89 protein-coding genes and 1 riboswitch (2 of these 90 cut by a window edge) are annotated in these 115,343 nt (G+C 70.9%); of the genes, 31 read left to right on the top strand and 58 right to left on the bottom strand.

The window, feature by feature from the left end; genetic code table 11:
• Nucleotides 1–880, bottom strand: the 5' portion of a protein-coding gene (locus ACI2L1_RS15460; protein ID WP_404739827.1) for an AAA family ATPase. Its footprint begins 251 nt before the window's first position; only the first 880 of its 1,131 coding nucleotides appear in the window; the start codon lies at nucleotides 878–880; its stop codon lies beyond the left edge, outside the window.
• A gap of 145 nt (nucleotides 881–1,025) precedes the next feature.
• On the opposite strand from ACI2L1_RS15460, the gene ACI2L1_RS15455 reads away from it, so the two are divergent.
• Together ACI2L1_RS15455 and ACI2L1_RS15450 are read left to right on the top strand one after the other, a co-directional pair.
• Nucleotides 1,026–2,375: an SWIM zinc finger family protein gene (locus ACI2L1_RS15455; protein WP_404739826.1), complete on the top strand. Its 1,350-nt coding sequence runs from the start codon at nucleotides 1,026–1,028 to the stop codon at nucleotides 2,373–2,375.
• 41 nt (nucleotides 2,376–2,416) lie between these two features.
• Nucleotides 2,417–4,027 (top strand): DUF5691 domain-containing protein, encoded by a 1,611-nt coding sequence (locus ACI2L1_RS15450; protein ID WP_404739825.1) that lies wholly within the window; start codon nucleotides 2,417–2,419, stop codon nucleotides 4,025–4,027.
• Nucleotides 4,028–4,232: 205 nt separating this feature from the next.
• On the opposite strand, the gene ACI2L1_RS15445 is transcribed toward ACI2L1_RS15450, so the two are convergent.
• Nucleotides 4,233–4,649 (bottom strand): cobalamin B12-binding domain-containing protein, encoded by a 417-nt coding sequence (locus tag ACI2L1_RS15445; RefSeq protein ID WP_404739824.1) that lies wholly within the window; start codon nucleotides 4,647–4,649, stop codon nucleotides 4,233–4,235.
• A 570-nt stretch (nucleotides 4,650–5,219) separates the two neighbouring features.
• On the opposite strand from ACI2L1_RS15445, the gene ACI2L1_RS15440 reads away from it, so the two are divergent.
• Nucleotides 5,220–6,089, top strand: coding sequence for a lipase family alpha/beta hydrolase (locus tag ACI2L1_RS15440; protein WP_404739823.1), 870 nt, complete (start codon nucleotides 5,220–5,222; stop codon nucleotides 6,087–6,089).
• Between the two features lie 270 nt (nucleotides 6,090–6,359).
• Nucleotides 6,360–7,880, top strand: a complete 1,521-nt coding sequence (locus ACI2L1_RS15435; protein ID WP_404739867.1) for a M23 family metallopeptidase — start codon at nucleotides 6,360–6,362, stop codon at nucleotides 7,878–7,880.
• Nucleotides 7,881–7,899: 19 nt separating this feature from the next.
• Here the strand turns inward: ACI2L1_RS15435 and pcrA are convergent, their stop codons facing one another.
• Together pcrA and ACI2L1_RS15425 are read right to left on the bottom strand one after the other, a co-directional pair.
• The gene (gene pcrA, locus ACI2L1_RS15430; RefSeq protein WP_404739822.1) at nucleotides 7,900–10,383 is read right to left on the bottom strand and encodes a DNA helicase PcrA; all 2,484 of its coding nucleotides are present in this window, start codon (nucleotides 10,381–10,383) and stop codon (nucleotides 7,900–7,902) included.
• Between the two features lie 87 nt (nucleotides 10,384–10,470).
• Nucleotides 10,471–11,550, bottom strand: a complete 1,080-nt coding sequence (locus ACI2L1_RS15425; RefSeq protein WP_404739821.1) for a ScyD/ScyE family protein — start codon at nucleotides 11,548–11,550, stop codon at nucleotides 10,471–10,473.
• 264 nt (nucleotides 11,551–11,814) lie between these two features.
• A riboswitch (cyclic di-AMP (ydaO/yuaA leader) is annotated at nucleotides 11,815–11,984 on the top strand.
• A 7-nt stretch (nucleotides 11,985–11,991) separates the two neighbouring features.
• Here ACI2L1_RS15425 and ACI2L1_RS15420 point away from each other — a divergent pair.
• Both ACI2L1_RS15420 and ACI2L1_RS15415 read left to right on the top strand, forming a co-directional pair.
• Entirely contained in the window at nucleotides 11,992–13,143 is a 1,152-nt protein-coding gene (locus ACI2L1_RS15420) for an NlpC/P60 family protein (protein ID WP_404739820.1), read from the top strand.
• A 252-nt stretch (nucleotides 13,144–13,395) separates the two neighbouring features.
• The gene (locus ACI2L1_RS15415) at nucleotides 13,396–14,379 is read left to right on the top strand and encodes a tellurite resistance/C4-dicarboxylate transporter family protein (protein WP_404739819.1); all 984 of its coding nucleotides are present in this window, start codon (nucleotides 13,396–13,398) and stop codon (nucleotides 14,377–14,379) included.
• Here the strand turns inward: ACI2L1_RS15415 and ACI2L1_RS15410 are convergent.
• The gene (locus tag ACI2L1_RS15410) at nucleotides 14,357–14,710 is read right to left on the bottom strand and encodes a hypothetical protein (RefSeq protein ID WP_404739818.1); all 354 of its coding nucleotides are present in this window, start codon (nucleotides 14,708–14,710) and stop codon (nucleotides 14,357–14,359) included. The genes ACI2L1_RS15415 and ACI2L1_RS15410 overlap by 23 nt on opposite strands.
• A 453-nt stretch (nucleotides 14,711–15,163) precedes the next feature.
• Here ACI2L1_RS15410 and ACI2L1_RS15405 point away from each other — a divergent pair, with 453 nt between their 5' ends.
• Nucleotides 15,164–16,225, top strand: a complete 1,062-nt coding sequence (locus ACI2L1_RS15405; RefSeq protein ID WP_404739817.1) for an NlpC/P60 family protein — start codon at nucleotides 15,164–15,166, stop codon at nucleotides 16,223–16,225.
• Nucleotides 16,226–16,244: 19 nt separating this feature from the next.
• Here the strand turns inward: ACI2L1_RS15405 and ACI2L1_RS15400 are convergent, their stop codons facing one another.
• Entirely contained in the window at nucleotides 16,245–16,955 is a 711-nt protein-coding gene (locus tag ACI2L1_RS15400; RefSeq protein ID WP_404739816.1) for a LuxR C-terminal-related transcriptional regulator, read from the bottom strand.
• Nucleotides 16,952–18,280 carry a PspC domain-containing protein gene (locus ACI2L1_RS15395; RefSeq protein WP_404739815.1) on the bottom strand — a complete coding sequence of 443 codons (1,329 nt, stop codon included), beginning with the start codon at nucleotides 18,278–18,280 and terminating at the stop codon, nucleotides 16,952–16,954. Before ACI2L1_RS15395 ends, ACI2L1_RS15400 begins: the two co-directional genes overlap by 4 nt.
• A 142-nt stretch (nucleotides 18,281–18,422) precedes the next feature.
• On the opposite strand from ACI2L1_RS15395, the gene ACI2L1_RS15390 reads away from it, so the two are divergent.
• Both ACI2L1_RS15390 and ACI2L1_RS15385 read left to right on the top strand, forming a co-directional pair.
• Nucleotides 18,423–20,000, top strand: coding sequence for a PspC domain-containing protein (locus tag ACI2L1_RS15390; protein ID WP_404739814.1), 1,578 nt, complete (start codon nucleotides 18,423–18,425; stop codon nucleotides 19,998–20,000).
• Complete coding sequence (locus ACI2L1_RS15385; protein ID WP_404739813.1) at nucleotides 19,987–20,247, top strand: hypothetical protein; 261 nt, start codon at nucleotides 19,987–19,989, stop codon at nucleotides 20,245–20,247. Before ACI2L1_RS15390 ends, ACI2L1_RS15385 begins: the two co-directional genes overlap by 14 nt.
• 270 nt (nucleotides 20,248–20,517) lie before the next feature.
• Here ACI2L1_RS15385 and ACI2L1_RS15380 read toward each other — a convergent pair whose 3' ends face one another.
• On the bottom strand, nucleotides 20,518–21,048 hold the full coding sequence (locus ACI2L1_RS15380; RefSeq protein WP_404739812.1) for a DoxX family protein: 531 nt from the start codon (nucleotides 21,046–21,048) through the stop codon (nucleotides 20,518–20,520).
• 149 nt (nucleotides 21,049–21,197) lie between these two features.
• The gene (locus ACI2L1_RS15375; RefSeq protein WP_404739811.1) at nucleotides 21,198–22,484 is read right to left on the bottom strand and encodes a hypothetical protein; all 1,287 of its coding nucleotides are present in this window, start codon (nucleotides 22,482–22,484) and stop codon (nucleotides 21,198–21,200) included.
• Between the two features lie 283 nt (nucleotides 22,485–22,767).
• Between ACI2L1_RS15375 and ACI2L1_RS15370 the strand changes: the two genes are divergently transcribed.
• Nucleotides 22,768–23,667, top strand: a complete 900-nt coding sequence (locus ACI2L1_RS15370) for a DUF4429 domain-containing protein (RefSeq protein WP_404739810.1) — start codon at nucleotides 22,768–22,770, stop codon at nucleotides 23,665–23,667.
• Between the two features lie 147 nt (nucleotides 23,668–23,814).
• Here the strand turns inward: ACI2L1_RS15370 and ACI2L1_RS15365 are convergent, their stop codons facing one another.
• Nucleotides 23,815–24,621 (bottom strand): class II aldolase/adducin family protein, encoded by an 807-nt coding sequence (locus ACI2L1_RS15365; protein ID WP_404739809.1) that lies wholly within the window; start codon nucleotides 24,619–24,621, stop codon nucleotides 23,815–23,817.
• A 140-nt stretch (nucleotides 24,622–24,761) separates the two neighbouring features.
• Here ACI2L1_RS15365 and ACI2L1_RS15360 point away from each other — a divergent pair, with 140 nt between their 5' ends.
• Nucleotides 24,762–25,229 carry a pyridoxamine 5'-phosphate oxidase family protein gene (locus ACI2L1_RS15360; RefSeq protein WP_404739808.1) on the top strand — a complete coding sequence of 156 codons (468 nt, stop codon included), beginning with the start codon at nucleotides 24,762–24,764 and terminating at the stop codon, nucleotides 25,227–25,229.
• 7 nt (nucleotides 25,230–25,236) lie between these two features.
• On the opposite strand, the gene guaA is transcribed toward ACI2L1_RS15360, so the two are convergent.
• On the bottom strand, nucleotides 25,237–26,811 hold the full coding sequence (gene guaA, locus ACI2L1_RS15355) for a glutamine-hydrolyzing GMP synthase (protein WP_404739807.1): 1,575 nt from the start codon (nucleotides 26,809–26,811) through the stop codon (nucleotides 25,237–25,239).
• Nucleotides 26,812–27,127: 316 nt separating this feature from the next.
• Between guaA and ACI2L1_RS15350 the strand changes: the two genes are divergently transcribed.
• The gene (locus ACI2L1_RS15350) at nucleotides 27,128–27,397 is read left to right on the top strand and encodes a chorismate mutase (RefSeq protein ID WP_404739806.1); all 270 of its coding nucleotides are present in this window, start codon (nucleotides 27,128–27,130) and stop codon (nucleotides 27,395–27,397) included.
• Nucleotides 27,398–28,015: 618 nt separating this feature from the next.
• Here ACI2L1_RS15350 and ACI2L1_RS15345 read toward each other — a convergent pair.
• Nucleotides 28,016–29,161 (bottom strand): hypothetical protein, encoded by a 1,146-nt coding sequence (locus tag ACI2L1_RS15345; RefSeq protein WP_404739805.1) that lies wholly within the window; start codon nucleotides 29,159–29,161, stop codon nucleotides 28,016–28,018.
• Between the two features lie 132 nt (nucleotides 29,162–29,293).
• On the opposite strand from ACI2L1_RS15345, the gene ACI2L1_RS15340 reads away from it, so the two are divergent.
• Complete coding sequence (locus tag ACI2L1_RS15340; protein ID WP_404739804.1) at nucleotides 29,294–30,325, top strand: LPXTG cell wall anchor domain-containing protein; 1,032 nt, start codon at nucleotides 29,294–29,296, stop codon at nucleotides 30,323–30,325.
• 103 nt (nucleotides 30,326–30,428) lie between these two features.
• On the opposite strand, the gene ACI2L1_RS15335 is transcribed toward ACI2L1_RS15340, so the two are convergent.
• The 8 genes from ACI2L1_RS15335 to ACI2L1_RS15300 all read right to left on the bottom strand — a co-directional run bounded on the left by ACI2L1_RS15335 (nucleotide 30,429) and on the right by ACI2L1_RS15300 (nucleotide 46,245).
• Nucleotides 30,429–32,207 (bottom strand): FAD-dependent oxidoreductase, encoded by a 1,779-nt coding sequence (locus ACI2L1_RS15335; protein WP_404739803.1) that lies wholly within the window; start codon nucleotides 32,205–32,207, stop codon nucleotides 30,429–30,431.
• A 29-nt stretch (nucleotides 32,208–32,236) separates the two neighbouring features.
• Entirely contained in the window at nucleotides 32,237–33,850 is a 1,614-nt protein-coding gene (locus ACI2L1_RS15330) for a succinic semialdehyde dehydrogenase (RefSeq protein ID WP_404739802.1), read from the bottom strand.
• Between the two features lie 136 nt (nucleotides 33,851–33,986).
• A complete protein-coding gene (locus tag ACI2L1_RS15325; RefSeq protein WP_404739801.1) occupies nucleotides 33,987–35,516 on the bottom strand; it encodes a serine/threonine-protein kinase in 1,530 nt (509 codons plus the stop codon).
• A gap of 78 nt (nucleotides 35,517–35,594) precedes the next feature.
• On the bottom strand, nucleotides 35,595–37,166 hold the full coding sequence (locus ACI2L1_RS15320) for a serine/threonine-protein kinase (protein WP_404739800.1): 1,572 nt from the start codon (nucleotides 37,164–37,166) through the stop codon (nucleotides 35,595–35,597).
• Nucleotides 37,167–37,241: 75 nt separating this feature from the next.
• A complete protein-coding gene (locus tag ACI2L1_RS15315; protein ID WP_404739799.1) occupies nucleotides 37,242–38,819 on the bottom strand; it encodes a serine/threonine-protein kinase in 1,578 nt (525 codons plus the stop codon).
• A gap of 58 nt (nucleotides 38,820–38,877) precedes the next feature.
• Entirely contained in the window at nucleotides 38,878–40,686 is a 1,809-nt protein-coding gene (locus ACI2L1_RS15310) for a protein kinase (protein ID WP_404739798.1), read from the bottom strand.
• A 152-nt stretch (nucleotides 40,687–40,838) separates the two neighbouring features.
• Entirely contained in the window at nucleotides 40,839–43,904 is a 3,066-nt protein-coding gene (locus tag ACI2L1_RS15305) for a protein kinase (protein WP_404739797.1), read from the bottom strand.
• A gap of 175 nt (nucleotides 43,905–44,079) precedes the next feature.
• A complete protein-coding gene (locus ACI2L1_RS15300; RefSeq protein ID WP_404739796.1) occupies nucleotides 44,080–46,245 on the bottom strand; it encodes a serine/threonine-protein kinase in 2,166 nt (721 codons plus the stop codon).
• Between the two features lie 479 nt (nucleotides 46,246–46,724).
• Here ACI2L1_RS15300 and ACI2L1_RS15295 point away from each other — a divergent pair, with 479 nt between their 5' ends.
• A complete protein-coding gene (locus ACI2L1_RS15295; protein WP_404739795.1) occupies nucleotides 46,725–47,768 on the top strand; it encodes a serine hydrolase domain-containing protein in 1,044 nt (347 codons plus the stop codon).
• Nucleotides 47,769–48,054: 286 nt separating this feature from the next.
• On the opposite strand, the gene ACI2L1_RS15290 is transcribed toward ACI2L1_RS15295, so the two are convergent.
• Entirely contained in the window at nucleotides 48,055–49,761 is a 1,707-nt protein-coding gene (locus tag ACI2L1_RS15290) for a glycerol-3-phosphate dehydrogenase/oxidase (RefSeq protein WP_404739794.1), read from the bottom strand.
• A 285-nt stretch (nucleotides 49,762–50,046) separates the two neighbouring features.
• Between ACI2L1_RS15290 and ACI2L1_RS15285 the strand changes: the two genes are divergently transcribed.
• Nucleotides 50,047–51,264, top strand: a complete 1,218-nt coding sequence (locus ACI2L1_RS15285; RefSeq protein ID WP_404739793.1) for a nucleotide sugar dehydrogenase — start codon at nucleotides 50,047–50,049, stop codon at nucleotides 51,262–51,264.
• A gap of 657 nt (nucleotides 51,265–51,921) precedes the next feature.
• Here ACI2L1_RS15285 and ACI2L1_RS15280 read toward each other — a convergent pair.
• The 4 genes from ACI2L1_RS15280 to ACI2L1_RS15265 all read right to left on the bottom strand — a co-directional run bounded on the left by ACI2L1_RS15280 (nucleotide 51,922) and on the right by ACI2L1_RS15265 (nucleotide 56,304).
• Nucleotides 51,922–53,046, bottom strand: coding sequence for a GuaB3 family IMP dehydrogenase-related protein (locus ACI2L1_RS15280; protein ID WP_062047598.1), 1,125 nt, complete (start codon nucleotides 53,044–53,046; stop codon nucleotides 51,922–51,924).
• A gap of 117 nt (nucleotides 53,047–53,163) precedes the next feature.
• Complete coding sequence (guaB, locus tag ACI2L1_RS15275; protein WP_404739792.1) at nucleotides 53,164–54,666, bottom strand: IMP dehydrogenase; 1,503 nt, start codon at nucleotides 54,664–54,666, stop codon at nucleotides 53,164–53,166.
• Between the two features lie 139 nt (nucleotides 54,667–54,805).
• Complete coding sequence (locus tag ACI2L1_RS15270; protein ID WP_007384137.1) at nucleotides 54,806–55,393, bottom strand: sigma-70 family RNA polymerase sigma factor; 588 nt, start codon at nucleotides 55,391–55,393, stop codon at nucleotides 54,806–54,808.
• Nucleotides 55,394–55,692: 299 nt separating this feature from the next.
• The gene (locus tag ACI2L1_RS15265) at nucleotides 55,693–56,304 is read right to left on the bottom strand and encodes a response regulator transcription factor (RefSeq protein ID WP_003948568.1); all 612 of its coding nucleotides are present in this window, start codon (nucleotides 56,302–56,304) and stop codon (nucleotides 55,693–55,695) included.
• Between the two features lie 381 nt (nucleotides 56,305–56,685).
• Between ACI2L1_RS15265 and ACI2L1_RS15260 the strand changes: the two genes are divergently transcribed.
• The gene (locus ACI2L1_RS15260; protein ID WP_404739791.1) at nucleotides 56,686–57,015 is read left to right on the top strand and encodes a WhiB family transcriptional regulator; all 330 of its coding nucleotides are present in this window, start codon (nucleotides 56,686–56,688) and stop codon (nucleotides 57,013–57,015) included.
• A 45-nt stretch (nucleotides 57,016–57,060) separates the two neighbouring features.
• Here the strand turns inward: ACI2L1_RS15260 and ACI2L1_RS15255 are convergent, their stop codons facing one another.
• The gene (locus ACI2L1_RS15255) at nucleotides 57,061–57,960 is read right to left on the bottom strand and encodes a LysR family transcriptional regulator (protein WP_404739790.1); all 900 of its coding nucleotides are present in this window, start codon (nucleotides 57,958–57,960) and stop codon (nucleotides 57,061–57,063) included.
• Between the two features lie 81 nt (nucleotides 57,961–58,041).
• Here ACI2L1_RS15255 and ACI2L1_RS15250 point away from each other — a divergent pair, with 81 nt between their 5' ends.
• From ACI2L1_RS15250 to ACI2L1_RS15240, 3 genes are all read left to right on the top strand, one after another.
• Nucleotides 58,042–58,710, top strand: a complete 669-nt coding sequence (locus ACI2L1_RS15250; RefSeq protein ID WP_404739789.1) for an MOSC domain-containing protein — start codon at nucleotides 58,042–58,044, stop codon at nucleotides 58,708–58,710.
• Nucleotides 58,711–58,807: 97 nt separating this feature from the next.
• Nucleotides 58,808–59,581 carry an SDR family NAD(P)-dependent oxidoreductase gene (locus ACI2L1_RS15245; protein ID WP_404739788.1) on the top strand — a complete coding sequence of 258 codons (774 nt, stop codon included), beginning with the start codon at nucleotides 58,808–58,810 and terminating at the stop codon, nucleotides 59,579–59,581.
• Between the two features lie 177 nt (nucleotides 59,582–59,758).
• Nucleotides 59,759–60,466 carry an ester cyclase gene (locus tag ACI2L1_RS15240; RefSeq protein ID WP_404739787.1) on the top strand — a complete coding sequence of 236 codons (708 nt, stop codon included), beginning with the start codon at nucleotides 59,759–59,761 and terminating at the stop codon, nucleotides 60,464–60,466.
• A gap of 103 nt (nucleotides 60,467–60,569) precedes the next feature.
• Here ACI2L1_RS15240 and groL read toward each other — a convergent pair whose 3' ends face one another.
• From groL to ACI2L1_RS15220, 4 genes are all read right to left on the bottom strand, one after another.
• Nucleotides 60,570–62,195, bottom strand: coding sequence for a chaperonin GroEL (gene groL / locus ACI2L1_RS15235; RefSeq protein WP_404739786.1), 1,626 nt, complete (start codon nucleotides 62,193–62,195; stop codon nucleotides 60,570–60,572).
• Between the two features lie 116 nt (nucleotides 62,196–62,311).
• Entirely contained in the window at nucleotides 62,312–62,620 is a 309-nt protein-coding gene (gene groES / locus ACI2L1_RS15230) for a co-chaperone GroES (RefSeq protein ID WP_028807844.1), read from the bottom strand.
• A gap of 204 nt (nucleotides 62,621–62,824) precedes the next feature.
• A complete protein-coding gene (locus ACI2L1_RS15225; protein ID WP_404739785.1) occupies nucleotides 62,825–63,613 on the bottom strand; it encodes a polysaccharide deacetylase family protein in 789 nt (262 codons plus the stop codon).
• Nucleotides 63,610–64,512: a polysaccharide deacetylase family protein gene (locus ACI2L1_RS15220; RefSeq protein WP_404739784.1), complete on the bottom strand. Its 903-nt coding sequence runs from the start codon at nucleotides 64,510–64,512 to the stop codon at nucleotides 63,610–63,612. Before ACI2L1_RS15220 ends, ACI2L1_RS15225 begins: the two co-directional genes overlap by 4 nt.
• Before the next feature lie 129 nt (nucleotides 64,513–64,641).
• Here ACI2L1_RS15220 and ACI2L1_RS15215 point away from each other — a divergent pair, with 129 nt between their 5' ends.
• Nucleotides 64,642–65,808, top strand: coding sequence for a methyltransferase domain-containing protein (locus tag ACI2L1_RS15215; protein ID WP_404739783.1), 1,167 nt, complete (start codon nucleotides 64,642–64,644; stop codon nucleotides 65,806–65,808).
• On the opposite strand, the gene ACI2L1_RS15210 is transcribed toward ACI2L1_RS15215, so the two are convergent.
• From ACI2L1_RS15210 to ACI2L1_RS15180, 7 genes are all read right to left on the bottom strand, one after another.
• Nucleotides 65,759–69,103 (bottom strand): NACHT domain-containing protein, encoded by a 3,345-nt coding sequence (locus ACI2L1_RS15210; protein ID WP_404739782.1) that lies wholly within the window; start codon nucleotides 69,101–69,103, stop codon nucleotides 65,759–65,761. The two genes, ACI2L1_RS15215 and ACI2L1_RS15210, sit on opposite strands and share 50 nt — an antisense overlap.
• 135 nt (nucleotides 69,104–69,238) lie before the next feature.
• Nucleotides 69,239–70,501: an RNA polymerase sigma factor gene (locus tag ACI2L1_RS15205; protein ID WP_404739781.1), complete on the bottom strand. Its 1,263-nt coding sequence runs from the start codon at nucleotides 70,499–70,501 to the stop codon at nucleotides 69,239–69,241.
• A gap of 50 nt (nucleotides 70,502–70,551) precedes the next feature.
• Nucleotides 70,552–70,908 carry a YciI family protein gene (locus ACI2L1_RS15200; protein ID WP_404739780.1) on the bottom strand — a complete coding sequence of 119 codons (357 nt, stop codon included), beginning with the start codon at nucleotides 70,906–70,908 and terminating at the stop codon, nucleotides 70,552–70,554.
• Nucleotides 70,909–71,031: 123 nt separating this feature from the next.
• Nucleotides 71,032–72,423: an FG-GAP and VCBS repeat-containing protein gene (locus ACI2L1_RS15195; protein ID WP_404739779.1), complete on the bottom strand. Its 1,392-nt coding sequence runs from the start codon at nucleotides 72,421–72,423 to the stop codon at nucleotides 71,032–71,034.
• Between the two features lie 83 nt (nucleotides 72,424–72,506).
• Nucleotides 72,507–73,547 carry an LCP family protein gene (locus tag ACI2L1_RS15190; RefSeq protein WP_404739778.1) on the bottom strand — a complete coding sequence of 347 codons (1,041 nt, stop codon included), beginning with the start codon at nucleotides 73,545–73,547 and terminating at the stop codon, nucleotides 72,507–72,509.
• A gap of 73 nt (nucleotides 73,548–73,620) precedes the next feature.
• Nucleotides 73,621–74,949, bottom strand: coding sequence for an endo-1,4-beta-xylanase (locus tag ACI2L1_RS15185; protein WP_404739777.1), 1,329 nt, complete (start codon nucleotides 74,947–74,949; stop codon nucleotides 73,621–73,623).
• A gap of 779 nt (nucleotides 74,950–75,728) precedes the next feature.
• Entirely contained in the window at nucleotides 75,729–76,793 is a 1,065-nt protein-coding gene (locus ACI2L1_RS15180) for a LacI family DNA-binding transcriptional regulator (RefSeq protein ID WP_404739776.1), read from the bottom strand.
• Nucleotides 76,794–76,925: 132 nt separating this feature from the next.
• Here ACI2L1_RS15180 and ACI2L1_RS15175 point away from each other — a divergent pair, with 132 nt between their 5' ends.
• Nucleotides 76,926–79,232: a glycoside hydrolase family 3 N-terminal domain-containing protein gene (locus tag ACI2L1_RS15175; RefSeq protein ID WP_404739775.1), complete on the top strand. Its 2,307-nt coding sequence runs from the start codon at nucleotides 76,926–76,928 to the stop codon at nucleotides 79,230–79,232.
• Between the two features lie 2 nt (nucleotides 79,233–79,234).
• Here the strand turns inward: ACI2L1_RS15175 and ACI2L1_RS15170 are convergent, their stop codons facing one another.
• The 4 genes from ACI2L1_RS15170 to tsaB are packed head-to-tail and all read right to left on the bottom strand — an operon-like array spanning nucleotide 79,235 to nucleotide 81,774.
• On the bottom strand, nucleotides 79,235–79,492 hold the full coding sequence (locus ACI2L1_RS15170; RefSeq protein ID WP_404739774.1) for a hypothetical protein: 258 nt from the start codon (nucleotides 79,490–79,492) through the stop codon (nucleotides 79,235–79,237).
• Nucleotides 79,489–80,574: a tRNA (adenosine(37)-N6)-threonylcarbamoyltransferase complex transferase subunit TsaD gene (gene tsaD, locus ACI2L1_RS15165; protein ID WP_404739773.1), complete on the bottom strand. Its 1,086-nt coding sequence runs from the start codon at nucleotides 80,572–80,574 to the stop codon at nucleotides 79,489–79,491. The genes ACI2L1_RS15170 and tsaD overlap by 4 nt, the downstream gene beginning before the upstream one ends.
• The gene (gene rimI / locus ACI2L1_RS15160) at nucleotides 80,567–81,121 is read right to left on the bottom strand and encodes a ribosomal protein S18-alanine N-acetyltransferase (protein ID WP_404739772.1); all 555 of its coding nucleotides are present in this window, start codon (nucleotides 81,119–81,121) and stop codon (nucleotides 80,567–80,569) included. Before rimI ends, tsaD begins: the two co-directional genes overlap by 8 nt.
• A complete protein-coding gene (tsaB, locus tag ACI2L1_RS15155; protein ID WP_404739771.1) occupies nucleotides 81,118–81,774 on the bottom strand; it encodes a tRNA (adenosine(37)-N6)-threonylcarbamoyltransferase complex dimerization subunit type 1 TsaB in 657 nt (218 codons plus the stop codon). The genes rimI and tsaB overlap by 4 nt, the downstream gene beginning before the upstream one ends.
• A gap of 175 nt (nucleotides 81,775–81,949) precedes the next feature.
• On the opposite strand from tsaB, the gene ACI2L1_RS15150 reads away from it, so the two are divergent.
• The gene (locus ACI2L1_RS15150) at nucleotides 81,950–82,495 is read left to right on the top strand and encodes a hypothetical protein (protein WP_404739770.1); all 546 of its coding nucleotides are present in this window, start codon (nucleotides 81,950–81,952) and stop codon (nucleotides 82,493–82,495) included.
• A gap of 51 nt (nucleotides 82,496–82,546) precedes the next feature.
• On the opposite strand, the gene ACI2L1_RS15145 is transcribed toward ACI2L1_RS15150, so the two are convergent.
• From ACI2L1_RS15145 to ACI2L1_RS15120, 6 genes are all read right to left on the bottom strand, one after another.
• A complete protein-coding gene (locus ACI2L1_RS15145; protein ID WP_404739769.1) occupies nucleotides 82,547–82,717 on the bottom strand; it encodes a hypothetical protein in 171 nt (56 codons plus the stop codon).
• A 152-nt stretch (nucleotides 82,718–82,869) separates the two neighbouring features.
• On the bottom strand, nucleotides 82,870–83,376 hold the full coding sequence (tsaE, locus tag ACI2L1_RS15140) for a tRNA (adenosine(37)-N6)-threonylcarbamoyltransferase complex ATPase subunit type 1 TsaE (protein ID WP_404739768.1): 507 nt from the start codon (nucleotides 83,374–83,376) through the stop codon (nucleotides 82,870–82,872).
• On the bottom strand, nucleotides 83,348–84,598 hold the full coding sequence (locus ACI2L1_RS15135; RefSeq protein WP_404739767.1) for an alpha/beta fold hydrolase: 1,251 nt from the start codon (nucleotides 84,596–84,598) through the stop codon (nucleotides 83,348–83,350). The genes tsaE and ACI2L1_RS15135 overlap by 29 nt, the downstream gene beginning before the upstream one ends.
• 83 nt (nucleotides 84,599–84,681) lie before the next feature.
• On the bottom strand, nucleotides 84,682–85,854 hold the full coding sequence (gene alr, locus ACI2L1_RS15130; RefSeq protein WP_404739766.1) for an alanine racemase: 1,173 nt from the start codon (nucleotides 85,852–85,854) through the stop codon (nucleotides 84,682–84,684).
• Nucleotides 85,855–85,939: 85 nt separating this feature from the next.
• Nucleotides 85,940–86,572: a M23 family metallopeptidase gene (locus tag ACI2L1_RS15125; RefSeq protein WP_404739765.1), complete on the bottom strand. Its 633-nt coding sequence runs from the start codon at nucleotides 86,570–86,572 to the stop codon at nucleotides 85,940–85,942.
• Nucleotides 86,573–86,910: 338 nt separating this feature from the next.
• The gene (locus tag ACI2L1_RS15120) at nucleotides 86,911–88,467 is read right to left on the bottom strand and encodes an NAD(P)H-hydrate dehydratase (protein ID WP_404739764.1); all 1,557 of its coding nucleotides are present in this window, start codon (nucleotides 88,465–88,467) and stop codon (nucleotides 86,911–86,913) included.
• 113 nt (nucleotides 88,468–88,580) lie between these two features.
• Between ACI2L1_RS15120 and ACI2L1_RS15115 the strand changes: the two genes are divergently transcribed.
• Nucleotides 88,581–89,198 (top strand): TOPRIM nucleotidyl transferase/hydrolase domain-containing protein, encoded by a 618-nt coding sequence (locus ACI2L1_RS15115; RefSeq protein WP_404739763.1) that lies wholly within the window; start codon nucleotides 88,581–88,583, stop codon nucleotides 89,196–89,198.
• A gap of 514 nt (nucleotides 89,199–89,712) precedes the next feature.
• Here ACI2L1_RS15115 and ACI2L1_RS15110 read toward each other — a convergent pair.
• Nucleotides 89,713–90,084: a holo-ACP synthase gene (locus tag ACI2L1_RS15110; protein ID WP_404739762.1), complete on the bottom strand. Its 372-nt coding sequence runs from the start codon at nucleotides 90,082–90,084 to the stop codon at nucleotides 89,713–89,715.
• Nucleotides 90,085–91,294: 1,210 nt separating this feature from the next.
• Here ACI2L1_RS15110 and ACI2L1_RS15105 point away from each other — a divergent pair.
• Together ACI2L1_RS15105 and ACI2L1_RS15100 are read left to right on the top strand one after the other, a co-directional pair.
• Nucleotides 91,295–92,326: a hypothetical protein gene (locus ACI2L1_RS15105; RefSeq protein WP_404739761.1), complete on the top strand. Its 1,032-nt coding sequence runs from the start codon at nucleotides 91,295–91,297 to the stop codon at nucleotides 92,324–92,326.
• Nucleotides 92,323–93,924, top strand: a complete 1,602-nt coding sequence (locus ACI2L1_RS15100; protein WP_404739760.1) for a M16 family metallopeptidase — start codon at nucleotides 92,323–92,325, stop codon at nucleotides 93,922–93,924. The genes ACI2L1_RS15105 and ACI2L1_RS15100 overlap by 4 nt, the downstream gene beginning before the upstream one ends.
• 19 nt (nucleotides 93,925–93,943) lie before the next feature.
• On the opposite strand, the gene glmS is transcribed toward ACI2L1_RS15100, so the two are convergent.
• Nucleotides 93,944–95,791, bottom strand: a complete 1,848-nt coding sequence (gene glmS, locus ACI2L1_RS15095) for a glutamine--fructose-6-phosphate transaminase (isomerizing) (protein ID WP_404739759.1) — start codon at nucleotides 95,789–95,791, stop codon at nucleotides 93,944–93,946.
• 107 nt (nucleotides 95,792–95,898) lie between these two features.
• Here glmS and ACI2L1_RS15090 point away from each other — a divergent pair, with 107 nt between their 5' ends.
• From ACI2L1_RS15090 to ACI2L1_RS15075, 4 genes are all read left to right on the top strand, one after another.
• The gene (locus ACI2L1_RS15090; protein ID WP_404739758.1) at nucleotides 95,899–96,639 is read left to right on the top strand and encodes a hypothetical protein; all 741 of its coding nucleotides are present in this window, start codon (nucleotides 95,899–95,901) and stop codon (nucleotides 96,637–96,639) included.
• A gap of 10 nt (nucleotides 96,640–96,649) precedes the next feature.
• Nucleotides 96,650–97,582, top strand: a complete 933-nt coding sequence (locus tag ACI2L1_RS15085) for a CbrC family protein (protein ID WP_404739757.1) — start codon at nucleotides 96,650–96,652, stop codon at nucleotides 97,580–97,582.
• Between the two features lie 82 nt (nucleotides 97,583–97,664).
• Complete coding sequence (gene coaA, locus ACI2L1_RS15080) at nucleotides 97,665–98,633, top strand: type I pantothenate kinase (RefSeq protein WP_404739866.1); 969 nt, start codon at nucleotides 97,665–97,667, stop codon at nucleotides 98,631–98,633.
• Nucleotides 98,634–98,659: 26 nt separating this feature from the next.
• The gene (locus tag ACI2L1_RS15075; RefSeq protein ID WP_404739756.1) at nucleotides 98,660–99,580 is read left to right on the top strand and encodes a DUF389 domain-containing protein; all 921 of its coding nucleotides are present in this window, start codon (nucleotides 98,660–98,662) and stop codon (nucleotides 99,578–99,580) included.
• 107 nt (nucleotides 99,581–99,687) lie between these two features.
• On the opposite strand, the gene glmM is transcribed toward ACI2L1_RS15075, so the two are convergent.
• From glmM to rplM, 3 genes are all read right to left on the bottom strand, one after another.
• Entirely contained in the window at nucleotides 99,688–101,046 is a 1,359-nt protein-coding gene (glmM, locus tag ACI2L1_RS15070) for a phosphoglucosamine mutase (protein WP_404739755.1), read from the bottom strand.
• Nucleotides 101,047–101,232: 186 nt separating this feature from the next.
• Nucleotides 101,233–101,760 (bottom strand): 30S ribosomal protein S9, encoded by a 528-nt coding sequence (gene rpsI / locus ACI2L1_RS15065; RefSeq protein WP_404739754.1) that lies wholly within the window; start codon nucleotides 101,758–101,760, stop codon nucleotides 101,233–101,235.
• A 44-nt stretch (nucleotides 101,761–101,804) separates the two neighbouring features.
• Entirely contained in the window at nucleotides 101,805–102,248 is a 444-nt protein-coding gene (gene rplM / locus ACI2L1_RS15060; RefSeq protein ID WP_404739753.1) for a 50S ribosomal protein L13, read from the bottom strand.
• A 359-nt stretch (nucleotides 102,249–102,607) separates the two neighbouring features.
• Here rplM and ACI2L1_RS15055 point away from each other — a divergent pair, with 359 nt between their 5' ends.
• A complete protein-coding gene (locus ACI2L1_RS15055; protein ID WP_404739752.1) occupies nucleotides 102,608–103,498 on the top strand; it encodes a hypothetical protein in 891 nt (296 codons plus the stop codon).
• Nucleotides 103,499–103,532: 34 nt separating this feature from the next.
• On the opposite strand, the gene ACI2L1_RS15050 is transcribed toward ACI2L1_RS15055, so the two are convergent.
• From ACI2L1_RS15050 to ACI2L1_RS15025, 6 genes are all read right to left on the bottom strand, one after another.
• Nucleotides 103,533–104,060 (bottom strand): GtrA family protein, encoded by a 528-nt coding sequence (locus ACI2L1_RS15050; RefSeq protein WP_404739751.1) that lies wholly within the window; start codon nucleotides 104,058–104,060, stop codon nucleotides 103,533–103,535.
• A gap of 8 nt (nucleotides 104,061–104,068) precedes the next feature.
• Nucleotides 104,069–104,833, bottom strand: coding sequence for a polyprenol monophosphomannose synthase (locus tag ACI2L1_RS15045; protein ID WP_404739750.1), 765 nt, complete (start codon nucleotides 104,831–104,833; stop codon nucleotides 104,069–104,071).
• 68 nt (nucleotides 104,834–104,901) lie between these two features.
• Nucleotides 104,902–106,746 (bottom strand): glycosyltransferase family 39 protein, encoded by a 1,845-nt coding sequence (locus ACI2L1_RS15040; protein ID WP_404739749.1) that lies wholly within the window; start codon nucleotides 106,744–106,746, stop codon nucleotides 104,902–104,904.
• A complete protein-coding gene (locus tag ACI2L1_RS15035; RefSeq protein WP_404739748.1) occupies nucleotides 106,743–108,629 on the bottom strand; it encodes an ArnT family glycosyltransferase in 1,887 nt (628 codons plus the stop codon). Before ACI2L1_RS15035 ends, ACI2L1_RS15040 begins: the two co-directional genes overlap by 4 nt.
• Nucleotides 108,626–109,672, bottom strand: coding sequence for a glycoside hydrolase family 26 protein (locus ACI2L1_RS15030; protein ID WP_404739747.1), 1,047 nt, complete (start codon nucleotides 109,670–109,672; stop codon nucleotides 108,626–108,628). The genes ACI2L1_RS15035 and ACI2L1_RS15030 overlap by 4 nt, the downstream gene beginning before the upstream one ends.
• On the bottom strand, nucleotides 109,669–111,261 hold the full coding sequence (locus ACI2L1_RS15025) for a glycosyltransferase family 2 protein (protein ID WP_404739746.1): 1,593 nt from the start codon (nucleotides 111,259–111,261) through the stop codon (nucleotides 109,669–109,671). Before ACI2L1_RS15025 ends, ACI2L1_RS15030 begins: the two co-directional genes overlap by 4 nt.
• 399 nt (nucleotides 111,262–111,660) lie before the next feature.
• On the opposite strand from ACI2L1_RS15025, the gene ACI2L1_RS15020 reads away from it, so the two are divergent.
• A protein-coding gene (locus tag ACI2L1_RS15020; RefSeq protein ID WP_404739745.1) for a choice-of-anchor D domain-containing protein crosses the window boundary here: on the top strand, nucleotides 111,661–115,343 show its 5' portion. It continues 664 nt past the right edge of the window; 3,683 of the gene's 4,347 nt are visible here — the first part of the coding sequence; it begins with the start codon at nucleotides 111,661–111,663; the stop codon falls past the right edge of the window.

The following is a 115,343-nucleotide window of genomic DNA, read 5'->3' as shown; positions in this document are numbered from 1 at the left end:
TCGTACGGCCGTCGGAGGTCACCCCGTCGCGCAGTTCACGGAAGACCGTCACGACACGGCGGATCTCCGCGACGCCGTCGGGCGCGGCCGGCAGATCGAGGGAGCGGCCGATCTGGTCGACGCGGCGCGAGACGATGTCGACCTCGGCCTCGACGCTCTCCGGCAGCGGCAGCACGACCGTGTTGAAGCGGCGGCGCAGGGCGCTGGAGAGGTCGTTGACCCCGCGGTCGCGGTCGTTGGCCGTGGCGATGACGTTGAAGCCGCGGACCGCCTGCACTTCCTGCCCCAACTCCGGTATGGGCAGCGTCTTCTCGGACAGGATCGTGATCAGCGAGTCCTGCACGTCGGCCGGGATCCGCGTCAGCTCCTCCACCCGGGCCGTCATCCCCTCTGCCATGGCCCGCATCACCGGGCTGGGCACGAGGGCGTCGCGGCTCGGGCCGTTCGCCAGCAGTTGCGCGTAGTTCCAGCCGTACCGGATCGCCTCCTCCGGCGTGCCCGCCGTGCCCTGCACGAGCAGCGTCGAGTCGCCGCTGACCGCCGCGGCCAGATGCTCGGACACCCAGGTCTTCGCGGTGCCGGGCACACCCAGCAGAAGCAGGGCGCGATCGGTGGCGAGAGTGGTGACGGCGACCTCGACGAGGCGGCGCGGGCCCACGTACTTCGGGGTGATCACCGTGCCGTCCGGCAGGGTGCCGCCGAGCAGGTAGGTCGCCACCGCCCACGGCGACAGCTTCCAGCGGGCCGGGCGCGGGCGGTCGTCCTGCGCGGCCAGCGCGGCGAGTTCACCGGCGAAGGCGTCTTCGGCATGCGGCCGCAACGCCTCGGCGGACTCCCCCTGCTTCGGTTCCACGGTCGTCGGTTCAACAGACACAGACATGGCTGAGGCCCCCTCCAGCTCGGCCGGTTCGAATCTGTCACCAACCGTGCACCACGCCACTGACAATGCGATCCGACCTGCGGAAACGCGCTCACGGCCGACGACTCGGGGCCGATTGTCAGTGGGAGGATCTACCTTCGATGGCATGACTCAGCAGGGGGTGCGCTGGACGGCGGATCAGGTGCTGGCACTGGCTCCTGACGCCGCCTCACGCAAGGCGGGAAGCAGACTCGGCGCGGCCGGGCCGTGGTCCGAGGCGGGCAGTTCCGAGGAGGGGACGCTGTGGGGGCTGTGCAAGGGCAGTGGCAGCAAGCCGTATCAGACGGTCATCGACATCGCGGACGCCGCGGGGCCCGCGTACAAGTGCAGTTGCCCGAGCCGCAAGTTCCCGTGCAAGCACGCCCTCGGGCTGCTGCTGCTCTGGGCGGGCGGGGAGGGTGCGGTGGCGGCGGGTTCGGCACCGGACTGGGCCGAGCAGTGGATAGCGGGGAGAAGGCAGCGCGCGCAGGAAAAGCGGACCACGGGTGTTGCCGCCGCCGGGTCCGGTGATCCGGAGGCGGCGCGGCGCAGGGCGGAGCGCCGGGCCGTGCGGATCACGGCGGGGGCCACGGAGCTGGAGCAGCGGCTGGCGGACCTGTTGCGCGGCGGTCTCGCCGGGGCGGAGCAGGCGGGGTACGGCATGTGGGAGGAGACGGCGGCCCGCATGGTCGACGCCCAGGCACCGGGACTCGCCGCCCGCGTGCGGGAGTTGGGGTCGATTCCGTCGTCCGGTCCTGGCTGGCCGGTGCGGCTCCTTGAGGAGTGTGCCCTCATCCACCTTCTCGACCAGGGCTGGCTGCGCCGCGAGCGACTGCCGGGCGGCCTGGCGTCGACGGTCCGTTCGCGGATCGGCCTGCCCGCCTCGGCCGACGGACCGCCGGTGCGGGACCGCTGGCTGGTCCTCGCCCAGTACGACACGGCGGACTCCCGTCTGACGACCCGACGGATCTGGCTGCACGGCGTCGACTCGGGCCGTTCGGCTCTCCTCCTCTCCTACGGCGCCGCCGGCCGCGCCCCCGAACTGGCGCTGCCGGTGGGGCTGGAGCTGGAGGCGGAGGTGTCCGCGTATCCCGGCACCGGGCAGCTGCGAGCGGCCCTCGGCGAGCAGTTCGCACCGCCCGCTCCCTCGACGGCACAGCCGCCCGGGGTGACGACTGATCAGGCGGCAGCCCGCTACGGCGAGGCGCTGCGGGACGACCCGTGGCTGGACTCCGTCCCGGTGACGCTGGACCGGGTGATACCGACACCGGACGCGGAGTCCTGGCAACTCGCGGATGCCGACGGTGGCTCGGCTCTGCCGCTCACGGCCGCCGTCGGCTCCCGTCCCGGCCTGTGGCGTCTGGTCGCGCTCTCGGGCGGCGCCCCGGTCAAGGTCTTCGGCGAGTGCGGCCACCGCGGCTTCACCCCGCTGACGGCCTGGCCAGAGGGTGCTGGCGAGGCGGTGCGGCTGTGCTGAACGGAACGGCTCAAGCACCCGACCGGACGGAAAGGAACCGTATGGACAAGCTCTCCGCTCCCGCGCCGGACGCCTGGGAGGAGCTCGTCACCTCGGCCCTGCTCGGCACCGCGCGCCGGACCCCGCCCGGGTTGGCGTCCGGTCCCGAGGCTCCGGTGGCGTTGCTGGACGCGGCGGCCGTGGCGACCGTACGACGGCGGGCCGGGCTACGGCCGGCGCGCGCGGCGGAGCGGCCGCGGCCGGCAGCCGAGGACGCGCGCCCTCCGCTGCCCGCGGCGGCGGCCCGGCGGCTCTCGATGCTGCTCGCCGACCGGCCCGGCTCCGGCACCGGCGGTCGCAGGGGCACGGCGCCGGACCTGATGGAGCTGCTGCCGCAGTGGCTCTCGACGGCGAACGCCAGCGGTTACGCGCCGCCCCCGCACCTGCTGCCCGCGCTGCTGGACGCGGCCCGGGGGCGTACGGACCTGCGGCCGGCGGCGCTGGCGTTCGCGGGACCGCGTGCCACCTGGCTCGCCCGGCTCAACCCGGACTGGCGGTTCGCCCTGCGCGCGACACCCGGCGGTGGTACCGCGCTGCCGCCGCCCGAGGACACCGCTGGGGTCCAACGGCTCTGGGAGGAGGGCTTGTTCGCGGAGCGGGTCGCGCTTCTCGCGGCGATACGGGCCCGGGACGCCGGCGCCGCACGCGAGCTGCTCGCGACGACGTGGGCGACCGAGCGGGCCGAGGACCGGCTGATGTTCCTCGACTCGCTGCGAACACGTCTGGGGGCGGACGACGAGCCGTTCCTGGAGCAGGCGCTGGCCGACCGGAGCCGCAACGTGCGGGCCACGGCCGCGGAGTTGTTGTCGGCGCTGCCGGATTCGGCGTTGGCGGCGCGGATGGCGGTCAGGGCCGGGGCGTGCGTGGCCGTCGACCACACGCAGGACACGGCGACGATCGTCGTGGAGGCACCGCACGAGTGCGACCCGGGCATGGAGCGCGACGGCGTCGTGCCCAAGCCGCCCTCGGGGAGGGGGGAACGGTCGTGGTGGTTCGGGCAGTTGGTGGAGGCGGCGCCGCTGGGGGTGTGGCCGGGGCGACTCGGCGGGCGGACACCCGAGGAGATCGTGGCGTTGCCGGTGGCGGACGAGTGGCGCAACGAGTTGCATGCGGCCTGGTGCCGGGCCGCCGTGCGGCAGCGCGACGCCGCCTGGGCGCGGGCGTTGCTCGGCACGCCCGCGGCGCCGGAGGCCGGGGGACCGGGGGCGGTGTCACTGGCCGAGCGGGCGAAGCTGCTGAGCACCTTGGGTTCGGCCGAACGGGCCGAGTGGGTGGCGGGGTTCATCGCGACGCACGGGTTGTCCGAGGCGTTCCAGCTGCTCGGGGTGTGCGCGGTGCCGTGGGCCGCGCCGTTGGGGCGGGCGGTGGTCGATGCGCTCGAAATCGCGCGGGACGCGGGGAGTTATCCGTGGAGTTTCAGTGGGGTGATGGGGCTGGCGGAGCGGTGTCTCGATCCGTCCGAAGCCGGGCGGATGGAGGCGCTGATGGCGGTGCCGGACGAAGGGGAGGACGCGAGTCCTGGTGCGGGCGGTTACTGGGCGGAGGCGTTCCAGCGGCTGGTGACGACCTTGCGGTTGCGGGCGGCGATGGCGGAGGAGCTGGGGGGCGTGTAGGAGGGTTCCCGCGTCGTGCCGTCCGGTGGGTGCAGGCCGGTGGGGGCTGGTCGCGCAGTTCGCCGCGCCCCTCAGGTCGGTGCAGTCCCGCCGACCTGGCTGGAACCCACCTAGGGGCGCAGGGAACTGCGCGACCAGCCATGACGACCCCGCACTCGCAAGCGGACCTCTCACATCCCCGTCGGCTGCCGCGCAATCGCCCCTCTCACATCCCCGTCGGCTGCCGCACAGTCGCCCGCACCCAGTCCACGATCGACTGAGTCGTCGCCCCCGGCGTGAAGATCTCCGCGACACCCTTCTCCTTCAGGAGCGGAATGTCGGCCTCGGGGATGATCCCCCCGCCGAACACCAGGATGTCCTCGGCATCCCGCTCCCTCAGCAAATCGATCACCGCCGCGAACAGCGTGTTGTGGGCACCCGAGAGGATGGAGAGGCCGATCGCGTCGGCGTCCTCCTGGATCGCGGTGTCGACGATCTGCTCGGGGGTCTGGTGGAGGCCGGTGTAGATGACCTCCATGCCCGCGTCGCGCAGCGCCCTCGCGATCACCTTGGCTCCGCGATCATGGCCGTCGAGCCCTGGCTTGGCCACCACCACGCGGATCGGACCGGCTCCCACACCCATCACTGCCTCCATGAAGCGACTGCGTGCATTCCTACCGACTGGTACCACACAGGGCGGGAATGTGAACGAACGTTATCGCCACCTTCCCGCAACCGGCAGTTTCACGGTGCATGCGGAGGGGGAAATCACAAGGTGGGACACGTTTCGGGAGCCGCAACGAGGTTGCCGCACCGCCGCGGCGCAAACCGCGCGTCACGGCGGTGCGGCGCACCGGCGACGGCACGAAGGGCACGTAGGACAGGTAAGGCACGACAGCGGGGAACCTCGTCGCCACACGGACAGGGTGACTCATCACGTCAACGGCGCACCACCAGCACCATCCGCACCACCTGCACTATCGGCACTGTCGGCCCAGCCGGCACCGTCAGCACAGCCCGCACCGCCCGCACCACCGGTTCCGTCAGCTCCGCCGGATCACCCGGTGGCTCCGGAGCCCCGCGCCGCTCGCCCCACCCATCCCCCGCGCGCCACTCGCGCCGCGTCGATGTCGACCACGACCTTCGCCGCGACTTCCCATAAGCGCACACGGGGGACGGAGCCGTCCTCCCGTGTGCCGACAGGAGGTCGGCCATGAAGGTCACCAAGGCGGCGCTGCCGTTTCTCCCGCTCTGCCAGCGTCTGCTCCCCGGCAGGCTGGCGGGACTCTCCCTGGCCCTCCTGAAGGCGACCGCCCTGGAGCTCGCGATCCTCGCGGGGCATCTCCTCCTCTACCCCGTCGGCATCACCCAGGAGCGCCGCTCCCCCCTGCCCGCGCTCCCCGCACCGGAGGACGGCGCCGCGCAGCTCCCGACGGAGGCCAAGCCGCCGGTCGTGCTGCTGCACGGCTTCATCGACAACCGCTCGGTCTTCGTGCTCCTGCGCCGCAGCCTCGCCCAGCACGGCAGGCAGCAGGTCGAGTCGCTCAACTACTCCCCGCTGACCTGCGACATCCGCGCCGCGGCGGAGCTGCTCGGCCGGCACATAGAGGAGATCTGCGAGCGCACGGGCAGCAGGCAGGTCGACATCGTCGGGCACAGCCTCGGTGGCCTGATCGCGCGTTACTACGTCCAGCGCCTCGGCGGTGACCACCGGGTCCGGACGCTGGTGACGCTCGGCACCCCGCACTCCGGCACCCGGGTGATGGCGCTGGCGAACGCACACCCGATCGTGCGGCAGATGCGCCCCGGCTCGGAACTGCTCCAGGAGCTCACCCAGCCGGCCCCGGGCTGCCGTACACACTTCGTCAGCTTCTGGAGCGACCTCGACCACCTGATGGACCCGCTGGAGACCGCCTGCATCAACCACGAGGATCTGCTGGCGCAGAACGTCCGGGTGAGCGGGATCGGGCATCTCGCCCTCCCCGTGCACCCCGCCGTCGCGGCAGGGATACGGCAGGCGCTCGACACCGCGTGGACCGGAGAGGAGCGGAGCGGCCGCGCAGGTGGACTGACCGTGGCGTAACGGTTCGTATCGACCATCGGACACAGGACGTCAACAGCCCGTTGACAGTCACCGACTCCCGGCCCGATATCGAACAATCTTCGAACGCAAAGCCAAAGTCACGCCCGCCGTCCCCCGAAACACGGGCGAATGCCCGTTTCCTGCGCGCCCGAAACCAGTTGAAGATTGTCGCGCCCGCATACCGCCGGGTACAGTCGCCGCACTGCTCTGGCAGCCCCTGTTGTCGAGGCGAAAGAGAAGTTGGTGAACGACCGTCACCCGTCGGGGACCATGACCACCCCGGCTCCGGCTTCCGACGCCGAATCGTCGCACTATGCGTCGTACGGCACCCAGGAGGCCCAATACGGCGACTTCACCACGTGCGGCGCCTACGACGCCACTGGTTTCGACGCCACGGGCACCATTGGCGCACACGCCACCGGCAGCTTCGACACGGACCCGCTGTTCGGCAACATGCCGGACGACAGCACCGGTTCGTACGACGCCTCGACCTGGACCACCGGCGGGCACCAGACCCTGAACTACGACATGTACGCGGCCCAGCACCACGCCGCCTACGACACCGGCGCGTACGACGCCACCCAGTGGGGCGCCGACCACCAGCAGCTCGCCGCGATCCCCTCGCAGGCGAACCACACCGACACCAGCGGCCACTGGGACGCGAACGCGTGGGTCCAGCCCGACCAGCCCGCGGGCCCGGCCGACCAGACCCAGCACTGGGAATGGGGCACACAGGCCTTCGACACCGGCGCGTACGACGCCACACAGTGGAACTCCGACGGTACGGCGGCCGACCCGCAGCAGACGGCCACCTTCGAGGAGACCGGGCACGACGAGACCCACACGTACGACGAGACCCACGCGTACGACGAGGCGAACCCATACGGCAACGTCTACGCCGAACACACCGCGCACGACGGCGAGTCGACGGCCACCGGTGAGATGCACGCCGTTCACGACGCGGACGCCCCTCTCCTCGACGACCAGGAAGAGCCCGCCCCGGCTCCGGCCGCCGTTCCCGCCCCCGGGTCACGCGTGGCCGCGCGCAACGCCGGCCGCTCCCGTCGCCGTATGCCCGCGAAGCGCTCCGCCCTGCTGACGATCGCGGTTCCCTCGGCGTGTGTCATGGGCGTCGCGGGGGTGGCCGTAGCGTCGGTCGGCACGCTGACCGGTGACAACAAGGACACCTCGGCGACCGCCGCGGACACGACCGCCCTCAAGCCGTCCGCCGCGAACAACAAGCTGGACACCCAGCTGGAGAGCCTCTCGGCCGGCGCCGACGACTTCGCCGACCGGGCCAGCCGTACGCAGGAACGTATCGACCTCAAGGCCCAGCAGGTGGCCGAGAAGAAGAAGGCGGCGGAGGAGGCGGCCCGCAAGGAGCGGCTGCGCCCGAAGTTCGCGCTTCCGGTCGCGCAGCACGGTCTCAGCGCCTACTACGGCCAGTCCGGCATCAACTGGATGTCCGTCCACACCGGCATCGACTTCCCGGTGTCGTACGGCACGACCGTGATGGCCGCGACCGATGGCACCGTCCGGACTCAGTGGAACAGCGCCTACGGCAACATGTTGGTCGTGACGGCGAAGGACGGCACGGAGACGTGGTACTGCCACCTCTCCAGCTATCGCGTCGCCTCCGGTACGACGGTCAAGGCCGGCGACCCGGTCGCGTACTCCGGCAACTCCGGCAACTCGACCGGCCCCCACCTGCACTTCGAGGTGCACCCGGCGGGCGGTTCGGCCATAGACCCGCTGCCGTGGCTGCGCAGCCACGGGCTGGACCCGACGTAACCCGTCGGGCCCCTGCGAACTACAGCTTCTCCACCGGCGCGTACCGCAGCAGCAGCCGCTTCGGCTTGGCCTCTCCGAAGTCGACCGTCGCCTCGGCGTTCGCGCCCGTGCCCTTGACCCCGACCACCGTGCCGAGCCCGAACTGGTCGTGGGTGACGCGGTCGCCGACGGCCAGCGAGACCACCGGCTTCTCCGCACCCCTGCGGGTGGCGAAACCGGACGCCCCCGACGCCGAGGAGCGCGAGCGGGACGAGGACAGCGACGCGGCGACCCCCGAGACCGGCCCCGCGGGAGCGGCGGTCGGACCCGTCCGCTTCCAGTCGACGTGCTGCGCCGGGATCTCCTCCAGGAAGCGGGAGGGCGGGTTGTACGACGGCTGCCCCCACGCGCTGCGCAACGAGGACCGGGTCAGATACAACCGCTCACGCGCGCGCGTGATGCCGACGTACGCCAGGCGCCGCTCCTCCTCCAGCTCCTTGGTCTGGCCGAGGGCGCGCATGTGCGGGAAGACGCCGTCCTCCATGCCGGTGAGGAAGACGACCGGGAACTCCAGGCCCTTGGCGGTGTGCAGGGTCATCAGGGTGATGACGCCGGAGCCGTCCTGGTCCTCGTCGGGGATCTGGTCGGAGTCGGCGACGAGCGCGACCCGCTCCAGGAAGTCGGAGAGCGAGCCTGAGGTCTCTCCCTCGCCGGACTCCTGCTCGAACTCCAGGGCCACGGCGGCGAGTTCCTGGAGGTTCTCGATGCGAGTCTCGTCCTGGGGGTCGGTGGACGCCTGCAACTCGGCGAGATAGCCGGTGCGTTCGAGGACGGCCTCCAGGACGGTCGCCGGGCCCGCGCCGGACTCGACGATCGTCCGGAGCTCCTCCATCAGCACGTTGAACCGCTTCACGGCGTTGGTGGAGCGCGCGGCCATGCCGTACGCCTCATCGACGCGCTTGAGCGCCTGCGGGAAGCTGATTTTCTCGCGCTGGGAGAGGGCGTCGATCATCGCCTCCGCGCGGTCGCCGATGCCCCGCTTGGGAACGTTGAGGATCCGGCGCAGCGGCACGGAGTCCTCCGGGTTGGCGAGGACGCGCAGATAGGCCAGGACGTCCCGGACCTCCTTGCGCTCGTAGAAGCGGACGCCGCCGACGACCTTGTACGGCAGGCCGACGCGGATGAAGACCTCTTCGAAGACACGGGACTGGGCGTTGGTGCGGTAGAAGACGGCCATGTCACCGGCCTTCGCGTGCCCCGCGTCGGTGAGACGGTCTATCTCGTCGGCGACGAACTGCGCCTCGTCGTGCTCGGTGTCGGCGACATAGCCGGTGATGCGCGCGCCCGCGCCCGCGTTGGTCCACAGGTTCTTGGGGCGGCGGGACTCGTTGCGCTCGATGACGGCGTTGGCGGCGGTGAGGATCGTCTGGGTGGAACGGTAGTTCTGCTCCAGGAGGATCGTCGTCGCGTCCGGGTAATCCTCCTCGAACTGGAGGATGTTGCGGATGGTCGCGCCGCGGAAGGCGTAGATCGACTGGTCGGCGTCACCCACTACGCAGAGTTCGGCGGGCGCCAGGTCGTGCTCGCTCGGCGGTACGTCCACAGGGTGCTCGGAGGTCCCGACCAGCTCCCTGACCAGCGCGTACTGGGCGTGGTTGGTGTCCTGGTACTCGTCGACGAGGACATGCCGGAAGCGGCGGCGGTAGTGCTCGGCGACGTCGGGGAACGCCCGGAGCAGATTGACCGTCGTCATGATCAGGTCGTCGAAGTCGAGGGCGTTGGCCTCGCGCAGGCGCGACTGGTACATGGCGTAGGCCTGGGCGAGGGTCTTCTCGAAACCGTCGGTGGCCTGCGCTGCGAAGTCCTCCTCGTCGATCAGCTCGTTCTTCAGGTTGCTGATCTTGGCGCTGAAGGACTTCGGCGGGTACCGCTTGGGGTCGAGGTCCAGGTCGCGGCAGACCAGGGCCATGAGCCGCTTGGAGTCGGCGGCGTCGTAGATCGAGAAGGAGGAGGTGAACCCGAGCTTCTTCGACTCCCTGCGCAGGATCCGCACGCACGCGGAGTGGAAGGTCATCACCCACATCGCGTTGGCGCGCGGGCCGACGAGCTGCTCGACACGCTCCTTCATCTCGCCCGCGGCCTTGTTGGTGAAGGTGATCGCGAGGATCTGGCCGGGGTGGACATGCCGCTCGCCGAGGAGGTGGGCGATGCGGTGGGTGAGCACCCGGGTCTTGCCGGAGCCGGCGCCGGCCACGATGAGCAGCGGGGTGCCGGAGTGCACGACGGCTGCACGCTGGTTCTCGTTCAGCCCCTCCAGGAGCGCGGCGGGGTCGATCGCCGGGCGCGGGGCGCCGTCGCGGTAGTAGGCGTCCCGGTCCGGCGGCACGTCGAACTTCCCGCCGAACAGATCGTCCGGAACCGGCTCCGGTCCGTGCTCGTCCTCGGGCGGCGGCGGGGGTTCCCCCTCGTGCCCGCGAGGGGCTTGGAGGTCCGCCAGGAAGCTGTCGTCAAAGAGGCTGCTCATCGCTCTCCGAGTCTAGGGTGCCCCACTGACAGCCCGCTGCCGCCCCGAGAACATCACCGGAACCGGGTGCTCGCGAAAGGGCCTCCCTCAGAACCCGAGGATCTTCCAGACCTGGCCGCCCGGTGTCCTCCGACCGTCCAGGACCGTGCCGTCACGGTCCGCGATCGACCAGGCCGAGACGTAGACCTTGCCGTCGTGGGGGTCCACGGCGACGCCCGCAGGGAACGGCACCTTCACATCGGTCCGCTTGCCGTGCGAGACCTTGGTCACGACACCCGCGAAGAGCTGGCTGACGTACATCTGGCCGTCGTCGTTGAAGGCGAGGCCGGTGATCGAGCCGAAGCCGGACTTCCAGCCGAGGATCCTGCCGGTCCACGGATCGACCTTCCACACGCGCGCGGTGGGCCTCGCCGCCTCGCCGTTCAGTTCGCCGACGTAGAGCTTGCCGTCGGGGCCGAGCGCCAGGGACGTCGGCACGGACTGGTTCCCGTCGTGGTCCGGGAAGACCGTGAAGGGCCGCGCCTTGGCGTGCGGCGAAACGACGACCAGGTCGTTCCCGGCAGCATCCGCGACGATCTTCCGTCCGTCGGGGAGCGCGAGGACGGCGTACGGGTTGGACTCCACGGACGCCTTGTGCGGGTTGTACTTCAGCTCTACGGCGGTGATGTCCGCGGCGATCCTCGCCTTGCCGTGCCCGACGTGCAGCAGCTTGCCGAGAGTGTTCCAGGGCGGCTTCGTCGGCACCCCGGCTTCCGGCGGGGCGTAGGTCTCGACGCTCCAGAGCTCGCCGTGGAACGCGGAGACGCCGTCCACGCCGGTCGCGAAACCGCCGTCGGGGGCGGCGCCCGACGGGAGCCCCTGCACCACCCTGCGGTGCTTCCACGCGCCCCCGTCCCAGTAGATCTTGGTGACCGCGGAGCTGAGCCCAATGCAGGTCTCGCCCTCGGGGCCCTCACCGACGCACTTCCCGCCGCCCCGGCCCGCCTCGCCGACGTACACGTGCCCGTCGGCGTAGGAGAGCTGGCGCGGGTTGTCGAGACCCTTGGCGATCACACGGACCACCGGCTCGCCTCCACCGTGCCGCGCCGTCGCCGCAGCGGGGGCGATGCCCGCGGTGGCGGCGAGCGCGACCGACGTGGCGACGACGAGTCCTGCGCGCATCCTCATGGCCGTACCCCTCCAACCGGGCCGCGGCACCCCACCGCGGCTGGCTGGAAGCTAGACCCATGAAGCGGGCGGACGTCGCCACTCCGGTGAAAATACGCCCAAGTCATGGCAGATCACTCCGGATTGGCCACGCGGAGCGACGTTTGGGACCAAGGTCACGAAAATGTATCGGGCATATCGAACATCAACCTTCACACGGGCCACACCCGTTGGTTACGGTTCCGAGCAGGCCGTACGACCCCCACCGGCGAACGTCGCCGGGCCGCACGGCCTCCGCCGAGTCCGCAGCGCCGCCGCGCGCCCGGAGCCGGGGACCCACCGAACTTGGGGTGAATCGGCCGACTCCCGCGCACGGGAGCGCCGTAGGGCAACCCTTCCGAACCACCCGCCCGAACCCGACAGCTAACCCGGTAGGCGGAGCACTGGAAGGAGTCGCCTCCCTTGGCGTCGCACCGCAAGTCGCGTCCCGCTGGTACGCGCGTAGCAGGCATACGGACCCCGGCCCTCGCGACGGCCGCCCTCACCTCCGTGGCCCTGCTGTCCCAGACGGCCAACGCCGCGCCGGCCGATGACAAGCCGAGTCTCGAAGAGGTCGAGAAGAAGGTCGACGACCTCTACCGCCAGGCCGAGTCGGCGACCGACAACTACAACGCGGCCAAGGAGAAGACGACCAAGCAGCGCAAGCAGGTCGACACGCTCCTCGACGACGTCGCCCAGCGCACCCAGAAGCTCAACGAGGCGCGGGAGGAGCTCGGTGCCTTCGCCGCCGCCCAGTACCGCACCGGCGCCGCCGCGCCCGACACCGCGACCTTCCTGCTCTCCGACACCCCGCAGGACTACTTCGACCAGACGCAGCTGATGGGTCGTTTGACGAGCCGCCAGAAGGGCGCGGTCGACGACTACGTCTCCGAGCAGTCCGCGACGATGAAGAAGCGTCAGGAGGCCTCCCAGAGCCTTCAGACGCTCACCGAGACGCAGAGCGACCTCAAGACCGCCAAGGCGACCGTCCAGAAGAAGCTCGCCGACGCGCGCGACCTGCTGTCGGAGCTGACGGCCCAGGAGAAGGCTCGTCTCGCGGCGATCGAGAAGGAGAAGCAGGAGGCGGCGGCCCGCAAGGCCGCGGAGCTGGCGCAGCAGCAGGCGGCCGCGGAGAAGGCCGCCCAGGAGGCGGCTCAGCAGGAGAGCTCGTCGAGTTCGAGTTCGAGTTCGTCCACGACGACCGACTCCTCGTACGCCACCAAGGCCGCCAAGGCGCTCGCCTTCGCCCGCGCGCAGATCGGCAAACCGTACGTCTGGGGCGCCACCGGTCCCGACTCCTACGACTGCTCGGGCCTCACCCAGGCCGCCTGGAAGGCCGCCGGCGTCTCCCTCCCCCGCGTCACCTACGACCAGGTCAACGCGGGCACCACGGTCTCGCTCGCCGATGCCCAGCCGGGTGACCTGGTCTTCTTCTACGACGACATCAGCCACGTCGGCCTCTACATAGGCAACGGCATGATGATCCACGCCCCGAAGCCGGGCGCGTACGTCCGCGAGGAGTCGATCTACTACGACGGCGAGTCGGCGATCCACAGCGTGGTGCGGCCGGCCTGAGGCGCCGCCCATAGGGCGGGCCTCGCGAGGCGCAACCATTGCGCGGCTCGCCGGCCACCGCGTCCCTCGCGACGCACCCGGAGACGCGCACGCCTCCCCGGGTGCGGGAGGGGTCAGACGCGCCGCACGCGCGCATGGAGGGGTCGGAAGCCGCACGCGCGCGCGTGGCCCGCTCCCTCGCCCGCGCGATTTCCGCACGCGCGCGTGCGCGCCCCGCCCGCGCGGCACACCGAGCTTCCTAGCATCGGCCCCATGTCCGGTACCTCCCCGCACTCCCCCCTGCGCGTCTGGTGGACGCAGCGCCCGCCCGCGGCCGGGGCCGCCGTGATAGCGACCGGCATCATGTCGGTCGGGTTGCATCTGACCGGCTACGAGACGCTGTCCCGGTTCGCCCTGGTGATCGGCTGCGCGGCCTGGCTGGGGCTGGCGGCCGACTTCGCCGTACGGCTGCTGAGGGAGCGCGCGCGCTGGGTCGCGGATGCCGAGACAGCGGGCGCGTTGACGGCCGTGGCGGCGACCACGGTCCTGGGCACCCGTTTCTCCGCGCTCGGTTGGCAGACCCTCGCCGAGGCGCTGCTGGCGCCTGCCGCGGTGCTGTGGCCGGTGCTGATCGTGATCGTCGTGGGCCGCTGGAAGCGGCGGATGCCCGGCGCGGTGTTCCTCGGCTGTGTGGCCACCCAGGGCCTCGCGGTCCTCGGCGCCACGCTCGCCGCGGCCGAGTCGGCGACCTGGCTCGCGCACACCGCGCTCGTGCTGTTCTGGCTCGGCCTGGTCCTCTACGGCGTCGCGCTCTTCCGCTTCGACCTGCGCCAGGTGCTGGACGGACCCGGCGATCACTGGGTCGCCTGCGGCGCGCTCGCCATCTCGGCGCTGGCCGGCGCGAAGCTGATCGCGGCCGACAGCGCGCACCTGTACCTGTGGAACGACGACGACCACGGCGTCCTGCGCGCGGTCACCATCGCCCTGCTGGTGCTCGACCTGGCCTGGTACGCCGTACTGCTGGTCGCCGAGTTCGTGCGCCCGCGCCTGCGTTACGACGGGCGCCGCTGGGCCACCGTGTTCCCCATGGGCATGACCGCGGCAGCGACCCTGGCCGTCTCCACCGCCGTGGACGTCCCGTGGCTGAGGACGCCGGGTGAGGTGCTGCTGTGGATCGCGGTGGCAGCCTGGCTGCTCGTCGCCGCGGGGGCGGTCGCCGAGGCGCGTGCCGCCGTCAGGTCCACAGGACCGCGATGAAGATGTTGGCCGTGGTCAGCGCGCCGACCAGGCCGAACAGGCCCTTGTCCACCTTCTCGTCGTCCCGCTTCACATAGACGAGGCCGAGGATCACGATCAACAGGGCCAGCTTCACGCCGATCTTGATGTTGTTGACATGCTGGTCGTCGGCCTGGTTGAGGCCGACCAGGATCATCCCGGTGACCAGCATCGTCGCGGCGCCGTGCAGCATCGCGGGGACGAACCGGGCGGTGCCCTGGCCCATCGCCTTCATCTGCGTGAGGAAGCCGCCGAGCAGCGAGGCGATGCCGATGATATGCAGGCCGACGAAGAGATGGATGAGTACGTCCATGAGGCCGGAGCCTATTCCGGGGCGCGAGGGGCACCCGCACCGACCCCTTGAGTAGATCTTGCATATATGCGACCCATAGCACCCTGCACTCCTCATGGGCCCAAAATCCCGACTTCGGTCAACGCACCGAGCGAAGTCGACGACACCGGCCCGGGATCACGGTCACCTTCGGTCACCTCGCGGTCCCCTGGCGGCAGTTCCGCACAATGCGTTACCTCCCGGACACGGTCAGGTTTAGCGTCCTCCACCAGGTGACCGGCTCCCCACCGCCGCCCGGGCCAGGGGCGGCAGTCGGCCACCACCGCCGAGAAGGTCCGGCGGCGGTCCGCTCCCCCTGTGTGGGCCGCCGCCGGACGCGCAAACCGCCCCGGGCGGACGTACGGCCGCTCCCCCTGGCGTCGTACGGCCGATGAGCCCCGGGGCGGGCGGTCGACGAAAGGACGTGCAGTCCACGTGGCAGCGCACCGCAAGCCCCGTCAGCGCTCGGTCGGCGGCCATACGGTCCGTACGGCAGCGACGATCGCCCTCGCGGGGGCGGCGACGGCGACGGGCTTCGACGGGACCGGACACGCCGAGCCGCAGCTCACGCCGGCGCAGGTCAAGGCGAAGGTGGACCAGCTGTACCAGGAGGCGGAGGCCGCCACCGAGAAGTACAACGGCGCGAAGGAGAAGGCGGAGGCGGCCGAGAACCGGCTCGGCACCCTGCGGGACGAGGCGGCCCGCAGGACGGGGCAGCTCAACGAGGCGCGGGACGCGCTGGGTTCGATCGCCGCGGCGCAGTACCGCGGCGGCGGACTCGACCCCGCGATGCAACTCGCCTTCTCCGACGATCCCGACGGCTACCTGAACGGCGCCGAGTTCGCCGAACGGGCCGGTACCCGTCAGGCGACCTCCGTGGCGAACGTTCGCCGACAGCTGCGGGAGATCGAGCAGTTGCGCGGGGCCGCGCACATCGAGCTGACCTCGCTGAGGTCACGTCAGGCGGAGCTGAAGCGCAACAAGAAGACCATCACCGGCAAACTGGACGAGGCCCGCCGACTGCTGTCCCGGCTGCCGGCCGAGGCACGACCGGGGTTCGGGGAGGACAGCGCTCGCGCCTCACGGGCCTCGACGGGCACGCGCGACGAACTGACGGCCCCCGGCGCGGCCACCGCGGCAGCCCCCAACTCCCGTGCCGCGGCAGCCGTCTCCTACGCCTACGCCAAGCTCGGCAGCCCCTACGTCTGGGGCGCCACTGGCCCCGACGCCTTCGACTGCTCGGGCCTCATCCAGGCCGCGTACCGCTCCGCGGGCATCTCCCTGCCCCGCACGACCTACGCCCAGATCGACGCCGGCCAACGCGTCTCCCGCTCCGAACTCCTCCCCGGCGACCTGGTGTTCTTCTACTCCGGCATCAGCCACGTCGGCCTCTACGTCGGCAACGGCCGCATGGTCCACGCCCCGAACCCGTCGGCACCGGTGCGGGTGGCGCCGATCGACGAGATGCCGTTCGCGGGGGCTACTCGGGTGGTGTGAGCGCCCCCGGGGTACGTGGTCAGACCAGCCGCCGTGCCGTCGCCCACCGCGTCAGCTCATGCCGGTTGGAGAGCTGCAGCTTCCGCAGCACCGCCGACACATGCGACTCGACCGTCTTCACCGAGATGAACAGCTGCTTGGCGATCTCCTTGTACGCGTAGCCCCGGGCGATGAGCCTCAGCACCTCCCGCTCGCGCTGGGTGAGGCGGTCCAGGTCCTCGTCGACCGGTGGCGCGTCCGTCGAGGCGAACGCGTCCAGGACGAAGCCCGCGAGCCTCGGCGAGAACACCGCGTCGCCCTCCTGGACGCGGAAGACGGAGTCGACGAGGTCCGTGCCGGTGATCGTCTTGGTGACATAGCCGCGCGCACCTCCCCGGATCACTCCGATCACGTCCTCCGCCGCGTCCGAGACGGACAGGGCGAGGAAGCGGACGGGCTGCTCGGCGTCGGCCATCAACGGGGCGCAGCGGCGCAGCACTTCGACCCCACCACCGCCCGGGAGGTGAACGTCGAGGAGGACGACCTCGGGGCGGGTCGCGGTGATGACGGTGACGGCCTGGTCGACGTCCGCCGCCTCCCCGACGACCTCGACGCCGGTCTCCTCGGTCCGGCCGATCTCGGCCTGGACGCCCGTACGGAACATGCGGTGGTCGTCGACGAGAACCACGCGCACCCGGCGCCCGTCCGCGCCCTCGGTGACCTCCGCCGTGCCGTTCGCCTCGTCGCTCATGACGTCTTCTCCGCCCTCTCCATCTCCAGCTCGACCTCAGTGCCGCCGTCCGGCACCGCACGCAGCCGGGCCGTGCCGCCGTGCCGCTCCATGCGGCCGATGATCGATTGTCTGACACCCATCCGGTCGGCGGGTATCGAGTCGAGGTCGAAACCGGGGCCGCGGTCCCGGACGGACACGAAGACCGTACTGCCCTCGACCTCGGCGTAGACCTGTACGGCGCCGCCCTCGCCACCGTACTTGGCGGCGTTCACCATTGCCTCGCGCGCGGCCTGCATCTGTGCGCCCGTTCTCTCGTCGAGCGGGCAGTCGCCGACGACCACGACCTCTATGGGGACGCCGTGCTTGTCCTCGACCTCCGCCGCGTTGCGCCGCACGGCGTCGGCGAGGTCGGTGGGTTCGTCGGCCTCGTCCTTGCCGGTGCCCTCGGGTTTGTAGAGCCAGGTGCGCAGGTCGCGCTCCTGGGCACGGGCGAGGCGGCGCACCTCGCTCGCGTTCTCCGCGTTGCGCTGGATCAGGGTCAGGGTGTGCAGCACCGAGTCGTGGACATGGGCCGCGACCTCCGCGCGCTCCTGGGCGCGGATGCGCATCAGGCGCTCCTCGGAGAGGTCCTGCGTCATACGGACGAGATACGGGCCGGCGAGAAGCGTTATGCCGACCAGCACCGCGAGGGCCGCCTGGAGCACGGAGCCGAGGTGGGCGGCGGAGCCCTGCAGGACGAAGACGCCGGAGACGCCTGCGGTGACGAGGAGGACACCGCCCGCGGCCCGCAGCAGGGTCAGGGTGCGCCGACGGCGGCCCACCTCCATCCAGCGGGCCCGGCGGGCATTGTCCGCCTGGCGCCAGACGAGGGCGACGCCCGCGCCGACGAGGACGGCCGGCCAGAGGTAGGCCCTGGCGCCGTTGCCCACGTTGACATTGCCGACGAAGACCATGGCCACGACGACCATGAGGAGCAGGGCGACGATCTGGCCCTTGTCGGGCCGACGGGTGACGAGTCTGCGGCGGCCGTCCGGCGAGGTCTCGGTGGAGACCAGGGACGGGGGCTTCTGCCCGCCGACCCCGCCGACGCCGAGCGGCACGAAGAACCAGAACGCGGCATACAGCAGGGCGCCGAGTCCGTCCGCCATGAACAGGCCGACGAAGACCAGCCGCACCCAGATCACGGGCAGCCCGAGATGTCCGGCGAGCCCCCGCGCCACACCACCCAGCCAGCGTCCGTCACTGCTGCGGTAGAGCTTGCGCGGCGGCCGCGGTTCTACGAGTGGCGCTGCTGCGGCTTCCGGCATGCCATCGATGGTCACACGGCCGGGGTGCGGGGGCATCAGGGTTGGCCCCCGAGACTCCCCTGATCTTCGAACGGCGCGCCTTCCGAACGCTTCCCTCCCCCCTCTCAGGGCCGATATCAGGGTCCGGCCAGGGTCGTTCCGACTCCCGTCAGGCCCTCACGCCCGTCACCATGGACACATGACAGATCACCAGCACGCCACGGGCGCCGGATCCGGCGGAGGCCCGGACCCGAGCACCGGCCCAGGCGCGGGCGCCCCCGCCGACACCGGCGCGGACCTGCACGCGCACGGGCGAGCGGGCGCGCGGAAAGAGGGGAAACAGGGGAAAGAAGAAGAAGGAGGAGGCACGACAGCGGGCACGAACACCGCCCCCCTCGGGGACCGGGAACCGACCGACACCCCCACACCACCGACCACACCACCGCCTCCGCCTCCGCCTCCGCCCGCGCCCCAGGACCCGGCACCCGCCCAGGACACGGCCCCCACCCCCCTCCACTTCCGCCGCAACCGCCCGCACAAGCTGCTCGCCGGCGTGTGCGCCGGGCTCGGGCGGCAGTGCGACATGGACCCGGTGATCTTCCGGATCACGCTGACGGTGCTGTCGGCGACCGGCGGCATCGGCCTGATCTTCTACGGCCTCGCCTGGCTCTGCGTCCCGTACGACGACGAGGACGAGAACGAGGTGCGCAAGCTGCTCACCGGCCGGGTCGACGGCCAGGCCCTCACCGGCGTGCTGTTCGCCCTGGTCGGCTGCGGAGTGTTCCTCACCATGCTGGGCAACACCGGCGTGGTGACCTTCGCGGTGGTCCTCTCCCTGCTCCTCGCGGGCGCGGGGTACTGGTCGCGCAACCGCGGCACCCCCGACCCCGATCCCCTCTCCGCCCAGGCCGTGGCCGACGCTCCGCCGGAGGCCCAGGCCCCGCCGGTGCCCGCCGGCTACCCCTCCTGGTGGCGCGACCCCATCGTCAAGGACGGCACCCACGTCGGAGGCACGGGCTATCTATGGGGTCCGAGGGACTCCCGCGACCGCGACATCGCGGCGGCCGTCAACATCGGCCGCGACGTCTCCTGGAACCGCCGCGAGGACATCCGCGCGGCCTACACCGACCGCCCCAAGCCGCGCGGCCCCCGCTGGATCGGCGGCTGGGTCTTCCTGCTGGCCCTGCTGGCGGGCGGCCTCGGCACGGGAGCGACCTGGGAGGACCACGCCCTCGGCACCAGCCTGCAGACCGGTCTGTCCTGCGCGCTGATCGTCCTGGGCCTGGGCATAGCGATCAGCTCCTTCCTGGGCCGTACGGGAGCGGGCTCGATCTTTCTGGCGATCGTCATGGCGGGCCTGCTGGCAGCCTCCGCCGCCCTGCCGAAGGACATCACCACCCGCTGGGTCCGCACGAACTGGACACCGGTGGCGGTGAGGGACGTCCGCCCGGAGTACGAACTCGGAACCGGCGTGGGCACCTTGGACCTGACCCACCTGGACTTCACCAAGGGCCGGACCGTGACGACCGAGGCCGACGTCGGAGTGGGCCGCCTGGTGGTGATCGTGCCGCCGGACGTGACCGTGAAGGCGACCATCGACGTGGGAGTGGGCGACATCCAGTTGCCGGGCGACGAGCAGGAGGACGTGGACGTGGAACCCGGCAAGCACAAGGAGGTCACCCTGACACCGGTCTCGGGCGCCAAGAACACCGCCACTCTCGACGTCGAACTGCGGGTGGGCATCGGCCAGGCGGAGGTGAGCCGTGCTGCGTCATGAGTTCAGGCCGGGAAAACTGGTCGCCGGCTTCTTCCTCGTCATCGCGGGCATCACCTACGCGGGTGACGCGGGCGACGCCTGGGACACCCCGTGGTTCGCGGTGATCCCCATCGTCGTGGGCGGCCTGTGCCTGGCGGGCGCGGTGGGCCTGCTGACCCGGGCGATACGCAGCCGACGGGACAGCCGCCGCACCACGCCCGCTCCGGCCGAGGCAGGCGGGGCGGCACCGCCGCCCGCACCCCGCTGAGCACAGCCACCGACCAGCCGCTCGCGGCACATACCGGGAGCGCCAACGGCACGAAGCCCGCCGTCCCACTCCCCGCCACCGCTAGCTACGCCGACCAGAGCCAGCGGCACCGCCGCCCGGACCCGATAAGCACAGCGCCCCGACAAGCCCAGCCACCGACCAACCAGTCGCGGCCCATACCCGAAGCGGCGACGCCACGAAGCCCGCCGTCCCACTCCCCGCCAACCATTCGCACCGCCGCGCCGCCACCGGTAGCTCCGCCGCCCGGAGCTACCGGTAACCTCCCGCCCGCTGCCGTCGTCGGGCACGCAAGGCGGCGTCCACGGAGAACACGGAGGCACCCGCGAGGACGAGGGGCAGCCAGGCCATCAGGTAGGCGAGATCGTTCCCGTAGTAGTAGGGATCGGAGGCCCAGCTCACCGTCAGCCACAGGCTGAGCGAGATCAGCGCACCGCCGAGGGCGGCCAGCCGGGCGAGGATGCCCAGCAGGGTGCCGATGCCGACGGCGAGTTCACCAAAGGCGATGGCGTAGCCGAAGCCGACGGGGTTCTTCAGTGACAGGTCGACCAGCGCGGGGATGGCCGAGGAGTCCCGGACGGCACGCATCATGTCGCCGATGGAGCCCGAGCCGGAGTCCTTCATGAAGGCGCTGTCGGTCAGCTTGTCCAGGCCCGCGTAGATGAAAGTGACACCGAGGAAGATGCGCAGCGGCAGCAGGGCGTACTGGCTCATGCTGTCCCGCCAGGACCGTTCCTCGTCGTAATAGGGGGCGTGCGTGTCCGTACGAAAACTGTGAGTCATCGCTCCGAGCCGCCTCTCACCAGCGTGCCGAGACCCCTCACATGACGATACGCACGAAGGGGCGGCGTTGCTCAACGCGGTGGGGACGAGTTTCCGTCACCTCCACCCGGAGCACAGCCTTGCCGAGCCCTGCCCACCCCTCCCGCCCCTCAGTCCGTCACATCGATCGCGTAGCGGTTCGTCTCGACCCCGGCGGCCGTCACGACCTGCACCTCCACCCGCCCCGGCTCCACATCGGCCGGCACCGGCACGGTCAGCACCTCGTCCGTGGGGTTGCTGAAGCCCCCGGTCACCGGCACCAGCGGCACATGCACGTTCACCGGCCCGATCCGCACCACCATCCGGGACAGCCGGTCCGCCCGCTGCGCCCCCGGCGGCACGAATCCGGCACCGCGGATCTCGATGTCGTCGCCGGTACGGATGGGCCCGTCCAGGTCACCCGCCTCCCGCGACCGCACCACGGAAAGGATCACCGGCCGACCGCCCTCGGCGTATTTCCCGGCCAGGTACGTCGCCGCCGACACCAGCACCACCACCGCCAGCCCCCACGGCAGGTCCGGCAACTGGTCCGGCCGCCGGGCCAGCCGCACCCCCGCGAACAGCAGGGCGACCCCGCCGATCACGACGTACTGGATGTCGGCGAAGGTCCCGCGCCCGGAGTCGTCGGTCAGCAGGTCGGCGGCCCGCGGCCGGTCCGCCCGCACCTTCTGCAGCCGCTGCCCCAGCACCCTCAGCCCGACCACCCGCCGTACCAGCACGGCGATCCCGCACACCACGGCGAGCACGGTCACCACACCCGCACCCCGGGCAAGGTCGAGGCCGGAGAGGAGGACATCCCGCTCGGCACCGTCCGATGCCGCGGCCAGCCGCCCCACCAGCACCAGCACCGCGTAGGCGACGAACAACACCCACGCCATGGCGACGACCCTGGAGGTCGACAGCCGGTTGTCCTCACCGATCACGGGCGCGAGCGCGCCACCCCGGGCCCGATGGAACCAGGACCCGGCGGTCAGCGAACCCGCCACCACCAGCGCCGCCAGCAACCCGGCCGTACGGGCCGCGGTCCACCCCGCCCCGATCGCCGTCAGTGCCTGGACAAGGAGCAGCGCCAGCACGGCGGCCCACACCGCATACGCCGTACGGCGCCACAGCCGCGCGAGCCAGGCGACGCCCTCCGCCCGTCCACGCTCGGCCACGGCCTCCGCGGACTGGGTCAGTTCCTCCGAGACCCACTGCCGGGAGGCCGACGCGGAGTGCGCCACGGCCGCCGGCAGCCCCTGCCCGGCCGCGAACTCGTCCCGCTTCAGGAGGAACGCGGCCACCGCCCGCCGATGCCCGGCCCGTGCCCCGTGCGGACAGTCCCCACAGGTGCAGCCGCCCTCGTGCTCACGTCCGGGCACACCCCCGTCCGCGCCTCTCGCTTCCTGCACCGCCACGCCCGACGCCCGCCTTCCCACGACCCTCGTGAACCTCTGGCCCCACATGACCTCACGGCCTACCGCCCCGCACAACCCGGAAGCCCTCACGGCCCCCCGGACTCAAGCCCCGCACCGCCCACGGTCCTTGTGGATTCCGGCCGCGATCCCGTGCGCCACACCGGACAACTCCCCGGCGACGACAGCGAATTGTGCCCTACGGCACACCACCCCCGTCCGGCAGGTCTGGTCAGCGCGGGTGAAGCGGGGCCCGCCGTGTTGACCCGGCTGCGAGAATTTCCGTATGGCCGAGATCATCCAGCGTGACGGGACCTGGGCCTTCGACGGCACAACGGTCAGAATCACGCCGGGACTCCACCGCTCCGTGCCGCTGTTCCGGCAGACGTACGGCGAGATCGCGGTGCCCCTGGAGGCCATTTCGGGTGTGGCGTTCGAGCCGGAGCGCAAGCGCGGCCGGCTGCGGATGCGGCTGCGCGAGGGCGCGGATCCGCTGCTGTACGCGACGGGCGGCCGTCTGCCGGACCCGGCCGACCCGTACCGGCTGACCGTTGAAGTCGACCGCGCCGGAGTCGCCGAGTACGTGGCCGAGGAGATCCGGCGCTCCCTCCTCCTCGACCAGATCCCCAAGGAGCCGACCAAGACCTATCTGCTGCCGGGCCCGCCGGTCCCGGTCTCGGTGCGCTCCTCCGACGGCACGGTCTCCTTCGACGGCAACCGGGTCCGTATCGACTGGGCCGACACCTCCGACCGCGTCAAGCGCGCGACCGGCCCGCGGATCATCAACGTGGGCGATCTCGTCCAGGTCGAGTGGCTGCCCAACTCCGGTTACGAGGACGGCTTCATGCGGTTCGTGACCCGCGAGACCTCGTTCTCGAAACTGCCGCCCGAGAAGGATCCGTACGCCCTCGACCTGTGGGGCAGCACCCGTCGTGACCTGCTCACGGCGCTCGTCGCGACGGCGGTCACGGCCAGGCTGCCGCACCCGTCCACCCGCGAGGGCCTGGAGTACGACGACGGCCGCGCCGCCCGCCCCCGGCTCGCGGCATCCGCCGTACCGCCGGCGGCCGACCATCACGACGTGCTGCTGCGCAGACTGCGGGAGTTGGGCGAACTGCACCGCGAAGGCGTGCTCACGGACGAGGAGTTCACGATGACGAAGGCGGCCGTGCTCCGGGGTTTCTAAGCGGGCAGGGGCGAAGTCGGCTGCGGCTCGGCAGCTCCCTGAAGGGGCGCGGGACTGTGTGGATCAGCGGCTCCGCCGCGGGGCGCGACCAGCCACGACGGCGCCGCAGACGAACGACGACGCATCGCCGCACATCCAGCGGAGCGCTTAGCTCAACAGGTCGGGCTCGCTCCGGCTGATGTCCTGCCACAACGGCTGGTAGTTGATCCACGCCACCAGGTCCCCGCCCAGCTGCTCCCGCGTGGCCACCGCCGCCCGGTGGTCGATGAGCACCGGCCGTCCGGCCGCCCGGGCCACCAGCTGCACCTGGCTGGACCGTTCCATCGACAGGAACCACCAGGCCGCCGCGTCCACCGAGTCCCCGACGGTCAGCGGCCCGTGGTTGCGCAGCACCAGCGCCTTGCGCGAGCCGAGCGCGTCGGCGATCCGGCGGCCCTCCTCGGCGTCGACGGCGACCCCGGTGTAGGCGTCGTAGAGCGCGTGGTCCTCGTAGAAGGCGCAGCTCTCCTGGGTGAGAGGGTCGAGGAGCTCGCCGAGCGCGGCCAGGGCCCGCCCGTGCACGGAGTGGCAGTGGGCGACGGCGACGACGTCCGGGCGGGCGGCGTGCACCTGGGAGTGCACGGTGAACGCCGCCTGGTTGACGTGGTAGCGGCCGTCGAGCACCTGCCCGTCGGAGTTGGCGAGCACCAGGTCGCTCACGGTGACGTGCTTGAAGGGCATCCCGAAGGGGTTGACCCAGAAGCAGTCGGTGAACTCCGGGTCGCGCGCGGTGATGTGCCCCGAGACCCCGTCCTCGAAGCCGAGCCGACCGAAGATCCGCAGCGCGCCGGCGAGCCGCTCCTTGCGGTGCCGGCGTTCCTCCTCGACGGAGTCGTGCATCGGCGGCATCGCGAACTGCAGCTTCTCGGTGGGCAGCGGCATCGGTGGAGTGGGCCCGAGGGGCGTCCCGTGCATGCGTTCCTCCAGCACTGGGTTGCTGTACGGGGCGGAAGTTACCTTCGGTCAGCGCAAGAGAACAGGGTTGGTTTGTAAAGATGGCGCACACGACGAATACCTGACAGAAGATGTCGGGTATCGGCGGAAGACTGCACGGTATGAACTGGGCAGACTTCTCCTCCGCGGAACCCGACCTGGCCAAGACCGCCGAAGAGCGTTTCGGTGCCTTCACGCATCACGTCCTAGCGACCCTCCGCCAGGACGGCTCGCCGCGCACGACGGGCCTGGAGGTCCGCTTCCTGAACGGCGAGCTCTGGCTCGGCATGATGCCGGACTCGCTGAAGGCGCGTGACCTGCGCCGGGACCCCCGCTTCTGCCTCCAGGCGAACCCCGGCGAGGGCCAGGGCATGGGCGGTGGGGACGTCAGGATCAGCGGCCACGCCCGAGAGGTCACCGACCCGGAGGCCAAGGCCCGATACACCGAAGAGGTGGAACCGCCGGAGCCGTTCCACCTCTTCCGCACCGAGCTGACGGAGGTCGTGAGGACCTACGTGGAGGACGACACGTACCTCGTCGTCCAGGTCTGGAAGCCCGGAGAGCCGGTGCGCACTCTCAAGCGGACCTGAAGAACACCTACTCCCACTCGATGGTGCCCGGCGGCTTCGAGGTCACATCAAGGACGACGCGGTTGACGTCGGCCACCTCGTTGGTGATCCGCGTCGAGATCTTCCCGAGGACGTCGTACGGCAGTCGCGACCAGTCGGCCGTCATGGCGTCCTCGGAGGACACCGGGCGCAGCACGATCGGGTGACCGTAGGAGCGGCCGTCGCCCTGGACGCCGACCGAGCGGACGTCCGCGAGCAGGACGACCGGGCACTGCCAGATGTCGCGGTCGAGGCCCGCCGCGGTCAGCTCCTCGCGGGCGATGGCGTCGGCGTCGCGCAGCAGGTCCAGGCGCTCCTTGGTGACCTCGCCGACGATCCGGATGCCGAGGCCGGGACCGGGGAACGGCTGACGCTGGACGATCTCGTCCGGGAGCCCCAGCTCCTGGCCGACCATCCGGACCTCGTCCTTGAAGAGCTTGCGCAGCGGCTCGATGAGCTGGAACTCAAGGTCCTCGGGAAGCCCGCCCACGTTGTGGTGGGACTTGATGTTGGCGGTGCCGGTGCCGCCACCGGACTCGACCACGTCGGGGTACAGGGTCCCCTGGACGAGGAACTCCACCGCCGGACCCGCGTCCGCGATGATCTCCGCCTGTGCCTGCTCGAAGACCCGGATGAACTCCCGGCCGATGATCTTCCGCTTCTCCTCGGGGTCCGAGACCCCCTTGAGCGCGGTCAGGAAGCGCTCCTCCGCGTCGACGACGACCAGCTTGACGCCGGTCGCGGCCACGAAGTCCTTCTCGACCTGCTCGGTCTCGCCCTTGCGCATCAGACCGTGGTCGACGTACACGCAGGTCAGCTGGTCGCCGATGGCCCGAGCGACGAGCGCGGCCGCCACCGCGGAGTCCACGCCACCGGACAGCCCGCAGATCGCGCGCTTGTCGCCGACCTGCTCGCGAATGAGAGCGACCTGCTCCTCGATGACGTTCCCGGTGGTCCACGAGGGCTTCAGACCGGCACCCCGGTACAGGAAGTGCTCCAGGACCTGCTGGCCGTGCGTGGAGTGCATGACCTCGGGGTGGTACTGGACGCCGTAGAGCTTCTTCTCGTCGTTCTCGAAGGCGGCGACCGGGACGACGTCCGTGGACCCGGTGACGGTGAAGCCCTCGGGGGCGGCGGAGCAGGCGTCGCCGTGGGACATCCACACCGACTGCTCGTCGGGGGTCCCCTCGAAGAGGGTGGAGCCGGACTTCGACACGTGCAGGGGCGTACGGCCGTACTCGCGGGCCCCGGTGTTGTCGACGGTGCCGCCGAGGGTGGTGGCCATCAGCTGGAAGCCGTAGCACATGCCGAAGACGGGGACGCCGGCCTCGAAGATCTCGCGGTCCAGGCGCGGGGCGCCCTCCGCGTACACGGACGAGGGGCCGCCGGAGAGAATGATCGCCGCCGGGTTCTTGGCGAGCATCTCCGCGACCGGCATGGTGCTCGGCACGATCTCGCTGTAGACCCGGGCCTCGCGGACGCGACGGGCGATGAGCTGGGCGTACTGCGCGCCGAAGTCGACGACCAGGACGGTGTCGGGGGCGGCTGGGGTCGCTGATGACACGGGTTGCCTTCCGGCGGTGAGCGAGGTGTGTGTGGGGCCGAGTCTACCGGGACCCACCGGGCCGGCTCGGGGGCAAGCCCTGTCTCAGGATGCGAACCGGGTTGGACACTCCCGCGGGGCCCGGCATACTGCTCCCATGCTCACGCAGACGACCTTCCTCTTTACCTATGGCACCCGGCCCGCCGGCTGCCACGGTCGTGCCGCTTGAGCAACTGACAAGCGACTTCCCAGGCGCCCCGGGCCGACAAGGTCCGGGGCGCCTGGTGTTTTCCGGATCCTGTCGCTCCGGGGCACCCACCCCACCCAGGAGCCCTACGTGACCACCACACCGGACGCCACCACACCGGACGCCACCATCGCGGACGCCCGTGAGCGCATCGACGCGCTCGACGACCGGATCATCGGTCTGATCCAGGAACGGATGGCCGTCTCGGCCGTCGTCCAGCAGACCCGCATCGCCTCCGGCGGCCGGCGGGTCCACCTCGCCCGCGAGATGGAGATCCTCGGCCGCTACCGCGACGCCCTCGGCAAGCCCGGCACCCCCCTCGCCATGACGCTGCTCGAACTGTGCAGGGGTCGTATCTGAGTTCGGGCCCGGACTCACCCGTACGGCGCGTGACCGCGACGCGAACCCCTTCGTTGGTGGTGGTGTCCGTGCCAGCCAGGGGCGGGCCCGACAGAACCACGCGTGGCTCGCTGGGGCGATGAGGCGTACGGAACGTGCCGTTCGCCGTGGGACCTCGCTCCAGGAAGTGACCGGACGGCAGGGGACAGCAGCCCGGTCACCCAAGAGAACGGTCGGCTCCGGGGACGCCCGGGGCCGGCCGGCGGGACCAGTACCGGCACAAGGCTGGGCCCAAACGGTTGCGGAGGCCGCCTCCATCCAGCACGATGCCTAGAAAGCCCCCAAGTCCCGCCATGAACAACTGCATTCGCTTCATGTCCTCGCACTGCCAGAGGTCCAGACCATCCGCGCGCCCCCTGTGCGCCGGGGCGCCGACCGGGGCGCAGCGGGTGACAGGGGTGCACGGCAGGTGCCAAAGGCACGGTGACAGAGGCACAGAGAGCAAGCGGCGCAACCCCCCGGCGCCGCTCCCAGGCACCGGCGCTGCCCTGACGTCGGTGCTGACGGAAGAAGGGCCCCGCGGCTCCGTCCCGCGGGGCCCTTCGCCTGTCCGAGAGCGACTTGGGAGCAACTTCCGGGTCAGACCCGGGACACCGTTCCGCAGCCCTCCTCGCGGTTCGGGTCGAGGGTCTCGCTGCGGTCGTACGGGTCCGTCGTCGGTCCCGTGGGTGCCGCGCCGGTCGGCCCGGAGGACCTGAAGTCCGGGTGCAGATAGCCGTCGTACACGTCGCAGGCCGAGTTGTTGATGTCCTGGTCCCAGTTCACGACGGTGAGCTTGCCCGGCGTGACCTGGTACTTGGCCGGGTCGGAGATCTCGACGTCGAGGACGCGGCGGATGATGGTGCGGGTGACCTCCGTGGAGCCGTTGGTCTGGACGACCGGATAGACGAAGGTGTAGTCGGCGTGCACGGCGACCGAGGCATGGTCACCGGCCTTGAACGTCATCCGGCCGCGGGTCTTCACCACGTCGCCGACCAGCCGTACCTCGTCAGGATCGAAACGGCTGAACATCCACAGCGGGTCGTGCGTCTTGTCCGGCTTGCTCAGGGCGGTCTCCAGCAGCCCGTGGACGTCCTTCTGCAACGGATCCAGGACATCGAGCGCCGCCTCGGGGCGTTCGCCTCGGAGCGTGCCCGGATCGAGGTTGGACTCGATCAGCAGCTTCCTGGTCAGCTCCAGTACCTGCTCGGTCTCCGCCGCGGACCGGCCGCCGACGGCCTTCGCCTTCGGTACGGCGATCCCGGCCGCGCCGTCGGCCCACCGCTTGGCCGGCGATCCGGCGAACGGGTCGTCCAGGGTGGGGATTTGGGAGGCCTCGGCGGAGGGCGCCGCGGTCGGAGCAGCCGTCTCGGCGGGCAGCGGGGAGGACACGGCGTCCTCCGAGCCTCCTCCGCCGAAGGGGTCGCCGGGTACCAGCGACGGCTTCACCGCGACGACGGCGACCACGACCGCGACGGCGACACCGAGGACGCCCCACAGGCCTCGCCGGCTCTTCTTCTGCTGCCGGGCCGGCCCGGTGCGCCAGCCCTCCGGCAGTTCGCCGCGCGCTTCCTGACGCCGCAGCCGCTCCGTCACCTCGCGGGCCCGCGCCGACGGTTCCTTGGGGGCGGAGCCCCGGATGTCCCGTTCGGTGTCACGGGCGAACTGTTCCCAGACGTCATCCGGGATCTTCGGGTCTTCTTCTGACACGTGGGTCAGTTCTAGGGCCTTGGAAAGGCTGTCCACAAGAAGAACTCGTATGTGACTCAGCCCACATAAGTTTTCTGTGAACGTGCGCACAACCTTTCACAGGCGTCGCGGATCAAACCTCACGACTCAAAGGACACACCCGCGCTTCACATACTTTCCGAGGTTTTCATGAAGCTTCGCCGTGCACTGGCCGCCGCGGCCGCGACCGCCGCGATCGCGCCGCTGGCCCTGTTTGCCGCGCCGAGCGCGTTCGCGGACGACTCGCCCTCGCCGACCGCGGCCGAGAGCACGCCCGCCGAGGCGGAGAGCACTCCGGCGGACGCCGAGAGCACCCCGGCCGACGCGGGGTCGACCCCGGCCGCACCGGAGAGCACTCCCGCCACGGGTGAGAGCTCCCCCGCCGACGGCGGGTCCAGCTCGGCCTCCGCGAGCAGCAGCCCCTCCACGAGCCCGTCCGGCTCGGCCAGCGCCAGCCCCTCCCCGAGCGAGAGCGGCGAGCCCGGCGAGGAGTGCGAGGTCGACGAGGACGGCGCCCCGGTCCTCGGCGACAGCGACGTGCTGCACAGCTCGCTGACCGGTCTGCCCGAGAGCATCGTGGCGGGCAGCGGCTGGACGAACTTCAAGTTCAACGTCAACAACTCCGGTGACGACACGATCAAGGACATCCAGCCCCTGGTCGCTCTCGGAGCGGTCGACTGGGACTTCGAGGAGGACTACAGCGACCTGGTCACCGTCCAGGTGAAGCAGGGCGGCTCCTGGGTCGACGTGGCCACGCAGTTCGGCGACGGCGGCGCGTTCAACTCCTTCTCCCTCGACGGCGGGGACTCCGTCAGCTACCAGCTGCGGGTGAAGGTCGACCGTGAGGTCCCGAGCGCGATCGGCATCGCCATCGGTCTCGCCGAGTACTCGGACGAGCAGGGTTGCTGGGTCTCCGAGGACGAGAACTACGGCATCTACTACTTTGAGGTCCTGCCGGCCGGCTCCGACGCCGGCAAGCCGAACGACGCCAAGCCGCAGACCGGCGGCAAGAGCGCCATCTCCGACGTCAACGACGTCGACGTGGACGGCCAGCTCGCCGAGACCGGTTCCAGCTCGGCCCTGCCGGTCCTCGGCCTCGTCGGCGGATTCGCCGTCGTCGCCGGTACCGGTGTGGTGTTCGCGGTCAAGCGGCGCAAGGGTGCGGCCGGCGCCCACGCCTGAGTCGTAGGGCCGTAGGAGCCGTACACACAGCTTGGCGCAAGAAAAAGAGAAGGACCTGTGCTCGGAGGGGGGCGCAGGTCCTTCTCTTTGGGCTTTTCCGGTTCTACGACTTCCTCGGCACCGTCGGCATGCCCAGGAACGGCAGTTTCAGCGCGCCGAAGGCCTCCGCCGGGACCGCCGGTGACTTGGGCTCGACGGCGGCGAGACGGACGTACGCCTCGCCCTGCGCCGGACGCGGGTCCTCCTCGCCCTTGTTGGGCCAGTACGACATCGCCCGCTCGGCCTGCGCGGTGATCGTCAGCGACGGGTTCACGCCGAGGTTGGCGGAGACCGCGGCGCCGTCCACGACGGAGATGCCTGGGTGGCCGTAGAGCCGGTGGTACGGGTCGATGACGCCGGTCTCGCGGGAGGAGCCGATGGGGCAGCCGCCGAGGAAGTGCGCGGTGAGCGGGGCGCCCATCAGCTCGCCGACGTTGGAGCCGGGGAAGCCGTTGATGTCGGCGGCGATCGCGGACGCGGCCTCCGAAGCGGCCCTGATCTGCTTGGGGTTGGGGGCGCCGTGGCCCTGGCGGGCGGTGAGCAGGCCCTTGCCGACGCCGTCCGGTTTCAGGTACGTCGTCAGGGAGTTGTCCAGCGACTGCATGACCAGGCCGATGATGGTCTTCTCCGACCAGCGCCGGTTGGAGAGGGAGCGCAGTACGAGGAGCGGGTGCCTGGCCGCGTTCGCCAGCCAGCCCATGGCCCTCGACGAGCCTTCCGTGTACGGGACTTGGAGGATCGACAGACCGCCCATCGAGTTGGAGCCCTTGCCGTAGCGGACCGGCTCGATGTGGGTGTTCTCGTCCGGGTGGATGGACGAGGTGATCGCGACACCCTGGGTGAAGTCGACCTTCTGCTCGCCGGTGGCCTTGCGGTAACGGCGGTTGTCGGTCTGGGCGCCGACCAGGGCCTCGGAGTTGGTGCGGGTGAGCTCGCCCAGCTTCTCGGAGATGTACGGCAGTTGGCCGCCCGCCTTCATGCGGTGCAGCAGGGTCTGGGTGCCGTAGGTGCCGGCGGCGATGACGACCTGGCGGGCCTTGAAGGTACGGCCCTTCGTCCTGCGGCGGTCGTCGGTGGGGAGGGTCGCGATCGCATAGCCGCCCTGGGAGTCGTCGGTGACCGACACGACGGTGGTCAGGGGGTGGACGACCGCGCCCGCCTTCTCGGCGAGGAAGAGGTAGTTCTCGTTCAGGGTGTTCTTCGCGCCGTGCCGGCAGCCGGTCATGCACTCGCCGCACTCGGTGCAGGCCTTGCGGTCGGGGCCCGCGCCGCCGAAGTAGGGGTCGGGCACGGCTTCGCCGGGGGCCGCCTTGGCCGTACCGTCGGCGTCCTCGCCGTCGCCGAAGAACACGCCGACCGGGGCCATGTGGAAGGTGTCGCCGACGCCCATCCGCTCGGCGGCCGCCTTCAGGTGCACGTCGGAGGGGGTCATCGTCGGGTTGAGCCGTACGCCGAGCATGCGGCGGGCCTGGTCGTAGTACGGCGTCAACTCCTCCTGCCAGTCGGTGATGTCACGCCACTGGGGGTCCTCGAAGAAGGGCTTCGGGGGGACGTAGAGGGTGTTGGCGTAGTTGAGGGAGCCGCCGCCGACACCCGCTCCCGCGAGGACCATGACGTTGCCGAGCAGGTGGATGCGCTGGATGCCGAACATGCCGAGCTTCGGCGCCCAGAGGTAGTTCCTCAGGTCCCAGGAGTTCCTGGGGAGGGTCTCCCGGGTGAAGCGGCGGCCGGCTTCCAGGACAGCTACGCGGTAGCCCTTCTCGGTGAGGCGAAGGGCGGTGACGCTGCCGCCGAAGCCGGAGCCGACGACGATGACGTCGTAGTCGTAGGTGTCCTGGGGCACGTGCTCTCCTCGTTGAGAACCGGGTGTTCCTACTTGAACCGGAACGCCTTCATCAGCCGGAGACTGCGGCTCATGAACTGCGCGTACTTCTCGTCGTCCATCCCCAGCGACGGGGCCATCGGCAGCAGGCGCTGCTGGGCTACCGTCTGGGCCTCGGTGTACTTGAGGATGCCCTCGGAGCCGTGGCGGCGGCCCAGGCCGGAGTCCTTCATGCCGCCCATCGGGGACTGGACGCTGCCGTAGGCGGGCGCGTAGCCCTCGTTGACGTTGACGGTGCCGGTGCGCAGGCGGGAGGCGACCTCACGGCCACGCTTGCCGTCCTTCGTCCAGACGGAGGAATTCAGGCCGTACGCCGTGGAGTTGGCCTCCGCGACCGCCTCGTCGTCGGTCTTGAAACGGTAGATCGAGACGACCGGCCCGAAGGTCTCCTCACCGCAGACCGCCATGGGCTCGGTGACGCCCTCGAGGATGGTCGGCTCGAAGAAGTAGGGACCGATGTCCGGGCGGGCGACCCCGCCGACGACGACCTTCGCGCCCTTGGCGACGGCCTCCTCGACATGCCGGGTGACGGTCTCCAGCTGCCGTTCTCCCACCAGCGAGCCCATGTCGGCGCCGTAGGCGAGGGACTTGCCGAGCCGCATGGCCTTGGTGCGGGCGGCGAAGCGCTCCAGGAAGGCGTCCGCGATGGACTCGTGGACGTACAACCGCTCGATGGAGATGCAGAGTTGGCCGGCGGAGGAGAAGCAGGCGCGGACGGCACCGGCGGCGGCCTTCTCGATGTCGGCGTCCTCAAGGACCAACATCGCGTTCTTGCCGCCGAGTTCGAGGGAGACGCCGACCAGCCGGGCGGCGGCGCCCTGGGCGACCTCGCGGCCGGTGCGGGTGGAGCCGGTGAAGGAGACGTAGTCGGCGTGCTTGACGACCTCGGGGCCGACGACGGGGCCCTCGCCGAGGACGACCTGGAAGACATCGGCGGGAAGACCGGCCTCGACGAGCAGGTCACGGGCCCACAGCGCGGTCAGGCAGGTCTCGGTGTCCGGCTTCATGACGACGGCGTTGCCCGCGACGAAGGCGGGGAGCGCGTCGCCGACGGACAGTTCGAGCGGGTAGTTCCAGGGCGCGATCTGGCCGACGACACCGCGCGGGTGGCGCAGTTCGGTGACGCGCGTGAGGGTGGGCATGGCACCGGCGTGCCGCTTGGGCCCGAGGTAGGCGGGGGCCTTGCGGCCGTAGTGCCGGGCGGCCACGGCGACCGCCTGCACCTCCTCATGGGCGTGGAGCCGGGCCTTGCCGGTCTCCAGCTGGATGAGGTCGAGGACCTCGGCCTGGCGCTCCAGGATCAGGTCGTGGAAACGGAGCAGGACGGCCGCGCGCTGCCGTACGGGGGTCTGCGCCCACACCGCCTGCGCCCTGCGGGCCGCCGCGTAGGCCTTCTCCACGTCCTCGGGCGTCGACTCCGGCAGGTCGGCCAGCTTCTCGCCGGTGAACGGCGTGTGGTTGGCGGTGCGGCCGGACCCGGTCACTCCCTTGGTGAGCTGGGCGACCAGCTCCGGGGTGACCACGTCGGCCGCGGTACGGGCGCCCGCCGGGGCGGGGGCGAGGGGGTTCGTGCCGGTCTGGGCCGGGGCCTGCGCGTCCGTCATGAGCCGCAGGGTATTCGGGTGCGGGGGCTTTGGGTACCCGTCGGTAACGGCATTCACGTCCCGCACACATGCCGCCAGTGATCGGTGGCAAAGAACGCGCTGATCAGCGCGTTGTGCGGGGACGATCACCCCGGTCTCATTTTCTCCCGATCTCCAGCCGCGCGCGGGCGCCCTCGAAGAGCGCGGTGCCCCTCTTCTCGTCGGGAGTGCCGGCGGGCATGTCGACGCGCAGCTGGTACATGCGGTCGTCGTCGGTGCGGACGATCAACTGCATCACGCGGGTCGGCCGGGCGTGGGGATCGTAGGTGACGTCGGAGAGGGCGGCGTCGGCACCGTGGAAGGTGGTCGGGGTGTACCGGCCGGCGGACCGCTCGTGCCCCTCCCAGCCCAGCGCGGTGTCACGGGCCTCGTCCATCGGGGAGCCGAGGGCCTTCTCGTACTCGGTGAGGCGGACCTGGATGACGCCGTCGCCGTAGATGTTCAGACGGAAGGGGTCCCCTGTCCCACCCGTGAGATACATCCAGTGGTACCGCCGGGGAAGGTGGAGGACCGCGTCCGTGTTGGCCTCCCGGTGCGCGACCCAGCCGCCCTGCCCGCTCGTCGCCCCGTCGGCGAACGAGGTACCGAGCCATATCCCTCCGGCCAGCAGGATCCCGGCCGGGCCGACGGCCAGAGGGAGGAGAGCGCGGCGACGCGATCTGGGGGCGGGCGGAAGGGGGTCGGCCGGAAGAGGGTCGGCCGGAGCCTCCTCCGGTACGGCGGTGGAGTGCGCCTTCTCCGGTACGGCGGCCTCGGTGCCGCTCACGTCCGGTTCGGCACCGCCCGACACCTCCCCCAGTACCCGTGCGACCTCCTCCGCACCTGGACGTTCCTCCGGCTCCCGTGCCAGCAGTCCGGTGATCAACTCCCGCAGCGGACCGGCGTGTTCCGGCTCGGGCGGATTCTCCGTGCGGATCGCGGCGACGGTCGCCTCCGCAGTCGTACGGCGGAAGGGGGGCCGTCCGTCGACGGCGACGTACAGGAGCGCGCCCAGCGACCACAGGTCGGAGGCGGGGCCGGCGTTCGTGCCGGACATGCGCTCGGGGGCGACGTATTCCAGGGAATCGGCGAACTCCAGGCTCGTGACGGGGAGTTGCCCGCCCTGGTCGTGGGCGATGCCGAAGTCGGTGAGGACGACGCGGTCGTGCGGGCCGAGCAGGACGTTGGCGGGCTTGACGTCGCGGTGCACGATGCCGACGGAGTGCGCGGCGCGCAGGGCCCCGAGGACGGCGAGGCCGATGCGGGCGGCCTCGGCGGTACCGAGCGGTCCCCGCCGTATCGCCTCGCGCAGGGACTCGCCGTGGACCAACTCCATGACCACCCAGGGTGGTTGGTCCTCGCCGTCCTCGCCGTCGGACACCACGTCATGGACGGAGACGGCGGAGGGATGCTCGACCCGGGCGGCGGCGCGGGCCTCGTGGTGGAGCCGGTGTGCGGTCCGCCGACGGCTCTCGTCGTCCGGCTCCTCGGGCAACCTCAGCTGTTTGACGGCGACTTCACGCCCCGCCGACTCGTCCCGGGCCCGCCACACGGTCCCCGTCCCGCCGGAACCGATGCGCTCGACCAGACGATAACGCCCGCCCACCAGCGCGCCCTTGGGGTCTGCGGAGTCCCCGTCATCGCTCATGCCCCATCAGTACCGTGCGGGGCGGCCTGTTGTCGACGCGGGGTCCGGCCGGGCGGCGAAGCCGATGCTCCCCGGCGGTCAGAGCTTGTCCACGGCCAGGTTCGCGATCGCCGTCCTCGCCACCGCACGCCCCCGCGCGGTGAAGTCCCCCTTGCCCGGATAGCTGACCGTGAGCTTGTACATGTCGCCGGCGGAGGTGCGGTAGTAGAAGATCTGGAGTTCGCGCGGGCGGGGATGCTGGCTGTCGGTGGTGGTGTACGTGACGGTGTTCCTGGCGGCCTTGGCGCCCTGGTACGTCTGGTCCTCGGGGCGGGTTTTCGGCGCCTCCGGCATGCTGAGGTCGTAGTCGCCGCTCTCCTTGAACCGACTGTCGTCGTCGTACATCTCGGCCGCCGCCGAGCCCGCGATGTTGTCGGCGGTGTCCTCGGCCTTCCGCTCCAGGCTCAGGCCGATCCAGATGCTGCCGCTGTAGTCGGAGTACGTGATCCAGTGGTCCTTGTCCGTCTTCCGGTCGGGCGTGTCGGGCTGGTAGTCCTTCGGTACCGCCAGCGTCGCGGCCACGTCCTTGGTGTGCTTCTTCGTCCAGCCGTCCGGCAGGGGACCCGCGAAGGGGTCCGCGATGACGAGATACGCCACCGCGGCGGCCGCGACGACCGCAGCACCGAGGCCCAGCCAGGCCTTGCGGCCCAGCCGGAGACCGCGCCCGGCCGGGACCTCCACGGTCCGGACGATCTCCGTAGGCTCCGGCGCGGGCGGGTTGGCGGTGGCCTCCAGGAGCGCCCTGACCTGCGCGGCGTTCGGGCGGCGCGCCGGGTCCTTCTGGAGGAGGCCGTTGATGGCGTCGGCGAGCGGGCCGTGTGCGGAGGCGGGCGGGGCGGGCGTGGCGTTGAGGACGGACTGGAGGGTCGCCGGTGTGTTGCTGCGGCGGAACGGGGAGACGCCCTCCGTCGCCGCGTACAGGACCACACCGAGGGACCACAGGTCGGAGGCCGGGCCGGGACGCTGGCCGAGGACCCGCTCCGGGGCGATGTATTCGGGCGAGCCGACGAAGCCGCCGGTGTCGGTCAGGTTGGTCTCGCCCTCGATCTGGGCGATGCCGAAGTCGGTGAGGACGACACGGTCGTACCGGCCCAGCAGGACGTTGTCCGGTTTCACATCCCTGTGCAGGATGCCGGCCGCGTGGGCGGCCTCCAGCGCGCCGAGCACGTCGAGGCCGATTCTCGCCGCCTCCCGCGCCCCGAGGGTGCCCTCCTGCAACGCGTCGCCCAGCGAACGCCCCTGCACCAGCTCCATCACGATCCACGGTCGGCCGTCCACGACCGCCACGTCATGCACGTTCACGACACAGGGGTGGTCGAGCCGGGCCGCGGCACGTGCCTCGCGACGCATCCGCTCGAAGGTGTTTCCTTGTTCGCGTTCAGGAAGATGATCCGGGACGCGAGGCTCCTTGACGGCCACCTCGCGGTCCACCGTCTCGTCCTTGGCGCGCCACACCGTGCCCATGCCACCGTGCCCGAGCTTGGCGAGCAGCCGATAACGGCCCGCGACGAGCCGACCGACGCCCGGCTCCGCCTGAGGGGGCCTGGGAGGTTGCAGAACATAACTCGTCGTCTCGTCGGACTCATGGCCGACTCCCCCGCTGCTGCTCATGGGTTCATCCATATCGCGCCGGACACTCACGCATCCAGAGGGGACGCATTCCGGTCACACACCCGTGACGTATCTCTACGTGCCCGTGAACGTGTCGACGGCCACGTCGAAGTACTCCTTCGCCTCCCGCGCCTTCCCTACCGGCGCCGACACCCACACGTCGTACAACCGGCCGTTCTCCTCCCAGCACAGGTCGTAGGTGTGCCGGGCGCCCTCGGCCGTGCTGAAGCCGTCCCAGGTGAACTCCCAGTGGGCGGCGGGGTGTCCGCGGTGCGTGGTCGAGGTGACCCGGCCGTCGCGGTAACCGGGGTTGGCCTCCGGGCCCTTGGCGGCCGCGCGCCGCATCACGCCCAGCGGGCCGCCGGGTTCGGGGTCGGTGACCTTGACGCCGAGCCGGAAGGTCTCCCCCGCCGACAGATAGAAGATGCGCTCACCCTGCGGTTCCCGGGTGAAGCCGTCCGGCACGGCGAGCGCGAACCCGGCGGGGTCCTCGGCGACACGGTAGCCGGAAGGCGCGGTCACCGGGGGCGACGTGCCTGTGGGTGTCCCGGCCGCCGAACCTCCCGTGGGTTTCACAGGCGCCGAACTGCTCGCCGGTGTACGGCCGTCCCCGTCCCCCCGCTCCATCAGCAAGGCCGCCGACACCCCCGCGCCCGCCACCGCGGCAACCGACAGGACCGCCACGAGCACGCCCTGTCTGGACCGCACCCACGTCGCCGACCCACCGCTCCCCGACCGCTCCGGCCCCGGGGAGCGCCGTAGCGGAAGATCCCGCTCGGTCGGCGTGTACGACCGCTCGGGCGCCCGGCGCGGCGGCGTGCGCCCCGTCTCCCGGAACGCCCGCAGCATCCGCTCCGCCTCCACCGCGTCCAGCCGTCGGCCGGGATCACGCTCCAGCAGGCCCCGCACGACGGGAAGGAGCGGCGCGGCCTCGGCGGGCGGCCGGATCTCGTCCATGACGACGGCGTGCAGGATGCCACCCAACGAGTCACGGCGGAACGGCGATTCGCCGCTGAGGGCGGTGCACAGAAGCGCGCCCAGCGACCACAGGTCGGCCTCCGGGCCGGTCCTGACCCCGGACATCCGCTCGGGAGCGGTGTACTCGGGCGACCCGACGAAGGACCCGGTCTCGGTGAGCGTGGGGGCGCCCGCGACCTGCGCGATCCCGAAGTCGGTGAGGACGACCCGGCCGGTGTCGGCCTCGACGAGCACGTTGGCGGGCTTGACGTCCCGGTGCAGCACCCCGGCCGTGTGCGCCGCGCGCAACGCGCTCAGCAGGTCGGCGCCGATCCGGGCGGCCTCGGCGGCGCCGACCGGACCGTCGGCGGAGATGCGGTCGGCCAGGGAGCCGCCGTCGATCAACTCCATGACGATGTACGGCCGTTCGTCGTGCTCGACGACGTCGTGGACCACGACGATGTGCGGGTGCCGCAGCCGGGACACCGCGCCGGCCTCGCGCAGGGTGCGGTCGCGCTGGAGCCGTGCGTCGGCCTCGGAGAGCGTCTCGTCCTGCGGGAGTTCCTTCACCGCGACCTGCCGGCCGAGCAGTTGGTCGGTGGCCCGCCACACCACGCCCATGCCGCCGCGCCCGATCCTCGCCTCCAGGCGGTAACGGCCCGCGATCACACGGAAGGCGTCCCCCTCGGTCCCCATACGCCCCATCATGCCGCAGCGGACGCCGCCCCTCCGGGGCGGTGACCGGCCAACTCCGTCAGCCGCTCGACTCGTTCCAGCTCTGGAGCACCGTCGTGAACTGTTCGCTGGTGGTCGGCCAGCTCTCCACCGGCGCCGACATGTAGATCGCGTACTCGGCGCCGTCCCGGGAGATGTACGTCTCCTCCACGGCCCGGCGCGGCCCGGGGAACACCGTGTCCTTCGCCAGCGCGGTCCAGGTGTACTCCCACCGGGCGCCCGGCCGGTCCCGGTAGGTGTTCTGGTCCATGCTCACGCGCTCGTAGTTGCTGAGCTTCTTGATCTGCTGCTCCAGATCAAGCTGGTGTTCATAGGGATCGACGAAGTCCGGCGAGGTGTCTACCGAGATACGGATGAAGTGCTTGCCCTCGTCCGGCGAGTAGTCGACCTGGGTCAGACCGTCGGCCGGGGTCCCGAAGACCGACCGCTCCCAGCCCTTGGGCAGATAGACGCTGAAGCCCACAGGATCGTGGCGCTCGACCCAGCCGGCCGGAACGCCTCCCGCGCCCGCCGTCGGCTTGCTGCTGGGCGAGGGGCTCGACGAGCTCGACGGGCTGGACGAGTCGACCGTGCCTCCCGTGTCCCGGCTTTCGCCCCACGTCTGCAGCCCGATCACGGTACCGGCACTGACGAGCGCGGCGAGCACGACCACGAGCGCGAGGGAACGCAGCCGACGGCGCTTGGGCGGGGCGGCCGGCGGGGGCCCGCTGCCGTTGTGGTGCCGGGGCCCGATGGTCGTGGCGCCACCGTCCAGGGCGTACGAGGGGCCGGGCGCCGAGGAGTACGGCGCGTTCGGCCCCGACGCGTACCCGTACGGCGTGCCAGTGAAGGGAGTACCGGTGGGCGGCGTACCGGTGTGCGACGCGCCGGTGGGCGGTGTGTTGAACCCACCGTGGGATCCGCTGTGCGATCCGCTGAAGGAGGCGGGGTAGGTGTGCGATCCACTCTGCGCCCCTGGCTCATAGCGGGGGCCCACATGTTGCGTCGGCACATACGCCTGTGCCGCGTTCGACCGCCGCCCCTCCGCCGCCTCGGCGAGCATCTGCTCGGCCTCGGCCGCGTCGGGCCGTACGTCGGGGTCCTTGTGCAGCAGCGCGGCGATGACGGGCCCGAGCGGGCCGGCGTTGCGCGGCTCGGCGGGCTCCTCGTCGACAACGGCCTGCATGGTGGTCAGCGGGGTCGTACGGCGGAACGGCGACTGCCCCTCGACCGCCGTGTACAGCGTGGCGCCGAGCGCCCACAGGTCGGCAGACGGACCGGGGTCGGCGCCGCGGACCCGCTCGGGGGCGAGGTAGTCGACCGAGCCGACGACCTCTCCGGTACGGGTGATGGTGGTGTCGCCCTCGATCTGGGCGATGCCGAAGTCAGTGAGCAGAACGCGGCCGTCCTGGGCGAGGAGGACGTTGCCGGGCTTGATGTCCCGGTGCAGCACCCCCGCCGAGTGCGCGGCGCGCAGGGCCCGCAGCACCCACAGCCCGATCCGGGCCGCCTCGCGCGCCTCGACCCGGCCGTCCTCCTTGACCGCGTCGGCCAGCGAGCGGCCCTCGACCAGCTCCATCACGATCCAGGGCCGGCCGTCGTGGTCGAGCACGTCGTGCACGGTGACGACGGCCGAGTGGTTGATCCGGGCGGCCGCGCGCGCCTCGGCGCGGGTCCGGGCGAGCAGCACGGCCTGATCGCTCTCGGAAACGTAGAGCGCGGCGGTCAACTCCTTGATCGCCACGGCCCGGTGCAGCACCTCATCATGGGCACGCCAGACCTGGCCCATGCCGCCCTTGCCTATCGGGTCGGCGAGCCGGTAGCGCCCCGCCAGGAGCGTGCCCTGCATCTGATTCACGTTTCCCCGCAATGCTCTTGACCCAGTCAGACTAAGGACCGGGCCGCTCCGAGGGGAACCAGGGGAGCGTCAAGGAGACCGCACTGTGACGGTTGTCGCATCTGTGAAGCGAGAGTGAACCGTTCCGCTGCGGCCGACGTACGTCAGCCGGTGACCTGATAGGTCGCCTGCGCCTGCTCGTACAGCCGGGTCACCTCGTCCCGCTCCGCCTCCGGGCCGCGCACCTGGAGCACGTGGTACTTCCCGCCGACCAGGATCGCCAGATTGCGTACGTACAGCTCGCGCCCGTCGTCGCCGGTCCAGGTGAACTGCCCCTCGGCCATGCTCCTGGTGCCCACCTGGATCGACTTGAGCCCGGTGGCGGTCGCCCAGCTGGAGTCGCGGTACGGCTGCAGCTCGGGCTCCTTCTCGCGCTGATAGACCATCGGATCGCTGCCGTTCGCGGCCGCGGTGTCCCGCCCCGGTACGACGATCAGCTCGAAGTCGCCCTGCGAGTAGACCACCTGACCGCGGCCGTTCCTGGGGGTGCGGTCCCAGCCGTTGGCCACCGCGACCTTGAAGCCCTCAGTGTCCGTGCGCAGGGTGAAACCGTCGGCGACCTCGGGCCCGGCGGTCTGTGTCTCGGCGGCACCGCTGGACCGCGACGCCTCGGGAGTGGTCTGCTCGGGCCGGGGCTCACTGCCGGCCTCCGGCGACTGCGCCGGGCCGGCCTGATTGGTGGCACCGGCCTGACCGGTGGCACCGGTCTCCTGGGCGGCGCCGTCGTCGTCGGAGCCCGCCTTCGGCATGAAGTACATGGCGTACGCGATCGCCGCGGCCATCACCAGCAGGATGAGCAGCAGCAGATTGCGGCCGAGGCGGCGCGGCGAAGTCGCCGCGTCCTTGCTGGCCCGCTTGTGCCGTCCGTGCGCGCTGGTCGCGGGCAGCCCGGCGCGCCTCCTGCGCACCAACTCGCCCCGGCGCCGCACGATCGGCAGCCGGCTCGTGTCGACGGGCGGTGCGGCGACGATATGCGCGCCGGCCTCCGGCTCGGGCGCGGTCCGCACCAGCGACCGCAGCCAGCCGCGCAGTTCCTCGAACTCCAGCCGCTCGGTGGGGTCCTGCCGCAGCAGCGACTCCACGACCGGCCTGAGCGACCCGCACTCCTCCGCGAAGGCGGGCGGCTCGGCACACACCAGCTGCACCAGCTCGGCCGTCGACTCCTCGGGGTAGGGCGCATGCCCTTGTACGGCCCGGAAGAGCAGCGCCCCGAGCGCCCACAGGTCGGTCGCGGGCCCGATGGGCGCGGCGAGCTGCCAGTTCTCGTGCACCGGACCGGCCTGCTCCGGCGCCCACCTCTCGGTGACGGGCCCCACCACGGCCATCCGCGCCTGCCTGGCCCGCTCGGCGGCGAGCGCGGTGGCGGGACCGCGGCGAGGCGCGCTGACGGGGGTGAGGTCGTCCCAGCGGGCGGGGGCGGAGACTCCCTGTCCGACGCCGGACGCGGTCCCGGGTGCGGGCACCTGCCCGTCGTCCGAGGGCGCCGCGCCCGCGTCCGACACCCCGCCGACCCCACCGCGCGGCGCGGCCCCGTGCCAGGAGGCGGGGCGCACGCCATAGGAATCGGTCATCCGCCCCGACGGCACGGCACCGGGCACGTGCTCGACACCGTTCCCGGTCGGATACGGGGGTCGGGCCATGCCGTCGGCCGGGGGGTACGTCGACTGAGTCGTACCGTTCGCCGAGAGATACGGCGACTGACTCGTGCCCTCCGGGGAGGGATACGGCGACTCGGCCGTACCGTCAGCCGAAGGGTACGGCTGGGCCGCGCCGTTGGCCGACGGGTACGGCCTGCTGTCGGTCTGTGCGGGCGGGGGGCCGCCGTATGTTCGTGCGGCGGTGTCGCCCTCCGGTGCGGGGCGGGCTCCGGGAAGGGCCGCCCGGCCGTTCTGCGCTTCCTGGACCCGGGCCGCCGCTCGCGCGCCCGCGCGATACGCGGCGATCGCACCGGCCCGCGCCGCCCGGATGTCCGTGCCGCCGTCCGCCTCCCGTCGCACGACGGCCGCCGAGGACTCAGTTCCGTTCGCCGGCTCCACCCCGGCACTGGGCAGCCCACGGGCCTCCCGCGCCTCGATCGCGGCCCGCCGCGCGGCCTCAGGATCGGGATCGCCCGCACCGATGCCTACCGCGCCCCCGGGGCCAAGTCCCGTGCCCGGTCCGGCGCCTTGGGCCCCGCCGAGCCCGAAGGCCGCACCGGACCCACCGGGCCCACCGGACCCGAGAGCCGTACGTCCGCCGCCGGTACCCCCCGACCCCTTACCGCCTGCTCCACCGGACACCCCGGCGACGCCGGACCTGCCCACGACACCGAACTCCCCGGCCGCACCCGAGGACTGTCCGGGGACCCCGTGGCCACCAGGTCCCCCACGCCCGTCGACTCCGCCAATTCCACCGGGAACGCCCGCCGTTCGCCCGGGCACTCCGTAACTGCCTGCCCCGCCACGCCCGTCGACCGCACCCGAGGACTCACGGGGCCCGCCGAGGCCGCCGACTCCACCGGTGTCCGTACCGGCGCCGAACTCCCCGCCCCCGGCGCCCCATTCACCCGCCTCGGCCGGCACCGGGTCGTACCCGCACAGGGCTTCCTCGGCCGCTCCGACCGCGAGGCCGGTCAGCATGACCCGGCCGTCGTCGCAGACAAGTACCGTGCGGGCGGTGATGTTGCGGTGCACCCAGCCGTGGGCGTGCAGCACCCGTAGCGCCATGAGCACGTCGGAGGCGACCTCGGCCGCCCGGTACGGCGTCAGCGGCTTCTCGGCGAGCAGCGCCGCGAGTGGCCGCGCGGCCACCAGTTCACTCACGATCCACAGCGAACCACCCTCGGCGAACACGTCGAAGACCTGGTCGAGCCGTGGGTGGTCGGGTATTCGGGCGGCGGCCTGCGCGGCCTCGACGGCCCGCCGCACGGCAGGTTCCGTCGGCCGGCGCGTACCGCTCCGCCCCGGACTCCGCCGCGCGCCCCGGGGATCCCGGGCCGTGAACCCGTCCGGCAGTCCCTCCGCGTCGAGCACCTCCGCCTCGACGACCTCGGGCAACGGCACCTGCCTGACCAGGACTTCCTGACCGCTGTAGGTGTCGAAGGCGCGGGTCTCGGTGAGTTCGTACTCGTCGGACGGAGGCAGCGGCAGGCGGTAGCGGTCGGCGAGCACCCGACCCGCATAGTCGTCCACGTTGCCTCCCCCGGCCGCCCGGTTGGTCAATTCCGTTCGCCACACGGCCCGTTCCGTACCCATACCTGGATGCGGACGGTCCGCAAACACTCACGATACGTGCCGGAGGCAACCCGCAAAGAGGGGATTTCCAGATCTCACGGCCCAAACCCAGGACCGCGCCCCGAACAGCACGTCACGACTTCGGTTCGAAGGTACGAGCGAGCGTCTGCCATGTGTCCTTGCGCAGCTCGGTGCCCCAGTTCGCGGCTTTCGCCGTGTACATCAGCGCATATCCGAGATGGTCGTTGACGACGAATCCACGGTCGATCGTCCGGTACTTCGTCCCGCTCTCCACATAGGTGAACTCCCAGTCGGCCGTGTTCCAGCTCCGGTAGTCCACCTTCTCTATTCGGATCTTCGTGTACTGCGAGCGGCCCATGCTCCGCTCCTGGTTCTCCCAGTCCGCCACCGGGTCGCCCTTGGGCGTGGTGGTCCAGGCGACGAGCAGCTTCTGCCCGCCGGGCCCGGTGAACCGGTCGCCCGCGGAGCTGGAGGTCTGGAACTTCCACCCCTCCGGCAGCCCGATCGAGTACCCCTGGCTCCCCTTGTACGTCGAGGCCACCGCACTGTCGTCGGACGAGTCGCCCGAGCCGGAGGAACCCTCCGAACTCCCGCCGCTCTCCTGGGCACCAGGCGAGTTCGCGGCCCCCGCTCCGGTCTGGGAAGAGGCGGACTCGGTGGCGGCCCCGTCGGTCTGGGTACCCCCGCTCTCGTCCTCCTTGGTGTCGGCACTGGCGCTCGCGCCCGCCGTCACCTTGGTGCCGCCGCTCTTGGCGCCGTCGGTGCTGTCGTCCCCTCCGAGCGTGAGGGCCAGTACGGTACCGATGACCGCGAGCACCACGACCACCGCGATGATCACCAGCGTCCGCCGCGGCACCACGTCGGTCAGCGGCGCCCTGGGGACCTGCCTCGGCGCCAGATCCGGCGGGGGCGTCATCACGGGCCACCCCGAACTCCGCCCGTCCGAGACCGCGTCGGACTGCTGCGTCTTCCCGTCCCGAACCGCGGCGGCCCCACTCGAAGCCGCCGCCGACACAGTCGCCGCGCCCTTCCCCTGAGAAGCGGGGGAAGCGGGGGAAGCCTGGGAAGCCGAAGATGCCGAGGAGGCCGGGGCAGCCGCGGAGGCAGAAGAAACAGGGGCGGCCGCAGAAGCCGCAGAGGCTTCGGAAGCCTGAGCGGGCACCTTCCCGGCACCCGAACCCGCCGGGCCCACCGAACCAGTAGAACTCGCCGAACCCGCAGAACTGCTCCCGGACTTGGCCCGAGACGCGGCCGCGGAAGTCGCCGCCGCCCCCGCGGCCTTCCGCACGGAACGCAGCGCCCCGCGCAGTCCCTCCCGCTCACCGCGTCTGCCACCGGAACCGCCCGCACGCTCCTCCGGCTGTGCCGGCAACGGCACCACCCTGGTCGCGTCCGCCGGCGGCTCCGGCTCGGCCGCCTTCGGCTCGGGCGCGTGGATCACGTCGGAGAGCATGGCCCGGGCGCCACCGTCGTCCAGCCGCTGGGCGGGGTCCTTGGTGAGCAGTCCGTAGATGACTTCCTTCAAGGGCCCCGCGTTCTTCGGCTCCTCCAGCGGCTCGGTCATCACCGCCGTGAGCGTCGCGATCGCGGACCCCTTGTCGTACGGCGGAGCACCTTCGACCGCCGCGTACAACAGCCCACCGAGCGACCACAGATCGGCCGCGGGGCCCGGCTTGTGCCCGCGGGCCCGCTCCGGGGAGATGTAGGAGGGCGCACCGACGAGCATGCCGGTGGAGGTGATGGACGGGTCGCCCTCGACCTGGGCGATGCCGAAGTCGGTGAGCACGACCCGGCCGTCCTCGGAGATCAGCACGTTGGACGGCTTCACGTCACGGTGCAGGATGCCCTCGCGGTGCGCGGACCTGAGCACGTCGAGTATCGCGAGGCCGACCTCCGCCGCCCGCTTCGGCTCCAGCAGGCCGTCCTCCCGGATGACCTCGGCGAGCGACTTGCCCTCGACGAGCTCCATCACGATCCACGGCCGGTCGTCCTCCTCGACCACGTCGAACACGGTCACCGCGCTGTTGTTGCGGATCCGCGCGATCGCCTTGGCTTCCCGCAGCGTGCGCGTGATCAGCCGGCGCTTCTCGTCCTCGTCGATACTGGACGGGAACCGCAGTTCCTTGACGGCCACCGTCCTGCCCAGAGTCTCGTCCTCGGCGCGCCACACCGTGCCCATGCCACCGCGGCCGAGTACTCCTCCCAGCCGGTACCGCCCGGCGAGGAGACGCTTGCTCTCGTCCTGCCGGGATGCTCCCGCCCGCTCCGCGTCCGACATGCGTCCCCTCATGAACCCGCCCTGACCGAGCCTCCATTGTCCCTCACCCGACAAGTGCCCGACGCCCAGGGTGCCCCCGGCGTCGACTCACCCGCGGCACCGCCCCGGCGACATCGGCCCACCGATCGCGTCGGCCCACACCCCCCTCAACACACAGCTACCGCCCGCCTACGGCCCCTCACCCCACAGACCGCCTTCAGCCCACGGCCCCCGCGCCCCGGAGATCCACTCACCGCGCACAACTCCTCGCCGTGCAGCCCCCGCGAACCCGTGACACCCACCGACGCCCGGCCTCCGGCGCAACGGCACCACAGCACCCCGATTTCGACGACACGGCAGAGGGCACGACAGGAGACAGGTCGCCGGCTCGGCAACAGCGCACCGGCCCGCACCCCCCACAACCCGGACCAGGCCCGCCCCCACTCCCCACCTCCACACCCGTGACCTGCATGATGGCTCCAGACAAGGAAGGACCCGCCATGCCGCCGCTCCGGACACTGCTGGCCGTCCCGGTGTCCCTGGCGCTGCTCGCCCTGGCCCCGGCGGCCTCCTCGGCGCCCTCCACCGCGCCCTCGGACGCGCTGCTCCCGCTACTGATCGCGCAGGGCGGCGCTCCCGCCACCGCGCTCCTGGCCCGGGAGCAGAGCGGCACCCGTTACGCCGAGGCGGGCCCGGGAATCGCCCGCGCCGACCACTTCCGCGCCGGCAGCATCACCAAGAGCTTCATCGCGACGGTCGTGCTCCAACTGGCCGCGGAACACCGGCTGAAGCTGTCCGACACCGTGGAGCAGCACCTGCCCGGCCTGGTGCACGGGGCGGGCAACGACGGCCGCACACTTACCTTGCGCGCCCTGCTCACCCACACAAGCGGCCTGAAGGACTTCACCGCGGACACCCGGGGTCTGGTCCCCCTCACTCCTCTTCAAGCCGTCCGTATCGCACTCACCCACCCTCCGGCCGCCCCCGGCCGCTACTCCTACTCGAACACCAACTACGTCGTGCTCGGCATGGTGATCCAGCAGGTCACCGGCGACTCCTACGCCACCGAGGCCGAGCGGCGGATCATCGCCCCGCTGCGTCTGACGGGCACCTCCTTCCCTGGTTCACGCACCTCTCTGCCCTCCCCGCACGGCCGCGCCTACACCGCCGACGGGACCGATGTCACCGCACTCGACCCGCGGGTGGCCGGGGCCGCGGGCGAGCTGGTGACCACGCTCGCCGATCTGGACCGCTTCTACACGGCGCTGCTCGGCGGGCGGCTGCTGTCCCCGTACTGGCTGCACGAGATGATGGACACCCGCACCGCACACGGCCTGTACGGCATGGGTCTGTTCCCGGTGCGGCTGCCGTGCGGCACGACGGTGTGGGGGCACAACGGCCGTATCACCGGCAGCTACGTGCGCACCGCAGCCACCATCGACGGCCGTCGCGTCCTCACCTTCCGCGTGAACACGACCGCGATCACAGAACCCGACCTCGAACCGGCCCTGCTCGCCGCCGAGTTCTGCCCCCGCACCTCGTAGAACGACCGGGTTCCGAACGAAGATCCCGACTCACGACACTCGTTCGAGTGACAGTGATCTGGCCGGATCGGACCGGGCCAGGCCGGGCCGCGCCGCACCGCACCGCACCGCACCGCACCAAGCCGGACCAGACGAGACCGGACCGGCCGGACCGGACCGTGAAGCCGACCCGTAAAGCCGGCCGCACCGTGACGATGCCGACGTACAAGACCGCCTGCCACCAGAACCGCCCGCCACCGCAGGGCAGGCAGGAATCTCCCCCATCCCGTCTACGAGGGCGAGCACTTCAAAACGCCACGATGTCCGGCGCACCCAACCGCGCCGCATCCGCCGTCAGATCGTCCGGTTGCCGCTGCGACTCCCGCTCCGCCTCCACCCGCTTCTCGTAGTGCTCGACCTCGCGCTCGATCTGGTCCGTGTCCCAGCCGAGCACCGGCGCCATCAGCTCGGCGGCCTCGCGGGCGGAGCGCACGCCCCGGTCGAAGGTCTCGATGGAGATGCGGGTACGCCGGGTCAGCACATCGTCCAGATGCCGCGCACCCTCATGCGAGGCGGCGTACACGATCTCGGCGCGCAGGTAGTCGTCGGCGGCCTTGAGCGGTTCGCCCAGGGTGGGATCCGAGGCGATGAGGTCGAGGACTTCCTCCGCAAGGGCGCCGTAGCGATTCAGCAGATGCTCGACGCGGACGACATGGAGCCCGGTGCGGGCCGCGATGCGCGCCCGCGCGTTCCACAGCGCCCGGTATCCCTCGGCGCCGAGGAGCGGCACGTCCTCCGTGACGCACTCGGCGACCCGTACGTCGAGTGCGTGCACCGCCTCGTCGACGGCGTCCTTGGCCATCACCCGGTAGGTCGTGTACTTGCCGCCGGCCACCACGACGAGCCCCGGCACCGGATGCGCCACGGTGTGCTCGCGCGAGAGTTTGCTGGTGGCGTCCGACTCACCGGCGAGCAGGGGCCTGAGGCCCGCGTACACGCCCTGGACGTCGTCCCGCGTCAACGGCACCGCGAGCACCGAGTTCACGTGCTCCAGCAGATAGTCGATGTCGGCGCTGGACGCGGCCGGATGCGCCTTGTCGAGGTCCCAGTCGGTGTCGGTGGTGCCGATGATCCAGTGCCGGCCCCAGGGTATGACGAACAGCACGGACTTCTCGGTGCGCAGGATCAGGCCGGTCGAGGAGTGGATGCGGTCCTTGGGCACGACGAGGTGGATGCCCTTGGAGGCGCGGACGTGGAACTGCCCGCGCTCCCCGACCATCGCCTGGGTGTCGTCGGTCCACACCCCGGTCGCGTTGACGAGCTGCTTGGCGTGGATCTCGTACTCCCCGCCCGCCTCGACGTCCTGCACCCGCGCCCCGACCACGCGCTCGCCCTCGCGCAGGAACCCGGTCACGCGCGCGCGGTTGGCGGTCTTCGCGCCGTAGGCGGTCGCGGTGCGCACGAGGGTCGCCACGAAGCGGGCGTCGTCCATCTGGGCGTCGTAGTACTGCAGCGCGCCGACCAGGGCGTCCTTGCGCAAGGCAGGTGCGACACGCAGAGCCTGACGGTGGCTCAGATGCCGGTGCGCGGGCAGACCCCGGCCGTGTCCCCGGGCCATCGACATCGCGTCGTAGAGCGCGACGCCCGAGCCGGCGTACAACCGCTCCCAGCCCTTGTGCTGCAAGGGATACAGGAAGGCCACGGGCTTCACGAGGTGCGGGGCGAGCCGCTCAAGGAGCAGCCCGCGCTCCTTCAACGCCTCGCGCACGAGGGCGAAGTCGAGCATCTCCAGATAGCGCAGGCCGCCGTGGATCAGCTTGCTGGAACGGCTGGAGGTGCCCGACGCCCAGTCACGCGCCTCGACCAGGCCCACGGACAGACCCCGGGTCACCGCGTCGAGCGCGGTGCCCGCGCCGACCACGCCGGCTCCCACCACCAGCACGTCCAGTTCGCGCTCGGCCATTGATGCGAGTGACTCGGCACGTTGTGCCGGTCCCAGTGTCGCTGTCCTCACCACTGCCTCCCGCTGTCGGTCGCGCTGGTCTCACACATGTCCACCCGTGCCCAAATTCTGACCGGCTTGCCCGACTTCGGCCACCAGTCCCCCTCAGCCTGTGGATAACTTTCACCGCCGCGTACCCCGAAAGCCACGTGAGCCCACAACCCCGCAGGAAGACACACGGAATCAATCCCATATATCGGTCATATTTACTCCTAGTCTGACATTGCGCTCGCTCGTCCAGTCCACAGGGCTTGCGCACCTGTCCCGCTTCGGTTATTGGGAAGGACGGCCCACGCCATGCCCGCAGATCTCGCCGTGATCGGACTCGGCCCCTACGGACTGCCCCTGGCCCAGGCCGCTGTCGCCGCCGGCATCCCCACCCTCGGCTACCGCACGGGGCCCGAGGCCGGCTCCCTCAGCCCTGCCGAACTGCGCCGGATGCTCTCGGGGGGCTTCCGGACAGCCGCGGGCCCCGCCGAACTCGGCCGCGTGCGTACGGCGGTCATCTGCGCCCCGACCCCGCCGAGCCCGGACGGCGGCCTGGACCTCAGCCAGGTGGAGGCGGCCGCGCGCACGCTGAGCGCGCACCTGCGGCCGCACACCACCGTCATCCTGGAGTCCCCCGTACCGCCGGGCACCACCGAGGAGTTCCTGCGCCCGATCCTCGAAAAGGGCTCGGGCCTGCGCGCGGGCCGCGACTTCCATCTCGCCTACTCCCCCACCCGGGTCGACCCCGGCAACCGCGACTTCACTCCCGCCACGACCCCCAAGGTGATCGGCGGCCTCACGCCCGCGTGCACGGAATCGGCGGCCGCGTTCTACTCGCGCCTCACCGACAAGGTGGTACGCGCGCGTGGCACGCGCGAGGCGGAGACGGTCCAGCTTTTGGAGACCAACTACCGCCACGTCAACATCGCCCTCGTCAACGAGATGGCCGTCCTCTGCAACGACCTCGGCGTCGACCTGTGGGATGTCATCCGCTGTGCGGAGACCAAGCCCTTCGGCTTCCAGGCCTTCCGTCCCGGCCCGGGCGTCGGCGGCCACGCGGTCCCCCGCGACCTGACCGGCGGCAGCCCCGGCGGCGGCCGCATCCTGCGCATGGTCGAACTCGCCCGGCAGGTCAACGACCAGATGCCCCGTTACGTCGTCCAGCGCGCGGCGGCCCTCCTCAACGAGCACGGCAAGTCCGCGCGCGGCGCCCGCATCCTCCTGCTCGGCGTCACCTACAAGCCCGACCTCGCCGACCAGCAGGGCACCCCCGCCCAGGAGGTCGCCGTACGCCTGATGGAACTCGGCGCCGCCGTCAGCTACCACGACCCCCACATCCCGTCCTGGAGCGTCCTGGACCGCCCGGTCCCCCGCGCGGACTCCCTGTACGAGGCGGCGGCCGACGCGGACCTGACGATCCTGCTCCAGCAGCACCGGACGTACGACCTCCAGGGCCTGTCGGTGAAGGCCCAGCTGCTGCTGGACACGCGGGGGGCCACGCCCACGGGGGCGGCGCACAGGTTGTGAAGGGGGGCGCGTGGGTGCGGCGGGCTCCGGTGCTGGTGGCACGCGGGGCGCGGCGCGGGTACCTTACGGAGACAGGTGGGGTCGGCCGCAGCGAGCACTGTGGCAGGCTTGTGGATGGATCACGGAGTTTCCGCCCCTACGTTGCATGGGGACGGCCGCTCACCATCACACCCACTAGGTGGAGCACACCGCAGCGGGTACTGCGGCAGGCTCCTGGATGGTTCACGGAGTGTCCGCCCCTAGTTTCTGTGGGGGCGGCCGCTCACCATCCGAAAATCCGCAAGATCCACCTCCTCCGGCACTTCACCATCCGAAGACGGATCCGGTCCCAGCGGGTGGGCTTCCGGTGGCGACCCATCGGCGCCCCCTTCCACGACACCGCCCAGTAGCCCGGTGAGACGGTCCGTCGGAAATCGGGCCGGGCCCCGAGGAGCGGGGTCCGGAACCAAATCCTTGGAAGGGGGCGCTCCAGAAACCTGGGGCGCCGATACGGACGTTATCGCCCGCAACCCCGCCCACCAGCCCGTTTCCACCCCGAACGCAACCGCGCGCCCCCGCACCACCCCACGCGCCGCCTGCCTCGCGAAACCCCAGGGCACGCAAAAGGCCGGCCACCCCACCCGGGATGACCGGCCCTCAAGCCGCCGTAAGCCCTGCCTACCGCTTGTGCTGCGAGTCCGCCACCGTCACCTCGACGCGCTGGAACTCCTTCAGCTCGCTGTACCCGGTCGTGGCCATCGCCCGCCGCAGCGCCCCGAAGAAGTTCATGGACCCGTCGGGAATGTGCGACGGACCCGCCAGGACCTCCTCGATCGTGCCGACCGTGCCGAGGTCGACCTTCTTGCCGCGCGGCAGCTCCTCGTTGACGGCCTCCATGCCCCAGTGGTGGCCGCGACCCGGCGCGTCCGTGGCACGGGCCAGCGGGGAGCCCATCATCACGGCGTCCGCACCGCAGGCGATCGCCTTGGGGAGGTCGCCGGACCAGCCGACGCCACCGTCGGCGATGACATGCACGTACCGGCCGCCGGACTCGTCCATGTAGTCACGCCGGGCGGCGGCCACATCCGCGACCGCCGTCGCCATCGGCACCTGGATGCCCAGCACGTTCCGCGTCGTGTGCGCCGCGCCGCCGCCGAAGCCGACCAGGACGCCCGCCGCGCCGGTGCGCATCAGGTGCAGGGCGGCGGTGTACGTGGCGCAGCCGCCGACGATCACCGGGACGTCGAGCTCGTAGATGAACTGCTTCAGGTTCAGCGGCTCGTGCGAACCGGAGACGTGCTCCGCCGAGACCGTCGTACCGCGGATGACGAAGATGTCCACGCCCGCGTCCACGACGGCCTTGGAGAACTGCGCCGTGCGCTGCGGGGAGAGCGCGGCCGCGGTGACCACGCCCGAGTCGCGCACCTCCTTGATGCGCTGCCCGATCAGCTCCTCCTTGATGGGAGCGGCGTAGATCTCCTGGAGGCGGCGGGTCGCGGCGTCCACGTCCAGCCCGGCGATCTCGTCGAGCAGCGGCTGCGGGTCCTCGTACCGCGTCCACAGCCCTTCGAGGTTCAGCACGCCCAGTCCGCCGAGCTCGCCGATGCGGATCGCGGTGGCCGGGGAGACGACCGAGTCCATGGGGGCGGCCAGGAAGGGCAGCTCGAAGCGATAGGCGTCGATCTGCCAGGCGATCGAGACCTCCTTCGGGTCGCGCGTACGACGGCTGGGGACGACGGCGATGTCGTCGAAGGCGTACGCCCGGCGGCCGCGCTTGCCGCGCCCGATCTCGATCTCAGTCACGATGTGTGGCCTTTCCCTGATGCGTTCAGCGTCTTCCAGTATCCCCGACGGGTACGACAAGGGCGGTCCCGGATGCTCCGGGACCGCCCTCACGCGCGTGTGGCTCTCAGCAAAGGCTCACTTACGGCTGTAGTTCGGCGCCTCGACCGTCATCTGGATGTCGTGCGGGTGCGACTCCTTCAGACCCGCCGAGGTGATCCGCACGAAACGGCCCTTGGACTCCATCTCGTCGATGGTGGCCGCGCCCACGTAGCCCATGGTCTGGCGCAGCCCGCCGACGAGCTGGTGCAGGACGCTGGACAGCGGGCCCCGGTAGGGCACCTGGCCCTCGATGCCCTCGGGCACGAGCTTGTCGTCGGCGGAGATCTCGGCCTGGAAGTAACGGTCCTTGGAGTACGACTTGCCCTGGCCCCGGGACTGCATGGCACCGAGCGAGCCCATGCCGCGGTACGACTTGAACTGCTTGCCGTTGATGAACTGCAGTTCGCCGGGCGACTCCTCGCAGCCCGCGAGCAGCGAGCCCAGCATCACGGTGTCGGCACCGGCCGCGAGCGCCTTGCCGATGTCGCCGGAGTACTGCAGGCCGCCGTCACCGATGAGCGGGATGCCCGCCGGGCGGGCGGCGAGGGAGGCCTCGTAGATCGCGGTGACCTGCGGGACGCCGATACCGGCGACGACCCGGGTCGTACAGATGGAGCCCGGTCCGACACCGACCTTGATGCCGTCGACACCGGCGTCGATCAGCGCCTGGGCGCCGTCACGGGTGGCCACATTGCCGCCGATCACGTCGACGCCGACACTCGACTTGATCTTGGACATCCAGCTGAGGGCGTTGCTGTTGTGGCCGTGCGAGGTGTCGACGACCAGGAAGTCCACACCGGCCTCGGCGAGCGCCTGGGCCCGCTCCAGGGCCTCGGGGCTGGCACCGACGGCGGCACCGACGAGCAGCCGGCCCTCGGAGTCCTTGGCGGCGTTCGGGTACTTCTCCGCCTTGACGAAGTCCTTGACGGTGATGAGGCCCCTGAGGACGCCCGCGCCGTCGACCAGGGGAAGCTTCTCGATCTTGTGGCGGCGCAGCAGTTCCATCGCCTCGCCGCCGGAGATGCCGACCTGGCCGGTGACCAGCGGCATCGGCGTCATGACCTCGCGCACCTGACGGCTGCGGTCCGACTCGAAGGCCATGTCACGGTTGGTGACGATGCCGAGGAGCTTGCCGGCCGGGTCGGTGACCGGGACGCCGCTGATGCGGAACTTGGCGCACAGCGCGTCGGCCTCGGCGAGGGTCGCCTCCGGGTGCACCGTGATCGGGTCGGTGACCATGCCGGACTCGGACCGCTTCACCAGGTCGACCTGGTTGACCTGGTCCTCGACGGAGAGGTTGCGGTGCAGCACGCCGACGCCGCCGAGGCGGGCCATCGCGATGGCCATGCGGGACTCGGTCACCTTGTCCATGGCCGCGGAGAGCAGCGGGATGTTGACCCGGACGTTGCGGGAGATGCGGGACGAGGTGTCGACCGCGTTGGGGAGCACCTCGGACGCTCCCGGCAGCAGCAGCACGTCGTCGTAGGTCAGCCCGAGCGTCGCGAATTTACCGGGCACTCCGTCGACGTTTGCAGTCATGACACCTTCCCCAAATGGCCTTGATCGGTGCGGATGTCCATGCTAACGGGAAGCAAGGGTGGCAAATTCCACGGTTCGGACCGACTCCGGGCTTCGTATGTTCGTACGGAAAGGGCGCGCCGGCCGTTCAACGAAGGAACTACTGCTCCGCCAGCGCCCGCAGCCTGCTCAGTGCCCGGTGCTGGGCAACACGGACCGCACCGGGTGACATTCCCAACATCTGACCCGTCTCCTCCGCCGTCAAGCCCACGGCGATGCGCAGCAACAGCAGCTCGCGCTGGTTCTCGGGGAGGTTGGCCAGCAGCTTCTTGGCCCATTCGGCGTCGCTGCTGAGCAGCGCCCGCTCCTCGGGGCCGAGGGAGTCGTCGGGCCGCTCGGGCATCTCGTCCGAGGGGACCGCTGTGGAGCCGGGGTGGCGCATCGCGGCGCGCTGCAGGTCGGCGACCTTGTGCGCGGCGATGGCGAAGACGAACGCCTCGAAGGGGCGCCCGGTGTCCCGGTAGCGCGGCAGGGCGAGGAGGACGGCTACACAGACCTCCTGCGCGAGGTCCTCCACGAAGTGCCGGGCGTCGCCGGGGAGACGGGACAGCCGGGTGCGGCAGTAGCGCAGGGCCAGCGGATGGACATGGGCGAGCAGGTCGTGGGTGGCCTGCTCGTCCCCTTCCACCGCGCTGTGGACGAGCGCGCCGATCGCCCCATGGGGATGAGCCGCCTCGTCGTCACGCATCGGTCCATGGTGCCTTGGCGTCGTTGGATCCGCGGCATCGCGCTGGTTGTTGTGCACCGAAGCGTTATGAGCAGGTGCGCCGGAACTCATCCCTTGCGCCCTCCCCTTCCGCTCGACCGACTCGTCCCCGAGAGACTCCACATCTCAAGGATGCGGCATCCGTCGCGAAACAAGCATCGGGCACCGGCACCCGCGCCCCGACGGGGCGCGGGACTGCATCAATATGCGGCTGCCGCCGCGTGGCCGCGACCGGCCACGAACAACCCGCAGCCTTACTACGACGTCACGCGACGGAATGCTCAGCGCACCAGGCCCCAACGGAACCCGAGCGCCACGGCATGCGCCCGGTCCGAGGCCCCGAGCTTCTTGAACAGCCGCCGGGCATGCGTCTTCACGGTGTCCTCGGACAGGAACAGCTCACGCCCGATCTCCGCGTTGGACCGACCGTGGCTCATCCCTTCGAGCACCTGGATCTCACGCGCGGTGAGAGTCGGCGCCGCACCCATCTCCGCGGACCTGAGCCGCCGCGGGGCAAGCCGCCAGGTCGGGTCGGCAAGGGCCTGCGTGACGGTCGCCCGCAGCTCCGCGCGGGACGCGTCCTTGTGCAGATACCCCCGCGCGCCGGCGGCCACCGCGAGAGCGACCCCGTCCAGATCCTCCGCGACGGTGAGCATGATGATGCGCGCACCGGGGTCGGCGGACAGCAGTCGCCGTACGGTCTCGACGCCGCCCAGACCGGGCATGCGTACGTCCATCAGAATCAGGTCCGAACGGTCCGCGCCCCAGCGGCGGAGGACTTCCTCGCCGTTGGCCGCGGTCGTCACGCGCTCGACGCCGGGCACGGTCGCGACCGCGCGGCGGAGCGCCTCTCGGGCAAGCGGGGAGTCGTCGCAGACGAGGACGGATGTCATGGCCGCCCTCCGCAGCTGATGCACGTCACCTTGAGCCTCCAGGCTGGTACGAAATCGTCACCTGTGCGGTCGACCGTCTCGGACGCCTGCCCGAGCACTTGTTGTTTCAACCGCCTCCGCACTCTCAACGACGGTCACCCGAAAGAGTTACGGGGCTGCGCACTGTCTTCGGCACTCTACGTGAGGGCCCGGACACGGTGCAGACATGCGCGGCGGACCCACAACGTTTCATCACAACCCATGCCCCATTCAGACCCTTTTCTTCCCATTTCCAGGTGTCTGAGGCTAGATTCGCAATGAGTCATATTTTCATCTCCTTAGATCGTAGATGTACGGTCGTGGACACCGTATCCGCCCATAACGGCTGCAAGGGGTCACGCAATGGCAGATTTCTCCCGCCTTCCCGGACCGAACGCGGACCTGTGGGACTGGCAGCTCCTGGCTGCCTGTCGCGGGGTGGACAGCTCGCTCTTCTTCCACCCGGAGGGCGAGCGCGGTGCGGCGAGGAGCGCTCGCGAGAACTCGGCCAAGGAGGTCTGTATGAGGTGCCCGGTGCGCGCGCAGTGCGCGGCGCACGCGCTCGCGGTGAGAGAGCCGTACGGCGTGTGGGGCGGGCTGACCGAGGACGAGCGCGAGGAGCTCATGGGACGGGCACGGCATCGGCTGGTATCCGCGTCGTCGTCCGTCGGGAACGGCGCATCGAACAACTGAAGGAACGTTTCTCCTGGAAGGGCACGCGCACGCGTGCCCTTCCTTCTATGTCCGGCCCGACGCGGTCGCGAGCTGCTCCAGCGTCGCCGCCACGGCCGGCACCTGCGCCAGGTCGGGCAGGGTGAGCGCGACGATCTCCCGCCGGACCGCCGGTTCCAGCGTGACCGTACGCGCGCCTCGTGGCCGTACGGACTCGATCGCGAGCTGCGGCAGTACGGCGACCCCCAGCCCCGCGCCCACCAGGCCGACGACCGCCGGGTAGTCGTCGGTCGCGAAGTCGATGCGGGGCGTGAAGCCGGCGCTCTCGCAGACCTGGACCAACTGGCCGCGGCAGCGCGGGCATCCGGCGATCCACGACTCCCGGGCGAGCTCCCCGATGGCGACGGACCCCGCGCGCGCGAGCCGGTGCCGCTCCGGTACGAGGGCGACGAGCCGGTCGGTCAGCAGGGGCCGTACGACGAGGTCGTCCCACTCGTCGCCGCCCGCGGCCCCCTCGTACCGGAAGGCGAGCGCCAGGTCGCAGTCGCCCTCCCGCAGCAGGGCGACGGAGTGCGGGGGTTCGGCCTCCTCCAGGGAGACCCGGGTTCCCGGGTGGGCGGCGCGCAGGGCGGCGAGGGCGGTGGGGACGAGGGTGGAGCTGCCGCTGGGGAAGGAGACGAGCCGGACGCGCCCGGCCCGCAGCCCGGCGATGGCGGCGACCTCCTCCTCGGCGGCGGTGAGTCCCGCCAGGATCCCGGCGGCGTGCCGCACGAGCGCCTCCCCCGCCTGCGTCAGCCGCATCTCGCGGCCGCTGCGGACGAGCAACGGCGTGCCCACGGAGGCCTCCAGGGCCTTCATCTGCTGGCTGACGGCGGGCTGGGTGCAGCCCAGTTCGCGCCCCGCCGCGGAGAAGGAGCCGGTGGCGGCGACAGCGCGCAGGACACGGAGATGACGGGCCTCGATCACCGTCCGAGGATAAGCGGTGCTTTGATACGGCGCCGAATAATGCGTGGCACCTTTGGGCGCCGGCCCCCTACCGTGCCGTTCATGAAGCTTCTGTCGGTGAATCTGGGCCCTGTGAAGGCCGTGCCGTACACGGACAATCCTGAGGGCGTGACCGGTATCGACAAGCGGCCGGTCGACGGACCGGTGCGGGTGGCGGCACCCGGTCCCAAGGGCATCGGCGGGAGCGCGCTGGCCGGGGACGCGGTGTGCAAGAAGCAGCACCACGGTGGCGACGACCAGGCGGTGTACGCGGTCGCGCGCGAGGATCTGGACGACTGGGAGCGCGAGCTGGGGCGCACACTGGCGAACGGCTTCTTCGGCGAGAACCTCACGACGCAGGGCATCGATGTCTCCGGCGCGCTCATCGGCGAGCGCTGGCGCATCGGGCCCGACGTGGTTCTTGAGGTCACCAGCGCGCGGATCCCGTGCGGCACCTTCCAGGGCCACATGGGTGAGCAGCGGTGGGTGAAGCGGTTCACACAGAGGGGTGCGCCGGGGGCGTATCTGCGGGTGATCGAGCCCGGTGAGATCCGTACCGGGGACCCGGTCGGGATCGTGCACCGGCCGGACCACGAGGTGACGGTCGCCCTGGCGTTCCGCGCGATGACCACCGAACGGCCGCTCCAGCCGCGGCTGTTGGCGGCGGGCGAGGCGCTCCATCCGGAGCTGCGGAAGTGGGCGCTCGAATATGTGGAGAAGCACGGCGCCTGACTCGCCCCCGGCCTGCGGTTGTTCCCCGGCACTTCACCTACCGGGAGGCCCTGTGCAGCAGGCGGACGCTGTCGGTCCCGGTCACTAACCTTGCGCCATGACAACGGCATTGATTACGGGATCGACCGCGGGCATCGGTGCCGCGTTCGCACGACGGCTGGCGGCTGACGGGCACAACCTGGTGCTGGTGGCCCGCGACACCAAGCGGCTCCAGGAACAGGCGACCGAACTCCACGACCGGCACGGCATCGAGGCGGAGGTCCTCACCGCCGACCTCGCCACGGACACCGGCATCGAGGCGGTCGCCGCCCGGCTGTCCGACCGCAGGTCCCCCGTCGACCTCCTGGTCAACAACGCCGGGTTCGGCAACAAGGGCCGCTATCTCGATGTCTCCATGGCCGACGAGCTGAAGATGCTCAAGGTGCACTGCGAGGCGGTGCTGCGACTGACGTCGGCGGCGACGGAGGCGATGCGGGAGCGCGGGCGGGGCGGTGTCGTCAATGTCGCGTCGGTGGCGGCCTTCGTGCCGCGCGGGACCTACGGCGCCTCGAAGGCGTGGGTCGTGCAGTTCACCCAGGGCGCGGCGAAGGACCTGGCGGGCAGTGGGGTACGGCTGATGGCGCTGTGCCCCGGCTTCGTGCGCACGGAGTTCCACCAGCGGGCGGGGATGGGCACGGACAACATCCCGGGCTGGATGTGGCTCGACGCGGACAAGCTGGTCGCCGCCGCCCTCACCGACCTCTCCCGCGGGAAGTCGCTGTCGATCCCCGATCCGCGTTACAAGGCCCTCATGGGTCTGGTGAAGGTGGCGCCCCGGGGGCTGCTGGGCGGGATCTCGTCGAGGACGGGGCGGAAGTACGGACCGCAGTAGGCGACTCGGGGCCGCGGTGGCGACAGGGCGGCGGGTGCGGTCGCCCGCCCTTCACCAGACGTACGCCCGGACCAGACGTACGCCGGGGCGCAGTCGGCTCTGCATGGCCTGATGTCGCCGACGGGCAGAGAATGGTGGTGTTCGACCGGACCCAGGGGGGCCGGAGGAGACGGTGCCATGACCTTCGTACAGCTCATCGACTGCAGGACCAGCCGTTTCGACGAGATGGACCGGCTGATGGACACATGGGTGGAACAGACCAAGGGGAAGCGGACGGCGACGCACGCGGTGGTCGGCAAGGACCGCTCCGACTCGTCGCACTACGTCGAGATCGTGGAGTTCCCGTCGTACGAGGAGGCGATGCGGAACTCGAACCTTCCGGAGACCGACAAGATCTTCCGGGACCTGGTGGCTCTGTGTGACGAAATGCCGACGTTCACGGATCTTGATGTCGTACGGGACGAGAAGCTGTACGCGGACACCGCCCGCCGCTTCTTCGAGACGGTGGCCCTGCACGGGGAGCTGCCCCCGCTCGACGGTCTGATCGCACAGGACTATCACGACCACGATCCCGCCCGTGAGCAGGACGCCATCGGGATGGACGCCATGCGGCGCGAGGTCGGGATGTGGCGCGGCGGCTTCGACTTCGCCTTCTCCCTCGAGGACCAGATGGCCCAGGACGACCGGGTGTGCAACCGGTGGGTCTGGCGCGGCACCCACAAGGGCGACTTCATGGGGCTGGCGGGCACCGGGAGGCAGGTCACCATGACCGGGACGACGATCTTCCGGTTCAACCCGGACGGCAAGATCGCCGAGGGATGGTGGCAGTACGACCGGATCGGGCTGATGCAGCAGCTGGGGGCACTGGACACGCTGGAGACGTGAGCCCGGCCGAGATGGACCGCCCGCGAAGGGAGAAGCCCCCCGCTCCGCAACGGAACGGGGGGCTTCTTCAGGTGCTGCCCGCGTCAGTGGGCTGCTGCCTGCCTCAGTGGGAGTGGCCGTGGCCGTGACCACCGGCGGCCGACTCCTCCTCTTCCTTCTTCTCGACGACCAGGGTCTCGGTCGTCAGGAGGAGGGAGGCGATGGAGGCGGCGTTCTCCAGGGCGGAGCGGGTGACCTTGACCGGGTCGATGACGCCGGCCTTGACCAGGTCGCCGTACTCGCCGGTCGCGGCGTTGAAGCCCTGGCCCTTGTCGAGCTCGGCGACCTTGGAGGTGATGACGTAACCCTCAAGGCCGGCGTTCTCGGCGATCCAGCGCAGCGGCTCGACGACCGCGCGGCGGACCACGGCGACACCGGTGGCCTCGTCGCCGGTCTTGCCCAGACCGCCCTCAAGGACCTTGGCGGCGTGGACGAGCGCGGAGCCACCACCGGAGACGATGCCCTCCTCGACCGCGGCGCGGGTCGCGGAGATGGCGTCCTCCAGACGGTGCTTCTTCTCCTTCAGCTCCACCTCGGTGGCGGCGCCGACCTTGATCACGCACACGCCGCCGGCCAGCTTCGCGAGGCGCTCCTGGAGCTTCTCGCGGTCCCAGTCGGAGTCGGTGTTCTCGATCTCGGCCTTGATCTGGGCGACGCGGCCGGCGACGGCGGCGGAGTCGCCGGCGCCGTCGACGACCGTGGTGTCGTCCTTGGTGACCGTGACGCGGCGGGCGGTGCCCAGCACCTCAAGGCCGACCTGGTCGAGCTTGAGGCCGACCTCCTCGGAGATGACCTCGGCGCCGGTGAGGGTCGCCAGGTCCTGGAGCATCGCCTTGCGGCGGTCGCCGAAGCCGGGCGCCTTGACGGCGACCGCGTTGAAGGTGCCGCGGATCTTGTTGACGACCAGGGTCGACAGGGCCTCGCCCTCGACGTCCTCGGCGATGATCAGCAGCGGCTTGGAGGCACCCGACTGGATGACCTTCTCAAGCAGCGGCAGCAGGTCCTGGATCGAGGAGATCTTGCCCTGGTTGATCAGGATGTACGGGTCGTCGAGGACGGCCTCCATACGCTCCTGGTCGGACACCATGTACGGGGACAGGTAGCCCTTGTCGAAGGCCATGCCCTCGGTGAAGTCCAGCTCCAGACCGAAGGTGTTGGACTCCTCGACGGTGATGACACCGTCCTTGCCGACCTTGTCCATCGCCTCGGCGATGAGCTCGCCGACCTGCGAGTCCTGCGCGGACAGCGCGGCCACGGCGGCGATGTCGGACTTGTCGTCGACCGGCCGGGCCGAGGCGAGCAGGTCCTCGGAGATGGCGGCGACGGCGGCGTCGATGCCCTTCTTCAGAGCGGCCGGGGAGGCGCCCGCGGCGACGTTCTTCAGGCCCTCGCGGACGAGCGCCTGGGCCAGCACGGTGGCGGTGGTCGTACCGTCACCCGCGATGTCGTTGGTCTTGGTCGCCACCTCCTTCACCAGCTGCGCGCCGAGGTTCTCGTACGGGTCCTCGATCTCGACCTCGCGGGCGATGGTGACGCCGTCGTTGGTGATGGTGGGGGCGCCGAACTTCTTGTCGATGACGACGTTGCGGCCCTTGGGGCCGATCGTCACCTTGACCGTGTCGGCAAGCTTGTTGACGCCGCGCTCGAGGGCGCGACGGGCGTCCTCGTCGAACTTCAGGATCTTCGCCATGGGAGCGGTTCAGCCCTCTCGGAAAACGTGGGTGAAACGAACTGCGCCCCGAACGCCCGGCTTCATAAGGTCGCGGGGGCCCGGGGCGCAGCTCAAAAAGAAAAGCTTGAAGTGAATTACTTCTCGATGATCGCGAGCACGTCGCGGGCCGAGAGGACGAGGTACTCCTCGCCGTTGTACTTCACCTCGGTGCCGCCGTACTTGCTGTACAGCACGATGTCGCCGGTCTGGACGTCGAGCGGCAGACGCTCGCCGTTCTCGAAGCGGCCCGGGCCCACGGCCAGGACGACGCCCTCCTGGGGCTTCTCCTTGGCGGTGTCCGGGATGACCAGGCCAGAGGCGGTGGTCTGCTCGGCGTCGAGCGGCTGGACCACGATGCGGTCCTCGAGCGGCTTGATGGCAACCTTGGAGCTGGTGGTCGTCACGATCCGACCTCCCCCTTCGGAGATCTCACGGGGTTAACTGTCTGAGGTGGCGACCAGGTGGATCCGTCGTCGCGGGTGCCGGACCTGCCCGTCGCTGTGTTGGCACTCTCCAGTGGGGAGTGCCAGACCCGAGACTATGACCGTGATTAGCACTCGGTCAAGCGGAGTGCCAATCGCGTCTCCGGCGGAGGGCCGCCGGAGACGCTACAGGTAGTCCTCGAGACGCCCCACCGTCAGCCCCCGCCGCTGGATCTCGCGCAGCACCTTCGTGGTCCGCTCCGTGAGCGTCGGGCCCGTCGCCTCACCGGACGCCACCGACACGATGTCCCCCGCCCGCAGCCGCTGTGGAGGGTCGCCCTCCGGCGAGACGCTCCACAGCACGACCGCCGCGAGCCCGCAGTCCGCCGCCGCGCGCAGGGTCGTGGTGTCGTACGTCCCGTAGGGCGGCCGGAACAACCGGGGCCGGATGCCGAAGCGGGACCTGATCTTCTCCTGCTGGCCGCAGATCTCGGCGCGCTGGCCGGCGTACGGCAGGCCGCGCAGGGCGGGGTGGCCGAGGGTGTGGTTCTGGATGCTCGCGCCGACCGACTGGAGGCGCGCGAAGTGGCCGTATCCGGGGCCGACGACACTGTCGGTGAGGAACATGCTGACGGGCAGCCGCAGTTCACGGACCATGTCGACGAACCGCGGGTCCTTCTCGGCACCGTCGTCGTAGGTGAGGAAGACGACCTTGTCGGACGTCTGGACGCGCTTCACCACCCGCGGCGGACCGCCCCGGCCCGCCGCCGCGCGTGCGGGCGGCCGAGGGGGCGCGGGCAGCGGGGCCAGGAGACCCCAGTGACGGTACGGCCGCCCGTCGCCCCTGGTCGGCCCGTAGGACCCCACCCGCTGCGCCGCCTTCTTGCCCAGCCGTTCGATGGGGTCGACGGACTGGGCGCAACCGGTGAGCAGCAGGGCCGCCAGCACGGCGGCCGCCGCTGTCCTCGGCCTCACAGGTAGTCCTCCAGGCGTGCGACCGCGTACCCCTCGGCCGTGACCTTGTTCAGGAAGCGGCGGACCATGTCGGGCATCGTGCCCTTCCAGTCCCCCCGGCCCCGGAAGTGGCTGAGCACGATGTCGCCAGGGTGGATCCTCTGGTCCCACTCGCGGTACTCCCAGTGGTCGGCGAAGACCTCTTCGTTCCAGATGGGCGCGTATTCGACGCCGCAGGACTTCGCGGCGCGCAGGGTGTCCTCGTTGTAGTTGCCGTAGGGCGGGCGGAAGAGCGTGGGCCGCGTGCCGTAGTGCTTCTCGATGACGTCCTGCATCCCGCAGATCTCGTGCTTCTGGCGGGCGTAGGACAGTCCGGGCAGGTGGGGGTGGTGGAGGGTGTGGTTGTCGAGTACGACGCCGCGGTCCCGCATCTTCCGGAAGTAGCCGTAGTCCGGCCTGACCAGGTAGTCGCTGAGGAAGGCGGTGTACGGGATCTTCAGTTCGCTCATCATCCGCAGGAACGCGGGGTCCTTCTCGGCGCCGTCGTCGATGGTGAGGAAGACGATCTTCTGCCGGGTGGGGATCGTGGTGAAGACCGGCGGCAGCCCCTTCTCCTCGTGGCCGTCGACCTCGAAGCCCTCGCGGGTGGTGATGCGGGGTTTGGTCACGGGCGCCGGTGGCGCGGTGAGCGGGGCCTCTTCCAGACCCCAGCGCTTGGCGACGGCGGTCCGGGCCTGCTCGGCGCGGAACCTGGCGGCCCTGATACGGACCTTGTCGGCCTGGAGGTCGGGGACGGAGGCGGGGGCCGGGGGCGCCTTGAGGGGCCGCTGTACCCGTACGTCGGTCCTGGCCTGCCGGGCACAGCCGGAGACGAGGGCGGCCACGGCCAGGAGGACGAGTCCGCTGCGGGTCGGCACCATAAGCGCACCCTTTTTGTAGTTTTGTCCTACTGTTCCCATGGGGCCGGATCCTCGCAGGTCACAGCGGTGCGCCCGGGTCGACACCGCCGCCGGAAGCACACCGTCCACCGACTGGCCCACAATGACCCGGTGAACGACCTCGCCCTGCTCCTCACCCCCGAGGGCCGCGCCCTCCTCGACGACGTGCGCCACACCGCCCCCGCCGACGAACTCACCGTGGCCACCCGGCTGCGCCGCGAGCATCCCGCCGAACTGGTCTCCGCGGCGCTCGGCCAGGCCCGGCTGCGGCAGCGGGCGGCGGCGAAGTTCGGGACCGAGGACGCGGGGCGGATGTTCTTCACCCCGAACGGAGTGGAGCAGTCGACCCGGGCGAGCGTCGCCACTTATCGGGCGGAACGCTTCCGGGCGATGGGTGTGCGGTCCGTCGCCGACCTGTGCTGCGGGATCGGCGGGGACGCGATCGCGCTGGCCCGGGCCGGGATCCGGGTCCTCGCGGTGGACCGGGACCCGCTGACGGCGGCGACCGCGCGGGCGAACGCTGAGGCGCTGGGGCTCACCGACCTGATCGACGTACGGGAGGCGGACGTCACGGAGGTCGACACCGCCGCGTACGACGCCGTGTTCGTGGATCCGGCGAGGCGGGGCGGGCGGGGCCGCATCTTCGACCCGGAGGCCTACTCGCCGCCACTGTCGTGGGCGGTCCAGGCGGCGCTCAAGGCCCCGTACGCCGCGCTCAAGGTCGCCCCGGGCATCCCGCACGAGGCGGTCCCCACGGAGGCCGAGGCGGAGTGGATCTCCGATGGCGGGGATGTGAAGGAGGCGGTGCTGTGGTTCGGCACCGCGCCGGGTGACGTACGGGCGACCCTGCTGCCGGGACCGCGGACACTGCTCGGCCGGGGGCTCCCCGATCCCGAAGTCCGGCCCGTGGGGCGGTACTTGTACGAGCCCGACGGCGCCGTCATCCGGGCCCATCTGGTCGCCGAGACGGCCGAGGAGGTCGAGGGCGGACTCGTCGACTCCACCATCGCGTACGTCACTTCGGACTCCCTGCTTCCGACGCCGTACGCCACCGCCTACGAGATCACCGACCAACTCCCCTTCAACGTGAAGAGGTTGAAGGCGCTGCTGCGGGAGCGGCGGGTCGGAATCCTGACCGTGAAGAAGCGGGGGTCGGCGGTCGAGCCGGAGGAACTGCGACGGAAGGCGCTTCCGAAGACGCAGGGGCCCAACTCGGCGACGGTGTTCCTCACCCGGGTGGCGGGGGCGCCGACGATGCTGATCGGGCGTCCCGTCTGACGGCGAGGGGCTGGACGGTGCCGTCGCGCAGGACCCGTACCCGGGCCCGGCGGCTCGCCTCGTAGGCGTGATGGTGGGCCTGCGGGAAGTACATGCTGTTGAGGTCGCCGCAGGGCAGGAAGCGGACCAGCCAAGCGACCGAGTCAGCACCCTCGGCGGCGGCAGCGGCGGCCGTCAGAAGCTTTGCGTAGTCCCTGCGCAGGACGCCGAAACCGGCGCTCGGCGTGCCCTGGAAGTACCGGAAGACGGTCTGTGCCCGGGACTGCGGTACACGGTCGGGGATCAGTTGCCGCGGCAGGTGCGCGCCCGTGCTCAAACGGTCCAGGCAGTCGTCCACCTCGTCCTCGGGGGAGAAGGCGTACAGCCAGTCACGCGCCTTGACCCCCTCTCGGTCCGGCATGCCTGCCCTGACCCGCAGGTCCTCGACGATGCCCGAAATGCCGTACGGCACCAGGACGGAAACGAGGCGGTGCGGCGCGGGAACGGCCTCGTCCGCCTCCTCCTCGCTGTTCCAGCGGTCGAGGAGCACCACGTCCCCGTCCACGATCGCGGTACGGATGACGTCGAGGCCGGTCGGTATCCCCCAGGCCGCCAGCGTCGCCGCGGCGGCCACCCGCAGGTTCATGTCGGGGTGGGCGGCGAACTCGGCGAGTTCGTCCGGGTCTCCCGGGCTCTCGTCCAGGCACTCCAGCGCGAGACACCGCGCCTGGACCGTGAGGGTGCGGTCGCGGGCCAGGGTGAGCAGGGCATCACGCGGGGCCCGGCCGTGGCCCTCCGTGATGTGGTCCCGTACCGCGGTCAGCAGCGCGGTGCCGCTTCCCATGGAACGGAAGCGGTCCAGCAGCGTGCGCACACCGACCTCACCGGCCGCGTCCAGATACGCCCCGGCCAGGTCCTCGTGGTCGAGGGGCCGCAGCAGCAGTTCGAGCAGCCGTCCGGCCGTGTCGGGCTCCCGCGTGTTCTTGAGCGCGTCCCGTGCCGCCGACGCGACCGTCTGGAACCACGGGGAGCCCAGCCGCATCTCCAGCGCCCGCAGGAAGACGTCCGCGGGGGCGCCCGCCTGGCCCAATGGTCGCAGCAGCATGGCGATGTCCTTGGCCGCCGACCAGTTGTCGCGGCCGGGCTCCTCGGCCAGAACCCGCAGCTTGCGCTCGAGCTCCGCGCGGAGGATGGGGACCGCCGCCTCCACCCGCAGTGTGCCCAGCGCACTGATCAGGGCTTCCCGCAGCGGGCCGGAGACTCCGCCCAGTGCGAAGACACCCAGCAGCCGCTCGCCCACCCTCCGACCGCCGTGCGCCTCCAGGGCCTGCACGAGCGCCAGCCGGGCCTCGGTGTCCCGTTGAGTGTCACGGATGTACGCGATGACCTCGTCCAGCTGTTCGTCGGAGCGTGCCACCCCGATCAGCGCCGCTGCCGCCCGACGCTTCTCGTCCGGGTACGGGGAGTCGCCCAGCAGGTGCCAGACCGTGGCGACGATCTCCCGGCGCAGGGCCACGTCGGCCACCCGCGGGCTCCCCGTCAGACAGCGCGCCGCCAGCAGCAGGTCCGTGTGGAAGAGGTCGTCGCCCGGCAGGTCGAGGAGGCCCGAGTCGTCGACGCGCGGCTGGTCCGGCTCCAGTTGCAGCAGGCCCGACAGCAGCGGCGACGCGTCCGGCAGGGACCCTGCCAGCAACAGGATCACCTCCTCCCACCACGGGTCGTACCGCGACCGCACCGCCTGGCGTATCCCCTCCGCGCCGCGCTCCAGGAGGGCGGCGGCGGTGAAATGCTCCTGGAGGGTGAGGTGGAGGAAGCCGTACCATCCGTGCGCCTGCGGTTTGAGCAGCCCGTACTGTGCGGCGATCTCGTCGAGGATGGCCCGGCTGTCCTGCGGTGCGAGGTCGATGGTGGGCAGGAAGCGGGCGATCTGGTCGAGGAGGTCGTCCTCGGGGAAGTACCGCAGGCCGCGCTGGTGGTAGTGGCGGGCGATCTCCTTCAGCAGGTCCTGTTTGCGGTCGGTGGTGAAGCGGCTGTATCGAGTGATCTTGCGGTGCGCGTCCCACTCACGTAGCAGCACCTCCACGCAGCGTTGGTACAGCGCGGCCCGCCGCTCCGGAAGCTCCAGGTCCCGCTCGTAGACAATCGCTATCAGGCTCAGCAGCAGGGGGTTGGCAGCGAGGGTCTGCAGCCGGCCGTTGGCGGACAGGGCGCGCACCAGGCCCGCGCGGCGGCGGTCCGCGGTACCGAACCAGTTGGCGACGAACGTCTCGATCTGCGGCCACTCGAAGTCCAGCGCCTCCAGCACCTGGAACTGCGGCAGTCCACCCCGCCAGCCCTGTCGGCGGCAGGTCGCGGCGATCGGCGCCCGAGGGAACCGCGTTGCCAGCCGGGCCAGTTCAGCGGTGACCCGGTGGTACGCGCTCTCCGCCTCCCGTGCGCTCTCCCCGCCCAGCACCTCGTCCAGACCGTCCAGCAGCAAGGCCGCACCGCCGTCGGCGAGCTTCTCCACGATGTAGTCGCGGGCGTCCTCGAAGCCGTACTGCTCCGCCCAGTGCTCGGCGAGGTGGTCCAGCAACGACTCGTGACCGCTCTCCACGAACCGGAACAGCTCGACGTAGGCCGGGAGCACGGGCAGCGACTCGTGCTCGGACTGGGTGGCCATACGCAGGGCCAGGTGACGCAACATGGTCGTCTTTCCGGCACCTGGGTCGCCCACCACCACGATGCGCCGGTAGCGCTGAAGGGCGTCGACCGGCGCATAGGTGTGGACGACGGCCTGCGCCTCGGCCGCGGCCCTGGCCTCAGCGCGTTCCGCATCGGTACGACGGGTCCGACGCTCGGCGTCCGTGCGACGGGTCTGCCGCTCCACCTCGTCCGCGGACAGGAACCGCAGCGGCTGCTGCTCCTGGACGCCGACCTGGACGTAGAGGCGCTCAAGGTGCAGCGGGCGGGACATGTCGAGGATGCGCAAGGTCGACAGCTCCTGCACCAGGCGCCCGCAGTAGGCGGCGGCTCCGGCCTCCAGAGTGCTGCGGCGGACGGCCACCCGTTCCGCGGCCCGCTCCCGCTCCTGCTCGGCCTCGCGGGCGGCGCGGCGGCGCTCACGCTCCGTCAGTTGCCGTTCGTGGTCCCACTCCTGCTCCTTGAGCTGCATCTGGGCGGCCGTCTCCAGCCTGATCTTCTCCCGCTCAAGGCTCTGCACCCGCTGGGACTGCCACACCGCCACCGCCGCGGCGACCATCGCGACCAGCAGTCCGCTCAGCGCGGTGACGACCGAGGTGCTGTCCAGCGCGACATACCCACCCGCCAGCGACACAGGCCCCCCTGTTGGCTCCCCGTCCCCCGTACGCCTCCAGTTGGATTCTGACAGCGGGGACGGCCGGTGAAACCCCCCGTGGGGAACAGTCTCGAACCGTCGTCCCCGACCCGGGGCTTCACCCGGGGACCGAGGTCAGCGCCCGCACTGCCGTGCCCTGCGCAACAGCAGTTCCCTTTCCCGTTCGTTGCGGGTCAGTGTGGCCGCGCGTTCGAACTCGGTGCGGGCCTCTGTCGTGCGGCCGAGTCGGGCCAGGAGGTCGCCGCGGACGCTCGGAAGCAAGTGGTAGTCGTTCAGGGCGGGTTCGTCGGTGAGGGTGTCGACGATCTCCAGGGCCGGGGCCGGGCCCTCGGACATCGAGACGGCGACCGCGCGGTTGAGTTCGACGACCGGGGAGGGGGCGCGGGCGGCGAGCAGGGCGTAGAGGGTGGCGATGGCCCGCCAGTCGGTCTCCTCGTAGGAGTACGCGTGCGCGTGGCAGGCGGCGATGGCGGCCTGGAGGACGTAGGGGCCGGGAGCGCCGGTGGCGTCGGCGCGGGCCAGGGCCTTGATGCCGCGGGCGAGGAGCATACGGTTCCAGCGGCTGCGGTTCTGGTCCTTGAGGAGGACGGGTTCGCCGCGCGGGCCGGTACGGGCGGCCGTGCGGGAGGCCTGGAACTCCAACAGGGCCGCGAGGCCGTGCACTTCGGGCTCCTTGGGCATCAGGGCGGACAGCACGCGGGCCAGCCGGAGGGCGTCCTCGCAGAGGGCGGGGCGCAGCCAGTCGTCGCCCGCCGTGGCGGCGTAACCCTCGTTGAAGATCAGGTAGATGACGTCCAGGACGGAGCCGAGACGGGCCTCGCGGTCCGGGCCGTAGGGCACCTCGAAGGCGATGTTCTTCGTGGCGAGGGTCCGCTTGGCGCGCACGATGCGCTGGGCGACCGTGGCCTCCGGGACGAGGAAGGCGCGGGCGATCTCCGGGGTGCTCAGGCCGCCGAGGAGGCGGAGGGTGAGAGCGGTGCGGGCCTCGGCGGACAGCACGGGGTGGCAGGTGGTGAAGACGAGCCGCAGCAGGTCGTCGTCGATGTCCCCGGGGTCGGCAGGGTCCTCCGGCGGGGCGGTCTCCGACAGGTCCCGGCCGATCTCGGCCAGCTTGCGGGCGTAGTTGTCCCGGCGCCGGATCAGGTCGACGGCGCGGTGCCGGGCCGTGGCCATGAGCCAGGCGCCCGGGTTGTCGGGGACGCCGTCCCGGGGCCATTGCTCCAGCGCCGCGACCAGGGCGTCCTGGGCGAGCTCCTCGGCGATGCCCAGGTCACGGACGATACGGGTGACGCCGGCGACGACACGGGGCGACTCGATACGGAAGACCGTCTCGATGGCGTGGCGGGGATCGGCGCCGGCGGAGGGCTGTGTGCTCACAGCCCTCCATTCGACACCCCGCACGCCCCACGGCCAAGGAGCGGCGGGTCTCAGCCCTCCGCGATCTCGCGCACCTCGCAGGTCACCGTCCAGAACGGCTCGTGGGTCTTCAGGAAGCGCTTGGTCCATTCCAGGGCCTCGGCCATGTCCTTGCACTGCATGAGCGCGTACCCGCCGACGACCTCCTTGGCCTCGGTGAAGGGCCCGTCGGTCACGGAGATCTCGCCGCCCTCCCAGTGCACGCGCGCCCCCTGGGCGGACGGCGTGAGTCCTGCGGTGTCCAGCATCACGCCGGCCTTGGTGATCTCCTCGATCAGCTCCCCCATCCGCTGCATCAGCTCGGGGCTGGGGCCTTCCGCGGGAGCGGTCTTCTCGTCGATCTGCACGAGGGAGAGATAGCGGGGCATGGTGACTCCTCGAAGGTTCGGGCCGGTTCCTTCCGGCCTCTCACCCTTGCGTCGATCGGCCGGCACCGGAATCGACAGGCCCCGCGGATTTCTTCGAAGTTTTTTTCCCGGGGCCCTGACCTGCTACGACAGCGACCCGCCGAACCACGCCTTCGCGTACGGCGCCCCGACCGTCCGGGGGCCGAAGGTGAACGCCGCGTCCGTCACGATGCCCGTCGGGCGCCCCCGCAGCGACCAGACCGCGCCGTCGCCGGTGTTCTCGCGGGGTGCCGCCGCCGCGAGGTCCGCGTAGCCGTTGCGGTTGATGTCGAGGAGGCTGACCGAGCCACCGAAGTTGTCGCTCGACTCCACGGCACCGGGGACGCCCTTGGTGTCCTGGGTGAAGCCCTGGGCGCCCTTGCCGGTCAGGCCGCCGCGGCTGCCGTACAGGACGTTGACCATGCCCGCCCCGTCGTCGTAGCCGAGCTCCTCGCCGGGCACGCCCACGGCCACGTCGTCGTAGCCGTCGCCGTTGACGTCACCGGCCGCCACCGCGGCGCCGAACCAGTCCTCGGTCTCCTTGCCACCGGGGACTCCCTCGGTGTTCTGGCTGTACGACTTCCAGGTGGACTTCGGCTTCAGACCTGAGGCGGAGCCGAGGGCCACCGTGACCGTGGAGTAGTTCGTGGCGCCCCGGACGACGTCGTCGTAGCCGTCGTGGTTGACGTCGCCGAAGGCCACCCCGCCGTCGCCCTCGGGAGCCTCGTAGCGGGTGAAGGCGTCTCCGGAGGCGTTGGCCAGGTAGAAGCGGGAGGTGGAGGCGCCCTCGCCGATGTAGTCGGTCAGCGCGAGGTCGTCGCGGCCGTCGCCGTTGACGTCCCCGGCGGCGGAGTACAGCACGTCGTCGTAGCGGAGGTCGGTCGCGCCGAAGTCCTTCGTGCCGGCCGGCTTCCCGGCCCGGGATATCGGCCCCCGCCAGACGGTGGCCTTGGTGCCGAGCGGGTCGTCGACGTGGGAGCGGCCCCCGCGGAACAGAACCAGGTCCTGCTTGCCGTCGCCGTCGAAGTCGCCGGCCTGGGTGGCCGCCGCGGGGACGGACACCCCGCCGGACAGGCCGCTCTTGCCGCCCCAGACGACGACCGCGTCCCGGGCGGCGGATTCCTGCCCGATGATCAGGTCCGTGCGCCCGTCGCCGTCCAGGTCCCCCTTGGACAGCTGGATGCCGAAGTTCTCGCCTGCCGCGGGGCTGCCCGGGATACCGCTGGTGGCACGGCTGATGATCGTCCGGTGGTCCTTGGTCAGGCCGTGCGGGCCGCCGTACATGACGGTGACGTAGCCCGCCCCCTTCTGGCCGCCGACCGTGGCGATCGGGGCGCCGACGGCGAGGTCCTTGTAGCCGTCGCCGTTGAAGTCGTCACGGACGGGGGCCGCGGTGGCCGCCCCGGCGCTGCCCGTCAGGGCGGGGATTCCGCCGAGCGCGAGCACTCCGGCCACCAGCGGCACGGACCAGGCTTTGTACGAACGCGAAATGGACATCGAGAATCCCCCTGGTTACGGCAATGCAGTCACCGCAACAGACACCTCGGGGCGCCCGATGGTTGTAACCGTCGGTTCGTGTCTCAGCGGAGCGACTCCCACAGCTCGCTCGCCGCCGGTTCCTTCGCCACCACCCGGTTGGCGTTCGAGGGCGCGGTCACGACCGGCATGGTCACGGTCTTCACGTCGTCCGCCGACAGGCCCTTCAGGCTCTCGCCGAGACTCATCAGCTCGGTCAGCGAGTCGAGGCCGGTGTCAGTGGTGAGGCTGCCGGTGATCGCGTCGGCGACGGAGTACAGCTCGGTGGGGCTGGTGAGGAGGTTCGTCGAGGAGATCTGCTCCAGCAGGGCCTTCACCAGCTTCTGCTGGAGGCCGATGCGGCCGAGGTCGCTGCCGTCGCCTATGCCGTGCCGGGTGCGGGCGAGCGCGAGGGCCTGCTTGCCGTTCAGGTGGTGGGTGCCGGCCTTCAGGGTGAGGTGGCTGTCGGCGTCGTCGATGTCCTCGTCCGTGGTCACCGTGACCCCGCCGAGCGCGTTGACCAGCTTCGCGAAGCCCGAGAAGTCGATCTCCATGTAGTGGTCCATGCGGACGCCCGTGATCGACTCGACCGTCTTGACCGCGCACACCGGACCGCCCACCGAGTAGGCGCTGTTGAACATCGCCCCGTACGACACCGCCGTGGAGCCGCCGTCGGACAGCGGGCAGGACGGGCGGGTGACGAGGGTGTCGCGCGGGATGCTGACGACGGTGGCCGTGGTGCGGCCCGCGTCGATGTGCACGACCATCGCGGTGTCCGAGCGGGCGCCCGTGCTGCTGCCGCCGCCGAGCGCCTGGTTCTCCGTGCCGCTGCGCGAGTCCGAGCCCAGGACCAGGATGTTGACGGCCTCGGTCGGCAGCGGGGCCGCTGCCGAGGCGGAGGCCGAAGGAGACGGGCTCGCCTTGGCCGGGCGGTCGTCGCCGAGCGCGCTGTTGATGTCGACGCTCTTGATGTTGCTGTTGAGATGCCAGTACGCCCAGCCGGCCGTCCCGATGCCCAGCACCAGGATGCCCACCAGGGTGAGGCCGGCGGCCTTCAGCAGTGCCGGCCGCCGGCCGGTCCGTCTGTCCTCGTCGTCTCCGATCACAGACAGGAACGTAAGTCCGAATTATTACGAGGGTCGCCTCCGGGGCGGCTTTCTTCGGAAAATCTCAGAGTTCTCAGCCCAGCGTCACCGTGGGCACCGGGTTGCTCCCGCTCCAAGAGCCGTTGAACCCGAACGTCACCGAACCGCCGTCCGGGACAGTCCCGTTGTAGGAGGCGTTCGAGCAGCTCACCACGGCTCCCGACTGGGCGCAGGTCGCGTTCCAGGCGTTCGTGATCTGCTGACCCGCGCCGGGGGTCCATGCGGCCTTCCAGGACGCCAGCGAGCCGCCCGCGCAGGAGATCGTCACCTGGCCTGTGAACCCGGTGTTCCACTGGCTGGTCACGGCGTACGCCGCCGTGCAGCCGTCCGTCGAGGGACCACTGCCGCCGAGCGCCTGCGCGATCGCGTAGTACGCCGGTTTCGGCGCGTAGTTCTCGTCGTACGGTGTCGCCGCGCCCTGTCCCGGGAAGGTGCTCGGGATCCAGGAGTCGGAGTCGGTGAAGCCCCACACGGTGACGCCCGCGCACCTCGTGACCGCCACGCAGGCGTTCATGACGGCCTTGTAGTCAGCGGCCTGCTGAGCCAGTTTTGTGCTGTCGGACGGCAGCGTCATCCGGATGTCCAGCTCGGTGATCGCCACGTCGACGCCGAGGTCGGCGAAGCGCTGGATGTTCTGCTGGAGGGTCGAGGGCACCTGGCCGAGGATCAGATGAGCCTGGAGTCCGACCCCGTCGATCGGAACCCCTTGTTCCTTGAGGGACTTGACCAGGTTGTAGAGAGCCGTGCTCTTCGCGTTGACGCCCTCGACGTTGTAGTCGTTGATGTACAGCTTGGCGGCCGGGTCGGCGGCGCGGGCGGCGGTGAGGGCCTGGGCGATGTAGCCGGTTCCGAGGCCGTTGTACCAGAGGCTCTGGCGGTAGGTGCCGTCCTCGTTGAAGGGTTCGTTGACGACGTCCCAGGCGGCGAGCCGGCCCTTGTAGCGGCCCACTTCGAGCGCGATGTGGTCGTTGAGCAGGGTGCTCAGCTGGGCGGAGGTCCAGGTGCCGTTCGTCAGCCAGCTCGGGTTCTGGCTGTGCCAGACCAGCGTGTGGCCGCGCACCTGCTGGCCGTGGGCCTCGGCGAAGTTCACGATCTGGTCGGCCTCGGCCCAGTTGTAAGTGCCCCGGGTCGGCTCGACCGAGCCCCATTTCATGGCGTTGCCGGGGGTCAGCGAGTTGAACTGCGCCCCCGCGATGTCGCCGTAGGTCCCGGTGAGTTTGGAGCCGGTGACGGCCGTGCCGATGACCTTGCCCTTGGCGTCGGCGAGGTCGCGCAGGGGCGGGTCGGCGGCGTGCGCGGCGGGTGCCGTGGCCAGGAGCGCGCCCAGGAAGAGGAGCGGCAAGCCGGTTCTCAGAGATCTCATGCGGGTGCCTCCGAAAGTTTCGGTCGTCCAACCGATTGGCTTCGGAGGAGTGTGGGCGCCGTCACCTCACCCGTCAATAGGCCACCTTCCGGCCACTGCGGTGTCGCTGCGCACCACAGGGCTCGTCAGCCGGGACCCGCCCCGTCGGCATCCGTATCGCCACCCACCGGCCACGACCTGCCGTCTCACCCCCGAACCGCATCACACCCCCGCGCCCGACCAGGCACGCGCCCCGCTCCGGCCGCAGCCGTGCTCCCGCATTCCACCACCGCACCCCGCCCCGCCCAACCGACCCGCGACCCACACCCCCACCCACCGAACCCGACGCGCTGCATGAGCCCCCACCGAACCGAAACAGGCCGCCGCAGGCATTCAGGGGCGCGGGGAACTGCGCGACCAGCCCCCACCGGCCTACACCCGCCACACAACCCGACCCGGCACTCCCTACTGCGTACGCCCGCGCCGCCACCACCGTCGGCTGCAGCCGAACCCCCACCCACCAGCCACGACCCCACCCCGCACGACCTGCCACCTCACCCCCCGAGCCGCACCACACCAGGCCGGATCACCCCCGCGCCCGCATCACCGCCCCATCAGCCCCGTCAGCCCCGTCAGCCCCGTCACCCCCGGCGGCAGCCGTACCCCTGCGCACCACCAGTTCGCCGACCGCGATATCGGCCCGAACGAACCAGCTCCCCAGCAGCCCGGCCGAAGCCCCACCGCCCCACCCGACCGCGCCAGGCCGAGCGACACCCCTCACACATGACCAGGCACCCCGGTCAAACGGCCGAAGGCACCCCCGTGCTGCTGCGTACCACCAGGCTCGTGGCCAGCTCCACGCGGGTCGCTGCCGGGTTGCCGCCCTCCCGGCCCAGGTCGAGCACCAGCTTCGCCGCCGCCTCGGCCATCTCGGTCAGCGGCTGGCGTACGGTCGTCAGCGGCGGCCCCACCCAGGGCGCCACCGGAAGGTCGTCGAAGCCGACCACGCTCAGGTCCTCCGGGATGCGCAGTCCCAGCTCGCGTGCGGCCTCGTACAGGCCGAGCGCCTGGAGGTCGTTGCCGGCGAAGACCGCGGTGGGGCGATCCGGGCGGCGCAGGAGTTCCAGGCCCTGGCGGTAGCCGGTCTCGTGGTGGAAGTCGCCGGCCATGACCAGCTCGGGGGCGACGGGCAGGCCGGCCGTCTCCAGCGCGGCCCGGTAGCCGTCGATGCGGGCGCGGCTGCACATCATGCGGGAGGGCCCGCTGATCGCCCCGATCCTGCGGTGCCCCAGCTCGACGAGGTGCCGGGTGGCGGCGAGCCCGCCCTGCCAGTTGGTCGCGCCGATCGAAGGCACGTCGGCGCCCGGATCGCCCGCCGGGTCCATCACCACGAACGGGATCGACCTGCTGCCGAGCAGCGCGCGCTGGGACTCGTCGAGTCCGGACAGGACGAGGATCACTCCGTAGGGGCGGCGGGCGGCGACCTGGTCGGCCCAGGTGCGCCCGGGCGTGAGCCGCCCCGCGCTCTCGCTCAGCACGACACTGAGCCCGGCATCCCTGGCCACGTTCTCCACGCCCCGGATGACCTCCATCGCCCACGCGCTCTCCAGCTCGTGGAAGACCAGGTCGATCAGGGGCGAACGGCTCGCCTCGGCGCGCCGGCGCCGGTAGCCGTGCGCGCGCAGCAGGTCCTCGACGCGGCTACGGGTCGCGGGGGCGACGTCGGCTCTGCCGTTGAGGACCTTCGAAACTGTCGGCGCCGAAACGCCGGCCTCCCGGGCGATCTCGGCCAGGGTGGCGGTCTGCGCGGACCTTCCCGCCGTAGGGGAAGTCGTCCGGGTTTCAGCGGGCTCCGGGGGTGTCATGGCGGCGATCGTATCCCTGCGCGACCTCTTGACGAACCCTCCTGGCGGCCCTAGGTTCCCAAAACATTCGGATTACACATCGAAACATTCGCGAAGGTCGTCGACCCGACAGTCGAGCCCGACAGGAGTTACATGACCACCGCGCCCTGGCGTGACCCCGCCCTGCCCGCCGCCGCCCGCGTCGACGACCTCCTCTCCCGGATGACCCTTCAGGAGAAGACCGCCCAGCTCTACGGCGTGTGGGTGGGCGCCTCCACGGACGGCGACGGAGTCGCCCCCCTGCAGCGCGAGATGACCGCCGACCACGACTGGGACGAGCTGATCACCCACGGTCTCGGCCAGCTCACCCGCCCCTTCGGCACCGCCCCCGTGGACCCGGCGCTGGGCGCGCAGGCACTGGCCCGCGCCCAGCGCCGTATCGCCGAGGCGGGCCGCTTCGGCATCCCGGCGCTGACCCACGAGGAGTGCCTGGCCGGCTTCACCACCTGGCGGGCCACCGCCTATCCGGTCCCGCTCGCCTGGGGCGCGAGCTGGGATGCCGGGCTTGTCGAGGAGATGGCCGGTGCCATCGGCCGCGATCTGCGCGCGGTCGGCGTCCACCAGGGTCTGGCCCCCGTCCTGGACGTCGTCCGCGACCCGCGCTGGGGACGGGTCGAGGAAACCATCGGCGAGGACCCGTACCTGGTGGGCACGATCGGCGCCGCGTATGTCCGGGGCCTTGAGTCGGCCGGGATCGTCTCCACTCTCAAGCACTTCGCCGGGTACGCGTCCTCGGCCGGCGCCCGCAACCTCGCGCCCGTGCGGGCGGGGGTGCGGGAGTTCGCCGACATCACCCTGCCGCCCTTCGAGTTCGCCCTGCGCGAGGGCCGCGCCCGCTCGGTGATGGCCGCGTACAACGACACCGACGGCGTCCCGGCCTCCGCCGACCCCGGCCTGCTGACCGAACTCCTGCGCGAGGAGTGGGGGTTCACCGGCACGGTGGTCTCCGACTACTTCGGTGTCGGCTTCCTGCAGACCCAGCACCGGATCGCCGGCACCGAGGCGGGCGCGGCCCACGCGGCCCTCGATGCGGGCCTGGACGTCGAACTGCCGACGGTGAAGTGCTACGGCAAACCGCTCGTCGAGGCGGTCCTGGCCGGGGAGGTTCCCGAGTCCCTGATCGACCGGGCGGCCCACCGTGTCCTGCTCCAGAAGTGCGAGCTGGGCCTCCTCGACGAGGACTGGAGCCCGGAGTCCGCCGAGCGGATCGACCTCGACTCGACGGCGAACCGCGCCCTGGCCCGCCGCCTCGCCGAGGAGTCGGTGGTCCTCCTCGACAACCCGGACGGTCTGCTTCCGCTGGCCCCCGACACCCGGATCGCGGTCGTGGGCCCCCGCGCCGCCGACGCCCTCGCCATGCTCGGCTGCTACTCCTTCCCCTCCCACGTCCTCACCCACCATCCCGACGTCCCGATGGGCATCGAGATCCCCACGGTCCTTGAGGCCCTGCGCTCCGAACTCCCCGACGCCAAGGTCACGTTCACCGAGGGCTGCGGGGTCGACGACCCGGACACCGGGGGCTTCGAGGAGGCGGTGGCGCGGACGGCCGAGGCGGACGTCTGCGTGGCGGTGCTCGGCGACCGGGCGGGCCTGTTCGGGCGGGGCACGTCGGGTGAGGGCTGCGATGTGAGCGACCTGCAACTCCCGGGCGTGCAGGGCGAGTTGCTGGACTCCCTGGTCGCCACGGGCGTCCCGGTCGTGCTGGTCCTGTTGACCGGCCGCCCTTACGCGCTCGGCCGCTGGCACGGTCGGCTCGGCGCGGCCGTCCAGGCCTTCTTCCCCGGCGAGGAAGGCGGCCCGGCGGTCGCCGGAGTCCTCTCGGGCCGGGTCAACCCCTCGGGCCGCCTCCCGGTGAGCGTCCCGCGGGTGCCCGGCGGTCAGCCCTGGACCTACCTCCAGCCACCGCTCGGTCTCGCGGGCGAGGTCAGCAACCTGGACCCGACCCCGCTGTACGCCTTCGGACACGGCCGCTCCTACACGGAGTTCGCGTGGGAGGACTTCGAGGGCTCGGCGCCACGGCTCACCACCGACGGCTCCTACGACCTCGCCCTCACCGTCCGCAACACGGGCGACCGCGCGGGCGCCGAGGTCGTCCAGCTGTATCTGCACGACCCGGTGGCCTCGGTGACCCGACCGGACGTCCGCCTGATCGGCTACCAGCGGCTGGAGCTGGACCCGGGCGAGTCCCGCCGGGTCACCTTCCGCTTCCACGCGGAGCTGTCCGCCTTCACCGACCGCAAGGGCCGGCGGATCGTCGAACCGGGCGATCTGGAGCTACGGCTGGCGGTGTCGAGCGCGGACGTCCGGCACACCGCACGGCTGCATCTCACGGGCCCGGTGCGGGAGTTGGGCCCGGACCGGCGGCTGCGCTGCGAGACGGAGGTGTCGGGGACGGGGTGAGCTCAGTCGGAGCCCAATGACTCGAACCGCCACCGATGCACCGCCCGGGTGACCAACTCACCGCCCGGCTCCGGAAGTTCGGGCAGATCGGCGTCGTAGGCCGCGTCCCACCACGTGACGACGAGGACGCGGTCCTGCGGCGCCCGGAAGGTCTCGCGCCGCAACGGCCTTACGGGAAGCTCCTGCCGGCGGGCCCAGGCGAGCAGCGCCTCACCGCGGCCCTCGACCGCCCGGGCCTCCCACATCAGCGCGACCGTCACGAGTAGAGGTTCTCCTTGCTGACCTCGTGCACGTGATCGTGGCCCGGGACGTGCGGGTCGGTCACCGGCAGGGAGGAGTCGGCGGAGAGGTCCCAGCTGGAGGCGGTACGGCCCCGGGCCACCATCTCCGCGCCGAGGGCGGCGACCATCGCGCCGTTGTCGGTGCACAACTTGGGCCGGGGCACCCGCAGTCGGATCCCGGCGGCCTCGCAGCGCTCCTGGGCCAGCACCCTGAGGCGCGAGTTGGCGGCCACTCCGCCGCCGATCATCAGGTGGTCGACACCCTCGTCCTTGCAGGCCCGCACGGCCTTGCGGGTCAGCACGTCCACGACCGCCTCCTGGAAGGAAGCCGCCACGTCACGCACCGGCACCTCCTCCCCGGCGGCCCGCTTCGCCTCGATCCAGCGGGCGACCGCCGTCTTCAGCCCGGAGAAGGAGAAGTCGTACGCCGGGTCGCGCGGCCCGGTCAGACCGCGCGGGAACGCGATCGCCGACGGGTCGCCCTCGCGCGCGTACCGGTCGATGACCGGGCCGCCCGGGAAGCCGAGGTTGAGCACCCGGGCGATCTTGTCGAAGGCCTCGCCCGCGGCGTCGTCGATGGTCGCGCCCATCGGCCGTACGTCGGAGGTGATGTCGCTCGACAGCAGCAGCGAGGAGTGCCCGCCGGAGACCAGCAGCGCCATCGTCGGCTCGGGCAGCGCGCCGTGCTCCAGCTGGTCGACGCAGATGTGGGAGGCGAGGTGGTTGACGCCGTACAGGGGCTTGCCGAGGGCGTAGGCGTACGCCTTCGCGGCGGAGACCCCGACGAGAAGGGCACCGGCGAGTCCGGGACCGGCGGTGACGGCGATGCCGTCGAGGTCGCGCGCACTCACCCCCGCTTCCTTCAGCGCACGGTCGATGGTGGGGACCATGGCCTCCAGGTGCGCCCGGCTGGCCACCTCCGGCACCACACCGCCGAACCTGGCGTGCTCGTCGACGCTGGACGCGATGGCGTCGGCCAGCAGGGTGGTCCCGCGGACGATGCCGACGCCGGTCTCGTCACAGGAGGTCTCGATGCCCAGGACAAGCGGTTCGTCAGCCATTGATCTCAGTTCCTCGTTCGGATGTCGAACCCGCGGCGGAGCCGCTGTCGGATGCAGTGGTCAGTCGCATGACCAGGGCGTCCACATTGCCCGGCTGGTAGTAGCCGCGCCGGAAGCCGATGGCCTCGAAGCCGAAGCGCTCGTAGAGCTTCTGAGCGCGGATGTTGTCGATCCGGCACTCCAGCATCACTTCGGCGCACTCGAAGGCGGTCGCGGCCCGCAGCAGCTCGGTCAGCAGCACCGAGCCGAGGCCGGTGCCCCAGTGGTCGCGGGCGACGGCGATGGTCTGCACGTCGGCCTGCGCGGCGGGGCCGCCGTCGTCCGCCGGGCCGGCGGAGGCGAGCCCCGCGTACCCGACGAGCCGTCCGCCCGCCTCGGCCACGACGTAGCGCCGGGTCGCCGCCGGACCCCTGGAGTGCGCCAGCTCGGACCAGAACATGCCCCGGGACCAGGCGTCCACCGGGAAGAGGGCCTTCTCCAGTTCCAGGACGGGATCGATGTCCCACCAGCGCATCTCACGCAGTACGGGAGTCACGGGTGTGGTCACTTGGGGGTGACCACCTTGTAGTTCTTGGGCACCTGGGCGTCGGGCCGCCGCAGATACAGCGGCCGTGGGGCGGGCAGTTCCTCCCCGGCCCCGATCCGCTCGGCGGCGAGGGCGGCGAGTGAGGCGGCCGACACATGCTCCGGTTCGCGGGCGTCGGGGAAGGTGTCGGGGTAGAGCAGCGCCCCCGCGCCGACCGCGGGCAGCCCCTCGACCTGTTCGGCGATATCGGCGGGCCGGTCGACGGCGGGTTCACCGATCCGGGTACGGGAGTTCTCGTACCGCGCCCAGTAGACCTCCTTGCGTCGCGCGTCGGTCGCCACGACGAAGGGCCCGTCACCGAGTTCGGCGGCGTAGGCGAGTCCGTCCAGGGTGCACATGCCGTGCACGGGGATCCCGAGCGCGAGCCCGAAGGTGTCCGCGGTCATGAGCCCGACGCGCAGCCCGGTGTACGGCCCGGGCCCGATCCCCACGACGACCCCGGTGACGGCGTCCAGCTTCACCCCCGCTTCACCGAGCACCCGGTCGACGGCCGGCAACAACAGCTCCCCGTGCCGACGCGCGTCCACCTGACTGAACGAGGCGACGACGGCCCGCCCGTCATGCAGAGCGACGGTCACGGCGGGAGTGGCGGTATCCAGAGCGAGCAAGAGCACGCAAACAGCCTACGGCTCTTGGCGGCCCGGGGCGGCCGCAGGCCGCACAGGGGCGCGGGGCTGTATCGACATGCGGCTCCGCCGCGTGGGCGCGACCAGCCACGACGGCGCAGCAGACGACCGCCAAGCTGCTACGGTCGCCACAAATCGGACCAACCACACAAGAGGTGAACCGGTGGCACCCAGCAACGCAGCCTTCGTGACCGCCCTCACCACAGCGGCCCTCGCAACCGTGGGCTTCCTCGCCTACCAGGCCTCCGCAGCAGTCCCCACCGAGGCGCACACCAGCAACTCCTCCTCGGCCACCACCTCGAAAGCCCCCCGGAGCAGGCAGAACCCCACCGCCCTCCCCCCGAGCTCCGGCACAGGCACCCGCGTCGTGTACTCCCTGAACGGCAACCGGGTCTGGCTCGTCAATCCCGGCAACAAGGTCACCCGCACCTTCGAGGTCACCCCGGGAAACGTCCACCCCACGCCCGGTGACTACGCGGTCACCTCCCGCTCGGGTGCGGTGACCGGCACCGACGGCACCCCCGTCGAACACGTGGTCCGCTTCACCAGCGTCGACGGCGTGGCCATCGGCTTCAGCGCGGCCGTGAAGAAGGCGGCGACCTCCTCCGCCACCCCCGTACGGACGGGCGGCATCCGGGAGTCCCGCGCGGACGGCGACGCGATGTGGTCCTTCGCGACGATCGGCGCGCGGGTCGTCGTGATCCGCTGAGGCCACTCAGGCCACTCAGGCCACTCAGGCCACTCAGGCCGCTCAGGCCGCTCAGGCCGCTTTCGGACGCTCGGCAGCAGCCCGCGCCGTACCCGGATCGGGCAGTCGCGGAGGTGTGGAGACGGCCGCAGCCGCCGCGCAGGACGCCAGCAGATCACGCATGGACACGCCGCCGGCGATCGCGTACGGCTGCTGCTGGGGCCGGTTCTCGGTGGCCGACATGGACGCCTCCTGAAGTTCGGGGGCGGGCGTAGTTAGGTACACCTAACTACGAGCTGGGTACCATGTGACCACGCACAAGACACCAAATGCAACATCTTGCCGACGGATTGTCGGAACGTTCACGAATACGCGTCGGAGATACGCGTCGGCCCTCAGGCCGTGAGCACGCCGAGGTCGGCCGCCTCCCAGCGCTCCCCGAGCGGGGTGAACGTCACGTGCCGTACCTCGTCCGTGGTGTCACCGACCGCGCGGTGGATCCGGACCTGCAGCCGGTCGTCGGTCAGCTCCTCGACCTTGCCCTCGCCCCACTCCACGACGATCACCGAGTCCGGCAGCGACACGTCGAGATCGAGGTCCTCCATCTCGTCGAGCCCGCCGCCGAGGCGATACGCGTCGACGTGGACGAGCGGCGGTCCGTCACCCAGCGAGGGATGCACCCGGGCGATCACGAAGGTCGGCGAGGTGACCGCACCCCGCACCCCGAGCCCCTCGCCGAGCCCCCGGGCCAGCGTCGTCTTGCCCGCGCCGAGCTCTCCGCTGAGCATCACGAGGTCCCCGGCGCGCAGCAGCTTGGCGAGCTTCAGGCCCAGCTCACGCATCTGCTCGGGGGAGGTGACGGTCAGCTCGGTCTCAACCGGGTTGCGCGGTACTGCTTCCATAACCGCCAACGGTAGCCCCTGCCGGTACGGCACCCGCGCGGGTGAGGAGGTCGGCGAGGCGGTCGGTGACCACTTCCGGGTGTTCCAGCATGACCAGGTGCCCGGCGTCGGGAACCAGCACCAGCTCCGCCTCGGGCAGCAGCGAGGCGATCGCCTCGCTGTGCTCACTGGGCGTGACCATGTCTCCCACCCCGGCAAGGACGAGCACCGGCTTGTCCACGAAGTGCGCGAGGGCGGCGGTCTTGTCGTGGTTGTCGAACGCCGGGTAGTACTCGGCGACCACGTCGATCGGGGTGCCCTCGATCATCCGCTCGGCGAACCGGACGACGGCCGGGTCGACGTCCCGGGAGGCGAAGGAGTACCGCTTGATGATCCCGGCGAACAGGTCGGCGGTGGCCCGCCGCCCCTTCTCCACCAGGTCGGCCCGCTGCCCCAGTATCTTGAGCACGCCCGGCAGCACCCGCCGTACGGCGTTGACGCCCGCTACGGGCAGCCCGAAGTTGACCTCGCCGAGCCGCCCGGACGACGTACCGACCAACGCCACCGCCACCACCCGGTCGCGGATCAGCTCGGGGAACTGGTCGGCCAGCGCCATGACGGTCATCCCGCCCATGGAGTGCCCGACGAGCACGATCGGCCCCGCGGGCACGGCCGCGTCGATGACGGCCTTCAGGTCCCGCCCGAGCTGCTCGATGTCGACCGGCACCCCGTCCTGCACCTGCCGCATGCCCCGCCCGGACCGGCCGTGGCTGCGCTGGTCCCAGTGCACGGTCCGTACGACGCCCCGAAGGGCCGCCCGCTGGAAGTGCCAGGAGTCCTGGCTGAGGCAGTAGCCGTGGCTGAAGACGACGGTGACGGGGGCGGGGGCCTTGCGCCCGAACAGCCGGCGCCTGCGCGGTGACAGCGCGGGGACGGCCTCCGGGTCCACGTCGTCGACCTCGTAGTACAGCTCGGTGCCGTCGTCGGCGTGCGCCTTGCCGGGGGTGCCGCGCAGTGAGCCGTACGGCCCCGTCGAGTCGAGGGCGAGCCGTGCCTTCTGCCGCATCCCGCGCCCGACGGTGAGCCGCTCGATGGCCACGCCGGCCGCGGCGCCCGCGGCGACGACCCCTATCGCGGTGCCCGCGATGCCGGTCGCCCGGCGCCAGCCGCCACCCGCCGCCGCAGCGGAGGCGAGGGCCACCGATGCGGCGTCGACGACGGCCTCCGCACTGCTCTCGCTCACGTACCGCTCCTGTTCGCTGGGTCGGGTGACAGTCAGGTGATACCGGTGGCGCGGGACTCGCTGTTCTCGCGCGCACTGTGCGGTTACCCCGCTTGTTCCTCATTCACATAGACGCGGGGAACACGCGTTCCGATGCGTGTGACGATTTCGTACGCGATGGTGCCCGCCGCCTGCGCCCAGTCCTCGGCGGTGGGCTCGCCCCGATCGCCGGGGCCGAAGAGCACGGCCCGGGTGCCGGTGGCGGGCTCGTCGCCGCCCAGGTCCACGACGAACTGGTCCATGGCGATCCGCCCGGCGACCGTGCGCCACTTTCCGTCGACCAGTACCGGGCCCGCCCCGGAGGCGTGCCGTGGGATGCCGTCCGCGTAGCCGACGGGCACCAGGCCGAGGGTCGTCACGCCGGGGGTGATGTAGTGATGGCCGTAACTGACGCCGTGGCCGCCGGGGACGCGCTTGACCAGCGCGATCGACGCCGACAGTGTCATCACCGGACGCAGTCCGAAGTCCGCGGGGCTGCCGATCTCGGGGCTGGGCGAGATGCCGTAGACCGCGATCCCGGTGCGGACGAGGTCGAAGTGGCTGTCCGGAAGGGTGAGCGTGGCGGGCGAGTTGGCGATGTGCCGCACCTCGGGGCGGACGCCCTGGCCCTCGGCGTACGCCAGCATCTCCCGGAAGAGGGTGAGTTGGGCGGCGATGGAGGGGTGCCCGGGCTCGTCGGCGCAGGCGAGGTGCGACCAGAGCCCGGTGATGCGCACGAGGCCTTGGGACTGTGCGCTCAGGGCCTCGGCGACCAGCTCGGCCCAGTCCTCGCCGGGCTGGCAGCCGCCCCGCCCGAGTCCGGTGTCCGCCTTGAGCTGCACGCGCGCGGGGATGCCGGCCTGCCGGGCCGCCTCGGTGACCTCCCCGAGGGCCCACATCCCGCTGACGGACACGTCGAGGTCGGCCTCGATCGCCTCCCGCCAGGGCCCGCCGGGCGTCCACAGCCAGCACATGATCCGAACCCCGTCGATGCCGGCCGCCCGCAGGGCGAGGGCCTCCTCGGGGGTGGCCGTCCCCAGCCACCGCGCCCCCGCCTCGACCGCCGCGCGGGCGCACGGCACCGCGCCGTGGCCGTACGCGTCGGACTTGACCACGGCCATGACGGCGGCGCCCGGCGCATGGGCGCGCAGGGCCCGCACATTGGCCCGCAGCGCGTCCAGGTCGATCTCGGCGCGGGCGCGCAGCGGGGCGGTCGGGGCGGTTGCTCTCTCGTTCATGGCGCCCCCAGTGTCTCAGAGGCGACTGACACCGCCGATGTGCGCGTCCCCGGTGGACGCGGTGGGCGCGGTGGGCGCGCTCGTGTCAGAGGCTGAGGCCGTGCCGGGCCAGGTACTGCACCGGGTCGATGTCCGAGCCGTACGGTCGGCGGGCGCGGACCTCGAAGTGCAGATGCGGCCCGGTGGCGCGTCCGGTGCTGCCGCTGCTCCCGATGCGGGTGCCGGCCTTGACCTTGGCGCCGCGCGCGACCGAGATCCGCGAGAGATGGCCGTAGACGACGTAACGGGAATCGCTCATCCTGATCGTCACGGCCTTTCCGTACGACCCCGACCAGCTGGCCAGGACGACGACGCCGGTGCCCACCGCGTAAACCGGGGTGCCCTTCGGCACCGCGAGATCCACTCCGGTGTGGTATCCGACCAGCCAGTTTCCCCGCACTCCGTAGCGCATCGTCACTCTGGCACGTTTGCGTATGGGGCGGCTCCACTTGGCTGGGGCCAGGGAGCGGTCGCCGATCTCCAGGTCCTCGGGTTCCTCGGCGGCTGCCAGCAGGTCCTCGAATTCCGGGTCGTAGTCGCCGCCGCAGTTCCCGCCGGGCTCTTCCTCTAAGGGCTGCGGGGTGTCCTCCCGGAAACCGAGAACGGGACTCCCCAGAACGACTGCCGCTCCTCCCAGCAATTCACGCCGGGTGGTGCCGCGTATATTTGGCTCATCCATGCGGCCAGCGAAACATCGCCCTTTCGGCGCCGCATATTCGGGCCGACCAGTATTGGTCCCATCAGGTACTAGTTCGTGGTTGGGCGTCCATTTGCCGGGCTTAGGTCGGGCGTCGGTCTGCCGGGCTCGGTTGGGCGTCGGTCTGCCGGGCTTAGGTCGGGCGTCGGTCCACCGGGCTTAGGTCGGGTGTCCGTCTGCCGGGCTTAGGTCGGGCGTCGGTCCACCGGGCTTAGGTCGGGTGTCCGTCTGCCGGGCCCCGGTCGGCGGCCGTCTACCGGGCCCCGGTCGGGCGTCCGTCTACCGGTCGGCACTCACGTGTCCGTTTGGGCGGTGGGCGATCACGCGTCCGTCACGTCCCGCCACGCCGCCGGCACCGCCTCGGCCACGTCGTGCGCCCCCACTGGCGCCCCGTCCGCCGCGAACCGCCCGGCCAACCCGTGCAGGTACGCGGCGGTGCTGCCCGCGTCCAGAGCGCTCAGCCCTGACGCGAGCAGGGACCCCGCGAGACCGGACAGGACGTCCCCGCTGCCGGCGGTGGCCAGCCAGGCCGTCCCGGTCGGGTTGACGCGTACGGCCCCGCCGGCGGCGTCGGCGACCAGCGTGGTCGACCCCTTGAGCAGCACGGTCGCGCCGTAGCGCCCGGCGAGCTCCCGCGCCGAGGCGAGCCGGGCCCCCTCGACCTGCTCGCGCGGCACCCCGAGCAGCGCGGCGGCCTCTCCGGCGTGCGGGGTCATGAGGGTCGGCGCGGTACGCGCGTGTACGGCGTCCCGGTCGGCGAGCCGCAGCCCGTCCGCGTCGATGAGCACCGGCACGTCCGACGCCAGCACCTCACCGACGGCGGAGGCGTCGTCCCCGGCCCCCGGCCCGACGACCCAGGCCTGTACGCGCCCGGCGTGCTTGGGCCCCTGATCCGACACAAGCGTCTCGGGGAAGCGGGCGATCACGGCGTCCGCGGCGGGTCCTACGTACCGCACGGCCCCGGCGCCGCCCCGCAACGCCCCGTACACGGCGAGCACGGCGGCGCCCGGGTACCGCGCGGACCCGGCGGCGATGCCGACGACACCGCGCCGGTACTTGTCGCTCTCCCCGCTCGGCACGGGCAGAAGCCGGGCCACGTCGGCGTGCTGGAGGGCTTCCAGTTCAGCCTCTTCGGGAAGGGCCAGCCCGATGTCGACGAGCCGCACCGACCCGGCGTACTCCCGCGCCGGATCGATCAGCAGCCCCGGCTTGTGCGTCCCGAAGGTGACGGTCAGGTCGGCCCGCACGGCAGCCCCGCGCACCTCCCCGGTGTCGGCGTCGACCCCGCTCGGCAGATCCACGGCGACGACGGCGGCGCGGGCCCGGTCGGCGACCTCGGCGAGCCGGGCCGCGTCGGGTCGCAGTCCACCCTTGCCGCCGATGCCGACGATGCCGTCGAGAAGGAGGTCGGCTTGCTCGATCAACTGCTCGGGGGTGTGGAGGGCCGTGGTCTGTCCCTCGGTGGTGTGGGGGTCAGCGGCCCGCCCACCGGCGGTGCGGGCGTCCGCGGCCCGCCAACCGGCACTGACGGCACGGCCGTCGCTCTTCACGGCCCGTCCGTCGATCCCCACGGCCCGCCCACCGGCCCGTTTCAGCGCGGTCAGCCCTCCTGGGTGGGCCCGTTCGGGCGCGAGCAGGACGGCGGTCACTCCCGCGCCCCGCCGGGCGAGCCGTGCGCCGGCGTAGAGGGCGTCCCCGCCGTTGTCCCCGCTGCCGACGAGCAGTACGACCCGACGGCCGTACACCCGCCCCAGCAGATCCGCGCAGGCGGCGGCGAGCCCGGCCGCCGCCCGCTGCATGAGCGCGCCCTCCGGCAACCGGGACATCAGCTCCCGCTCCGCCGCCCTGACCGTCTCCACGCTGTACGCAGTACGCATGGGTTCGAGTCTCCCCCGTCGCAGGCGGATCGACCCAGTCGCCGCCTCCTGCCTGCTGACCGGGGCGTCGAAATTCGGTGCCGTGTCGTCGGCCCGGGGTGCAGACTCGCTGTATGGCGGACATGGGGGCGTTCCGGGACGCGGTGCGTGGCTGGGCGAACGGCGGTTCCGGGGAGTCGGCGAGCGAACTGGCCGAACGGCTGGGCATACGGACGGCGGTCCTGCTGGAGGGTCCGAGCGACCTCGCGGCCGTAGAGGCGCTGGCGGCACGCCGTGACCGGGACCTGGCCGCGGAGGGAGTGGCCGCCGTGTCGATGGGCGGAGCGATGAGCGTCGCCCGTTACGCCGGCCTCCTCGGCCCACCCGGCCTGGGCCTGCGCCTGACGGGCCTGTGCGACGAACGCGAACGCCCCTTCTACGACCGCGGCCTGAAACGAGCGCAGGCCGCCGACTCGGCCTTCTTCGTCTGCGTGTCGGACCTGGAGGACGAACTCATCCGCGCCCTGGGCACGGCGAGGGCCGAGGAGATCGTGGAGACCGAGGGCGACCTACGCCCCTGGCAGACCTTCCTCTCCCAACCCGCCCAGCACGGCCGCCCCCGCCACGACCAACTCCGCCGCTTCCTCGGCACGAAGAAGGGCCGCAAGATCCGCTACGGCCATCTCCTGGTCGAAGCCCTGAACGCCGACGAGGTCCCCGCCCCGCTGGCCGACCTGTTCGCGAGCCTGTGAGGAAGGCCGGACTCGGAGACCTGATCGTCCCCGTGGGCCTCGTCGTCCTCGTCGGACCGCCTGCCTCGGGCAAGACCAGCTTCGTACGCGAGTTGGTCGCTCAGGGAAGTGGGTGATGCGGAGGTCTTCGAGGAACGGGACCGCCGGCTCATCGTCAAACTCGCGGCGGGCCGGATCGCCGTGGCCGAGTCGACGAACGTGACCCCGCGGCACGGGCACGCCTGTCGCGTACGCCGCGGGGTTCAACGTCCCCTTGACCATGCTTCGGTTCGGCCAGGACGGACGAATCCGTCCTGCTCCGCCAGAACGAGGAGCGAGCGAGGAACGACGTATCCGCCGCGGACATCGGCACCTACGCCACGACCATGACGCGGCACGCGACCGCCGAAGCACTGCGCGCGGAAGGAGCGGCGTACGTCTACGACGTTTCACGTCGCGCCGAGGGCGTCACCGCCGCGGAAGCCGCCGCAGGGGTCGCCTTCACCCACGCGCAGCCGTGGCACCCGCCCTCTTCTCACCCCTCCGCGATCACCACCGCCGAAGCGACCCCGGCGTCATGACTGAGCGACACATGCCAGGACCGCACCCCGAGCACGGCGGCCCGCGCGGCCACGGTGCCGGTCACCCGCAGCCGAGGCTGCCCACTGTCCTCGACGTACACCTCGGCATCGGTCCAGTGCAGCCCGGCCGGAGCCCCGAGAGCCTTGGCCAGCGCCTCTTTGGCGGCGAACCGGGCAGCGAGCGAGGCGATCCCCCGACGCTCCCCACTGGGCAGCAACAACTCACTGTCCAGGAAAAGCCGCCGGGCCATCCCCGGCGTACGCTCCAACGACGCCGCGAACCGCTCGATCTCGGCGACGTCGATACCAACCCCGATGATGCTCACCCGCGCACTCTACGACCCGCCCGACGCCCCGGCGTTCGGCTCTCCGACCACGAGATCGGCTTCCTGCGCCGCGGTGACGGCACGATCCAGGAAAAGAGTGAGCCTCCCTCCAACGCTCACTGGCTGTTGAACTTCCGGACGGCTAAAAGGAGTTCATCGACGAGTACGGGCCGGTCCGGGTCGCTGTACCGCTATCTCCAGGGCGAGGAAATGGCAGGCCCGAAAGCAGGGCCTACTATCTGGGCCCGTTCCGCTTCGAAGCCCTGCCGTACATTGAGTCCGCTCGGGGGGACTTCTGGTTCGGCCCGGAGAGACCTGGGCCGACAGAACAGTGACACAGACAAGAGGGGGGACGGCCGTGTTCAGCGGTGTCCGCGTAATACGTACGGCTACCTTCTGGACGTCGGTGATGCTCGCAGCATGGTGCGCCGTCGGCTGCTCCGCGGCAGACGATGCCGACACGACCGAGCCGGGGAACTCGGAGCGTGCGCCGTCGAGTTCGGCGACCGCATCGGCCGACGTCGAGAGCAGTACCCCTTCGGCATTCCCCTCCCCGAGTGCTTCCCGGTCGGTCTCTCGCACGCCGGTGCCGTCGAAGTCCGTCGTGGTACAGCGGACCCGCGGCTCGTCGGCAAGTCCGGACACCACGACCGGCACCAGATCCAGTACCGTCCCGCAGAACCCCAACCGCGGCTCGACGCCTCCACCGGCTCCGCCTCGCCCGTCCCCCACGCCGGAGTGGAGCTCCGGTGCCTGGCAGCCTGGCGACCCCGTCGAGACGACCGCTCCCGCGGCGGTGCCCGGGGGCGCTGCTCCGGCCTCGGGCTGAGGTGGGAACAGGTCGGTCCCGTCCGTCGACAACTGGATCCTCAGCCGCGGCGCGTGAACAGCCCGCTGCGCCCAGACCTCGTGCCGGGTCAGGCAGGTGCGGGTCCATCGGACGCGAGTCGCCAGGAGCAGTTGATCGCCGTCATCGGACCGCTTTCCATCTGCTGGACCTGGGCGTCCGCCAGTGATTCCGGTACGGCGCGGGTCTTCGGTCCCCGCGTGTGCGTCATCACCGAGAGCACGGTCACTGCTCTGCGTGACCACGATGAGCACGGGTACCCAGCGCTATTGCACATCAACGCCCTCAAGAACACCCGCCCCACCCCTCCCTGCTAGCCTGCGAAACTCTGCACATGGACACGCCAAGGGGGGCGGCGGCCGTATGGGCAAAAGCACCGCCGGCAAGGGCACCGACGAACACGGCAGACCCGGCTGCTCACCGGGCCCGGTGACCGACGCGTTCGACGCGCACCCCGAGCTGGCCCCGCTCCGCACCGCCGCCTGGGACGGCGACTGGGACGCCACGCGCGCCTTCTTCGCAGAACTGGGCTCTCCCGACGACGTCTCCTTCGCCGCCGGCCTCCTCGCTCGCGTCGACAGAACCGAGTGGTACCTGGAGAAGGTCGCCAGGTCCCTGCCCGCCGACCCGCTCCCCCGTACCCTGCTCGCCGAGCGGCACATCCGCATCGGCTGGGGGATCCGCGGCGGCGCCCGGGCCGGGGATGTGCCGCCCGACCAGCTCGACGAGTTCCACGGCCGGCTGCGCAAGGCGGAGCTGCTGTTGATCGAGGTGTGCGCCGAGCAGCCGGCGTACGCCCCCGCGTGGACCGCCCGACTGCTGACCGCCCGCGGTCTGGAGCTGGGGCAGTCCGAGGCCCGACGGCGTTACGACCGGCTGACGGAGCATCACCCGGACCAACCGGACCGCTCGGACCACCCCCGTCACCCTCACCACTTCCGTGCGCAGTCGCAGCTCCTGCAGCAGTTGTGCCCCCAGTGGGGCGGTTCCTGGGAGGCCGCGCACGGCTTCGCGCAGGAGTGTGTGAGCGCCGCGCCCGACGGCTCGCACGCCGGCATCCTGGTCGCCGAGGCGCACATCGAGCACTGGGCGGATCTCGACGACGCCGAGGCAGCCGAGTACCTGCGGAACGTCTCGGTCCGCGACGAGCTGCGCCAGGCCGCCCGGATCTCCGTACTGCACCCCGGCCACCGCCGCGACTGGCACTGGACCGGTGGCCACAGCACCTTCGCCCTGGCCTTCTCCCTCGGCGGCCATGCCGCGGACGCCGCCCAGCACTTCGAAGCCCTCGGCGACACCTCCTCCGAGGCCTTCTGGAGGTACCTGCCCGACTGGAGGAACCAGTTCACGCGGTACCGCGCAGACGCGCTCGCGACACCCCGGGACGAGAGATGACCACGCCCAGAACGACAGCCACGGATCTCGGCACCCTGGTCGCCCACACCACCGTCCACGGCGTCCCCACCCTCTTCGCCCCACGCCCCGGCGAGATCACCGCCGGCCTCTTCTTCCGCGTGGGCCGTGCCGACGAGACCCTGCCCACGGCCGGCGTCACCCACCTCGTCGAGCACCTCGCCCTGCACCGCCTGGGCCTGTCCGACCTGCACTACAACGGCGCCACGGCGGACACGTACACCCTCTTCCACGTCACTGGCGACGAGAGCGAGGTCGTCACTTACCTCAACAGTGTCTGCGCGGCCCTGCGCGACCTCCCGATGGACCGCCTGGGGACGGAGAAGGAGATCCTGCGCACGGAGGCGGGCAGCCGGGGCAACGGCCCCATGGCCCTCATGCCCATGTGGCGGTACGGCGCCCAGGGCTACGGTCTGTCGAGCTTCGACGAACTCGGCACCCGCAGCCTGACGGCCGACCAGGTGCGCCACTGGGCCGAGACCCACTTCACCCGGGACAACGCGGTGCTCTGGTTCACCGGCGACCGCGTACCGGACGGTCTCGACCTCACCCCGCTCCCCTCAGGGCACCGCCTCCCCACCCCGGCCGTGACCAGCGCGCTCCCCGTCACCCCCGCCTACCTCCGCGGCGACGACGGCCACCTCGTCCTCACCTCCGTGCTGCGCCGCTCCACCGCGGCCGCCGTGTTCGCCGAGGTCCTGGGCCGCGCTCTCTTCCAGGACCTGCGCCAGAAGGGCGGCTACTCGTACTCGGCGGAGGCCGACTACTCCCCGCGCGACGCCGAGTACGCCACCCTCACCGCGTACGCCGACGCACTGCCGCAGAAGCAGGACGCGGCGCTCGGCGGCTTCGTCGACGCCTTCGCCCGGCTGCGCGCGGGCCGTATCGAGCAGGCCGACCTGGACTCCGCACGCGGCAAGTTGCTCAAGCGCTACGACGTCCCCGACCTCGGCGCGGCGCTGCTGCCGTCGTACGCGCTGAGCCTGCTGCTCGGCCACCGGATCACGCCCCCCGAGCAGAACAGGGCCGAACTCCACGCGGTCACGGTCGCCGACCTGCGCGAGGTCGCCCGCGAGGCATGGGACGGCGGGTTGCTCCAGGTGCCGACCCGAGGCGCCGACTGGGCGGGCCTCACCCCAGCGCCCCGCTTCTCGTCTTCCGGGGTCTCCGGCACCCTGCATCCGTCGCTGGAGGACGACGACGTCACGCTGATCATCGGCGCCACGGGCGTGACCCTGTCGACGCCGGCCGGCCTGTTCACCGTGCGGTACGACGCCTGCGCCGCGATGACCACCCGCCCCGACGGAGTCCGGCACCTGATCGGCCTCGACGGCTTCCAGGTGGTCGTCGAGCCGACCCTCTTCGGGGACGTCACGGAGGAGCGGATCGCCGTACTGGACGCGGCTGTCCCCGCCGCCGCGGTCGTGTCCCTGCCGGCCCGCACCGCGGAGCAGATCCCGCAGCCGCGGGAGCGGACGGGCTCCGGTCCCCAGCCCCCTGCCGACACCCGGAAGAGGACAGGGACCGTGCGGGGAGAATCCCTCGTGGCCCGGCTTCTGCGGGCCACCCGCAGGAAGTAGCGGCGGCCGACGGCCCCGCCTACTCCACCGTCACCGACTTAGCCAGATTCCGAGGCTGATCCACCTCGTTCCCCCGAGCCGTCGCCAGCTCGCACGCGAACACCTGCAACGGCACCGTCGCCACCAGCGGCTGCAACAACGTCGGAGTCGCCGGGATCCGGATCAGGTGGTCGGCGTACGGCACCACCGTCTCGTCCCCCTCCTCCGCGATCACGATCGTCCGCGCTCCCCGGGCCCGGATCTCCTGCATGTTGGACACAATCTTGTCGTGGAGCACGGACCGCCCCCGGGATGAGGGCACGACCACAACCACCGGCAGATCAGGCTCGATCAGCGCGATCGGCCCGTGCTTCAACTCCCCCGCCGCGAACCCCTCGGCGTGCGTATAGGCGAGTTCCTTGAGCTTCAGCGCGCCCTCCAGCGCCACCGGATACCCGACGTGCCGCCCCAGGAACAGCACCGTGTTCTTGTCGGCCAGCGACCGCGCCAGCGCCCGCACCGGTTCCATCGTCTCCAGCACCCGCTCGACCTCGTCGGAGATCCGCGACAGATCCCGGACGACGGCCCCGACCTCGTCCCCCCACTTGGTCCCGCGCACCTGCCCGAGGTACAGCGCCACCAGGTAGCACGCCACGAGCTGCGTCAGGAACGCCTTCGTCGACGCTACGGCGACCTCGGGCCCCGCGTGCGTGTACAGCACCGCGTCCGACTCCCGGGGAATCGTCGAGCCGTTGGTGTTGCAGATCGCCAGCACCTTGGAACCCTGCTCGCGGGCGTGCCGTAGCGCCATGAGCGTGTCCATGGTCTCGCCCGACTGGGAGATGGCGATCACGAGGGAGCGCGGCCCGAGGATCGGGTCCCGGTAGCGGAACTCGCTCGCCAGCTCCACCTCGCAGGGGATACGGGTCCAGTGCTCGATGGCGTACTTGGCGATCAGCCCCGCGTGGAAGGCCGTACCGCAGGCCACGATGACGACCTTGTCCACCTCCCGCAGTTCGGCGGCGCTGATCCGCACCTCGTCCAGCGTCAGGGAGCCGGCCGCGTCGATACGGCCCAGGAGGGTGTCGGCGACCGCCTTCGGCTGCTCGGCGATCTCCTTGAGCATGAAGTAGTCGTAGCCGCCCTTCTCGGCGGCGGAGGCGTCCCAGTCGACGTGGTACGAGCGGACGTCGGCCGGGCGGCCGTCGAAGCCGGTGACGGTCACGCCGTCCCTGCGCAGCTCCACGACCTGGTCCTGGCCCAGCTCGATCGCCGAGCGCGTGTGGGCGATGAACGCGGCGACGTCGGAGGCCAGGAACGCCTCCCCCTCCCCCAAGCCCACCACGAGCGGCGAGTTGCGCCGCGCGCCCACGACCACGTCCGGCTCGTCCGCGTGGACGGCGACCAGCGTGAACGCACCCTCCAGCCGCCGGCACACCAGCCGCATCGACTCCGCGAGGTCGGCGGTCACCGAGAACTCCTCGGCGAGCAGATGTGCCACGACCTCGGTGTCGGTCTCGGACGTCAGCACATGCCCGCGGTCCGCCAACTCGGCCCGCAGCAGGGCGAAGTTCTCGATGATGCCGTTGTGGACGACCGACACCCGGCCCGCGTTGTCCAGATGAGGATGCGCGTTGGCGTCCGTCGGCCCGCCGTGTGTGGCCCAGCGGGTGTGCCCGATGCCGGTGGGACCCGACGGCAGCGGCCGGTCCACCAGCTCCTTCTCCAGATTGACCAGCTTCCCGGCCTTCTTGGCAGCCGCCAGCCCGCCGTCCGCCAGCACGGCGACGCCTGCCGAGTCGTACCCCCGGTACTCCAGTCGCTTCAGCCCGGCCATCACTACATCGAGCGCCGACTGCGACCCCACGTATCCCACGATTCCGCACATGCGCGGCAGCCTAGGGGGCGAAGGCCGTCCGAACACGGCACTTCGTGCCCGATTCCGGATATTGCGACAGGGGCCGTATCGGGCCAACTTCACACGACTCACCCGACGTGTCGAACAGCAACCCGGCGAACGGCACGAAGATCCAGCTGTGGACTTGCAACAGCTCCCCGGCCCGAGCGCTGGCCAGTGCGGAGGGCTGCCCCAACTCGGCGTGGCACTACCTCGACACGAAGACGTTCAGGCCCGACGAGCCCGTCCAGTGGGACCACTTCTTCTCCGGACGGGACATTCTCAAGCTGGGCCGGCACAGCCTCTTCGGGGGCGCCCTCGGCGCGGTTCTGTTCGAGATCGTCATCGGGGACTTCACCGACTGCTTCCAGGACACGTGGAAAGGCCCTGCGTGCCGCCGGAGTCGCCAACGAGGTCATGGCCGGCCTCGGCACATGGCAGGTGATCACCGACGAGGGCGTCCGTCCACGGAGCGGCGCCCTGACGGGCTCGGAGACACCGAGGCAGAGCTCAACGACACTCCGGCCTTCGCCCACAGCGCCGGCCTGGACTCCGTGTCGTGCCCTCGATGCGGTACGCAACTAGACTTCCCGGGGTGGTGGATGGCCAGGATGGACGAGGCCTTCCGGGACGGCAGCGCCTCCGCCCTTGCCGTAAGAGTTCCCTGCTGCGGCACCGACACCACGCTGAACGACCTCGTGTACAACGTTCCTTCCGGATTCGCCCGGTACCAGGTCAGGGTGTGGAGCCCCAACAGGCGCGTACTCGACGACGAGGAGCTGGCCGGAATCGGTGCCGCGCTGGGCCGTCCGGTACGGCAGATCTGGTCGCTCGTCTGAGAGGAACCGCGTGGGTTACGGCCTGTACGTCTGGCGTTTCGTCGACGAAGAACCCGCCCCCATGGACGAGACCGCGATACGCGACGTACTCGGCCCCGTCACCGTGGGCGGAATGCCGCCCACCGGCCTCCCGGAGTTCTGGGATCTCGAAGCCGAGGACGGCGGCGGCTCGGAGGTCTACGGCGACGCCCTCGGACTCACGTTCAACCGCTTCTCTCCCGGACGGATCCTCGACCGCGTGGCAGAACTCGCCCGGAGAACCGGCGCGGGCGTCATGCCGCACGACTGCCCGATGATCCTGACGAGCGAATCCGACCGAAGACACCTCCCGGAGAGCTTGCGCGCGGAAGCGCTGGTGGTGGCGCCCGAGGCCCTGACCGGCCGGGCGATCCAGCTCCTGATCTCCCCGCAACCGGAACCCCGGCTACGCCCCGTCCTCCCCCGGTTCCCGTACCACCCGAATCCGGTCGCCACCGGCTCCGTCACCACCTCCGACAGCCCCTGCGTGTGCTGCGGGCAGGAACGCGGCTGGGTGTACACAGGACCCGTCTACGCCGCCGACGCCCCGGACAGCGGCATCTGCCCGTACTGCATCGCCTTCGGCAAGGCCGCCGAGCGCTACGACGCCTCTTTCGCCGACGGCATCGAGGGCGACGTACCCGAGGACGTCGTGACGGCGGTCCTGAGGCGCACACCGGGATTCTTCGCCTGGCAGTCCCCGCACTGGCTGACGCACTGCGGCGACGGCGCGGAATTCCTCGGCGCCGCCGGAGCGAGGGAGCTCAAGGAGCATCCGGACGCCGTGGACCACCTCCGCGCCCAGTGGCCGGACCACCGGTTCGACGGCTTCCTCGCCTCGCTCGACAAGGACGACCAGCCGACCGCGTACCTCTTCCGCTGCCGGGTCTGCGCGACCCACCTCGCCTACGCCGATTTCACATGATCACACCCCGACGTGACCCACCCCACCCCCCACCCCGTTCAAACTCCGTTAACAATGGACTGTGATCTCTCCGGTCTCCTCGATGCCCCGGAGCGCCCACCGGCCCAAGCCGGAGGCGACTCCCTACGTCGACCTCACCCGCACCGAGTGGAGCGCGCTGCGCGAAAAGACGCCGCTCCCGCTGAACGCCGAGGAGGTCGAGAAGCTGCGCGGGCTCGGTGACGTCATCGACCTCGACGAGGTGCGGGACATCTACCTCCCGCTCTCCCGCCTCCTCAACCTCTACATCGGCGCCACGGACGGCCTCAGAGGCGCCCTGAACACCTTCCTGGGCGAGAAGGGCTCCCAGTCCGGCACACCGTTCGTCATAGGGGTCGCCGGCTCCGTCGCCGTAGGAAAGTCGACCGTCGCCCGCCTCCTCCAGGCCCTGCTCTCCCGCTGGCCCGAGCACCCGCGCGTCGAGCTGGTGACGACGGACGGCTTCCTGCTGCCCACCCGGGAGCTGGAGGCCCGCGGGCTCATGTCGCGCAAGGGCTTCCCGGAGTCGTACGACCGCCGGGCGCTGACCCGTTTCGTCGCCGACATCAAGGCGGGCAAGGACGAGGTCACCGCCCCCGTCTACTCCCACCTGATCTACGACATCGTCCCGGACCAGCGGCTCACCGTGCGCCGCCCCGACATACTGATCGTCGAGGGCCTCAACGTGCTGCAGCCCGCCCTCCCCGGCACGGACGGCCGCACCCGTGTCGGTCTCGCCGACTACTTCGACTTCAGCGTGTACGTCGACGCGAGCGCCGAGGACATCGAGCGCTGGTACCTCAACCGGTTCAAGAAGCTCCGGCAGACCGCGTTCCAGAACCCCGAGTCGTACTTCAGGAAGTACACCCAGGTCTCCGAGGAGGAGGCCCTCGACTACGCCCGCACCCTCTGGCGCACCATCAACAAGCCCAACCTGGTGGAGAACATCGCCCCCACCCGCGGCCGCGCCACCCTGGTCATCCGCAAGGGCCAGGACCACAAGGTGCGCAAGCTCAGCCTCCGTAAGCTCTGAGCAACGGCGCCTGTTAGAAAGGCGTCATGCTGCATCTGCGCCTGATCACCCCGGCCGACCGGACCGACGACGTGGTCCGCCTGATCGAGCGGACGGTCGGCACCACGCACCTCGTCGTGCTGCCGGGCGCCGCCCGCAATCCGGCCGGCGATGTCGTGATGTGCGACGCGGCCCGCGAGGCGGGTGACGAACTCATCGGCGCCCTGCGGAAGTTGGACCTCGACAAGACCGGCTCCATCGCCGTGGAGAACATCGACCTGTCGCTCTCCAAGCGCGCCGACAAGGCCGAGGACGAGGCACCCGGCGAGGGCGCGGACGCGGTCCTGTGGGAGCACCTGACGGACGCGACGCACGAGGAGTCGACGCTCTCCATCACCTACCTCGCCTTCATCACGCTGGCCACGATGATCGCGGCCTGCGGTGTGGTGCTGGACAACGCGATCCTGATCGTGGGCGCGATGGCGGTGGGCCCGGAGTTCGGCCCCCTGGCCGCCTTCAGCACGGCGATCGTGCAACGCCACCCCCGTCTGGCGGCACGATCGTTGATCGCGCTGCTGGCGGGGTTCGCGGCGGCGATGGCGGTGACGGTCGGCTTCACCTGGTTCATGGACGCCCTGAGCCTCTTCCACAAGTCCGACCTGGAGGGCGACCGCCCCAACACCGCCTTCGTCTACGCCCCCGACGCCTTCTCGTTCGTCGTGGCGGTCCTGGCGGGAATCGCGGGCACCCTGAGCCTGACCTCGTCGAAGTCCGGCGCCCTGGTGGGCGTGGCGATCTCGGTCACCACGGTCCCGGCGGCAGCGAACGCGGCAGTGGCCCTGGCCTACGGCGACATGGATCAAACAGCGGGTTCGACGAACCAGTTGCTGCTGAACCTCCTGGGCATCATCCTGGCGGGCACCCTCACCCTCCTCTTCCAGAAATGGCTCTGGCGAAAACGCCCTTAGGGGCCCGGGGGCTGTATCGATGTGCGGCTACCGCGGCGCGGGCGCGACAAGCCACGACGCTCCTGCGAGCCCGCGACCGTCAGCAACCCCCGCCCCTACCCGGCAATTCAGCCGAGCGCCGACTTCACAGCATCAGCAAGCCGCCCCGCCACAGACCGAGCCTGATCAATATCCGCCGCCTCGACCATCACCCGCACCAACGGCTCGGTCCCGGAAGGCCGCAACAACACCCGCCCGGTCTCCCCGAGTTCCCGCTCCGCGTCGGCAACCGCGGAAGCCAGCTCCGCGGACGTCGACACCCGCGACCGGTCCACATCAGGCACGTTGATCAAGACCTGCGGCAACCGCTCCATCACGGAAGCCAGCTCCCGCAACGACCGCCCGCTCTCGGCGACCCGCGCCGCGAGCATGAGCCCTGTCAACGTGCCGTCACCCGTGGTCGCGTGATCGAGGATGATCACATGCCCGGACTGCTCACCGCCGAGGGCGTACCCGTGCTCCTTCATCTCCTCCAGCACATACCGGTCCCCGACGGCGGTCTGGACGAGCCGCAGCCCCTCCCGCTCCAGCGCAAGCTTGAACCCCAGGTTCGACATGACGGTCGCCACCACTGTGTCCGAACGCAGCGCCGACCGGTCCCTCATCGCCAGCGCCAGCACGGCCATGATCTGGTCGCCGTCCACCTCCTCACCGGCGTGGTCGACGGCGAGACACCGGTCCGCGTCCCCGTCGTGCGCGATGCCGAAATCCGCCCCGTGCTCGACGACGGCGGCCTTCAGCAGCCCGAGATGCGTGGATCCGCACCCGTCGTTGATGTTGAGCCCGTCCGGCTGGGCACCGATGGTGATGACCTCGGCACCGGCCCGCGAGAACGCCTCCGGCGACACCCGGGCAGCGGCACCGTGCGCCTCGTCGAGGACGATCTTCAGCCCGTCGAGCCGGTTCGGCAGTACGGCGATCAGGTGCGCCACGTACTTGTCGAAGCCCTCGGTGTACTCCCGCACCCGGCCCACGCCGGAGCCGGTCGGCCGCTCCCAGGGCTCACCGCGCCGGTGCTCCTCGTAGACCGCCTCGATCTGCTCCTCCAGCTCGTCGTCGAGCTTGTGCCCGCCGCGGGCGAGGAACTTGATGCCGTTGTCGGGCATGGCGTTGTGGCTGGCGGAGAGCATGACCCCGAGGTCGGCGCCGAGCACACCCGTGAGATACGCCACCGCGGGCGTGGGCAGCACACCGACCTTCAGTACGTCCACGCCGGCGCTCGCGAGACCCGCGACGACGGCGGCCTCCAGGAACTCCCCGGACGCGCGCGGGTCCCGTCCGACCACCGCAGTCGGCCTGTGGCCCTGGAACGAACCCGCCTCGGCCAGCACATGTGCCGCCGCGACCGACAGACCGAGCGCCATCTCGGCCGTCAGATCCGCGTTGGCGACACCGCGCACGCCGTCCGTACCGAAGAGTCGTCCCACTTGTCCTCCTGAGGAAGCGTCAGTTGCGGAGATCATCCGATCACATGAGCCTTTGAGCGCCTTGTGCCGTTATACGCCTAAAGCTGTGATAAACGAACGCCCCGACGGCACTGTGGCGTGCCGCCGGGGCGTTCGGACGTACGTCGGACGTACTGCTGACGTGCGAGTACGAGCAGGCAGCGAAGCTTAACGCTTGCTGTACTGCGGAGCCTTGCGGGCCTTCTTGAGACCGGCCTTCTTGCGCTCGACCGCACGGTCGTCGCGGCGGAGGAAGCCAGCCTTCTTGAGGGCGCCGCGGTTGTTGTCCACGTCGGCCTCGTTCAGCGCGCGGGCCACGCCGAGGCGCAGGGCACCGGCCTGGCCGGAGACACCGCCACCCGCGATCCGGGCGATGACGTCGTAGCGGCCCTCGAGCTCGAGCACCTTGAAGGGCTCGTTGACTTCCTGCTGGTGCACCTTGTTGGGGAAGTAGTCCTCAAGGGTGCGACCGTTGATCTTCCACTTGCCGGTGCCCGGGACGATCCGGACGCGGGCGATGGCGTTCTTGCGACGGCCCAGGCCGGCGGCCGGCTGCGGGTCGCCGAAGCGGGACGCCATGGACTCCGAGGTGTACTCGCCCTCGACGGGGGCCTCGGACTCGGTGGTGTAGCTGTCGATGTCGACAAGCTCGGTCTCGGTCTCTTCGACCGGCTGCTCAGCGGTGGTCTCGGCCACGATGCTCCTCAGATTCTTTTCTGTCTTGAAGGGGGTGGCCGGAACTACTGCGCGACCTGGGTGATCTCGAACGGCACCGGCTGCTGCGCAGCGTGCGGGTGCTGGTCGCCCGAGTAGACCTTCAGCTTGGTGATCATCTGACGGCCCAGGCTGTTCTTGGGGATCATGCCCTTGATGGCCTTCTCGACGGCCTTCTCGGGGTTCTTCGCCAGCAGCTCGTCGTAGCGGACGGAGCGCAGACCACCCGGGTAACCGGAGTGGCGGTACGCCAGCTTCTGGGTCTTCTTGTTGCCGGACAGGTGAACCTTGTCGGCGTTGATGATGATGACGAAGTCGCCCATGTCCATGTGCGGGGCATAGGTCGGCTTGTGCTTGCCACGGAGGAGGTTCGCGGCAGTGGTAGCCAGACGGCCCAGGACGACGTCCTGAGCGTCAATGACGTGCCACTGGCGAGTCACATCGCCGGGCTTGGGGCTGTACGTACGCACTTCGCAGCCTTCTTCTTCAGTGGATGGGTGCTGACACATGGCATCACTGAAGCGATCGTGCAGCTGGGGACGACAGTGCCGGGAACGCTGCCCGTATGCCGCCCACTGGTAACTGCTCCAGGGAACCTAGGTAAAGGCCTCTCGCGTGAGAACGAGCGAGCCAATACACAACGAAGATGCAGGATACCGGGATGCCCCCGCACGGGTCAAAACGAGGCCCTCGCGACGCCCGCGCGGAAAGCTCACGGGGCCCTCGCGGCCGAGATGTGCACCGGTGCCGGAAAGGTCCCCGAGGCCGTTGTCCAGCCGTTGTCCACAGGCCCACCGGCACCTTCCTCACCCCCTCTAAGATGCACCCCATGAGCTTTGGGCAGCAGGGGGGACCCCCGTCCCAGTGGGATCCCTGGAAACCGCAGTCGCAGCAGCCGTGGAGCAGCGGCGGGGACGAGCAGACTCCGGACTGGGCCGCTCTCGCCGAGGCCTCCGAGACCCGCAACAGACGGCGCCGGTTGTTCCTCATCGTCGGCGGTGCGGTCGCCACGGTCGCCATAGGCACCGCCGTGGCGATGGCCGTGGTGTCGGCGAACGGCGACGACGAGGCGAACAAACCGACCTCGTCACTGCCGGCGACCGCCGACATTCCGAGCGCGACCGGCACCGCGCCGTCGTTCGCGCCGACCAGCGCCCCGCCGCCGCTGGACCCGAAGGACTTCATCGCCAGCAAGGCCAAGGACACGCTTCCGCTCAGCGCGCAGACCCTCTTCCCGGGCACCCAGCTGACCATGGGCTCGACCGTGTACAAGAAGGGGACGACGGCCGACACGAAGAACTGCGCCGCCGCCGACACGGTCCAGGCCAGCCTCGGGAAGATCCTGAAGGCCAACAGCTGCACCCAGTTCATGCGGGTCAGCTACACCAAGGACGGCGTCTCGGTGACGGTCGGCGTGGCGGTCTTCGACACCGAGGCCCAGGCGGCGAAGGCCAAGAGCCAGGTCAACACCAAGAAGGACATCGTCAGGTCGCTGTCCGGCGGCGCGGTCAAGGCCTTCTGCAACTCCGCGATCTGCCGCACGACCTCGAACTCCTACGGCCGCTACGCCTACTTCACCATCTCCGGCTTCGCCAGCGGCAAGAACGTCACGGAGAAGGACACCTCGGTCTTCACCATCGGCGACAACCTGGCCGAGTTCACCTTCCGCCAGATCCACCGGCGGGGCGAGGCCCAGGCGTCCACGGCGGCGGGCGGGTGACCCGGCGCGCCGAGGCGCGCCGGGTCCGGTTCCTTCAGGTCCGCTCCCAGGAGCCGCTCAGGACGGGCTCGGGATACGGCATGACGGGTTCCGGCAGGCTGCCGGCCGTCCGCCGGGTCCCGGCCGTCCTGAAGACCCAGGTGCGGTAGGACCAGAAGCGGAAGAGAGTCGCCACGCCGATGCCGAGGAACTTGCTGACGTTGGTGGCGAGCGTGCTGTCCCAGCCCAACCCGTAGGTCGTGGCATAGAGAACAGAGTTCTCGATGACCAGTCCGATCGCGCTGAAGAACAGGAAGAGAGTCAGCTCCTTCCTACGGCTGTTGCGGTCCGCCTGGGCCCGTTTGCGGTACGCGAAGTACCGCAGCCCGAGGTAGTTGCTCATGATCGCGACGACCGTGGCGAGGACGCTCGCCCGGACGGTCTGCCAGTCCGTGACGGTCCTGATGAGGTTGAAGACCGCGAGATTGACCACGAAGCCCGAGGCCCCCACCATGCCGAACTTCGCGATCTCGCGATACAGCTTCCCCCACCGGGAGGGAAGCGCGTGACGTCCGCTGCTCACCGTCCCGTTCAACCCCGTCGGTTGCGCAGTCGCAGCCGTACCGGCATCACCGCCGACTCGATCTGTGTGGCGAGGTTCATCTTGGACTCGCCCTCGGTGCGCTCCTCGAAGCGGATCGGGATCTCGACGGCACTGTGTCCGGCCCGCACGGCCTTGAACTTCAGCTCGACCTGGAAGCTGTAGCCCGCGCTGTCCAGGGTCGCGAGGTCGATGTCCCGCAGGGTGGCCGCCGACCACAGGTTGAAGCCGGCGGTGATGTCCCGGATCTTGGTGCCGAGCACGGTCCGGGCGTACCGGTTGGCGAATCGCGACAACAGGACACGGTGCCTGCCCCACTCATCGTCCAGCGAGCCCCCCTCCACGTACCGGCTGCCGACGACCAGGCCGACGCCTGATGCCACGGCCGTACCGAGCATGCGTGGAACCGCTTCCACCGGGTGGCTGCCGTCGGCGTCCATCTGGACGACGTACGCGGCGCCCTCGTCCAGAGCGGCACTCATGCCGGCGACATAGGCGCGCCCGAGCCCGTCCTTCTCGGTCCGGTGCAGCACGCTCATCCGGCGCCGCCCGGCAGGCTGGTCGGCGTTGTACTTCTCGGCAAGCTCTTCGGCGATCCGCCCGGTCCCGTCCGGGCTGGAGTCGTCGACGATCTTCAGATGCAGCCCGTCGATCGGCAGACCGAGCACCAGCTCGGCCATGCGGGGCAGGTTCGCCGCCTCGTTGTAGGTGGGCATCACCACGGTGACGAGGTCACCCCCCAGGTCATACGTCATTTCGTTCCCTCCCCTAGTCAGTTGCCCCCCACCGGACGCGGCCCTTCCGCTGGTCCGGCGAACCCAGCTCAGATGTGCACCTTGCGCTTCGCCGCGTCGTCGTCCTTGGACGAACCGTCCGTGGCTGCGCGTGTCCTTTCAAGGAGCACCAGCTGGAGATGGTCGAGCTTCCGGGTCTTCACGACGCGGAAGTCCTTCTGGATCGCGGTCGCCGTGGTCTTCGGCATCCCGTTGAACGGCTGCCCGTCGGGCGTCGTCGACACGAGCCACAACCGTTCGGCCTTGACCAGACAGCTCGCCGGCTGCGGGCACTCGGCCGCGTCGAACGAGCCGCGCTCCTGCGGTGTGCGATACATCAGCACGTCCCGGGGGCGCCCCACGTCGTCGCGCAGTTCGAAGGCCAGGGCCCGGCGCTCCTGCATCACACCGCTGAAGACGATGCCGTCGCCCTCGCGCTGACCGGCCTCGATGATGCGCGCGGCACCACGGAAGTCCGGCTCCCCCAGCGCGTTGTGATGAGCCTCCCTGATGCCCGGCAGCGACTGGAACGCGAGCCCGGCGACCGCGGCCGCCGCGAACGCCCAGCCGAGTCCACGCCGGGCCGCCGCCCCGGAGCCGGCCTTGGCTCCGGCCACCGGACCGGCCAGGCGGCCCACGGCGACAGCCATGAGCAGCACCCACGCGGGGGCGGTGAACAGCAGATAACGCGGGAGGAAGAGGTGCAGCTGCGCCGCCGTCAGATAGGTCACCACCGGCGGCAGCACGATCCAGGCGGCCAACGGCAGTGCCCACCGGCCCGCGAAGAACAGTCCGACCAGACCGAGCGCCATCACGGGCACGGCGACCGCCCAGGAACCGAACAGGTTCGCGGGGAAGTTCACCAGCTCCTTGAAGCCCGGGTTGTTCCAGGCGATCTGAGCGCTCTGACCCGAACCGGAGACGGCCATCGGCATCACGAAGCACATGCCGAGGATCAGGGCCGCGGTGTAGGCCCAGCCGACGATCCTGTCGCCCGCGCGCCGTTGCCGCACCACCATCGCCAGATGGGCACCGAGTACCGCGAGCGAGGCCAGATGGCTCCAGCCGATCAGCGGCACCGACAGTGTGTAGGCGACCCACACCTTCAGCGACGGCCGGTCCAGTGCCCGCGCGAGCAACAGCGTCGACAGGAGCACCGCGGCGACCGCGAAGGGGTACGGCCGGATCTCCTGCCCGTACCGGGTGGTCAGCGGTGTGACGGCGAGGGCGAGCCCGGCGAGGACTCCCACCTGTGTGGTGAACAGCCGCCGCCCGAGCAGGGCGAGCAGACCGGCCGAGGCCGCCATGGCCACGGCGCCCGGGACGCGCATCGCGGTCACCGAGTCACCGGCCACCGCGATCCAGCCGTGCATGAACACGTAGTACGGCGTGAACACCACGTCGACGCTGCGGATCAGCAGGCTGAGGTCGTGGAACGACAGCGTGGCGGCCCACCAGGTGGCGTGTTCGTCCCGCCACAGTTCACGGTCTCCGATGCCGCGCAGGATCAGGGCGAAGGCCAGCGCCGTGGGAAGCAGGAACGTCACGGCGGCGGCGAGGCGGCCGCCCTTCTCGACTTCGGCGGGATCGACCGCGGTGAACGGCGCATCGGTCACGTCGTCCGGAGTCCCGGGCACGGCGGCCGTCGGCTGCCCCGGCTGGTCGCCCGGACCGGCGTACCCCTCGGTCTCCACGTACGGCGCGGACTGCGCGTAGGAACCGGCTTCCGCATACCTGCCAGGCTCCGCGTACGCGCTGGTACCGGCGTGGACACCCTGCCCGGTGGCGGCGTAGGCGTCCTGGCCGGCGTAAGCGTCCTGGCCCGGATAGGGATCGCGGCCGCCGGAACCCTCTGGATGCCCGCCGCCGGGCCGGGCGAAGGCGTCGAAACTCATCTCTTCACCCAAATCCGGTACGCGCCGTCGCCCTTGCTGGTGGTGAAGCGGGTGACGGCGGCCAGGCGGTAGTGGGGGTTGCCGCGCAGCGCGTCTGTCACGGCCGTGTCCACGTCAGGAGTGACCGTCCCGCGGAGCACGATGACGTCGAACTTCGCGTCCCGGACTGCGGCGCCGTAGGCGTCGGGCCCGGAGTGGCGCTTGCCCTTCTTGTCCGCGTAGTCCATGCCGAACGTGCCCTGCCACTGGTCGTAACCGGTGACGTCCCGGAGGTAGTAGGCCGGGACCTCGTGCTCCTCGGCGAGATAGGCGCCCTTGCGGTCGACCATGGGGCGCAGGATCGCCGTCATCTCCCGGGAATCCGGGAAGCTGTAGTTCTGCTGCGACTGCACCATGCCGAACACCAGCGTCAGGACGTACAGCATGATCCCGAGCTGCGGGTGCCGGAAGTGCGGGCCGACAAGGCGTGACATGCCCAGGCCCGCCATCGGTGCGGCGAAGAGCAGACCGAAGCCCACGTGCTTGAAGAGCGAGACCTCGGTCTGCAGGTGGACCTGATAGACCGGGGCGAGCAGCGCGGTGCCGGTCAGCACGACGCCGAGCGAGACGCGGCGGAGCCGGCCCGGTCCCACCTGTTCGAGCCAGGGCATCTCGCCCATGTGTGGGCGCACGGCGTAGGCGATGGACCCGCCGACGGCGGCGAGGAACATCAGCCCGCCCCACTCGGCGCTGTGCTGCAGGAGCATCGCGGCGGTGTCGGCGCCCTTGGCCCGGTTGGTGGTGGTCTGACTGATGCCGCCGAGCGACCCGGCGAAGAGGTACGCGACCCCCAGCAGCGCGACCAGTGTCGCGCCGAAGAGCACTCCGCGGGCCAGCGCGCGCAGCCCTCGGTGCCGGTAGGCGGTCACCACCGCCAGGACCACCAGGGTCGGCAGGTACAGACCCGCCGCGTACTTGGTGCCGAAGGCGAGGAACGCCGGGGGCGCCGCGAGCACGACCGCCGCGATGGGCGCGCGGCCGGTGCGCACCACGATCCATGCCGACAGGGCGAGCAGGAAGATCGCCGCCGCGTCGAAGGTGGCGAAGTTGCCGAGGAACACAGTCGACTGGATGACCGAGAAGAGGGCCGCCGCGCCGATCGCCACGCGGACGTCGAACATCCTGCGGGTCAGCGAGTAGAGCAGGCTCGTCGCGCCCAGCATGAACAGCAGGCTGACGATCCGCACCCCGGTGAGCCCGGCCACGCTGTCGACCATTCCGGCGAGCACCGGATACAGCTTCGGGTAGCCCGAGAAGTACCCCACGAAATCGCCCGGCACGGGGGTGCCGTGCAGGATGTTGCCGATCTCGTAGTGGCCCGCGAGGACGTACAGCGCCTCGTCCTCGAAGGCCGTGCCGCGCAGCCGCAGCGACAGTCCGGCCTGGATCAGGAGCACACACAGCAGCACCAGACGCCCGAGCCGCCGACTGCGCCCGGTGTCCACGTCCCACGCGGACTCGGCGACGGGCGGCAGGACGTAGCCCGGCTTCGCGGGCTCGGGCTCCGGCTCCACCGGCGCGGGTGCCGGCCTCGGCTCGGTCGCGGTGTACGTGGCGTACGGGTCGTAGGGCGCGAAGGTCTCGTACGTCTGCTGGTCCGTGTACGAGGAGATGCGGCCGTCGAAGCGCCAGCCACCGGTGTCGGTCACCTGTCCCTGCTGGGCCCCCGGTTGGGCCTGGTAGGTGTACTGCTGCGCGTACTGCCACGAGGGGTCCTGCGCCCCCTCGTCGTGCCACTCCCCCTGCTGCCCCTGCTGCCCCTGCCAGGCTGCGTACGCCCGGTCGTGCGGATCGTGCCGCAGTCCGGGGTCGTCCGCCCACACGGGCGGGTGTCGGTCGGTCATGGCTTCTTCACATCGAATCCGAAGCTCCGGCCGCCGGCCTGCTTGCGGAAGGCCTTCTCGGAGAGCGGGCCGCTGTTGATGCGCCAGTCGGTCTCCTTGTCGAAGTTGAACCAGACCAGCCCGATGACGTCCTCGCGCTCCGCGGTCCCCTGGAAGAGGTCCTCGATGTCGGCGGGCTTGCGCTCGCCGGCCTGGGCCGCCGTCTCCGCGATGATGAACGGCTTCTTGGTGAAGGTCCGGATCTGACGCATCGTGGGCCCGTAGAGCGTCTCGTACGTCGACGGACCGGTGGCCGCGTAGTAGCCGATGACGCCGACCCAGTCGACGTAGTCGTCGCCCGGCCAGTACGCCTTCAGCTTCACCTTGGGCATCGGGTTGACGACGTTCGGGCTCCACGTCCAGATGACCTGCGTGGCGCCCTCGTCGTCGAAGAGGTCGTGGATGTGCTTGTACGCGGCGACGAACTGCGCCGCGGAGGCCTTCTTGGTGCCCCAGTCGTACCAGAAGCCGTTCATCTCGTGCGCGAAACTGATCGCCACCGGCAGGTTCAGTTCCTTGACGGACTGGGCGTAGCCGCGAATGTACGCGTCCTCCTTGCCGGAGGCGATGTCCTTCAGGGTCGTGTCGAACGGCTCCCAGGCGATGAACGCCAGCGAGCCGTAGTCCCAGCTGTTCTGCACCAGGCGCGTCTCGTACTGGTCGCCCCAGGCCGAGTAGAACTCGATCAGGTTGGGCTTCTTGCCGGCCCGCTTCGCGAAGTCCTCGACGGCCGTCAGCTTGGCGGGCGCCCCGTTGGCGGCCACGCCCAGGTACTTCTTCGCGGGCTGGAGCAGCGGCCGTACGTCGTACGGCGGCTCGGGCTTCGCGGAGTCGGTGGCCTCACCGGGGCTCGCGCCGGGTTGATCGCCCTGGGCACGCTCGTACTCGCCCCGGCCCTTCTCGGAGAACGTGCTGCATCCGGCCAGCAGCGCACCGGCGAGCAACGCGATGACGAGCGCCCGCACAAGCCGAAGCGCCCGTGCGGAGGAACTGGGGTCAATCATGCGGTCGCTTCCTGTACTTCCCGGGTGCGCGGCTGGACGAGGACGCGGCCGACGACGATCGCGTAGAAGAGGCCCGCGGACAGCATCAGGGCGAAGTCCGGCGGGTACTCCGTGAGCATCCGCCAGCCGGCGACGAGCACCCAGAGCACCGCGGTGCCGCCGGACCAGCCGGCCATACCGATCCACCAGCGCCGCATGCCGTTCTTCTTGGCGCCCTGCGAGCCGGTCGGCTTCCAGCCCATGGGACGGCCGCGCAGCATGTCCGACACGGCGAAGACATGCGACCAGCCGTACATCAGACGCACCGCCCAGGCCTCCAGCCGGTACGGCGCCCGGTGCCAGAACGGCAGGACCAGCGTCACGTAGGCCACGCTCGGCAGCACCCACATCGCGGCCTCGGCACGCATCAGGTCGGGACGCAGGATCATCAGCGAGAGCGGGATGATCGGGGTGAGGAAGGTCGCGAGTGCGGTCTGGAGGTAGTAGAGGAAGCCGGAGACGTAGCACAGCCGGGTCTGGAACTTCAGGTCCAGCTCCCAGAACCGCTTGCCGGTGAGCAGTTCCAGCGAGCCCATGCACCAGCGGTACTGCTGGTTGTGGAAGGCGCCGGCGGTGTCCGGGCAGACGCCGACCGAGAGCGCGACGGGCACATAGCGCAGCTTCCAGCCCAGCGCCCGCAGGTCGAAGCCGGTGTACATGTCCTCCGAGTGCTCGATGAGCGTGATGCCGCCGATCTGGGCGAGAGCCGCCCGCCGGTACACCGCGCACGAGCCGACGCAGATCGAGCCGTCCTTGTCCTCGCGAGAGGTCTGGACGGACCGGTAGAACTGCTCCTGGACCGCTCCGGCACCGCGCTCGATCCAGTTCTGCCGGTCGGTGATCCGGAAGAACTGCGGGGACTGCACGATGCCCGTCTGCTCGTCGGCGTCCATGTACGGCAGCAGCTCGTCGAGCAGGTCGGCACGGGGCGCGAAGTCGGCGTCCAGGATGAGGATGTGGTCGCCGTCGGTGATCCCGAAGGCGTGGTGGAGGTTGCCCGCCTTCTTGAACCAGCCGCGGTTCGGCCGCACCACGTAGTGGAAGCCGAAGTCCTGCGCCATGGCGCCGACCTCCGGGTCGTCGGCGTCGTCCAGCACGTACACCTTGACGACACCGCGGTAGCTGCCCGCGAGCCTGTTCACGTTGACCCAGGTGTTGTGCAGCACCTCCAGCGGCTCTCCGCACACCGGCAGGAAGACGTCCACACTTGGGTACCCGCCGGGCCGCCAGTCCCGCACGAGCTGCTTGTGCGCCTTGACGTCGAAGTCCTTGCTCAGCCCGTCCAGGTACAGCGAGATGAGGTAGTCCGCGACCACGAAGGCGAGCAACGGCATGGTCAGCCAGAACCACGGGCTGGACGCGGTGAAGAGGAACTGGCTCACCGCGAGGCACGCGAAACTGATCAGTGAGCCCACCGTCAGGACCCACAGGTGACGGCGCGTGTAGGAGTACTTCTCGGCGTCGTCCGGTGGCTGCGGCAAAAGCCCATGGTTCTCCACGACCCGCCTGCGCCGACGAGAGCGCGCGGCAGCGCCAACTGCACTAGTCATCCAAACCCCCCAGGACCGACCGGCCCTGCCTACCCCACCCGAATGTTCGGCCATCCCCATAAATCGAACTCTCGGCCGGACCGCGAAAGCATAACCGGCTTCTCTCCTTACGTCTCAACCTTCTTGTTAAGTGAGGGTTTCATCACGGGTCACAGGGGTAGCAGTGGCGCCGCACAGCCGAGACAGATGACGATCTCGATGCGAAGCACGCCCCCGCAGTGCGCAATCAGGCCAACTGGTGATAGGAACAACCACTCAGTCTTCACGTTTGTGCCGCACCTGTGACCATTCCGGGCGCGGACGCCAGAGGGGGGTCCCGATTTGCCCGGGTTTTCCATGCCCGCACGCGGTGGGCGCCACCGCGATCGGCGGCGCACGTGGCTGCTTTCCATCGCGGCCGTGGCCACTGCGGCACTGATCGGCACGACGATCAGCCTCGTGGCATCCTCGGCCCAGGCCGACCAGACCACCCAGGGCGTCGACAACCTGCGCACCAACTGGGACCAGAACGAGGCAGGGCTCTCCCCGGCGGTCGTCCAGTCGTCCGCCTTCGGCCGACTCTTCGCCACCAAACTGGACGGGCAGATATACGCCCAGCCGTTGGTACTGGGCGACCAGGTGATCGCGGTCACCGAGAGCAACACCCTGTACGGCCTCGACCGCACGACCGGTGAGATCGAGTGGAGCGAGAACTACGGCCCCGCGTGGCCGGCCTCGGCGATCGGCTGCGGTGACCTGGTGCCCAACGTGGGCGCGACCGCGACCCCCGTCTACGACTCCGCCACCGACTCCCTCTACTTCACCACCAAGGTCGACGACGGCACCTCCACGCACCGCCACCCGAAGTGGCTGATGCACGCGGTGGACCCGGCCTCCGGAGCCGAGCGCGCCGGGTGGCCGGTCACCATCGCCGGAAGCCCCGTCAACGACCCGGGCAACGAGTTCGACGCCTACTACGAACAGCAGCGCCCCGGCCTGCTGCTGATGGACGGCGTCGTCTACGCGGGCTTCGGCGGCCACTGTGACGCGTGGCCGTACCGCGGCTATGTGGTCGGCGTGAGCACCACCGGACACAGCATCACCTCGATGTGGGCCTCGGTGACCGGTGCCAGCACGGGCGGCGCCGGCATCTGGCAGTCCGGCGGCGGACTGGTCTCGGACGGGTCCGGCCGGATCTTCTTCAGCACCGGCAACGGCATCAGCCCGGCGCCCGGGCCCGGCAAGACCGTTCAGGGCACCCTCGCCGAGTCCGTCGTACGCCTCCAGGTCGACGCGGACAACAGCCTCAGCACCGCGGACTTCTTCAGCCCCAGCGACGCCGCGACCCTGGACCTGACCGACCAGGACATCTCCTCGGGCGCCCCGATGGCGCTGCCGGACGGCTTCGGTACCGCCGAGCACCCCCATCTGCTGGTCCAGCAGGGCAAGGACGGGCGGGTGTTCCTGCTCGACCGCGACAACCTCGGCGGAATGGGCCAGGGCCCCCAGGGCGGCGACGCCGCGGTCAGCGTGTCCGGCCCCTACCAGGGCATGTGGGGACACCCCGCGTTCTGGGGCGGCGACGGTGGCTATGTCTACGTCGTCGGCAACCAGGGCCCGCTGCGCGCGCTCAAGTACGGCGTGCGCAACGGCGGTACGCCCGCGCTCACCCTCACAGGCCAGAGCCAGGACACCTTCGGCTACACCAGCGGCTCTCCCCTGGTCACGTCCGACGGCACGGACGAGTCAAGTGCCCTGGTATGGATGACCTCCGCGAGCAATGCCTCCGGGGCCGACGGCACCCTGCGCGCCTACAGCCCCACCCCCGACGGCAACGGCCATCTCCAGTTGCTGTGGTCGGCACCGATCGGCACCGCGACGAAGTTCGGCACACCGACCGCCGAGCGCGGCAAGGTGTACGTAGGCACCCGGGACGGTGTGCTCTACGGCTTCGGCAGCCCGGCCAGGACGGCTCTGACCGCGGCCTCGCTGGACTTCGGCCAGGTCGGTGTGGGCAGCAGTGGTTCGGCCGACATGAAGGTGACCGCCACGCAGGACGTCAGCATCACCGGGCTCAAGGCCTCCGGCGCGTTCTCGGTCGACCCGTCCGCCGTACCCACCCCCGAGCAGCCCACGGCGCTGGCGGCAGACGCCACCCTGGACGTACCGATCAGCTTCGCCCCCACCGCCACCGGCGGCATCAACGGCACGCTGACCGCGAACCTGTCGGACGGCCAGAAGCTGGTCTTCGCCCTCCACGGCGTCGGCACCAGGCCCGGCCTCGGGGCGGCACCCGCCGCCCTGGACTTCGGAGAAGTCCCCACCGGCAGCGCTTCGACACTGAACCTCCAGATCACCAACACGGGTACCGAACCGGAGACCATCGACTCGGTCGACTCGCCCGACGGCGCCTTCTCCACCTCGGGGTTGCCGAGCGCGGGGACGGTCGTACCGGCCGGTGGATCGTTCGTGCTCTCGGTCACCTACACGCCGACCGGCGACCAGGTCGACAGCGACGCGCTCGTGGTCAGCAGCAGCGGCGGCGGCGACACGCACACGCTGAGCGTGCCGGTCAGCGCGACGGCCATCACGGGGCAGGGGCACCTGGAGTTCTCCACGAGTTCCCTGGACTTCGGCCAGGTCCCGATCGGCAGCTCCAGGTCGCTGTCGTTCACCATCACCAACACCGGCAACATCCCGGTGACGGTGACGAAGGCCAAGGCGCCGACGGGTGACTTCAACAGCCCGGTGCAGCTGTCGGAGGGCCTGATCATCGGTCCTGAGCAGACCGCCGTGCAGAGCGTGACGTTCACTCCGCGCTCGGCTGCGGATCTGAGCGCCTTCTACGAGGTCACTGGTACCGGGACCGACGAGAACGGCAACAGCCAGGGCGCCATGTACGTCCCGGTCAAGGGCACCGGTACCGGCAGCGCCACCACCACCTCGGCCGACGATGGGCGGTGGCAGACCAACGGCTCGGCGGTGCCGGCTGACGGCGGCGGGGTCCAGCTGACCCCGGCCACCAGCAATCAGGCGGGCACGGCGGTGTACACCGAGCCCCTGCGCACCGAGGGTCTGCGGGCCACGTTCACCACGAAGTTCGGCCCCGGCAGCGGCGGGAAGGGCATGACGCTCACCCTGCTCGACCCGGCCCAGAACTCCGCCTCGGCACTGGGCGGGACCGGTGACAGCCTCGGCATCGCGGGACGGCCGGGCACGGTGATCGCGCTCGCCACCGGCTGGAACGACACGCTCAAGGCACAGAACTTCGTGGGCGTCGGCCGCAGTTCGGCCGACTCGTCGGTGATCGACTACCAGTCGGTGGTCCCACTCAGCACCTCCCTGCGCCAAGGCACGCATCAGGTCGACATCCAGGTGGCCGCCGGCCATCTGTACGTCTGGATCGACGGGGCGCAGGTGATGGACGCGACACCGACGTTGACGTCCACCGCGCTCCTGGCCTTCTCCGGTGCCACCGGCGACAGCGCCGACCTGCAGACGGTGAGCGGCCCGGTCGTCAGCGAGGCGGCGCGCCCGGTAACGGAGCCGAAGGCGACGACCTCGCTCCATCTCACCGCCCCGAGCACGAGTGTGCCTGGTCGGCAGTTGACCGTTGACGGCACCTTGACCTCGTCCGTCGCGCTTCCCGCAGGTCAGGTCGCGCACATCACGCGGAACGGAACAGCACTGCGCGATGTGACGACGGAGGCGGACGGCTCCTTCACCTTCAGCGACACCCCGCCGGCAGAGGGCACTTACACCTACGCCGCAAGCTACGCGGGGGACGACACACACGAGACGGCCGACGCCGCGAGCCTCGTCCAGGTGTCCAAGCTGGCCACCTCGGTCACTGTGACGGCCCCGGCCACGGCCACCCGCGCGCAGAAGCTGACCGTGTCCGGCACGCTCTCCGGCTCGCCCTTCACCACCAGTGGGGTCGTCAAGGTGACGAAGACCGACCTCGCACACCCGTCCGGCATCGCACTCGCCGACGCGAAGGTCGCCGCGAACGGTTCGTTCACGTTCGCGGACACCCCGCAGATCGGCGGTGCAAACACCTACAAGGTGGCCTACGGCGGCGACGTCTCACACAAGCCGGGCAG

Origin of the sequence: Streptomyces sp. NPDC019531 (assembly GCF_044903305.1) — a bacterium.
Classification (GTDB): domain Bacteria; phylum Actinomycetota; class Actinomycetes; order Streptomycetales; family Streptomycetaceae; genus Streptomyces.
Note: the sequence above shows the minus strand (reverse complement) of the source record. Positions and strands in the feature narration are given on the sequence as shown.

Bases quoted from the DNA above. Each gene is read 5' to 3' on its own strand.
- ACI2L1_RS15455 (WP_404739826.1), top strand. From the start codon at position 1,026: ATGACTCAGCAGGGGGTGCGCTGGACGGCGGATCAGGTGCTGGCACTG.
- ACI2L1_RS15450 (WP_404739825.1), top strand. From the start codon at position 2,417: ATGGACAAGCTCTCCGCTCCCGCGCCGGACGCCTGGGAGGAGCTCGTC.
- ACI2L1_RS15445 (WP_404739824.1), bottom strand. From the start codon at position 4,649: ATGGGTGTGGGAGCCGGTCCGATCCGCGTGGTGGTGGCCAAGCCAGGG.
- ACI2L1_RS15440 (WP_404739823.1), top strand. From the start codon at position 5,220: ATGAAGGTCACCAAGGCGGCGCTGCCGTTTCTCCCGCTCTGCCAGCGT.
- ACI2L1_RS15435 (WP_404739867.1), top strand. From the start codon at position 6,360: ATGACCACCCCGGCTCCGGCTTCCGACGCCGAATCGTCGCACTATGCG.
- pcrA (WP_404739822.1), bottom strand. From the start codon at position 10,383: ATGAGCAGCCTCTTTGACGACAGCTTCCTGGCGGACCTCCAAGCCCCT.
- ACI2L1_RS15425 (WP_404739821.1), bottom strand. From the start codon at position 11,550: ATGAGGATGCGCGCAGGACTCGTCGTCGCCACGTCGGTCGCGCTCGCC.
- ACI2L1_RS15415 (WP_404739819.1), top strand. From the start codon at position 13,396: ATGTCCGGTACCTCCCCGCACTCCCCCCTGCGCGTCTGGTGGACGCAG.
- ACI2L1_RS15410 (WP_404739818.1), bottom strand. From the start codon at position 14,710: ATGGACGTACTCATCCATCTCTTCGTCGGCCTGCATATCATCGGCATC.
- ACI2L1_RS15400 (WP_404739816.1), bottom strand. From the start codon at position 16,955: ATGAGCGACGAGGCGAACGGCACGGCGGAGGTCACCGAGGGCGCGGAC.
- ACI2L1_RS15395 (WP_404739815.1), bottom strand. From the start codon at position 18,280: ATGCCCCCGCACCCCGGCCGTGTGACCATCGATGGCATGCCGGAAGCC.
- ACI2L1_RS15390 (WP_404739814.1), top strand. From the start codon at position 18,423: ATGACAGATCACCAGCACGCCACGGGCGCCGGATCCGGCGGAGGCCCG.
- ACI2L1_RS15380 (WP_404739812.1), bottom strand. From the start codon at position 21,048: ATGACTCACAGTTTTCGTACGGACACGCACGCCCCCTATTACGACGAG.
- ACI2L1_RS15370 (WP_404739810.1), top strand. From the start codon at position 22,768: ATGGCCGAGATCATCCAGCGTGACGGGACCTGGGCCTTCGACGGCACA.
- ACI2L1_RS15365 (WP_404739809.1), bottom strand. From the start codon at position 24,621: ATGCACGGGACGCCCCTCGGGCCCACTCCACCGATGCCGCTGCCCACC.
- ACI2L1_RS15360 (WP_404739808.1), top strand. From the start codon at position 24,762: ATGAACTGGGCAGACTTCTCCTCCGCGGAACCCGACCTGGCCAAGACC.
- ACI2L1_RS15340 (WP_404739804.1), top strand. From the start codon at position 29,294: ATGAAGCTTCGCCGTGCACTGGCCGCCGCGGCCGCGACCGCCGCGATC.
- ACI2L1_RS15330 (WP_404739802.1), bottom strand. From the start codon at position 33,850: ATGACGGACGCGCAGGCCCCGGCCCAGACCGGCACGAACCCCCTCGCC.
- ACI2L1_RS15325 (WP_404739801.1), bottom strand. From the start codon at position 35,516: ATGAGCGATGACGGGGACTCCGCAGACCCCAAGGGCGCGCTGGTGGGC.
- ACI2L1_RS15320 (WP_404739800.1), bottom strand. From the start codon at position 37,166: ATGAGCAGCAGCGGGGGAGTCGGCCATGAGTCCGACGAGACGACGAGT.
- ACI2L1_RS15315 (WP_404739799.1), bottom strand. From the start codon at position 38,819: ATGGGGACCGAGGGGGACGCCTTCCGTGTGATCGCGGGCCGTTACCGC.
- ACI2L1_RS15310 (WP_404739798.1), bottom strand. From the start codon at position 40,686: ATGCAGGGCACGCTCCTGGCGGGGCGCTACCGGCTCGCCGACCCGATA.
- ACI2L1_RS15300 (WP_404739796.1), bottom strand. From the start codon at position 46,245: ATGTCGGACGCGGAGCGGGCGGGAGCATCCCGGCAGGACGAGAGCAAG.
- ACI2L1_RS15295 (WP_404739795.1), top strand. From the start codon at position 46,725: ATGCCGCCGCTCCGGACACTGCTGGCCGTCCCGGTGTCCCTGGCGCTG.
- ACI2L1_RS15285 (WP_404739793.1), top strand. From the start codon at position 50,047: ATGCCCGCAGATCTCGCCGTGATCGGACTCGGCCCCTACGGACTGCCC.
- guaB (WP_404739792.1), bottom strand. From the start codon at position 54,666: ATGACTGCAAACGTCGACGGAGTGCCCGGTAAATTCGCGACGCTCGGG.
- ACI2L1_RS15270 (WP_007384137.1), bottom strand. From the start codon at position 55,393: ATGCGTGACGACGAGGCGGCTCATCCCCATGGGGCGATCGGCGCGCTC.
- ACI2L1_RS15265 (WP_003948568.1), bottom strand. From the start codon at position 56,304: ATGACATCCGTCCTCGTCTGCGACGACTCCCCGCTTGCCCGAGAGGCG.
- ACI2L1_RS15260 (WP_404739791.1), top strand. From the start codon at position 56,686: ATGGCAGATTTCTCCCGCCTTCCCGGACCGAACGCGGACCTGTGGGAC.
- ACI2L1_RS15250 (WP_404739789.1), top strand. From the start codon at position 58,042: ATGAAGCTTCTGTCGGTGAATCTGGGCCCTGTGAAGGCCGTGCCGTAC.
- ACI2L1_RS15245 (WP_404739788.1), top strand. From the start codon at position 58,808: ATGACAACGGCATTGATTACGGGATCGACCGCGGGCATCGGTGCCGCG.
- ACI2L1_RS15240 (WP_404739787.1), top strand. From the start codon at position 59,759: ATGACCTTCGTACAGCTCATCGACTGCAGGACCAGCCGTTTCGACGAG.
- groL (WP_404739786.1), bottom strand. From the start codon at position 62,195: ATGGCGAAGATCCTGAAGTTCGACGAGGACGCCCGTCGCGCCCTCGAG.
- ACI2L1_RS15220 (WP_404739784.1), bottom strand. From the start codon at position 64,512: ATGGTGCCGACCCGCAGCGGACTCGTCCTCCTGGCCGTGGCCGCCCTC.
- ACI2L1_RS15200 (WP_404739780.1), bottom strand. From the start codon at position 70,908: ATGCCCCGCTATCTCTCCCTCGTGCAGATCGACGAGAAGACCGCTCCC.
- ACI2L1_RS15195 (WP_404739779.1), bottom strand. From the start codon at position 72,423: ATGTCCATTTCGCGTTCGTACAAAGCCTGGTCCGTGCCGCTGGTGGCC.
- ACI2L1_RS15185 (WP_404739777.1), bottom strand. From the start codon at position 74,949: ATGAGATCTCTGAGAACCGGCTTGCCGCTCCTCTTCCTGGGCGCGCTC.
- ACI2L1_RS15180 (WP_404739776.1), bottom strand. From the start codon at position 76,793: ATGACACCCCCGGAGCCCGCTGAAACCCGGACGACTTCCCCTACGGCG.
- ACI2L1_RS15175 (WP_404739775.1), top strand. From the start codon at position 76,926: ATGACCACCGCGCCCTGGCGTGACCCCGCCCTGCCCGCCGCCGCCCGC.
- tsaD (WP_404739773.1), bottom strand. From the start codon at position 80,574: ATGGCTGACGAACCGCTTGTCCTGGGCATCGAGACCTCCTGTGACGAG.
- ACI2L1_RS15145 (WP_404739769.1), bottom strand. From the start codon at position 82,717: ATGTCGGCCACCGAGAACCGGCCCCAGCAGCAGCCGTACGCGATCGCC.
- tsaE (WP_404739768.1), bottom strand. From the start codon at position 83,376: ATGGAAGCAGTACCGCGCAACCCGGTTGAGACCGAGCTGACCGTCACC.
- alr (WP_404739766.1), bottom strand. From the start codon at position 85,854: ATGAACGAGAGAGCAACCGCCCCGACCGCCCCGCTGCGCGCCCGCGCC.
- ACI2L1_RS15125 (WP_404739765.1), bottom strand. From the start codon at position 86,572: ATGGATGAGCCAAATATACGCGGCACCACCCGGCGTGAATTGCTGGGA.
- ACI2L1_RS15120 (WP_404739764.1), bottom strand. From the start codon at position 88,467: ATGCGTACTGCGTACAGCGTGGAGACGGTCAGGGCGGCGGAGCGGGAG.
- ACI2L1_RS15115 (WP_404739763.1), top strand. From the start codon at position 88,581: ATGGCGGACATGGGGGCGTTCCGGGACGCGGTGCGTGGCTGGGCGAAC.
- ACI2L1_RS15105 (WP_404739761.1), top strand. From the start codon at position 91,295: ATGGGCAAAAGCACCGCCGGCAAGGGCACCGACGAACACGGCAGACCC.
- ACI2L1_RS15100 (WP_404739760.1), top strand. From the start codon at position 92,323: ATGACCACGCCCAGAACGACAGCCACGGATCTCGGCACCCTGGTCGCC.
- glmS (WP_404739759.1), bottom strand. From the start codon at position 95,791: ATGTGCGGAATCGTGGGATACGTGGGGTCGCAGTCGGCGCTCGATGTA.
- coaA (WP_404739866.1), top strand. From the start codon at position 97,665: ATGCCCCGGAGCGCCCACCGGCCCAAGCCGGAGGCGACTCCCTACGTC.
- ACI2L1_RS15075 (WP_404739756.1), top strand. From the start codon at position 98,660: ATGCTGCATCTGCGCCTGATCACCCCGGCCGACCGGACCGACGACGTG.
- ACI2L1_RS15055 (WP_404739752.1), top strand. From the start codon at position 102,608: ATGAGCTTTGGGCAGCAGGGGGGACCCCCGTCCCAGTGGGATCCCTGG.
- ACI2L1_RS15045 (WP_404739750.1), bottom strand. From the start codon at position 104,833: ATGACGTATGACCTGGGGGGTGACCTCGTCACCGTGGTGATGCCCACC.
- ACI2L1_RS15040 (WP_404739749.1), bottom strand. From the start codon at position 106,746: ATGAGTTTCGACGCCTTCGCCCGGCCCGGCGGCGGGCATCCAGAGGGT.
- ACI2L1_RS15035 (WP_404739748.1), bottom strand. From the start codon at position 108,629: ATGACCGACCGACACCCGCCCGTGTGGGCGGACGACCCCGGACTGCGG.
- ACI2L1_RS15030 (WP_404739747.1), bottom strand. From the start codon at position 109,672: ATGATTGACCCCAGTTCCTCCGCACGGGCGCTTCGGCTTGTGCGGGCG.
- ACI2L1_RS15025 (WP_404739746.1), bottom strand. From the start codon at position 111,261: ATGACTAGTGCAGTTGGCGCTGCCGCGCGCTCTCGTCGGCGCAGGCGG.